General features: G+C 61.1%; 110 protein-coding genes and 2 pseudogenes (2 of these 112 only partly in view). 46 read left to right on the top strand and 66 right to left on the bottom strand.

Features of this window, described 5'->3' with window-relative positions; genetic code table 11:
- Positions 1-374, top strand: the final stretch of a protein-coding gene (locus QEZ49_RS01055) for an L-threonylcarbamoyladenylate synthase (protein ID WP_280383381.1). 607 nt of this gene lie to the left of the window's left edge; only the last 374 of its 981 coding nucleotides appear in the window; the start codon falls outside the window, past its left edge; its stop codon occupies positions 372-374.
- Positions 375-527: 153 nt separating this feature from the next.
- The gene (locus QEZ49_RS01050; RefSeq protein ID WP_280383684.1) at positions 528-1,961 is read left to right on the top strand and encodes an FAD-binding oxidoreductase; all 1,434 of its coding nucleotides are present in this window, start codon (positions 528-530) and stop codon (positions 1,959-1,961) included.
- Between the two features lie 115 nt (positions 1,962-2,076).
- On the opposite strand, the gene QEZ49_RS01045 is transcribed toward QEZ49_RS01050, so the two are convergent.
- Entirely contained in the window at positions 2,077-4,089 is a 2,013-nt protein-coding gene (locus QEZ49_RS01045) for a Clp protease N-terminal domain-containing protein (protein WP_280383379.1), read from the bottom strand.
- A 140-nt stretch (positions 4,090-4,229) separates the two neighbouring features.
- Complete coding sequence (locus tag QEZ49_RS01040; protein WP_280383377.1) at positions 4,230-4,961, bottom strand: SOS response-associated peptidase; 732 nt, start codon at positions 4,959-4,961, stop codon at positions 4,230-4,232.
- On the opposite strand from QEZ49_RS01040, the gene QEZ49_RS01035 reads away from it, so the two are divergent.
- From QEZ49_RS01035 to QEZ49_RS01025, 3 genes are all read left to right on the top strand, one after another.
- A complete protein-coding gene (locus QEZ49_RS01035; RefSeq protein WP_280383375.1) occupies positions 4,960-5,475 on the top strand; it encodes an NUDIX domain-containing protein in 516 nt (171 codons plus the stop codon). The two genes, QEZ49_RS01040 and QEZ49_RS01035, sit on opposite strands and share 2 nt — an antisense overlap.
- Before the next feature lie 63 nt (positions 5,476-5,538).
- A complete protein-coding gene (locus QEZ49_RS01030; RefSeq protein WP_280383373.1) occupies positions 5,539-5,949 on the top strand; it encodes a TIGR02301 family protein in 411 nt (136 codons plus the stop codon).
- Between the two features lie 217 nt (positions 5,950-6,166).
- Complete coding sequence (locus tag QEZ49_RS01025; protein ID WP_068464412.1) at positions 6,167-6,412, top strand: hypothetical protein; 246 nt, start codon at positions 6,167-6,169, stop codon at positions 6,410-6,412.
- 57 nt (positions 6,413-6,469) lie between these two features.
- On the opposite strand, the gene QEZ49_RS01020 is transcribed toward QEZ49_RS01025, so the two are convergent.
- On the bottom strand, positions 6,470-7,135 hold the full coding sequence (locus tag QEZ49_RS01020; RefSeq protein ID WP_280383371.1) for a LysE family transporter: 666 nt from the start codon (positions 7,133-7,135) through the stop codon (positions 6,470-6,472).
- Positions 7,136-7,213: 78 nt separating this feature from the next.
- On the opposite strand from QEZ49_RS01020, the gene QEZ49_RS01015 reads away from it, so the two are divergent.
- Together QEZ49_RS01015 and QEZ49_RS01010 are read left to right on the top strand one after the other, a co-directional pair.
- Positions 7,214-7,864: a hypothetical protein gene (locus QEZ49_RS01015; RefSeq protein WP_280383369.1), complete on the top strand. Its 651-nt coding sequence runs from the start codon at positions 7,214-7,216 to the stop codon at positions 7,862-7,864.
- A gap of 156 nt (positions 7,865-8,020) precedes the next feature.
- A complete protein-coding gene (locus QEZ49_RS01010) occupies positions 8,021-9,049 on the top strand; it encodes a L,D-transpeptidase (RefSeq protein ID WP_280383367.1) in 1,029 nt (342 codons plus the stop codon).
- A 144-nt stretch (positions 9,050-9,193) separates the two neighbouring features.
- Here QEZ49_RS01010 and QEZ49_RS01005 read toward each other — a convergent pair whose 3' ends face one another.
- A complete protein-coding gene (locus tag QEZ49_RS01005; protein WP_280383365.1) occupies positions 9,194-10,564 on the bottom strand; it encodes a dihydroorotase in 1,371 nt (456 codons plus the stop codon).
- Positions 10,565-10,602: 38 nt separating this feature from the next.
- Here QEZ49_RS01005 and QEZ49_RS01000 point away from each other — a divergent pair, with 38 nt between their 5' ends.
- From QEZ49_RS01000 to QEZ49_RS00965, 8 genes are all read left to right on the top strand, one after another.
- Positions 10,603-11,508, top strand: coding sequence for a folate-binding protein (locus QEZ49_RS01000; protein WP_280383363.1), 906 nt, complete (start codon positions 10,603-10,605; stop codon positions 11,506-11,508).
- Positions 11,505-12,107 carry a DNA-3-methyladenine glycosylase I gene (locus tag QEZ49_RS00995; RefSeq protein ID WP_280383361.1) on the top strand — a complete coding sequence of 201 codons (603 nt, stop codon included), beginning with the start codon at positions 11,505-11,507 and terminating at the stop codon, positions 12,105-12,107. Before QEZ49_RS01000 ends, QEZ49_RS00995 begins: the two co-directional genes overlap by 4 nt.
- 98 nt (positions 12,108-12,205) lie before the next feature.
- The gene (locus QEZ49_RS00990) at positions 12,206-12,793 is read left to right on the top strand and encodes an HD family hydrolase (protein ID WP_280383682.1); all 588 of its coding nucleotides are present in this window, start codon (positions 12,206-12,208) and stop codon (positions 12,791-12,793) included.
- Between the two features lie 161 nt (positions 12,794-12,954).
- Positions 12,955-13,965 carry an NAD regulator gene (locus tag QEZ49_RS00985; RefSeq protein WP_280383358.1) on the top strand — a complete coding sequence of 337 codons (1,011 nt, stop codon included), beginning with the start codon at positions 12,955-12,957 and terminating at the stop codon, positions 13,963-13,965.
- Positions 13,966-14,217: 252 nt separating this feature from the next.
- Positions 14,218-15,273, top strand: a complete 1,056-nt coding sequence (gene nadA / locus QEZ49_RS00980; RefSeq protein WP_068464389.1) for a quinolinate synthase NadA — start codon at positions 14,218-14,220, stop codon at positions 15,271-15,273.
- 70 nt (positions 15,274-15,343) lie between these two features.
- Complete coding sequence (locus QEZ49_RS00975) at positions 15,344-17,023, top strand: L-aspartate oxidase (RefSeq protein WP_280383356.1); 1,680 nt, start codon at positions 15,344-15,346, stop codon at positions 17,021-17,023.
- Positions 17,020-17,904, top strand: a complete 885-nt coding sequence (gene nadC / locus QEZ49_RS00970) for a carboxylating nicotinate-nucleotide diphosphorylase (RefSeq protein ID WP_280383354.1) — start codon at positions 17,020-17,022, stop codon at positions 17,902-17,904. Before QEZ49_RS00975 ends, nadC begins: the two co-directional genes overlap by 4 nt.
- Before the next feature lie 96 nt (positions 17,905-18,000).
- Entirely contained in the window at positions 18,001-18,222 is a 222-nt protein-coding gene (locus QEZ49_RS00965) for a hypothetical protein (RefSeq protein ID WP_280383352.1), read from the top strand.
- Positions 18,223-18,264: 42 nt separating this feature from the next.
- Here QEZ49_RS00965 and ppdK read toward each other — a convergent pair whose 3' ends face one another.
- Positions 18,265-20,988 carry a pyruvate, phosphate dikinase gene (ppdK, locus tag QEZ49_RS00960; RefSeq protein WP_280383350.1) on the bottom strand — a complete coding sequence of 908 codons (2,724 nt, stop codon included), beginning with the start codon at positions 20,986-20,988 and terminating at the stop codon, positions 18,265-18,267.
- Positions 20,989-21,186: 198 nt separating this feature from the next.
- Between ppdK and QEZ49_RS00955 the strand changes: the two genes are divergently transcribed.
- From QEZ49_RS00955 to QEZ49_RS00945, 3 genes are all read left to right on the top strand, one after another.
- Positions 21,187-22,614 carry a dipeptidase gene (locus QEZ49_RS00955; protein ID WP_280383348.1) on the top strand — a complete coding sequence of 476 codons (1,428 nt, stop codon included), beginning with the start codon at positions 21,187-21,189 and terminating at the stop codon, positions 22,612-22,614.
- A gap of 114 nt (positions 22,615-22,728) precedes the next feature.
- A complete protein-coding gene (locus tag QEZ49_RS00950; RefSeq protein WP_280383346.1) occupies positions 22,729-23,601 on the top strand; it encodes a ribonuclease T in 873 nt (290 codons plus the stop codon).
- Between the two features lie 347 nt (positions 23,602-23,948).
- On the top strand, positions 23,949-24,392 hold the full coding sequence (locus QEZ49_RS00945) for a hypothetical protein (RefSeq protein ID WP_280383345.1): 444 nt from the start codon (positions 23,949-23,951) through the stop codon (positions 24,390-24,392).
- Positions 24,393-24,891: 499 nt separating this feature from the next.
- Here the strand turns inward: QEZ49_RS00945 and QEZ49_RS00940 are convergent, their stop codons facing one another.
- The 16 genes from QEZ49_RS00940 to QEZ49_RS00865 all read right to left on the bottom strand — a co-directional run bounded on the left by QEZ49_RS00940 (position 24,892) and on the right by QEZ49_RS00865 (position 37,570).
- Positions 24,892-25,731 (bottom strand): TorF family putative porin, encoded by an 840-nt coding sequence (locus QEZ49_RS00940; RefSeq protein ID WP_280383343.1) that lies wholly within the window; start codon positions 25,729-25,731, stop codon positions 24,892-24,894.
- A 526-nt stretch (positions 25,732-26,257) separates the two neighbouring features.
- Positions 26,258-26,545: a hypothetical protein gene (locus tag QEZ49_RS00935; protein ID WP_280383341.1), complete on the bottom strand. Its 288-nt coding sequence runs from the start codon at positions 26,543-26,545 to the stop codon at positions 26,258-26,260.
- Positions 26,546-26,630: 85 nt separating this feature from the next.
- Complete coding sequence (locus QEZ49_RS00930; protein WP_280383339.1) at positions 26,631-27,305, bottom strand: hypothetical protein; 675 nt, start codon at positions 27,303-27,305, stop codon at positions 26,631-26,633.
- A 67-nt stretch (positions 27,306-27,372) separates the two neighbouring features.
- Positions 27,373-28,758, bottom strand: a complete 1,386-nt coding sequence (locus QEZ49_RS00925) for an amino acid permease (RefSeq protein WP_280383337.1) — start codon at positions 28,756-28,758, stop codon at positions 27,373-27,375.
- A 415-nt stretch (positions 28,759-29,173) separates the two neighbouring features.
- Positions 29,174-30,562 carry an amino acid permease gene (locus QEZ49_RS00920; protein WP_280383336.1) on the bottom strand — a complete coding sequence of 463 codons (1,389 nt, stop codon included), beginning with the start codon at positions 30,560-30,562 and terminating at the stop codon, positions 29,174-29,176.
- Positions 30,559-30,744: a hypothetical protein gene (locus QEZ49_RS00915; protein ID WP_280383334.1), complete on the bottom strand. Its 186-nt coding sequence runs from the start codon at positions 30,742-30,744 to the stop codon at positions 30,559-30,561. Before QEZ49_RS00915 ends, QEZ49_RS00920 begins: the two co-directional genes overlap by 4 nt.
- 16 nt (positions 30,745-30,760) lie before the next feature.
- Positions 30,761-31,171, bottom strand: coding sequence for a hypothetical protein (locus tag QEZ49_RS00910; protein WP_280383332.1), 411 nt, complete (start codon positions 31,169-31,171; stop codon positions 30,761-30,763).
- Positions 31,172-31,179: 8 nt separating this feature from the next.
- Positions 31,180-31,473: a hypothetical protein gene (locus QEZ49_RS00905; RefSeq protein ID WP_280383330.1), complete on the bottom strand. Its 294-nt coding sequence runs from the start codon at positions 31,471-31,473 to the stop codon at positions 31,180-31,182.
- A 526-nt stretch (positions 31,474-31,999) separates the two neighbouring features.
- Positions 32,000-32,212, bottom strand: coding sequence for a twin-arginine translocase TatA/TatE family subunit (locus QEZ49_RS00900; protein ID WP_280383328.1), 213 nt, complete (start codon positions 32,210-32,212; stop codon positions 32,000-32,002).
- Positions 32,213-32,223: 11 nt separating this feature from the next.
- Positions 32,224-33,144, bottom strand: a complete 921-nt coding sequence (locus tag QEZ49_RS00895) for a methylamine utilization protein MauJ (protein ID WP_280383326.1) — start codon at positions 33,142-33,144, stop codon at positions 32,224-32,226.
- Positions 33,145-33,181: 37 nt separating this feature from the next.
- Positions 33,182-33,550 (bottom strand): cupredoxin family copper-binding protein, encoded by a 369-nt coding sequence (locus QEZ49_RS00890; protein ID WP_280383324.1) that lies wholly within the window; start codon positions 33,548-33,550, stop codon positions 33,182-33,184.
- Positions 33,551-33,631: 81 nt separating this feature from the next.
- Entirely contained in the window at positions 33,632-34,183 is a 552-nt protein-coding gene (gene mauA / locus QEZ49_RS00885; RefSeq protein ID WP_280383321.1) for a methylamine dehydrogenase (amicyanin) small subunit, read from the bottom strand.
- Positions 34,184-34,222: 39 nt separating this feature from the next.
- Positions 34,223-34,852 (bottom strand): methylamine dehydrogenase accessory protein MauD, encoded by a 630-nt coding sequence (gene mauD / locus QEZ49_RS00880; RefSeq protein ID WP_068464347.1) that lies wholly within the window; start codon positions 34,850-34,852, stop codon positions 34,223-34,225.
- A gap of 15 nt (positions 34,853-34,867) precedes the next feature.
- Positions 34,868-35,419: a MauE/DoxX family redox-associated membrane protein gene (locus QEZ49_RS00875; protein WP_280383320.1), complete on the bottom strand. Its 552-nt coding sequence runs from the start codon at positions 35,417-35,419 to the stop codon at positions 34,868-34,870.
- 11 nt (positions 35,420-35,430) lie between these two features.
- Positions 35,431-36,666, bottom strand: coding sequence for a methylamine dehydrogenase (amicyanin) large subunit (gene mauB / locus QEZ49_RS00870; RefSeq protein ID WP_280383318.1), 1,236 nt, complete (start codon positions 36,664-36,666; stop codon positions 35,431-35,433).
- A gap of 52 nt (positions 36,667-36,718) precedes the next feature.
- Complete coding sequence (locus tag QEZ49_RS00865) at positions 36,719-37,570, bottom strand: cytochrome c biogenesis protein CcdA (protein ID WP_280383316.1); 852 nt, start codon at positions 37,568-37,570, stop codon at positions 36,719-36,721.
- Positions 37,571-37,996: 426 nt separating this feature from the next.
- Here QEZ49_RS00865 and QEZ49_RS00860 point away from each other — a divergent pair, with 426 nt between their 5' ends.
- Positions 37,997-38,131: a hypothetical protein gene (locus QEZ49_RS00860; protein WP_280383314.1), complete on the top strand. Its 135-nt coding sequence runs from the start codon at positions 37,997-37,999 to the stop codon at positions 38,129-38,131.
- Positions 38,132-38,433: 302 nt separating this feature from the next.
- On the opposite strand, the gene QEZ49_RS00855 is transcribed toward QEZ49_RS00860, so the two are convergent.
- Positions 38,434-39,882: a HAMP domain-containing sensor histidine kinase gene (locus QEZ49_RS00855; RefSeq protein ID WP_280383312.1), complete on the bottom strand. Its 1,449-nt coding sequence runs from the start codon at positions 39,880-39,882 to the stop codon at positions 38,434-38,436.
- A complete protein-coding gene (locus QEZ49_RS00850) occupies positions 39,872-40,546 on the bottom strand; it encodes a response regulator transcription factor (RefSeq protein WP_068464442.1) in 675 nt (224 codons plus the stop codon). Before QEZ49_RS00850 ends, QEZ49_RS00855 begins: the two co-directional genes overlap by 11 nt.
- Positions 40,547-40,984: 438 nt before the next feature.
- Between QEZ49_RS00850 and napG the strand changes: the two genes are divergently transcribed.
- Complete coding sequence (gene napG, locus QEZ49_RS00845) at positions 40,985-41,800, top strand: ferredoxin-type protein NapG (RefSeq protein WP_280383308.1); 816 nt, start codon at positions 40,985-40,987, stop codon at positions 41,798-41,800.
- Positions 41,800-42,777 carry a quinol dehydrogenase ferredoxin subunit NapH gene (napH, locus tag QEZ49_RS00840; protein ID WP_280383307.1) on the top strand — a complete coding sequence of 326 codons (978 nt, stop codon included), beginning with the start codon at positions 41,800-41,802 and terminating at the stop codon, positions 42,775-42,777. The genes napG and napH overlap by 1 nt, the downstream gene beginning before the upstream one ends.
- 48 nt (positions 42,778-42,825) lie before the next feature.
- Here the strand turns inward: napH and QEZ49_RS00835 are convergent, their stop codons facing one another.
- From QEZ49_RS00835 to QEZ49_RS00825, 3 genes are all read right to left on the bottom strand, one after another.
- Entirely contained in the window at positions 42,826-43,413 is a 588-nt protein-coding gene (locus tag QEZ49_RS00835) for a cytochrome b/b6 domain-containing protein (RefSeq protein ID WP_280383305.1), read from the bottom strand.
- Between the two features lie 14 nt (positions 43,414-43,427).
- Positions 43,428-44,432, bottom strand: a complete 1,005-nt coding sequence (locus QEZ49_RS00830; protein ID WP_280383303.1) for a hypothetical protein — start codon at positions 44,430-44,432, stop codon at positions 43,428-43,430.
- A gap of 486 nt (positions 44,433-44,918) precedes the next feature.
- Positions 44,919-45,626: a TorF family putative porin gene (locus QEZ49_RS00825; RefSeq protein WP_280383300.1), complete on the bottom strand. Its 708-nt coding sequence runs from the start codon at positions 45,624-45,626 to the stop codon at positions 44,919-44,921.
- Positions 45,627-46,108: 482 nt separating this feature from the next.
- On the opposite strand from QEZ49_RS00825, the gene QEZ49_RS00820 reads away from it, so the two are divergent.
- The 3 genes from QEZ49_RS00820 (at position 46,109) to QEZ49_RS00810 (ending at position 50,017) form a co-directional block, all read left to right on the top strand.
- Positions 46,109-46,843, top strand: coding sequence for an SDR family oxidoreductase (locus tag QEZ49_RS00820; RefSeq protein ID WP_280383299.1), 735 nt, complete (start codon positions 46,109-46,111; stop codon positions 46,841-46,843).
- Positions 46,844-47,144: 301 nt separating this feature from the next.
- A complete protein-coding gene (locus tag QEZ49_RS00815) occupies positions 47,145-48,449 on the top strand; it encodes a glucosaminidase domain-containing protein (protein ID WP_280383297.1) in 1,305 nt (434 codons plus the stop codon).
- 170 nt (positions 48,450-48,619) lie between these two features.
- On the top strand, positions 48,620-50,017 hold the full coding sequence (locus QEZ49_RS00810; protein WP_280383295.1) for a glucosaminidase domain-containing protein: 1,398 nt from the start codon (positions 48,620-48,622) through the stop codon (positions 50,015-50,017).
- Between the two features lie 43 nt (positions 50,018-50,060).
- On the opposite strand, the gene QEZ49_RS00805 is transcribed toward QEZ49_RS00810, so the two are convergent.
- The 3 genes from QEZ49_RS00805 to QEZ49_RS00795 form a co-directional block, all read right to left on the bottom strand.
- Positions 50,061-51,209 (bottom strand): ceramide glucosyltransferase, encoded by a 1,149-nt coding sequence (locus QEZ49_RS00805; protein WP_280383294.1) that lies wholly within the window; start codon positions 51,207-51,209, stop codon positions 50,061-50,063.
- A 161-nt stretch (positions 51,210-51,370) separates the two neighbouring features.
- Positions 51,371-52,354, bottom strand: coding sequence for a hypothetical protein (locus QEZ49_RS00800; RefSeq protein ID WP_280383292.1), 984 nt, complete (start codon positions 52,352-52,354; stop codon positions 51,371-51,373).
- Positions 52,355-52,586: 232 nt separating this feature from the next.
- Entirely contained in the window at positions 52,587-53,579 is a 993-nt protein-coding gene (locus QEZ49_RS00795; protein ID WP_280383290.1) for an NAD(P)H-quinone oxidoreductase, read from the bottom strand.
- A 209-nt stretch (positions 53,580-53,788) separates the two neighbouring features.
- Here QEZ49_RS00795 and QEZ49_RS00790 point away from each other — a divergent pair, with 209 nt between their 5' ends.
- The 3 genes from QEZ49_RS00790 (at position 53,789) to QEZ49_RS00780 (ending at position 55,738) form a co-directional block, all read left to right on the top strand.
- Positions 53,789-53,983, top strand: coding sequence for a DUF1192 domain-containing protein (locus QEZ49_RS00790; protein ID WP_280383288.1), 195 nt, complete (start codon positions 53,789-53,791; stop codon positions 53,981-53,983).
- 469 nt (positions 53,984-54,452) lie between these two features.
- Positions 54,453-55,001 carry a DUF1465 family protein gene (locus QEZ49_RS00785; RefSeq protein ID WP_280383287.1) on the top strand — a complete coding sequence of 183 codons (549 nt, stop codon included), beginning with the start codon at positions 54,453-54,455 and terminating at the stop codon, positions 54,999-55,001.
- A gap of 170 nt (positions 55,002-55,171) precedes the next feature.
- Positions 55,172-55,738 (top strand): NUDIX hydrolase, encoded by a 567-nt coding sequence (locus tag QEZ49_RS00780; protein WP_348534774.1) that lies wholly within the window; start codon positions 55,172-55,174, stop codon positions 55,736-55,738.
- Positions 55,739-55,874: 136 nt separating this feature from the next.
- Here the strand turns inward: QEZ49_RS00780 and rpmE are convergent, their stop codons facing one another.
- A complete protein-coding gene (gene rpmE, locus QEZ49_RS00775) occupies positions 55,875-56,099 on the bottom strand; it encodes a 50S ribosomal protein L31 (protein ID WP_068460362.1) in 225 nt (74 codons plus the stop codon).
- A 238-nt stretch (positions 56,100-56,337) separates the two neighbouring features.
- Between rpmE and QEZ49_RS00770 the strand changes: the two genes are divergently transcribed.
- On the top strand, positions 56,338-58,164 hold the full coding sequence (locus tag QEZ49_RS00770; RefSeq protein ID WP_280383285.1) for an ABC transporter transmembrane domain-containing protein: 1,827 nt from the start codon (positions 56,338-56,340) through the stop codon (positions 58,162-58,164).
- A gap of 104 nt (positions 58,165-58,268) precedes the next feature.
- Entirely contained in the window at positions 58,269-58,913 is a 645-nt protein-coding gene (locus QEZ49_RS00765) for a hypothetical protein (RefSeq protein WP_280383283.1), read from the top strand.
- Between the two features lie 142 nt (positions 58,914-59,055).
- On the opposite strand, the gene QEZ49_RS00760 is transcribed toward QEZ49_RS00765, so the two are convergent.
- The 7 genes from QEZ49_RS00760 to QEZ49_RS00730 form a co-directional block, all read right to left on the bottom strand.
- On the bottom strand, positions 59,056-60,228 hold the full coding sequence (locus tag QEZ49_RS00760; protein WP_280383281.1) for a hypothetical protein: 1,173 nt from the start codon (positions 60,226-60,228) through the stop codon (positions 59,056-59,058).
- Positions 60,229-60,283: 55 nt separating this feature from the next.
- Entirely contained in the window at positions 60,284-60,742 is a 459-nt protein-coding gene (locus QEZ49_RS00755; RefSeq protein ID WP_280383279.1) for a DUF1629 domain-containing protein, read from the bottom strand.
- 570 nt (positions 60,743-61,312) lie between these two features.
- Positions 61,313-62,341, bottom strand: coding sequence for a peptidoglycan -binding protein (locus QEZ49_RS00750; RefSeq protein ID WP_068460319.1), 1,029 nt, complete (start codon positions 62,339-62,341; stop codon positions 61,313-61,315).
- A 3-nt stretch (positions 62,342-62,344) separates the two neighbouring features.
- Positions 62,345-63,400, bottom strand: a complete 1,056-nt coding sequence (locus tag QEZ49_RS00745) for a flagellar motor protein MotA (RefSeq protein WP_280383277.1) — start codon at positions 63,398-63,400, stop codon at positions 62,345-62,347.
- A gap of 140 nt (positions 63,401-63,540) precedes the next feature.
- Positions 63,541-64,332, bottom strand: coding sequence for an inositol monophosphatase family protein (locus QEZ49_RS00740; RefSeq protein ID WP_280383275.1), 792 nt, complete (start codon positions 64,330-64,332; stop codon positions 63,541-63,543).
- Positions 64,333-64,625: 293 nt separating this feature from the next.
- Positions 64,626-65,681, bottom strand: a complete 1,056-nt coding sequence (locus tag QEZ49_RS00735) for a tetratricopeptide repeat protein (RefSeq protein WP_280383273.1) — start codon at positions 65,679-65,681, stop codon at positions 64,626-64,628.
- Positions 65,682-65,794: 113 nt separating this feature from the next.
- Positions 65,795-66,457 (bottom strand): thiamine phosphate synthase, encoded by a 663-nt coding sequence (locus QEZ49_RS00730; protein WP_280383271.1) that lies wholly within the window; start codon positions 66,455-66,457, stop codon positions 65,795-65,797.
- A 373-nt stretch (positions 66,458-66,830) separates the two neighbouring features.
- On the opposite strand from QEZ49_RS00730, the gene QEZ49_RS00725 reads away from it, so the two are divergent.
- Positions 66,831-67,430: an HdeD family acid-resistance protein gene (locus tag QEZ49_RS00725; RefSeq protein ID WP_083509492.1), complete on the top strand. Its 600-nt coding sequence runs from the start codon at positions 66,831-66,833 to the stop codon at positions 67,428-67,430.
- 51 nt (positions 67,431-67,481) lie between these two features.
- Positions 67,482-67,805, top strand: a complete 324-nt coding sequence (locus QEZ49_RS00720; RefSeq protein WP_280383268.1) for a hypothetical protein — start codon at positions 67,482-67,484, stop codon at positions 67,803-67,805.
- Positions 67,806-68,005: 200 nt separating this feature from the next.
- Here the strand turns inward: QEZ49_RS00720 and QEZ49_RS00715 are convergent, their stop codons facing one another.
- Both QEZ49_RS00715 and QEZ49_RS00710 read right to left on the bottom strand, forming a co-directional pair.
- Positions 68,006-68,440 (bottom strand): heme-binding protein, encoded by a 435-nt coding sequence (locus QEZ49_RS00715; RefSeq protein WP_280383266.1) that lies wholly within the window; start codon positions 68,438-68,440, stop codon positions 68,006-68,008.
- 288 nt (positions 68,441-68,728) lie between these two features.
- A complete protein-coding gene (locus QEZ49_RS00710; RefSeq protein ID WP_280383264.1) occupies positions 68,729-69,763 on the bottom strand; it encodes a class I fructose-bisphosphate aldolase in 1,035 nt (344 codons plus the stop codon).
- Between the two features lie 323 nt (positions 69,764-70,086).
- On the opposite strand from QEZ49_RS00710, the gene QEZ49_RS00705 reads away from it, so the two are divergent.
- Entirely contained in the window at positions 70,087-70,245 is a 159-nt protein-coding gene (locus QEZ49_RS00705; RefSeq protein ID WP_280383262.1) for a peptide ABC transporter permease, read from the top strand.
- Between the two features lie 13 nt (positions 70,246-70,258).
- On the top strand, positions 70,259-70,495 hold the full coding sequence (locus QEZ49_RS00700) for a hypothetical protein (protein ID WP_280383261.1): 237 nt from the start codon (positions 70,259-70,261) through the stop codon (positions 70,493-70,495).
- A gap of 30 nt (positions 70,496-70,525) precedes the next feature.
- Here QEZ49_RS00700 and QEZ49_RS00695 read toward each other — a convergent pair whose 3' ends face one another.
- Both QEZ49_RS00695 and QEZ49_RS00690 read right to left on the bottom strand, forming a co-directional pair.
- Positions 70,526-71,809, bottom strand: coding sequence for an aminotransferase class I/II-fold pyridoxal phosphate-dependent enzyme (locus QEZ49_RS00695; protein WP_280383259.1), 1,284 nt, complete (start codon positions 71,807-71,809; stop codon positions 70,526-70,528).
- Complete coding sequence (locus tag QEZ49_RS00690; protein ID WP_280383257.1) at positions 71,793-72,773, bottom strand: NAD-dependent epimerase/dehydratase family protein; 981 nt, start codon at positions 72,771-72,773, stop codon at positions 71,793-71,795. The genes QEZ49_RS00695 and QEZ49_RS00690 overlap by 17 nt, the downstream gene beginning before the upstream one ends.
- Positions 72,774-73,022: 249 nt before the next feature.
- On the opposite strand from QEZ49_RS00690, the gene ppk2 reads away from it, so the two are divergent.
- A complete protein-coding gene (gene ppk2, locus QEZ49_RS00685) occupies positions 73,023-73,943 on the top strand; it encodes a polyphosphate kinase 2 (protein WP_280383255.1) in 921 nt (306 codons plus the stop codon).
- Positions 73,944-74,057: 114 nt separating this feature from the next.
- Here ppk2 and QEZ49_RS00680 read toward each other — a convergent pair whose 3' ends face one another.
- The 3 genes from QEZ49_RS00680 to QEZ49_RS00670 all read right to left on the bottom strand — a co-directional run bounded on the left by QEZ49_RS00680 (position 74,058) and on the right by QEZ49_RS00670 (position 76,705).
- Positions 74,058-74,729, bottom strand: a complete 672-nt coding sequence (locus tag QEZ49_RS00680) for a class II aldolase/adducin family protein (RefSeq protein ID WP_280383253.1) — start codon at positions 74,727-74,729, stop codon at positions 74,058-74,060.
- Between the two features lie 91 nt (positions 74,730-74,820).
- Positions 74,821-75,915, bottom strand: coding sequence for an S-methyl-5-thioribose-1-phosphate isomerase (gene mtnA, locus QEZ49_RS00675; RefSeq protein WP_280383251.1), 1,095 nt, complete (start codon positions 75,913-75,915; stop codon positions 74,821-74,823).
- Positions 75,916-76,174: 259 nt separating this feature from the next.
- Positions 76,175-76,705, bottom strand: coding sequence for an adenine phosphoribosyltransferase (locus QEZ49_RS00670; protein ID WP_280383249.1), 531 nt, complete (start codon positions 76,703-76,705; stop codon positions 76,175-76,177).
- A 63-nt stretch (positions 76,706-76,768) separates the two neighbouring features.
- On the opposite strand from QEZ49_RS00670, the gene QEZ49_RS00665 reads away from it, so the two are divergent.
- Positions 76,769-77,428, top strand: a complete 660-nt coding sequence (locus QEZ49_RS00665) for a hypothetical protein (protein ID WP_280383247.1) — start codon at positions 76,769-76,771, stop codon at positions 77,426-77,428.
- Positions 77,429-77,432: 4 nt separating this feature from the next.
- On the opposite strand, the gene QEZ49_RS00660 is transcribed toward QEZ49_RS00665, so the two are convergent.
- The 8 genes from QEZ49_RS00660 to QEZ49_RS00625 form a co-directional block, all read right to left on the bottom strand.
- Positions 77,433-78,269, bottom strand: coding sequence for a cytochrome c (locus tag QEZ49_RS00660; protein WP_280383245.1), 837 nt, complete (start codon positions 78,267-78,269; stop codon positions 77,433-77,435).
- A 65-nt stretch (positions 78,270-78,334) separates the two neighbouring features.
- The gene (gene pip / locus QEZ49_RS00655; RefSeq protein ID WP_280383243.1) at positions 78,335-79,291 is read right to left on the bottom strand and encodes a prolyl aminopeptidase; all 957 of its coding nucleotides are present in this window, start codon (positions 79,289-79,291) and stop codon (positions 78,335-78,337) included.
- A gap of 20 nt (positions 79,292-79,311) precedes the next feature.
- The gene (locus QEZ49_RS00650) at positions 79,312-80,769 is read right to left on the bottom strand and encodes an OprD family outer membrane porin (RefSeq protein WP_280383214.1); all 1,458 of its coding nucleotides are present in this window, start codon (positions 80,767-80,769) and stop codon (positions 79,312-79,314) included.
- Positions 80,770-80,911: 142 nt separating this feature from the next.
- Positions 80,912-81,790, bottom strand: a complete 879-nt coding sequence (locus tag QEZ49_RS00645) for an S-methyl-5'-thioadenosine phosphorylase (RefSeq protein WP_280383212.1) — start codon at positions 81,788-81,790, stop codon at positions 80,912-80,914.
- A 274-nt stretch (positions 81,791-82,064) separates the two neighbouring features.
- Positions 82,065-82,955: a cytochrome c1 gene (locus QEZ49_RS00640; RefSeq protein ID WP_280383210.1), complete on the bottom strand. Its 891-nt coding sequence runs from the start codon at positions 82,953-82,955 to the stop codon at positions 82,065-82,067.
- Positions 82,956-82,984: 29 nt separating this feature from the next.
- The gene (locus QEZ49_RS00635) at positions 82,985-84,262 is read right to left on the bottom strand and encodes a cytochrome b N-terminal domain-containing protein (protein WP_068460284.1); all 1,278 of its coding nucleotides are present in this window, start codon (positions 84,260-84,262) and stop codon (positions 82,985-82,987) included.
- A 16-nt stretch (positions 84,263-84,278) separates the two neighbouring features.
- The gene (gene petA / locus QEZ49_RS00630) at positions 84,279-84,851 is read right to left on the bottom strand and encodes a ubiquinol-cytochrome c reductase iron-sulfur subunit (protein ID WP_280383206.1); all 573 of its coding nucleotides are present in this window, start codon (positions 84,849-84,851) and stop codon (positions 84,279-84,281) included.
- A 279-nt stretch (positions 84,852-85,130) separates the two neighbouring features.
- Positions 85,131-86,996, bottom strand: coding sequence for an ABC transporter ATP-binding protein (locus QEZ49_RS00625; RefSeq protein ID WP_280383203.1), 1,866 nt, complete (start codon positions 86,994-86,996; stop codon positions 85,131-85,133).
- A gap of 191 nt (positions 86,997-87,187) precedes the next feature.
- Here QEZ49_RS00625 and hemF point away from each other — a divergent pair, with 191 nt between their 5' ends.
- The 3 genes and pseudogenes from hemF to QEZ49_RS00610 form a co-directional block, all read left to right on the top strand.
- Entirely contained in the window at positions 87,188-88,129 is a 942-nt protein-coding gene (gene hemF, locus QEZ49_RS00620; RefSeq protein ID WP_280383202.1) for an oxygen-dependent coproporphyrinogen oxidase, read from the top strand.
- 198 nt (positions 88,130-88,327) lie between these two features.
- Positions 88,328-88,449: pseudogene (locus tag QEZ49_RS00615) on the top strand (coproporphyrinogen III oxidase); the annotation flags it as partial.
- Between the two features lie 184 nt (positions 88,450-88,633).
- A pseudogene (locus QEZ49_RS00610) lies at positions 88,634-88,755 on the top strand (coproporphyrinogen III oxidase); the annotation flags it as partial.
- Between the two features lie 229 nt (positions 88,756-88,984).
- On the opposite strand, the gene QEZ49_RS00605 reads toward QEZ49_RS00610, so the two are convergent.
- The 3 genes from QEZ49_RS00605 to QEZ49_RS00595 form a co-directional block, all read right to left on the bottom strand.
- Positions 88,985-90,802, bottom strand: a complete 1,818-nt coding sequence (locus tag QEZ49_RS00605; protein ID WP_280383200.1) for a protein kinase — start codon at positions 90,800-90,802, stop codon at positions 88,985-88,987.
- Positions 90,803-91,058: 256 nt separating this feature from the next.
- A complete protein-coding gene (locus QEZ49_RS00600) occupies positions 91,059-91,757 on the bottom strand; it encodes an outer membrane beta-barrel protein (RefSeq protein ID WP_280383198.1) in 699 nt (232 codons plus the stop codon).
- A gap of 156 nt (positions 91,758-91,913) precedes the next feature.
- Positions 91,914-93,050 carry a hypothetical protein gene (locus tag QEZ49_RS00595; RefSeq protein WP_157066617.1) on the bottom strand — a complete coding sequence of 379 codons (1,137 nt, stop codon included), beginning with the start codon at positions 93,048-93,050 and terminating at the stop codon, positions 91,914-91,916.
- Between the two features lie 247 nt (positions 93,051-93,297).
- Between QEZ49_RS00595 and QEZ49_RS00590 the strand changes: the two genes are divergently transcribed.
- From QEZ49_RS00590 to QEZ49_RS00580, 3 genes are read left to right on the top strand one after another with little or no spacing between them, the layout of a single operon-like run.
- Positions 93,298-93,960 (top strand): CoA pyrophosphatase, encoded by a 663-nt coding sequence (locus QEZ49_RS00590; protein WP_280383194.1) that lies wholly within the window; start codon positions 93,298-93,300, stop codon positions 93,958-93,960.
- Complete coding sequence (locus QEZ49_RS00585) at positions 93,957-94,223, top strand: DUF6111 family protein (protein WP_280383192.1); 267 nt, start codon at positions 93,957-93,959, stop codon at positions 94,221-94,223. The genes QEZ49_RS00590 and QEZ49_RS00585 overlap by 4 nt, the downstream gene beginning before the upstream one ends.
- Before the next feature lie 39 nt (positions 94,224-94,262).
- Positions 94,263-95,549: a CCA tRNA nucleotidyltransferase gene (locus QEZ49_RS00580; protein ID WP_280383190.1), complete on the top strand. Its 1,287-nt coding sequence runs from the start codon at positions 94,263-94,265 to the stop codon at positions 95,547-95,549.
- Between the two features lie 90 nt (positions 95,550-95,639).
- Here QEZ49_RS00580 and QEZ49_RS00575 read toward each other — a convergent pair whose 3' ends face one another.
- The 5 genes from QEZ49_RS00575 to QEZ49_RS00555 all read right to left on the bottom strand — a co-directional run bounded on the left by QEZ49_RS00575 (position 95,640) and on the right by QEZ49_RS00555 (position 101,839).
- A complete protein-coding gene (locus QEZ49_RS00575; protein WP_280383188.1) occupies positions 95,640-98,150 on the bottom strand; it encodes a L,D-transpeptidase family protein in 2,511 nt (836 codons plus the stop codon).
- A 230-nt stretch (positions 98,151-98,380) separates the two neighbouring features.
- Positions 98,381-100,024, bottom strand: coding sequence for a chaperonin GroEL (gene groL / locus QEZ49_RS00570; protein ID WP_280383186.1), 1,644 nt, complete (start codon positions 100,022-100,024; stop codon positions 98,381-98,383).
- 75 nt (positions 100,025-100,099) lie between these two features.
- Positions 100,100-100,414, bottom strand: coding sequence for a co-chaperone GroES (gene groES / locus QEZ49_RS00565; RefSeq protein ID WP_068460530.1), 315 nt, complete (start codon positions 100,412-100,414; stop codon positions 100,100-100,102).
- Between the two features lie 408 nt (positions 100,415-100,822).
- Positions 100,823-101,380: a type 1 glutamine amidotransferase domain-containing protein gene (locus QEZ49_RS00560; protein WP_280383184.1), complete on the bottom strand. Its 558-nt coding sequence runs from the start codon at positions 101,378-101,380 to the stop codon at positions 100,823-100,825.
- A gap of 147 nt (positions 101,381-101,527) precedes the next feature.
- Positions 101,528-101,839 (bottom strand): H-NS histone family protein, encoded by a 312-nt coding sequence (locus QEZ49_RS00555; RefSeq protein ID WP_280383182.1) that lies wholly within the window; start codon positions 101,837-101,839, stop codon positions 101,528-101,530.
- Between the two features lie 675 nt (positions 101,840-102,514).
- Here QEZ49_RS00555 and QEZ49_RS00550 point away from each other — a divergent pair.
- Positions 102,515-103,114 carry a superoxide dismutase gene (locus QEZ49_RS00550; RefSeq protein ID WP_068460524.1) on the top strand — a complete coding sequence of 200 codons (600 nt, stop codon included), beginning with the start codon at positions 102,515-102,517 and terminating at the stop codon, positions 103,112-103,114.
- Positions 103,115-103,248: 134 nt separating this feature from the next.
- Here QEZ49_RS00550 and QEZ49_RS00545 read toward each other — a convergent pair whose 3' ends face one another.
- Both QEZ49_RS00545 and QEZ49_RS00540 read right to left on the bottom strand, forming a co-directional pair.
- The gene (locus QEZ49_RS00545) at positions 103,249-103,674 is read right to left on the bottom strand and encodes a cytochrome c (RefSeq protein WP_280383179.1); all 426 of its coding nucleotides are present in this window, start codon (positions 103,672-103,674) and stop codon (positions 103,249-103,251) included.
- Positions 103,675-103,722: 48 nt separating this feature from the next.
- Entirely contained in the window at positions 103,723-105,219 is a 1,497-nt protein-coding gene (locus tag QEZ49_RS00540) for a helicase HerA-like domain-containing protein (RefSeq protein ID WP_280383177.1), read from the bottom strand.
- A gap of 281 nt (positions 105,220-105,500) precedes the next feature.
- Here QEZ49_RS00540 and QEZ49_RS00535 point away from each other — a divergent pair, with 281 nt between their 5' ends.
- Together QEZ49_RS00535 and QEZ49_RS00530 are read left to right on the top strand one after the other, a co-directional pair.
- Positions 105,501-107,396 (top strand): methylmalonyl-CoA mutase family protein, encoded by a 1,896-nt coding sequence (locus QEZ49_RS00535; protein WP_280383175.1) that lies wholly within the window; start codon positions 105,501-105,503, stop codon positions 107,394-107,396.
- Between the two features lie 83 nt (positions 107,397-107,479).
- Positions 107,480-107,794, top strand: coding sequence for a hypothetical protein (locus QEZ49_RS00530; RefSeq protein WP_280383173.1), 315 nt, complete (start codon positions 107,480-107,482; stop codon positions 107,792-107,794).
- A 27-nt stretch (positions 107,795-107,821) separates the two neighbouring features.
- Here the strand turns inward: QEZ49_RS00530 and QEZ49_RS00525 are convergent, their stop codons facing one another.
- Positions 107,822-108,661 (bottom strand): hypothetical protein, encoded by an 840-nt coding sequence (locus QEZ49_RS00525; RefSeq protein WP_280383171.1) that lies wholly within the window; start codon positions 108,659-108,661, stop codon positions 107,822-107,824.
- A gap of 157 nt (positions 108,662-108,818) precedes the next feature.
- Between QEZ49_RS00525 and msrA the strand changes: the two genes are divergently transcribed.
- Entirely contained in the window at positions 108,819-109,481 is a 663-nt protein-coding gene (gene msrA / locus QEZ49_RS00520) for a peptide-methionine (S)-S-oxide reductase MsrA (protein WP_280383170.1), read from the top strand.
- Between the two features lie 262 nt (positions 109,482-109,743).
- On the opposite strand, the gene mepA is transcribed toward msrA, so the two are convergent.
- Positions 109,744-110,673, bottom strand: coding sequence for a penicillin-insensitive murein endopeptidase (mepA, locus tag QEZ49_RS00515; RefSeq protein ID WP_280383168.1), 930 nt, complete (start codon positions 110,671-110,673; stop codon positions 109,744-109,746).
- Between the two features lie 163 nt (positions 110,674-110,836).
- On the opposite strand from mepA, the gene QEZ49_RS00510 reads away from it, so the two are divergent.
- Positions 110,837-111,508: an alpha/beta family hydrolase gene (locus QEZ49_RS00510; RefSeq protein WP_280383167.1), complete on the top strand. Its 672-nt coding sequence runs from the start codon at positions 110,837-110,839 to the stop codon at positions 111,506-111,508.
- Between the two features lie 168 nt (positions 111,509-111,676).
- On the opposite strand, the gene QEZ49_RS00505 is transcribed toward QEZ49_RS00510, so the two are convergent.
- Both QEZ49_RS00505 and QEZ49_RS00500 read right to left on the bottom strand, forming a co-directional pair.
- Complete coding sequence (locus QEZ49_RS00505; protein WP_280383165.1) at positions 111,677-112,201, bottom strand: SRPBCC family protein; 525 nt, start codon at positions 112,199-112,201, stop codon at positions 111,677-111,679.
- A gap of 73 nt (positions 112,202-112,274) precedes the next feature.
- Positions 112,275-113,884, bottom strand: partial view of a GGDEF domain-containing protein gene (locus QEZ49_RS00500; protein WP_280383163.1) — the 3' portion only. The gene runs 283 nt beyond the window's last position; only the last 1,610 of its 1,893 coding nucleotides appear in the window; the start codon falls outside the window, past its right edge; the stop codon is at positions 112,275-112,277.

The following is a 113,884-nucleotide window of genomic DNA, read 5'->3' as shown; positions in this document are numbered from 1 at the left end:
CAGCGGCGCTCGGCGTCAGCGTGTTGCGGACCGAAGCCGACGCGCAACGCCCCAATGCACCCGGCCAGCTCACCAGCCATTATGCGCCGCGCGCCGCCGTGCGCCTGAACGCGACCGACGTGCAACCGGGCGAAGCGCTGCTCGCATTCGGGCCGGATGTGCCCGCTGGCGTCGGCGACATGATCAACCTGAGTCCGAGCGGAAATCTCACCGAAGCGGCGGTCAATCTGTTCGCGGCATTGCGGATGCTGGATGCAGGCGGTGCGCGTACCATCGCGGTGATGCCTGTGCCTGACACCGGCCTGGGCGAAGCCATAAACGACCGTTTGCATCGGGCAGCCGCGCCGCGCCCTGCTGACAGCACATTGGATTGAGAACACGAGCCGCATTTCAAGTTGCAGCGGCGATTGTTTTCCGCAGCCGCTTCACAACATCAGCGGACAAGCCGTGTATGAATACCCAATGCCCGCAACGGCCTTTAACACTGAGGGTGTGCAGACGTGTCCGCTAGCCAAGACGACACCGCAATGATTTCAGCCGCCCAGGGTGATGCGCTGGCGCGCATGGTCGATGTCGTCGGGCCGGAGCATGCTCTTGCCGATCCCCCAGCGCAGGCTGCATATCTGCACGAGTTGCGCGGGCTTTACACTGGTGCTGCGGCGCTGGTGCTGCGGCCCAAATCGACAGCGGAAGTTTCAGCGCTGCTCAGTATTGCCAATGGCGCTGGCATCGGCGTCGTGCCGCAGGGTGGCAACACCGGTTTGGTCGGCGGCCAGATTCCAAAGCGCCTTGGCGATGATGATCGCCCGCAGGTGGTGCTTTCCCTGTCGCGCCTCAACCGCGTGCGCTGCATCGATGCTGATGGCGGCACCATGATCGTCGAAGCGGGCGTGACGTTGGCCCAAGCGCAAACCGCCGCCGACAACGCTGGCCGTCTGTTTCCGCTCAGTCTTGCGTCGGAAGATGGCTGCCAGATCGGCGGCGTGCTGGCAACCAACGCCGGGGGGGTGGGCGTGCTTGCATATGGCAACGCGCGGGCGCTGGCGCTCGGATTGGAAGTTGTCACGGCGGACGGCCGCGTGTGGGAAGGCCTGCGCACGCTGAAGAAAGACAACACCGGCTATGATCTGCGCGATCTGTTCATCGGATCGGAAGGCACGCTCGGCGTCATCACCGCAGCGGCGCTGAAGCTTTTTCCGCGGCCAGCCGAAACCGCCGTCGCCTTCGCAGCGCTGCCGGATCTGCAATCGGTCGGCGCGCTATTCAGCCTCGCCGAAGCGCGTGCGCATTCCGGCCTCACCGCGTTTGAATTCATGAGCGCGTTTACGCTCGATCTGGTGACGCGGCACGTGCCGGGCAACAGCATGCCGGTAAAAACGGCAGCGCCGTGGTATGTTCTGATCGAACTTTCGAGCCATGAAGCAGGCAGCCATGCAAACGACCGCATGGAACGGCTGTTGAGCGAAGCAATCGCGCGCGGCATCGTACGTGATGCAACGGTCGCGACTTCACTGGCGCAACAAAAAGCGCTGTGGCATCTGCGTGAAAGTGCATCGGAAGCCCAGCGCGGCGAAGGCGGCAGCATCAAGCACGATGTTTCCGTGCCGGTGGCACGCATTGCCGAATTTGTGGCGAAGGCGAATGCAACGGTAGAGCGCATCTGCCCCGATGCGCGGCCGGTGGTGTTCGGCCATTTCGGCGATGGCAACGTGCACTACAACGTCACCCAACCGGCAGCGATGGATAAACAGACGTTTCTCGAACTGTGGGGCAAGATGACGGGCGCGGTGCACGAGGTGATCGCATCGCTCGACGGCTCGATCTCAGCCGAGCACGGCATCGGACAGATGAAACGCGACGACCTGCGCCGGTTCAAAAGCGCGCTGGAAATCGAGCTGATGCAGCGGATCAAGGATGCGCTCGATCCGAACGGCATCCTCAATCCGGGCAAGGTGCTTTAAAGCGTGATTGTTTTTTCGCACCGGCGACTCCCCTCCGGGGAGCCGGCCGTGGTGGGTCGATGGAAGTTGCTTGAGACGCCTGTGCGTTCGGCAAGTGGCACGGACGGGAGCGGGCTCAGTCCTCGTACCACTGGCGGCGCCACCACGCCGACACGCGCGGCCAATGCAACAGCGGACGCGTGACGCGGCGCCAGCTCGCCCGGATCCAATCGTCGGTGCCATACAGCCAGCGTCGGAAGCTGCCGCGCCGCTTGCGATCCTCCAGCAGAAGCTGCGTCAGCGCATCGACATGCCCGGCGAGCGTTTCCAACCCTGACTGAACACGCATGCCGCCTTCATGCAGCGCGCTGATGCGGCCGTTGATGAGCTGGATTTCGGTGCTGCCTTCGTCGTGCCAAGTATCGAGGGCGCTCGCGATGGTCTTCTGCGATGTGCCGATATTGACCAGCGCATCGTGAACTTCGCGCAGCTCGAAATTATACGCGGCCTGCGCTTCCGACAGCCGAACGCCATTGGCTTCGATCCTGCGTTCCAGATCGCCGAAGCGGCCCTTGAAGCCGGACGTCAGCTCGGCCCGATGATGCGTCAGGCCGTCAACGACACGCTCAAGATTGGCAGCAAAATCGACGCGATACTGATTAAGACCGTTGGTGAGGCTGCCGCGATGCTGATCGAGGCCCGATGCCAGCGCAGCGCGCTGATGCTCAAGACTTGTTGCGATCTCAGCCTGCCGCCGTTCGACCGCCGTCACCAGATCAGCCCGCAGTCGCTCGAACGTCTCGGCGAGCTGCTTGACCTCCGCATTCAGAGCAACGCGTCCCTGCTCGCTGTTCTGCGAGGCCAGACGCACCGCGCTGCGCACGCCTGTGATCTCATCGGCCAGCGCGGTGATGCCGCTGCTGCGCTCAGCGCTTTCGGTTGCCAGTGCCTGCTCGATGGAAGCAAGCCGCGCCGCCACACGGTCAATCAGCGTCGCATCCAGCGGACTACGCGCGCCGCTGGTTTCCGACGAAATTTCCGTCAGCGATTTCAGACCGACTTCGATACCATCGAGGCGCGATGAAAACGCCGCAAAACGCGGGGCCAAACTCGTATCGAAAGCACGTACCGCAGAAACCGCCGAGGTGGCATTCGCTCCGCTGGCAACCGCGCTTTCAATCGCGGTCAGTCGTTCTGCAAGCTGTTCTGCCAGCTGAACAAAATGACCGCGGCCGGCAGCGACATCGCTTAGCTTGGCGGTGATGACATTTTCGATCGCGGTGAGGCGCGCGGCCAGATCGGCATCCAGCGGACGCTCGGCTTCGCGCTTGCCTTGCGCCTCGATCGCAGTTTCCAAGCCAGCCAGTCGGTTCGCCAGCGGCGACAGATCGGTTGGCGGCGGCAGCGGCTGACGCACGATCACCGTTTCAAGCGAACCGATACGCGCGACAAGGCCACGTTCCAGCTCACCCACGCGATCCAGCAAGCTCTTCAGAAGCGCGGGATCGATTTGCGGCTGCACGACAACTTTTTCCACCGGCGGAGGTGGCGGCTGTGGTGCGGGCTGCGATTGTTGGGGCTGCGATAGTGTCAGCGGCGGAACCGTACCCCGAAGCTCGCGCGTGCGCGGAACATAGCGGACCACAAGCTCGCTGCCGGGAAGGTCGGCGCCAATATCCGCCAGCACCAGCACAATATCATCGACGCTGGCGGCGCGGCCGAAATGGGAGGCGCGAGCGGCCGCAAGGCGCAGTACATCCTCAAGCTCCGGTGTCCGGCGCGGGGCATCGTCAGCGGCAAGGGTTGGCGGATCGCCCGCCACGGTGATCGCGCTTTCGCGGCGCAGGGCGGCAACGCGAATGCCGCGCTGCTCCAGAATATCGGCGGCATCCTCAACGCGCGTCATAGCCAGCAGCAGGTGCGAAATGCTGACCTCCGCCGCGCGATAGCCCTCGGCGACGTCATAGGCGTGGTTCGCGCAGGCGAGCAGCGTTTCGTCAACCCAGATCGGACCCGAACGCGCCGTTGAGAGGCGATGCCCCCCGGCTGCGTGCTGCCCCGTATCCCTGCGGCTGGATGCAGCGCCTTCAACCGAAGCGGTGCTCCAACGGGTTGTTCTCAGATCGAGATCTGGCCCCCGGTAATCCATTCGCGCGAACTCCTCACACTTAAGCGCTTGGTAAGCATACCGCCGATCCGGCCCGGGGGCGAGGGCACTGAGGGCACACTCCGGAACGCGATGCGCCCGAAAACATGGTTAAATAATATAATGATTACTGTCGCTTATGGTTAAAGAAGCCGCCCCGGCACAACAATCGGTTCCTGCACCTGCGGACCTTCATTCGCCGGATTGTTCAATTTGCGGCTGACGTCGATAATTTCGAGATCGCGACGGGGTTCAGGGCTGAGAAGCGGCTGAATTTCCGTGGTCGTACCAGATCGGCAGTCGAGCCAGAGCTCAAAATGCTCAGGCGGAATGATCACCGGCATCCGGTTATGCAGCGCGGCCACCGAGCCTTTGGCGGGCACGGTAAGGATGGCCATGGTTTCTATCTCGCTGCCGTCAGCGCCCAGCCATTCCTCGTAGATTGCGGCCAGAGCAATCGGACCTGTAGCCCGGTGCGGCCGGATCAGGTGGGGTTGTTTATCGCCGACGGCGCCGGTCCACTCGTAATAGCCATCAGCCGGCACCAGACAGCGCTTATGCCGGAGGCCAGCGCGAAACGAAGGTTTAGCCGCCGCGCTTTCGGCCCGCGCATTAATGAGCGGCTTGAACTCGCGCGGGTCTTTTACCCACGACGGCAGCAGCCCCCATTGCACCAGCGCCAGCTCCCGTTCGCCTTTGAAATTATAGCGAACAATCGCAACCGGCTGCGATGGCGCAATATTGTAGCGCGGCGGGAAGATCGCATCGTTGTGATAGCCGAACATGGCGCGGACGGCTTCAGGCGGCGATGTAAGAGAATATCGAGAACACATGGCGCTAAGGTAGTCGCTGGCCAGCCTGAGGAGAAGCGCCATGCCCCGCGATGCCCATGATGAAGCCTGCCCGATCCTGCACGATACGGCGAACCGCACCGGCCCCTGGCCGCGCGCTGCTGCCAGCGCCGTGCTGTTCCGGGGCGAATCGGTGCTGCTGGTCGAACGCGGCAGCGATCCGGATGCGGGCCACTGGAGCCTGCCCGGCGGAACCATCGAAGCTGGCGAAACCGCGGAGGAAGCGGCCCGCCGCGAGGCCTATGAGGAAACCGGGCTTTACGGCCACATGGAGGGGCTGGCGGGTGTTTATGACGTCATCGATCGCGACGACAACGGCAACGTGGTGCTGCACTATGTGATCGCCTGCTATTTCGGCTCGGCGGTTGATGGCCAGCCCCGGCCAGCCAGCGATGTCCGTCAGGCGGAATTTGTTGCCTTGGATAAGCTGCGGGATCTGCGCTTGACGAACGGCACGCGCTGCGTGATCGAAAAGGCGTGGCAGTTGCTGGCCGCTGATGTGGCGCAGGCAGTCGCCAAGGCCAGTGAGCGTGAGTAGGTTACGGCCCGCCACCAAACATCCAGAATCGGTGCTAGGATTACATCCGTGATAGAGCGCACGATGACATACGCACGGACAAACGCGGGAGCGCGCAGGCATGCGCTGCGCCGATTGGGCGTTGGCCTTGTGCTGATAGCAGCGCTGGCACTTCCTGCAGCCGCCGCGCCCGACAGCAAACCCTATGATGAGCGCCTGTTCCGTTTGTCGGAGATTCTCGGCGCCATTCACTATCTGCGTGAACTGTGCGGCGCCGAGGAAGGCCAGCAGTGGCGCGACCGGATGTCGGAGCTGTTGCAATCAGAGGGCACATCGGCGCTGCGCAAAGCACGCCTGACGCGCAGCTTCAATAAAGGTTATCAAAGCTACAGCCGCACCTATAACACCTGCAGCCCTTCGGCTCAGAGTGCGATCAACCGTTTTATCACCGAAGGCGCAACGATTGCCGATACGCTGGTGCGCTCAGTTCCCTAAGCGGTGCAGTGCGTTGATGCCTTTGTGCCACGATGCGCGCACGTTTCTCACCGATGCCAATTTACTGTGAACGCGGCCCACACTTTCCGTCGCCGCTGTGCATGATATTGCACCTGCATCGGTTTCCGCTGTCTGCGGTTGCCGACGGTAAGTCAGTTAGACCTGCGGCCCTCACGGGGGTGTGGCCTGCGGGTGTTTAAAGTCTCAAGGGGGAACGATGGAGCTCTTCGACAAGCTCGACTCGGACGACTCGACCCATCGCGCGCTATCGCTCATTCTTGAAGCATGGGACGAAGGCACCGAAAGCGGTGTGCCAAATGAGCAGATGGCCTATGCGGCGCTGTTTACCGCCTTGACGGATCTCGTCGCGCAATTCGGCGAGGATGCGGTCGTCAAGCTGGCCAACGGGCTTGAGCGCCGTATCCGCATCGGCGAATTCACGCTGCACGCCACACGCCAGTAAGCAGCAAGTAAGCACTGAAATTTTCGGCGATCGCAGCGAGAGCGGGGCGGCTTTGCGTTACAGCAGCCCCAGCCGCTTCGCGATCACTTCGCCGAAGAGAAGCACGCCAAAGCCGATCAGCAGCAGCCCGGCGATCTTATTGATAAGCTGCAGTCGCGACACGCTGAAGCGATGGCGGAAGCGCGCGATGAGATGCGACAGGCCCAGCCACCAGGCGAGACTGCCCGCCATAACCGCTGCAACGATGGTGAGAGCGTCGACGTAGCTGTCGACCTCAACGAACGTCGACACACCGCCGAATATTGCAAACAGCCCCAGCACCGCACCCGGATTGGTGATCGTCAGCAGGAACGTCTGCGGGATGTCCCAGACGAAATCGCGCAGCGTCTCGGGCTGCTCGGATCCTGACGTAATGGGTGAAAAGCGCGGCTTCGCGAAATAGAGCTTCAAGCCGAACAGCACGAGCACCAGGCCGCCGAGCAGCTGGATTGCCATGCGGTGATATTGAACGGCGCCTGAAATGGCCCCGACGCCCAGCGCCGCGAACAACGCAATCAGGCCATCGCCCAGCATCGCGCCGATGCCTGCCGCCAAACCACCCCAAAATCCGCGCTCAATGGCGCGCTGGATGCAGAGTACATTGACGGGACCAACGGGGGCAGCAACAAGAATACCGATGACAATACCGACCGGAATAATGAGCGGGTTGGGCAGAAAATCCATGCACCTTCCTTTACCGGCCCGCATCGCGCGCCCAAACAGTCCGACCTATCGGATGCGCTGCGCAAGGGACCGCTGATCATGCCGACCATCGGGACGACCAATATGGCGACCATCCAGGGACGACGGCGCCAAGGACGGTGGGTAAGCGTAACCGTATTGGTACTGACGGCGATGGGTGTTGTCCATGCGTCCGCTGCACAGGAACGCCAACCAGCCAAGCCTTTGCCTGTTATCTCAACCGATTCGCGGGTTCCTGCGCAAAGCTTCGGCAGCAGCGAACGCCCGTTGCCTCATCCGGTCGATGAAATGCGCTCTGCTCTGCTGGCTGCAGCCCAGGCCGGCAATCTGGAAGATCTGCGCGAGCCGCTGGAGTGGAACGAGATGATGCCGGAGACGTCTGCCGGAGCAGATGAGCATCCGATCGACCATTGGCGCAAAGCATCCGCCGATGGCAGCGGCCGCGAAATTCTGCGCGTTCTGGCCAGCATCCTGGAACTGCCGCCGGCCGAATTGCCGCTGGGGAAGGACATCGAGAACAATATCATCTATGTCTGGCCCTATCTGGCCGAGGCCGACCTCGCCAATCTCACCGCAACCCAGGCCGCAGATCTGGAGCGACTTGTCGGCGCTGAAAAAGCGCGATCAATGCGCTCGGACAAAAAATGGTCGTGGTGGCGGCTAACCATCGGCGCGGATGGCACTTGGCATTCGTTCAAAAAAACGCACTGAAGAGACGGGCAGCGCTTGCAAGCGACGGAAATCGCATCGTGCACCGTTGTTGTGAGACGATAGGTAGCGAGCACAACTACAATTTTGCCATCGTCACTTGTCACCTGCCGTCATGGCCCCAAATGTAGGGTCCAAGCACTTGAGGGATTTGCAGAAATGTTGTGGCGCGTAGCCCTTGCAACCATAGCGGTAGTAGCGTTTGGTGACTTCGCTCCCGCTTCGGCGCAGCTCTATGGCTGGCAGCCTCATGGCCAGACGCCGTTCTGGGAACAGAAGCCACGCCAGCGCAAGCAGCAGCAGAACCGCAACGCGCGCGGCGCCTATGGCGATTATGGCTATGAGTGGGGCTATGGCGACGACTATCGCCGCTCGCCCATCGTGCGCAGTGGTGGCGCCCGGCCGAACATCACGCCGCGCCCGCCCGCAAAGGTGGCATTCACCAGCGAATACGAGCCGAACTCCATCGTCATCGATAGCGACAAGCGCATGCTCTATTATGTGCTGTCGTCGAACGAGGCCTATCAGTATCCGATCTCGGTCGGACGCGATGGCTTCACCTGGCTCGGCACAGAAACGGTCAGCCGCATGCAGGCTTGGCCGGACTGGCATCCGCCGAAGGAAATGATCAAGCGCGATCCGCGCCTGCCCGATAAAATGACCGGCGGGCTTCGCAATCCGCTTGGCGCGAAGGCTCTTTATCTCGGCGATACGCTGTATCGCATCCACGGCACCAACGATCCCAAGAGCATCGGCCGCGCGGCATCATCGGGCTGCTTCCGCATGATGAACGAGCACGTGATGCATCTGGCTTCGATCACTGAGATCGGCTCCAAGGTGACGGTTGTGAAGCGTCTGCCGAAGGAGACGTTCATCGCATCGGCGAAGCCAACCGACAACGCAAAGCCGTCGCAGAGCGCAGCGCCTCAGCGCGAAACAACGCGCGGCGAGGAAGCCTTGCAGGAAGATGCGGCCGTTGCGCCGGAGCGCGAACCCGAAAGCGACGCCGACGTGTTCGCGGCCGACGCTGCTGAACGGGATGCGGTGGCTGGCGACGACGACGCCCGGGACGATGATACCCGCGCCGATGCCGACGACTGGAACGACGACGACACGCGTTATTCCTCGCGTGGATATGATGATCGTTACGAGCGCAATTGGCGCTATGACCGCTACGGCCGCATGTAACGACGATCAGCCGACCTGATATCGGCCAGAATATCGATCTGACAAAAAAGGTGCTGCGAGCAAAACTGCTGGCGGCGCCTTTTAATTTCTGTCGCATTGCGATGGATGAAGGCGCGCCTGCGCACGCTTCACCCGCTGCCCGAGTCACGCGCCTTCGAAGAAGTGCACCGGCTGGCCGTGCGCGGGCTCTTCAATCGCGCCTTCCCACACCACGCGATTACCGCGCACGAAGGTGCCGATAGGCCATCCGCGCACGCGCGTGCCGTCATAGGGCGTCCAGCCTGCGCGGCTGGCAACGTGCGCGTTGGTGATCGTCTCTTCGCGCTTCATGTCAACGACCGTCAGATCCGCATCGTAGCCAACCGCGATGCGCCCCTTGCCACGAATGCCGAACAGGCGCTGCGGCCCATGACTGGTGAGATCGACAAAACGTTCGAGCGACAGCCGCCCGGCGTTTACATGATCCAGCATGATCGGCACCAGCGTCTGCACGCCAGTCATGCCGGAATGCGAAGCGGGATAGGCGTGATCCTTTTCCTCGCGCGTATGCGGCGCATGATCGGAGCCGAGCACATCGACGATGCCAGCCTCAAGGCCAGTCCAGATAGCATCACGGTGGCGCGCATCGCGCACCGGCGGGTTCATCTGCGCATAGGTGCCAAGACGCTCGTAACAGTCGGGCGCTACGAGCGTCAGATGGTGCGGCGTCACCTCGACGCTCGCCCAATCCTTGTGCTCGCCCAGAAACTTCATTTCCGCCGCCGTCGAAACGTGCAGCACGTGCACGCGGCGTTTGTGCTTTTCGGCCAGGCGTACAAGGCGGCGCGTCGAGATGACGGCGGCTTCCTCATCGCGCCATTCAGGATGCGATGACGGATCGCCAGGGCGGCGCACGTCCATACGGGCCAGCAACCGCGCCTCATCTTCCGAGTGGAACGCGGCGCGGCGGCTGATGCGCGAAATGATGTGATCGAGCGAAGCTTCGTCATCGACCAGCAGATCGCCGGTGGACGAGCCCATGAATACCTTGATGCCCGCCGAACCTTCCAGCCTCTCCAGCTTGGGAATATCGTCGATGTTTTCGCGCGTGCCGCCGACATAGAACGCGAAGTCGCAGAACATGCGATCGCGCGCCAATGACACCTTGTGCGCCAGCGTTTCGGCGGTGGTGGTCAGCGGCTTGGTGTTCGGCATCTCGAAAACGGCGGTGACGCCGCCGAGGACAGCACTGCGCGATCCTGTCTCCAGATCTTCCTTGTGCTCAAGACCGGGCTCGCGGAAATGCACCTGCGTGTCGATAACGCCGGGCAGGATGTGCAGCCCGCGCGCGTCGATCACCTCGTCGGCCTTGGCTTCATCGATCTGCCCGATGGCGGCGATGCGGCCTTCGGTGATGCCGATATCCCGCTGGCCGATACCCTCATGGTTGACGACAGTGCCGCCCTTCAACACAAGATCGAATGTGGTGCGCATAATAGCTTTACCTGCGGCTTGCCTCTGGCCCGCGCCCCGCATACGTAAAACGGAAGCCGGTTGCAACCGGAGCGGGGAACATGGCTGAAACGAAAATCGCGCTGCTGCCCGACCGGGGCGTCGTCACTGTAAATGGACCGGATGCCCGTAAATTTCTACAGGGCGTCATCACTAACGATATGGCGCTGATCGACACACAGCAGGCGCTGTATGCCGGTCTGCTCAGTCCGCAGGGCAAAATCCTGTTCGATTTTCTCATCGCCCCCACGGCGGAAGGGTTCTGCCTGGAGACGGCGCGGACCAAGACGGCCGAGCTGGCGCAGCGGCTCAAGATGTACAAACTCCGCGCCGATGTCGAAGTCACCGATGCCTCGGCCGACTATACGGTTGCAGCGATCTGGGGCGGCACCTATTCGCCGAAGACGGCAACGGGCGAAGGTCCTGCACCGATATGGTTCGCCGATCCAAGGCTGTCGGAACTGGGCTACCGCGAACTCACCACGCTGCGCACCGACTGGGCTCTTGGCGGTGGTGAAGCTGAAAGCGCAACCCAGGACGACTATCACGCCCATCGTATCGCGCTCGGCGTGCCCGAAGGCGGACGCGACTTTGGCTATGGCGAGGCGTTTCCGCACGAAGCGCTGTTCGACCAGGTGCACGGCGTCTCGTTCAACAAGGGCTGCTACGTCGGGCAGGAAGTTGTATCGCGCATGCATAATCGCGGCACAGCCCGCCGTCGCATTGTGCCGATAACGGCTGACGGCCCACTGCCGGACAGCGGCGCAGCGGTTACCGCCGCCGGCGTTGAAATCGGCAAGCTTGGCTCGAAAGCGGGGCAACGCGCGCTGGCGGAAATACGCCTCGACCGTGCCGCAGAGTTTCAGGACAAGGGCGAGGCGTTGAGCGTCAATGGCACCACCGTGCACATCGCGCTGCCCGCGTGGGTGACATTTACGCTGCAGGATCCCTCAGGCACACCGCGATGACCAAATCCGACAACCTCGTGCGCTGCGGCTGGGTGGGCAATGATGCCGACTATCGGCACTATCACGACACGGAATGGGGCGTGCCGCTGAAGACCGATCGCGCCATTTTCGAAAAGCTGGTGCTGGAGGGCTTCCAGGCCGGGCTGTCGTGGATCACCATTCTGCGCAAGCGTGAAAATTTCAGACGTGCGTTTGATGGCTTCGATGCTGAGAGCATTGCACGTTACACGACAAAAGATATCGAACGACTGATGAACGATGCAGGCATCGTACGCAACCGTGCCAAGATTGAAGCCACGATCGAGAACGCCGAGGCGTTCCTGAAACTGCGCGAACGCACGACGCTGAAGAAATTTCTAGCTAGTCACTTGCAGCAAGGAACAGTGCAGAACCGGGCGCAGGCGCTGACCGATGTTCCGGCTTCGACGGAGCTATCGACACGCATCTCGAAAGCCCTGAAGAAAGAAGGCTTCCGTTTCGTGGGGCCAACAACGGTTTACGCATTCATGCAGTCGTCCGGAATGGTCAACGATCACCTGATCGGTTGCTTCCGCCATAGGGAATGCGCTCGCCTGCAGAAGGATGCATGGCGCGTATGACCCAGCCGCAGAAACATTCGTCCGAGAAGCATGCGGCAGCCGCAGACGCCAAGCCCCAACAGACGGCGGAAGCTCCCCCATCCCGCGCGTGGCAACGCATGCTTTCAGGCCGTCGCCTCGACCTGCTCAATCCCTCGCCTGCCGATATCGAGATAGAAGACATCGCGCATGGGCTTGCGCGCGTTGCGCGGTGGAACGGGCAAACGGTGGGCGCGCACGCGTTTTCCGTCGCCCAGCATGCGTTGATCGTTGAGGACATTGCCTGCGCGCTGCCAACTCCCGACGGCATGGTCTGGAGTTCGCGCTGGCGTCTGGCCGCGCTGCTGCACGATGCGGCGGAGTATGTTGTCGGCGACCTGATCAGCCCTTTCAAGACAGCCATCGGGCTCGACTACAAAGCTTTCGAGTTGCGGCTACTCGATGCAATTCATGCGCGCTTCGGCCTCGATGCCGAATTGCCGAGCACTGTTCAGTTTCACATCAAGCACGCGGACCGCGTTGCTGCTTACTACGAAGCCACACGCCTTGCCGGCTTCAGCGAGAATGAGGCGCTGCTCTACTTTGGCACGCCCGAAGGCCTCGACCCGAACCTCGCCACCACCCTCAGTCAGCTTGAGCCAGTTGCGGCAAATGCCGCCGAAGAAACTTTTTTGGTTCGTTTTGGCAATCTGATTGAACATTTGTGAGCATTGAGCGTTGTGACTGACGCAACGATGCGGAATTCCCGGCCCAATGCCGAGATTCCGCCATTGTTGCCGTTGCAGTCAAAGCCCTGCCGTTGCGCGGGCTCTCCTATCTGGAGGAACAACCGATGTCATACGGCGAGGTCAGGGAAAGAGCGACGCGCATGGACAGCCCAGCCGACCCGCAGGCCGTAGGCGAAAAAAACGCCACCGCCGGTGTTGAAATAGGATTGAACGCAGCCATCGTGGCGGTTGCCGATAACGAGCCCCAGGTATTGGTCATCCGTGGCGAAACCGACAAGGCCGGCGCCACCGATGGATTGCCATTCGGACCATTTTCGCCGTTGCATCACCGCACTTTCGAAGGTGGCCTGCGCACTTGGGTCAAGCATCAGACCGGTGTCGAACTCGGCTACGTCGAGCAGCTCTACACGTTCGGCGACCGCGGACGACACGCACAAGCGGGCGATGTTGGACCGCACGTTGTTTCGATCGGCTATCTCGCGCTCACCGACGCCCACCCCGGATCAGACCTGACCCACGGCAGCTGGCGAAGCTGGTATCAGTATTTTCCATGGGAAGACTGGCGCCGTGGACGCCCGGAAATACTGGGCAGCACGATTGAACCGCGCCTGCGTGACTGGATTGCTTCTCAGCCCGCAACGACCGGCCAACCGATCACACGCCAGGAACGTGTGCGGATCTGTTTCGGCCTTGAAGGCGCCGGTTGGGACGAAGAGAAGGTGCTCGACCGGTATGAGCTTCTCTATGAAGCCGGGCTGGTCGACGAGGCCGCCCGCGATGGACGCAAAGCCGCCGAGCAATGGCAGGATCGTCCGCGACTGGGTCAGCCGATGCACTACGATCATCGCCGCATCCTTGCCACCGCCATCGGCCGGGTGCGCGCCAAGATCAAATATCGTCCGGTGATTTTCGAGCTGATGCCCGATGATTTCACGCTGTTCGAGTTGCAGCGGACCGTCGAGGCAATTCTGGGGCCGCACCTGCATAAGCAGAACTTCCGGCGGCTGGTCGAAGGCGCCGGGCTTGTGGAGCCCACCGGCGAGGTAAAGATGCGCACCGGCGGGCGACCGGCAAAGCTTTATCGCTTCCGCCGCGAAGTCCTGTTGGAAAGGCCCGCTCCAGGTGTACGCGTTAAGCCCGGCAAGGTGTAAGCCGCGCATCCACGTACCGGCAGTTATGCACCACAGGTATATCACGGATTTCACTGCTTTTTTTGGCAGTGAAATCGTACCTATCGGTCCAATCTTAACTGGTGCCAGGGGCGTGGATGAAGTAATCTTCTTGCGACACTTGGAATGCTCAAACAGAGCATTATCTAACTAATAACCGGCGAAGTGCCGGATATTCTGATGGCCCATTAATGCTCAAGTTGAGCATAGCTGAGCCCGCGGAGGAATACGAAGATGGACACCCTCGTCTGCCCTGCCCCAAATCGCCGCCCGCTTGCGTATGCGGGTCGGCATGAGCTGCCGGAGTTTACTCCGGAACTGGCCGCCGAGATGGCTCCCCTTTATGCGCGCGTGCAGCATGTCGTGACGCCGATGGAGTGGCCGGTCTACGCGCCGCTGATCAAAGGCATCAACGAGCTCAAAAAAGAGCTCAACGCTGTCGTGCTGGCGCACAACTACATGACGCCGGAGATCTTCAACTGCGTTGGCGATTTCCGCGGCGACAGCCTGCAGCTTGCCCGCGAAGCGGCGCGCGTTGAAGCCGACGTGATCGTGCAGGCCGGTGTGCACTTCATGGCGGAAACGTCAAAGCTGCTCAGCCCGGAAAAGACGGTGCTCATTCCCGACCCGCTGGCCGGGTGCTCGCTCGCGGCCTCGATCACGGCCGAGGACGTGCGCATGCTGCGTGACGCCTATCCGGGCGTGCCGATCGTCACCTATGTCAACACATCGGCGGCCGTAAAGGCTGAGTGTGATATTACCTGCACGTCGTCGAACGCGGTCAAGGTGGTCGAGAGCCTCAACGCACCGCGCGTGCTGCTGATCCCGGACGAATATCTTGCACGCTATGTGCAGACGCAGACCAGCGTTGAGATCATCGCCTGGAAGGGACACTGCGAGGTGCACGAGCTGTTCACCGCCGAGGACATCGAGGCCATGCGCGCCGCTGATCCCGGCATGAAGGTGATCGCGCATCCGGAATGCCCGCCGGATGTGATTGCCGCCGCCGACTTCACCGGTTCCACCGCTGCGATGATCAGCTATGTGATCGACAAGCGGCCGCGCAAGGTTGCGCTCATCACCGAATGCTCGATGGCGTCAAACGTCGCCGTCGAAGCACCGGATGTCGAGTTCATCCGGCCGTGCAATCTGTGTCCGCACATGAAGCGCATCAGCCTTGAGAACATCTACGAGGCACTGCGCGACATGAAATACGAGGTGACCGTTGATCCGGTCGTGGCGGCTAAGGCCCGTCGCGCGGTTGAACGCATGATCAACCTCACCAACTGACACTGCGTGTGCCGGCGGCACTTACTCCGCCGCCGGCATAACGGCTTCACCCCTAGAGGGGATTCTGCCGATGACCGACGACCATTCTTCGCGCCCAGCCAGCCACGTTTTTCAGCCAGCGCATGACGAACCCCTCGCCGCCGATGGCGATGTGGTAATTATCGGTGCCGGGCTTGCCGGGCTGTTCACTGCGCTGAAGCTGTCGCCGATGCCGGTGACGGTCGTGGCCGCAGCGCCGCTCGGCCAGGGTGCATCGACGGGATGGGCACAGGGCGGCGTCGCATCCGCCATGGGCAGCACCGATCGGCCTGAGTTTCACGCCGCCGACACGATTGCAGCCGGCGCGGGCACCGTCGATGAGGATGTCGCGCGCTTCGTTGCCGAAGAAGGCCCTGACCGCATTGCCGATCTGATCGGTTACGGTGTTCCGTTTGACCGCGAGCCTGATGGCACGTTCGCACTCAGCCGCGAAGCCGCCCATTCGCACCGCCGCGTCGCCCATGTGTCCGGTGATCGCACTGGCGCTTCCATTCTCGAAACGCTTGTCGCCCGCGTCCGTGCCACGCCTTCAATCCGCGTGCTTGAAGGCTATGAAGCCGACGAACTTCTGATGGCCGACGACCGCGTCGAAGGCGTTCGCCTTGTACGGGCAGGCGAGCACGGTCAGGAAGTCTATGAATATGTTCCTGCCTGCGCCGTCGTTCTGGCGACGGGCGGAGTTGGTGCACTCTATGCAGTCACCACCAATCCGGCTTACGCGCGCGGCGAATCCATCGCCATGGCAGCGCGCGCCGGGGCTGTGATCGCCGACGCCGAGTTTGTGCAGTTCCATCCTACGGCGATCGACGCCGGACTTGATCCTGCTCCGCTGGCAACGGAAGCCCTGCGCGGCGAGGGCGCCACGCTTATTAATTCGCTTGGCGAGCGCTTCATGCTGCCGCTTGATCCGCGTGCGGAGCTTGGTCCGCGCGATGTGGTGGCGCGCGCCGTTTTCAAGGAAATTGCCGAAGGCCGCGGCGTCTTTCTTGATTGCCGCACAGCCGTTGGCGCGCACTTTCCCGCAGCGTTTCCTACCGTCTATGCGCTCTGCCGTAACGCTGGCATCGACCCTGTGACCGAGCCCATTCCGGTTGCACCAGCTGCCCATTATCACATGGGCGGCATCGCCACCGACGCGCGTGGGCGCTCCAGCGTACCTGGCCTGTGGGCGGTGGGCGAGGTTGCATCAACCGGCCTGCACGGCGCCAATCGTCTGGCTTCAAATTCGCTGCTGGAAGCCATGGTGTTCGGTGCGCGCGCCGCCGCTGATATAGCCACCCTCGGCCGCGGCACCCGACACACCCGCACCGATCTGCAGCGCGTTGGCGACATCGTGCCGGATCATTCCCTCTCCCGTTCTGCCGCTGTCGCGCGCCTGCGCAAAACGATGAGCGAAGACGTCGGCGTGGTGCGGAGCGCGGCAGGTTTAAAAAAAGCCATCACGACCCTGCGTGACATCGAGCGCGCAGCAGGCAGCGATCGGGTGCTAGCGAACATGGCTCTCGCCGCGCGTTTCATTGCCGTTGGCGCGCTGCTGCGCGAAGAAAGCCGTGGCGCTCAACTGCGCAGCGACTTCACCGATACCAATCCGCAGTTTGCCCACCGCGCGTTTCTGAAGCTGGCGGACGTTGACGCTATTGGCAATCGCCCGACGGCGGTTACGGATGCAGCGCTCAGTGCATGGCAGTGGCAGGCGGGGGCTGCACGATGAACAACGACGCATCGATTTTATCGGCCAATGCAGGCCGCAGAGAATTGCGCCTGCCCGAAGGCATTGTCGACAAGGCCGTGGCCATGTCGCTGGCTGAGGATCTAGGCCTAGGCGGCGACATCACCACCGAAGCCACCATTCCGGCCGGCACGCACGCAAAGGCTGTTATCGCCGCGCGCAAGGCCGGAACGGTTGCCGGCGTCCAACTGGCAAAGTCCGCATTCAAAACGCTCGATCCGCTGGCCGAGTTTGAAACCGTGGTTGACGATGGCGGCACGGTGGAAGCTGGCGGCGTGATTGCACGGGTCAGCGGCGACGCGCGCGCGCTGCTCACGGCCGAGCGCACCGCGCTGAACTTTCTCGGACACATGAGCGGTATCGCGACACTCACCGCACGCTATGTCGATGCGGTGCAGGGCACCAAAGCGCGCATCATCGACACGCGCAAGACAACGCCGGGGCTGCGCGCGCTGGAGAAATTTGCGGTTCGCTGCGGCGGCGGTGTCAATCATCGCTTCGGGCTGTTCGATGCGGTGCTCATCAAGGACAATCACATCGAAGCTGCGGGCGGCATAGGCCCGGCGCTGGAACGCGCACGCCAGCACGCCGGCCACATGGTGAAGGTTGAAATCGAAGTGACGTCGATCGCCGAATTGATCGACGCGCTGGAACTCAACCCCGATGCCGTGCTGCTCGACAACATGCCGCCAGCGATGCTGAAGGAAGCTGTCAAACAGGTTGCAGGCCGCGTGATCACCGAAGCATCGGGTGGCGTGACGCTGGAAACCGTGCGCGCGATCGCCGAATCTGGCGTCGATCTCATATCGGTCGGAGCGCTGACCCATTCGGCTCCGGTGCTGGATATCGGCCTCGACTTTTAACGCACATTGGCGATCAACGGCGTTTGCGCTTTATTTCGCCACAGTTGCTGAGCAAATCAGCAGCGTCAGGGTGTGTATCCCCTGCGGGAGGACGCAATGGATTTTCTTGGCGGAATTGTTATTTGGGCCGGAGTTGCCGTTGCTGCGGCCATTCTTGGCGGCGTGCTCGCAGGCATCAAGAACCGCGATTATTCCTCGTGGATCGCATGGTCGTTCCTGCTACCGCCTATTGCCCTGGTGCTGTTGCTGCTTCCCCGTCTCGAAGGTCAGCGTCCGCGCCAGCCTCGGCTTGATGAAAGCGAGCGCGGCAGCTGGTGAACTTGCAGGCGGAGTCAAATCCAACGCCGCCGCCGCTTCGCGTCAACTCTCGGCGTCATCTTCCCAGCCGCCACGCGCACGTATCGAAGCCTGCGCTGCCGCCAGCCGCGCGATAGGTACGCGGTAAGGCGAGCACGAAACATAATCGAGCCCGGTCTTTTCGAAGAAGTCGATCGACTTCGGATCGCCGCCATGCTCGCCGCAAATGCCAACCTTTATTCCCGGCTTTGCCTCGCGGCCCTGCTCAACGCCATAACGCACAAGCTCACCGACGCCGCCGATGTCGATCGACACGAACGGATCGACCGCAAAAATGTGCTTCTGCGTGTAGGCTTCCAGGATCGGCGCAGCGTCATCGCGGCTGAGACCCAGCGCCGTCTGCGTCAGGTCGTTGGTGCCGAATGAAAAGAATTCGGCGCCCTCTTCGCCCTCAGCGATTTCACCCGCACGCAAGGCTGCACGCGGCAGTTCCACCATGGTGCCGATGGTGTAATCCAGCTTGCCGCCGGTTTCCTTCTCAACAGCGGCGGCCGTGCGCACAATCATGTCGCGCACCGCCGTGAACTCGGCGCGGAAGGCGACCAGCGGCACCATGATTTCCAGCGCAACGCTTTTGCCCAGACGCTTCTCGACCGCAATGGCGGCCTCAAACGCTGCGCGGGCCTGCATCTCCGGCACTTCCGGATAAAGGATTGCCAGACGGCAGCCGCGGAAGCCTAACATCGGATTGAATTCGGCAAGCTGCGTCATGCGCTGGCGCAGCCTCTCGACCGCAACACCAAGATCAGAGGCAATCGCGGGCCACTCATCGGGATTGTTCGGCAGAAATTCGTGCAGCGGCGGATCCAGCAGGCGCACCGTAACCGGCAACCCCACCATGATTTCGAACAGCGCTTCAAAATCTCCGCGCTGCATCGGCAGAATTTTTTCCAGCGCCTCGCGTCGCCCCTCTGCCTCATCGGCCAGGATCATCTGGCGCATGGCAAGGATACGCTCGGTGTCGAAGAACATGTGCTCAGTACGCGCAAGGCCGATACCTTCGGCACCGAACTCACGTGCCTGGCGGGCATCGCGCGGGGTATCGGCGTTGGCACGCACGGCCATGCGGCGCTCGGCATCGGCCCATGTCATGAGGGTTGCGAAAGCGCCCGAAAGCTCCGGCTCACGCATCTTCGCCCGGCCGAACAGCACCTGTCCGGTGCCACCGTCGATGGTGATGATGTCGCCCTTGTGCAGCGTGCGCTTGCCTACTTTCAGCGTACCCGCTTTCGTATTCATGCGCAGCGCGCCAGCGCCCGAAACACAAGGCCGCCCCATGCCGCGCGCCACCACCGCCGCGTGACTGGTCATGCCGCCACGTGCCGTGAGGATGCCAACCGCCGCGTGCATACCGTGAATATCTTCCGGGCTCGTCTCAAGACGCACCAGAATAACTTCGCGGCCCTGCGCACGTTCTGATTCAGCGTCGTCAGCGGTAAAAACAATTTCACCGGATGCAGCACCGGGCGAGGCGGGCAGGCCCGTTGCCAGCAGGTCCTTCGCAGCTTCCGGATCAAGCGTTGGGTGCAGCAACTGGTCGAGCGCCGATGGATTGACGCGCATCACCGCTTCCGATTTGGAAACGATGCCCTCGTCGGCGAAATCGACAGCGATGCGCAGCGCTGCTTCCGCCGTGCGCTTGCCGGAACGCGTTTGCAGCAGCCACAGCTTGTCGTTCTCGATCGTGAACTCGACATCCTGCATGTCGCGATAGTGCGTTTCCAGCCGCCGGAATACCTGCACCAGATTTGCGTACAGCGCCGGCATCAGCGTTTCGAGCGAAGGCGCTTCCTCACCGGCTTCGATGCGCGCCCGCTCCGTCAACGACTGCGGCGTGCGGATACCGGCAACGACATCCTCCCCCTGCGCGTTGACGAGAAACTCACCATAGATCTCATTCGCGCCGGTAGAAGGGTTACGCGTGAACGCCACGCCGGTGGCACTGCGCTCGCCGAGGTTACCGAACACCATCGCCTGCACGGTTACGGCCGTGCCCCAGCTGTCGGGGATGTCGTGCAGACGGCGATAGGTTTGCGCACGAGCGTTCTGCCATGAACCGAACACGGCGGCGATGGCGCCATAAAGCTGCTCGCTGGTGTCCTGCGGAAACGGGCGGCCCAGCGTATCCACCACCGCCTGCTTGTAGGACTCGATGATCTCGGCCCAATTGTCGGCTGTAAGGTCGGTATCGGATGAAAGCGCATTGAGGTTCTTGAAGTCCTCAAGCAGATCCTCGAACACGCCGTGATCGACGCCCAGCACGACATCGGCATACATCTGGATGAAGCGGCGATAGCTATCGTAAGCGAACCGGCGATCACCCGAACGATTGGCGAGGCCTTCAACCGTTTCGTCGTTGAGGCCGAGGTTGAGGATGGTGTCCATCATGCCCGGCATCGAGGCACGGGCACCGGAACGCACCGAAAGCAGTAGCGGCCGCTCGACATCGCCGAACGTCGCGCCCACCTCATGGCCGATAAGTTGCACAGCCTTCTCGGCTTGCGGCTTCAGGCCCTCAGGCAGTTTGCGGCCCGCAGCGTAATAGGCGTCACAAACCTTCGTGGTGATGGTGAAGCCCGGCGGCACCGGCAGCCCGAGGCTTGCCATTTCGGCGAGATCTGCCCCCTTGCCACCCAGAAGCTCTGCCATGTTCGCCCGGCCGTCGACATATCCGGCAGCGAATACATAGACCCACTTTGGCTCGGCCTTGGCCGACCTGTCTGCCATCCGTATCTATCCTTGCAGCGCTGTCCGGTGCGGTGCCGCGCCGTTATCATATGGTGGCATATCAGCCTCTTTGCCCGGCCGAAAGGTGAAGGGGTGCCCTTGCGTGAAACTGTGGGTTTGCCCTGTCCGTTCCCGGCTGCCTTTGACGCGGCGGCAATGATATTTCACTGTGTCGCGCACGAAGGCGGAGACGAGCTTATGAGCGAACAGCTAAACCAAGTCCTGACAACCCTGGATGACACGAGTGATGCGGCGCTGGCGCGGCTGTTCCAGTTACTGCGGATTGAAAGCATATCCACAGATCCCGCCTATCGGGCGAGGTGTCAGGAAGCCGCAAACTGGTGCGCTGAAGAACTGCGCGACCTCGGCTTCGATTCCCGGGTGGTGCCTACATCCGGCCATCCGATGGTGGTGGCGCACGACACCACGCCGCCGGACGGCGATGTCCCGCACGTGCTGTTTTATGGTCATTATGACGTTCAACCGGCCGATCCGATCGATCTGTGGAATTCGCCGCCGTTCGAGCCGATCATTGCATCCGATCCGGTCAATGGGCAGGTGATTGTTGCCCGCGGCGCTGAGGACAACAAGGGTCAGCTGATGACCTTCCTCGAAGCCGTGCGCGCCTGGAAGAGCGTTGCGGGCAACCTGCCCGTACGCGTGTCCGTCATGTTGGAGGGTGAGGAAGAGTGCGGCTCGCCATCGCTGCCCGCATTCCTGGCTGAGTATGGCGACGAACTCAAAACCGACGTTGTGCTGGTCTGCGATACCGGCCAATGGGACAAGGACACGCCCGCCATCACCACCATGCTGCGTGGCCTCGCCGCCATCGAAGTGACGGTCAACGGCCCCGCGCGCGACCTGCATTCAGGCATCTACGGTGGCCCGGCCGCCAACCCGATCCGCGTGCTGACGCGCATCGTGGCGGCCATGCACGACGACAACGGCCGCATCACCATCCCCGGCTTCTATGATGGCGTTTCCGAGCCATCACCCGCACAGATCGAACAGTGGGGTACGCTTGGCTTCCGCGGCGAAGATTTTCTCGGCGCCGTTGGCCTGAAGCATCCTGCGGGCGAAAACGATCGCTCAGTGCTGGAGCAGTTGTGGTCACGCCCGACGCTGGAATTCAACGGCATCACCGGCGGCTATCAGGGCGTCGGAACCAAGACAGTCATTCCCGCCAAGGCTTCGGTCAAGATCACCTGCCGGCTGGTGGCGGGGCAGGATCCCGAGCGGCTGCTGAACGCGATCGAGGAATTTGTGCGCGCCCGCCTGCCCGCCGATTGCAGCGCCCAATTCTCATCGCGGCAGACCGGAACCGCCATCTCCTTCGCAACCGATACGCCGGCCATGCAGGCTTCAGCGGCTGCACTCGCCGACGAATGGGGGCGCGCTACCGTTCTGATGGGATCGGGCGCTTCCATCCCCATCGTCACGTCGTTCAAGGAAGTGCTGGGGTCGGACAGCCTGATGATCGGCTTCGGCCTCGATGACGACCGCATCCACAGCCCGAACGAAAAATACAATCTCACCAGCTTCAAGAAGGGTGCCCGGAGCTGGGCGCGGATTCTGCACAGGCTGGCGCGTACAGCTTCATCCGGCACGCCATCTGCGGCTGGCTGAGCGGAAACATCGGTAGCGCCATTGAGGCATCAGACCGCCACAAAATCCTGCCTCTCTGGCCATATTCGACAATAACGCTACTCGACATCAACGCACGGACACACAGCGCTGCCGATGAAAAACAAATCCATACCGTCGATCATCGTCATCGTGCTCTGTGCGCTGGCCGTACTCGTGTTGCGCAACATTGATGCCCCCAACGCACAGGAACAGCACGGGCGCAGTTCATCGTCATGGCCGAGCAATGCCTCCAAGCCGAAGGGCCCAGGCGGCATGGCGCCTCCCAACACGGCTGGCGCGTTCGACTATTACACCATGGTGATGTCGTGGAGCCCCACGCACTGCTCCAACGCCCAGGAAGGGCGCGACGACGAGCAATGCGCGCGTATCGACGGACACCGCCATGGCTTCGTGCTGCACGGCGTGTGGCCGCAGTATGAGCGCGGCTACCCGGAAGCGTGTCGTTTGCCCGGACGCCGGCGTCCCTTCGTGCCGAATGAAGTCATCAATGGCATGCTGGACATCATGCCATCGCGCGGGCTCGTCATTCACGAATACCGCACGCACGGCACATGCTCGGGGCTAGATCCGGCAGCCTACTATGCGCTCTCGCGCCGCCTGTTCAATGTCGTGAAAATTCCGGACCGCTTCCGCAATCCGTTTGAAGCGCAGTTCATGTCACCGGAAGATGTCGAGGCCGAGTTCGTTCGCGCCAATAACTGGCTGCGTCCTGAAATGATATCTGTCGGCTGCTCTGGCTATGGCAATCGCCTGCGCGACGTCCGCATCTGCTTTACCCGCAACGGCCAGGGCCGTGCGTGCGGTGACAACGAAGCGCAGAACAAGATGTGCCGCGCCCGTCAGGTCAACGTCCCGCCGGTGCGTTCATCGCCACGGCGCGCCAACACCGGCAGCACGCCTACCGATATGAAACCGGAACGCGATCGCGGTTTGCCCCGCCCCAAGATTCTGGACTGGCGCGACTGAAGCTGATCGCGTGAACTTGATCGCGGCTGTCGCACCAACTGTTCGCATCCGCAGCGGAACCCGATGATGGCCGCGCCGCACCAATACCGGCGCGCGCGCCGGTGAACTGTTCTACCGCATGACTGCGCGACAGTGATCTGTTCGCGTATCGGCCTACGATAGATCGTGCACCACGCGACGCATGCCGTTGCTGCATCGCAGCGACGTGCCGTCCACTCCGTGAGCTTTTCGGCCACCCTCTGTGGAAATTCGCCGGTTCGAAGCACCTGGGCCACACCAATGGGGTTGCCCGGCAACACATTGCTCCGCAGACTTGCAGAAGTGATTCACAGGCAGGCGGATGCACGATGCGGGAGACGACATCAGAGGATCAGCGGGACGAGGCATTGCCCGTTCCGGCGGTCTCTTGGGTGTTTCACCCCTTGCCCGCCGAGCCCCGGCGCCCTTCGCTATGGAAAGTCACCGCGGCCGCGCTGGTAAGCGTCGTCGGCGGATCTCTGATCTGGCAAGGCGCCAAACATTCACCGAGTGCGGTCGCCACTGCTGAAGACGAATCGGCCTTCGCCGAGATGGTGTTGCCCGCCGATGAAATCTTGATGACAGGCAGCCTGCCAACGATCCATCAAGTCAGCCCCAATGCCTGCACGAGTCTCGAACTCGATCGTGCGACCAACCGCACGCTACGGCGTCCTTGCCCGCCGGACGGCCTTGCCCTGCGGCTTGAAGCTGATCGGCAGCGCGAAGATGCCGTGCTGGCATCCGGCTACACGATCCTGAACAACGGCGAATAGCGCCGAACTCCGCGCGATCATCATCAGCGTACAGCGGCCGGCGGCTTTACAGTGCGACTGGCCCGCTTTCTCGTACGCACATATGCGCGCCGATAGCAGACGTTGGGCGACTTTTTTCGGTGGGGCAAGCGGCTCACATCTTCTGAGCTGAAGGCTTACGAGGCCAGCTCGCGCATCTTGCCGGCAGCGGGTTTCCGACGAGAACCGAAAGCTGGCCCCTGGCCTCGCGGGCACACCACTGAGGGCGGAGGTATGCCCGGCGCATTGGCGCGCAGTTCACCGCTGAAAAGCCAACGGACTACCACCGCCAAATCGTGAATTCCGCCGGAAGCAATAGCTCCGTTGTATGACAGCGCTGTGTCGATCTCTGTATACGCCGCATCAGAAAACACAAAATGCCCGCCACGGAAATTCCGTGCGAGCACAAAAATTAAGAACTCAGAGAAAGCGCCGGAGTCGAGCGCGAACGCTCGACTCCGTAGCCATCAGCTCAGACTGATCAAGGGACGGTAACCTTGACAGAGAACACGAACGCCGAACCGCACTGGAACACTGGGCCATTGCAGAAATTGCCCGAGTTGCTCACGTTGGTATCCCAGTAACGGAAGTCGAAGTTGATGTTCTCAACTGCGAGATCCAGACCGGCATTCCAGTAGAGGTAGTTGTCGCGGCCATTACCGAAGGCAGCGCGATAGTTTGCATCATCGCCGATCTGATAACCGAGCGTACCGTTGATGGTCGGCGTGAAGATGCCGATCTTGCGGAACTCGTAGCCAGCATTGCCCTGGAATGTCCAGACGCTGCCGGTCTCACCGGTGTATTCCGGCGACCAGAAGATCGTCAGGCCCGTGGCAAGGTTCGGGATCAGGTTGCCGCTGACGCCAGCCTTGAACTCGACCATGTCAAGCTCAGCACCGCGATCAGATGCACCCGGATAGAAGTAGTAGATAACGCCGAAATCGAACTCAGCGCCGTTCCAGGTCGGCTTGAAACCACCGTAGAGGTTCATTTCCGCGTTAGCGTTGCCGCCCGTGGTGTAGGGACGAACGCCGTTATCGAAATCAACGCCGGAGACCCAGTAACCGGCGTAGAAGATGCCGTAGCCGATGTCGGCGCCGCCCTGCAGAACGGGATCACGGCTCGACTGCGAGAAACCACGGAAGATGTAGTCCGAGGTTGCAGCGAGGTTGAAGGAGTACGTGAACTCACGTGCCGGTGCAGCAGCAGGAGCCGCCACCTGGTAGCCCTCGTATCCGTCAGCGACCGCGCTACCGGAGAGCGCGACCAGCGCCAGTCCAGCCGCCCCGCAAGCGCCCGCCAATTTTGAAAATTTCGTCATGCCGATCTAATTCCTCTTGCGTTCCCGGCCGGCACCCATCGGCGTACTGAGACACTGCGCTCAGATGGTGCTCACCCGACTTCATGTTTCCCCGACAGCGGGACATGAGCGCTGTGACGCAAGACAACCACGCTCTCCGCTCCGTACTCTCCGATCACCCTGACGTTGCATCAGCCGATCAGTGTTCCCTCTCCCCAAGCCGACGAAGCCAGCTTCGGAAATGCATCTGCGGAACGCCGTACAAGAATCCACATTGAGCTGTTGAAAGAACGAACTAATTCACGGGAGTTCACAAGGATAAATGGAGTTATCCAATTGATCGCATTTACATCCGTTGCACGCACGCCACTCAAGCCTATTTTTTGTGCGGATGCCGCCTGTTTACTTGGCAAAACTGTAACGTTTGACGGGCTTTGGATACAGGTTTGCCGCACCCAGCGATCGGGCGATATTTCTCCAGGACCGCATAGCGATGTTTGCTGAATTGGCCGTCATCTGCATAATTGACGAGCAAATAGTGCGAGGCCTAAGCCGCGCGATTGTCGCGCATCCACGTTTCATAGCGCAGGCGGGCAATCCGATAAGCGTCTGGAATCGATAGCGCCCACACGAACAGCCCGCCGGCCGAGCGACCTATAAATGAAATCTCCGGCCCGGCCGTATGCCAGGTCGCCAGTGCCAGTAGCAGAGAAAAGAAGGCAAAGCCAAAACCGCGTTGTGGCAATCCCAATGCAACATGGCCCGCACCCGGCAAAACAATAGCCAATGCAAGAATTAGGTAAGGATTGATTGGCCGCTTGTGTTTATTCGTCATCGGCGTGTGATTTGAGATGATCTTCTATCGATAATTGAAGCCATTTCGCCCATTGCGTGCATCAACGCCGCCACCGTTGCTCTCCTTAACTGGCGTCGTCGGCAGCACAACCTTCCACACCGTCAGCAAGCGTCCGAAGGCTCGCAATCGCCCCGATCAAAGTACTGACGGCAACCGGGCCACGGTCAAACGCCGCCTGTCGAAGGAGGAGGTAGTCTCCTCGCCGCCCCTCGTCGACCTGACGGATAAGGCGCAAACCTTTCCGGGTTGCAGCCACTTCCTTTATGACCGGATCGGCAAGTATGCCGCCAACCGTTGCCCCGACCCTTTGCAACATGTGCTCCGATAAAGGACTTTCCCCTCGCACGATACACTCGCGCGGAAAGCCTGTCGGCACATCGATAAAGTGATGAAAATCCGCGGTGAGGCTGAAAAACTCGTAACCCGAAGGCCGCACCAGAACAGCGAAGCCACTGGCCCCGATATCCATTGGCCGCAGCTCTGTGACCTGCAGCCAGAGCTGCGGCAGCCGCCGGATTGTCATGCCATCATTGAACAGCCGAACCTGGAACGACCGTCCGCCGTGTTCGCCTGCAAGCGTCGGAAATCCGTCACCACTGTGCGTGACCTGAACGTTTTCGAACAGATCCGCACACTGATCCAGAAGTCGCCGCCGTTGCGCAACCATTCGGCGATGATCACGATAGCCCCATGCCGCCACCGCACCGGCGATACTCGCGATCAAAAACGCGCCAAGCAACGAGCTATCCTTCTTTCAATCGTGATGCCAGCGAGCCGATGCTGCGCCGAAGGCTAGCGCGCGATAGTCAGTATCCTACCGGCCTTGGCCACGGCATCGCAAACTGCTCGCCTCGCCGAACATACTTGTAGCGGTGCACGGCGAACCACAGCGAAGCCACGATATAGAAAACCATCATCGCGATGAGCTGAGTTCCGTAACCCAGGAAAACCGCAACGTACGTCGCAGAACACAAGACCAGAAGTATCACCGCCGGCCATGGATGGAACGGGTGCACATAGCTACGCTTGATCGATCCAAGTGGCCACTTGCGCCGGAACAGCATAACGTTGAAGGCCATGAAGGTATATTCGAGCAGGCCGGACAAGATCGAAAACGTGATCACCCGATCCAGCGGCGCGAAGTAGGCAAACACCAGCGCCACCGGCACCAAAAAGGCAATTGCCCGGTACGGCGTGCGATACTTCGGATGCACGGCGCCGAACACCTGCGGCAGATAGCGATCGCGTCCCATCGAGAACCAGGCGCGTGAAGCATCGTTGATGCAGCAGTTCGCCGAAGCGAGCGCTGAAAATATCGTGCCGATAAACAGCAACACCATCAGCAGAGTTGAGTTTGTCAACCGCGCGGCGTCGAACAGCGGCGTCACCGATTGCCCGAGATACTCCCACGGCATCAAGCCGGAGCAGATATACCAGGTCATCGTCGACGCTATCAGCAGCGTTACGATGCCGGTCATGGTGCCAAGCGGCAGCGCACGCGCCGGGGAACGCACCTCCTCGGCCGCCTGCGTCGTGCCTTCGATGCCGAGATAAAACCACATGCCGAAATGCAGAGCCGCGAGCACGCCCAGCCAGCCATACGGCAACCCCGTCAACAGTTGGTCGTGCTTGATGTACGCGTCACTCCACGGCTGCACCGCAAAGAACAGCACACATATAAATACAAAAGCGAACGCTGTGATGACGAGACTGAAAGTCAGGGTTGTGTAGACGCCGCGGTAGTTCAGCCAGGCCAGAAACACGATCGTCAGCACGATGAACGGTTTATCGCTGGCGTCCTCGAACCCCGCCATCACGCCAACAATCTGCACCAGATGGCCCAGCGTGATTGCATTGGCGGCTTCCACCATAGTGTAGGCAAACACAAGGTAGAGCCCGACGTTGAAGGCCATCAGCGGCCCGACGATGTGCTTGGCGTGCGCGTACTGACCACCCGCAGCAGCAACGCTGGACGTCACCTCGGAGTCGATCATCGCCACGCAGGTGTAAAGCAAACCGGCGAACCAGCAGGCAATCAGCGCTGCAATCGCGCCGCCTTTGCCGACCGCGAAATTCCAGCCCATGTATTCGCCGACAAGCACGATGCCGACGCCGAGGGCCCATACGTGCCCCGGGCCAAGGACGCGCAACAGCGAGATGCGCTCGCCACTGGAAGATGCATCGACTTTCACCTAATGCTCCGCTTTTGCAGCGAGGCAGGTGCTGTGGCGTCTTCTGACAGCGCGCTGGAAACTTGGCACGCCCGAGAATGAAGCGGCAGTCGATATGAAGCTATCGTCGTCGCAGCGGGCTTTCCCTGCGCACTTCTTCGAGCCCAGATCGCAGATGTCTGCACAGACAGGGCATAAACTCTGTCCTCGCGGCCGAACATCCTTTTGACGCAAGCGCCAGAAGGCTTCTGCTGCATACTCCCCCCTTGCGGGCTTGGATTGCGCTTCCCCATGTTGCCTTGTCGGCAAGCTATTTTTCCGACGTAAATTTGCTCTGCATGGTGTCCATTGACAAGTTGGATGATGGTAGCAACCTGAACGCGCAGTGATCGGGCAAGGCCACAACGACGACGCGCGCGTAAGGCACACCCGCCAATCAGTAGCCTACCGGCTTTGGCCATGGCATCGCGAACTGCTCACCCCGGCGCACATATTTGTAGCGGTGCAGCGCAAACCACAACGACGCCACGATATAGAAAACCATCATCGCGATGAGCTGAGTTCCATAGCCCAGGAAAACCGCAAAATAGGTTGCCGCGCACAGCACCAGCAGCATGACAGCCGGCAGCGGATGGAACGGATGTACGTAGCCCCGCTTGATCGATCCAAGCGGCCACTTTTTGCGAAACAGAATAACGCTGAAGGCCATGAACGTATATTCGAGCAGGCCGGACAAGATCGAGAACGTGATCACCCGATCCAGTGGCGCAAAGTAGGCGAACACAAGCGCCACCGGCACCAGGAACACGATCGCGCGGTACGGCGTGCGATACTTCGGATGCACGGCACCGAAAACCTGCGGCAGGTAATGGTCACGGCCCATCGAGAACCAGGCGCGTGAAGCATCGTTGATGCAGCAGTTCGCCGAAGCGAGCGCTGAAAATATCGTACCGATAAACAGCAGCACCATCAGCAGCGTTGAGTTCGTCAGTCGGGCGGCGTCGAACAGCGGCGTCACCGACTGCCCGAGATACTCCCACGGCATCAGGCCGGAGCAGATATACCAGGTCATGGTCGCGGCGATCAGCAGCGTGATGATACCGGTCATGGTGCCAAGCGGCAGCGCACGCGCCGGGGAACGCACCTCCTCGGCCGCCTGCGTCGTGCCTTCGATGCCGAGATAAAACCACATGCCGAAATGCAACGCCGCGAGCACGCCCAGCCAGCCATACGGCAGCCCTGTCAACATCTGATCGTGCTGAATGTAAACATCGCTCCACGGCTGCACCGCAAAGAACAGCACGCAAATCGAGATGAAAGCGAACGCGGTGATGACAAGGCTGAAGGTCAGGGTTGTGTAGACGCCGCGGTAGTTCAGCCAAGCGAGAAACATGATCGTCAGCACGATGAACGGTTTATCGTTCGTGTTCTCGAACCCCGCCATCGCGCCGACCGTCTGCACCAGATGGCCCAGCGTAATGGCGTTGGCGGCTTCCAGCATAGTGTAGGCAAAAACGAGATAGAGGCCCACGTTGAAAGCCATCAGTGGGCCAACGATGTGCTTCGCCTGGGCATACTGACCACCGGCAGCCGCGACCGTCGACGTCACCTCGGAGTCGATCATCGCCACGCAGGTGTAAAGCAATCCGGCAAACCAGCAGGCGATCAACGCTGCAATCGCGCCGCCCTTACCGACGGCGAAATTCCAGCCCATGTATTCGCCGACCAGCACGATGCCGACGCCAAGGGCCCATACGTGCCCAGGCCCCAAGACGCGCAGCAGCGAGATGCGCTCGCCGTTGGCCGGTGAAGTCTCAGCAGTCACCGAGAGCCCCGCTTTTGCGGCGGGTCGACCGCCGAAGCATCTTCGATTTCGCCTTCTCTGGAGGAGGTGAGAAGGTCTTCCGAATAGCTGCGGTCCGTTCGGAACATATCGACCAGCATCCAGAGGCCAAGCAAGATCGAAAGCCCCCACGCGGAATATTCAAGCAACGCGAACGTGTTCATGCGATCCTCGCGAAATCTATTCGCTGTTGCCGAAACGCTCGTCGATCACTTCGCGATATTCCTTCTTCGACCAGTAGAAGACGATGAAGAAATACGCGACGACGACAAGCGCGCTGGCGGCAAGCTCGACGAAGCTGAAGTTGTAGTCGAAGCGCGTCGCGATCAGTTTCGACGCCGGCTGTCTGCCATCCTTCGCTTCAGTCCCATCCGTGTAACCGAGCTTCTCCCACTGCGCCTGCATGGTGGCGTTCTGCTTCATGCCCGCCCAGGATGTATCGCTCAACTCCACTGTGGTCTTGCCGCTGCCCGCCAACCCGAGATAGACGGGCGCGAACAGCGAAGCCAACACAAGCGCCAGCAGGAACAGCGTGTCGAAGATCTGACCGATCTGAGATTGCACAGGCGGTCGATAAGGTGCCTTCGCCATGACAGCACCTAGCCCTTCGCCCGTTTCATCTCATCCAGGTAATAGATGTCGAGACGATAGATGTGATCTTTGTCCTGCGCATAATGCAGGATCATTGCGATGATGGACGCGGTGTTGAAGAGCAGGACCAGACTGCCGCCAATCCCAAGCGCCCAAAGCACACCCGGCTCGTTTTGGCTTACATAAAGCTGCCAAAATGCGAATGCATAGACGCACCACAATGCGAATACGGCCGCGAAGGCCCACACACGGTCGCGCGCGAACATCCTTTTGACACGTGCGTCAGAAGGTTTCTGCTGCATACACTCATCCCCTTGCGGCCCTTTGCGGGCTTCAATTGCGTTTCTCAAGTTGCCGTTCCGGCAATCATTTTTTTTCGGGACAAATTTGCGCTTCCAGCCTCCGCTTGGCAAGCTGCGGCATGCATGCGGCCACGCGACACGTCTTGCGCGGCGTCGCTTGGTAAATCTTTGCGGCCAGGAATGCGCAAACCCGCGCTAAGATTGCAGGCGTGCGCCAGATACAATCGCCGTTCGATCGCATGCCATCGAACGTTGTTGAATAATGCGCGACGCAACCGGCATTAACGGATTTGGCTTTATTCCAAACTGCCGAGGGTGACAGCGCCAGATATGCACAAGCTGGGATACGATTGGGCGGCGATGAACGCTGTCGGTCCACCCGGTGCTCCATGGCGCACTGGCACGCAACCGTGCCGACGCCAACGCCAGCGTTCAGTCAGCATAACGGGACGCGCTTTCCGGCGGGAAGCACGCCTGACACAATCAACTGCAGCAGTTCCGCGCTCCGATCGAAGGCGGCACGACTCTAGTAGCGCTCGTCCCGCAAATCGGCGATCGCGCGCGGTGCAGGCTGGCGGGTGATCGCAACGGTACGCGGCACCGGCTGCTGCGTCATGCCCTGCTTGAATTCGCGCCAACCTTTGCCAAAATCGCCCATCAGGCCCGCAATTCTACCGCGTCCGAACAACAGGACAGCCATCACCAGCAGCAAAACCAGATGCGTCATGCTAAGTCCCATGGTGTATATCCTCAGGCGTCTGTCATTTCAGGCTGTTCCGCCGGCTCCGGCGCAATAAAGAAACCCTTTTCGCGCAGGCTCACAGTCAGCAGATTATGTGCGGCGAGGTCGGCCAGGTTCGCCAATGCCACAAGCGCTGTCGCCGCCGCAAAGTCACGCCGCTCCGTAGCGGCAGGCGATCCCCCAAACGTCACAAGCTGTTCGAGCAGCGTTTTGCGCGCGGTCTCCACCACATCGCGCACCGCTGTCATGTTCGCGTCTTTCAATTCCGGATGCGTCATCAGCGTGCCGCTGCGCACTAGCACATCAACAGCAACCGGAAGGGTTGCATAGTCGATATTGCCGCCATCGAACGGGGCACGCCGGGAAACCGCTGCATCGACAATGGCGCCCGCCGCTATCAATCGCCATGCCGGGCTGACCGCGTTGCGCGCCTGCCGATAAAGCTGCAGCGCCTCTACGTATGCTTCCGGCAACGGTCCGGTTTTAAGCTCCGGCAGCAGTGCGCTAGGCCGGAACGGCACAAACCGCCAGCGCGCTTCATACTCCACATCGGCCAGGCGCCAGCCGACCAGCTCAAAACTGCGTCCGTACTGAAGCGCCAGCTTATCCAGCTCGTCGTTCACATGCCGATAGACAGGTGCCAGCGCATCCGCGGCACTCGTTGCCTTAATGGTGTAAATCAATTCGTGCAGCTTGCCGGCGACGTTGGCCGATGCGTGCAACGTCGCCGGCCGGCCGTCAATTTCAATTTCCCGTTTGGCTTCATCGGGAACAACAAGAAGATCCGTCTCCCACGCCTTGGTCAGCGTGTTGCAAAGTATAAATCCCACCACGAACATGCGCTCTTCAGTGGCCGCCTGCGAAGCCTCGATGACTTCCCTGGACGACTCCGCACGAAGCGGACCAAGCTGGTTGTGAGGAATCCACATTGCGGGATCTCCTGTAAAATCTCTCTTTCAGCCTCGATCAGCCCTTAGGCTTCACCGTGATGGCACCCTTCATGAAGGGATGTGGCGTGCAAGTATATGCGTACTCGCCAGGCTGATTGAACTTGATCGCAAAGGTCTGTCCAGCGCGCAGCATGTTGCCGGCGATCTTGAACGGATTGGCGATCTGCACGTTGTGAGGCATCGCGTCTTTGTTGGTCCACAACACCGTCTGACCTTCTTCGACTTCGAGCTTCGCCGGGGCATACTTCATCTTGGCGATATCGACGTGAACTGCGTCGGCAGGCACTGCATCAGCTGCAACGACCTCCATCGCATCGGCGGCGACAGCAACGTTCATAGGCGCCGCCAGGGCTACAAGTAAGAGCAGATTCCTGAGTTTTGACATGACACGTCTCATACGTTGAAGGGAAAAAGGGCAGCAATGAAGCGTGCTTCATCGCTGCCCAAAGTCAGTCCAGGGAGTAGATTAGCTCGCCTTGCCAACGATCGGCGAGATCGTGCAGTGATAGGTCATTGCATCGTCCTCGGCGCCGAAGCACCAGATGATGTCGTTAGCGAACTCAGGACGGTAGACCGGCAGTTCGCCTTCGGTGTTGAGACAGCCGCAACGGCCGCAAACGTTCTTACCGCAGCAATCGCGATAGGCGATCAGGTAGGCCTGCTTGTCGCCAGGATTGTAGCAGCTTGCCACCCACGAAGAAGGCGACAGACGCGTGCCCGGAGGACAGTTGGTGAGCGAGCCACCGCAGCAATCGCAGATGTTGCCGTCGATGGAGCAGTGACGCCAGTAGTCGCACTGCTTGCTGTCCTGATCCTGCGGGATCCAGCCTTCACGGCCACCGGAAGCGGCGTGAGCACGGCTGGTGCGGCCACGACGATCGACCGGCAGCAGCGGAACAAGCGCAGCACCGGCAAGTGCCGTTCCGACGCGACCGATGAAGCCACGGCGGCTGGTGCGGCTGGCGACGCGGCGCGTTACCATTTCCAGAATGTCGTCAAACTTTGATTTCTCTAGCATGGGGTATTCCTCCTCCAGATGTCGCTATGTTCTTGCGGCTCAATGCTCGGCGTGTACGCCGCTACCGTTGGCGTGGATCCCGTTGATGCCGGTCTTCTTCATGTAGTCCTGCAAGGACGCATGACCGGTACGAGCACCTTCCAGAAGGCTTTCAAGATGCTCGCGGGTGTTCGTCAGGCCCTTCGCGCGGATCTTCCCGTGGCTGTCGATAACGACACCGTAGGGAATCTTGCCGACCTGGAAGCGCATGCCGACTTCAGGTGAAACGATGTACGGGATGCCGGCCAGATCATGCTTCTTGAGGAAGAGCGCGTGATCTTCAGGCTGGCCATCGCTCACCAGGAACACGGCGACGTTCTCGTCTTTAGCAACCGACTTGATGATCGGCAGCAGCTTGTCGCAAATCGGACAGGTCGGAGCCGTGAACATGATAAGCGTCTCACGTCCACCGCCGCCGATGCGGGCCGGCTTGCCGTAGTAGTCGACAACTTCGAACGTCGGCGCCTTATCGCCGATGTCAGGACCGTGATCGGTAATCATTGCGCCGAGCGGAGCAGAGCGCTCGTGAAGGATGCCAACCTGCCGTGTAATCCCCAGCAGCACGACCGCACCAGCGATGACCGTGAGCCAGAGCAGAACGTTTGATGCAATCAGGAACTCGATCGCCATTGTGCACTGCCTTTCCTAATAGAGATGACCGTTGCTCTTTGCGATGTTCGCGACACCGCCGAGCAATCCAGCCGTGAGGTACAACGTCATGGCGACTCCTGCGGCCATTACGCCGGTGGTGATGTCGAACAGCGTTGCAGCACGGGAGATGTCTGCAATACCAGCCAGCATCAGAGCACCGCCGCCCAGCACCACGTTACGCAGAACCAGCATCCAGCTGAGGTTCTGGCGGTAGCCGTTACGGAAGCAACCACAGTCGATTGCCTTCCGGCCACGCGCAACGTTGATGCCGATGGCGAGAGCGAACAGCAGAAGCAGTCCGCCCGCCGCCACGGCCGCGTAGGGAACTGCCGGATTGACCAGCAGTCCCACCGCAACAGCAAGTTCCACCCACGGGAGTACCGCGGCAAACGGAGCGGCCATCCATTCCGGCATCAGCCGGAAGTTACGAACCACACCGAAGAACTCTTCCTGATGGCGCAGCTTGGAATAAGCTGCGCCGGCAAACAGGAGAGCGAGGAACGCTCGCAGGAAGATCGTCACCAGTGGGTCTGTTAAAAACCACATGGCTTCCTCGATCAGTTATCGTGAGCGATCATGACTTGCGGACCATGGCCCAACTCGTCAGTGGAAGAGACCTCTTTGCCCGACTGAGAGTCGAGAATGTAGAGCTTCTTCTCACCGGTAGAGAGAGCATAGAGCGCAGGGTTCTTGTCCTGGCTCACCGCAATCGAGTCGATGTCATGTCCAAGGTCGATCTTGCGCAGACGCTTGCCGGTCTTCACGTCGTGAACGAACACGAAGCGGCTCGGATACTTGTGCGTCCACTTTGCGCGCTGATCGCCAAGCAGATAGACCTCGCCGCTGTCGCGGTGATAGGCAACCGGCTGCCAGCCACCGACGCGCCAGTTGTCCTTGCGCTCTTCCTCGGTGAAGACATCGAACGGCGTGCCAAACTTGGCTTCACCCGAAGACAGGTCGACCGGGAAGATCTTGCCGTCGTAGGTCGGCCAAACCAGCTGGCCAGCCTTCATCGAGTAAGCCGGCGTGTTGATGAGGTACTCTTCCTCGCCATGGAACGGCTTCGACTGGCTGATTTCAGCCTTGCCATCCTTGCCGTACTTCACCTTCGCCATGCTGCCGTCGCGGCAGTGCGCGAAGAACGCATCGTTTGCCGACGGGAAGATGTGATAGCAATCCGGCACGTCGATCATCGATACGAACTTCTTGTTCTCGATGTCGACGAGTCCAACCTGCGGCGACGGCGTGAACTGATAGAAGAGCAGCGACTTGTTATCCGGAGTGACGGTCGTCATCCAGGGATAGGTGCCGACGAGGAAGCGGCTCTCCGGGATGTCGATGTCAGCGATAACTTCGTGCGACTTCGGATCGTAAACTTCGATGTAGTCGTCGCGCTTGCCGCGAGCGACACGCGAATAGACCGTGCTGGCCTGACCGAAGTAGCTGCCGTCGGTGGCTGCAAACGGGTTCGTCAGGAAGCCGCCGTCGATCATGCCCAGAACCTTGCCGTCGTTTCCGTCAACGGTGAAGGTGCGGGTCGTGGTGGCGAAGTGAGCCGGATCGGTGATGTAAAGACGGCGAGCATCCGGAGCAGGTGCCGACAGGATCACCGGCGTATCTTCCAGCTCCGACGTGGCTTGCGCGCCGAGCTGCTTGGGAACTTCAGCTCCCGACGGGCCCTGCTGAGCATTGGCCACACCGGCAGCGCCGATGAGCACCAGGCTAGCCACGCCGCCAAGCAGCGCGTTCCGGTACTTTTTCAGCGTTTCCGAAGTCGTTGAGTTATGCGTCATTGTTTCCTCCTTGAGGCAGCGTTTATTCTGATGCTGAGAGACGACGTGGAAATCAGGCGGTCAGGTACATCGCCATAACGGCAGTGCCTGCGGCGACGAGAATGGCGCCATCAAGCATTGCAGCCTGCTCTTGACGCTTCGCCAGCCATGCCGTGATGGAGCGATCGGACATCGGCAGCGCGTTCAGCATCAGCGGCAGGAAGCGGCCGAGGTTGAACACCAGGAAGATACCGATGGCGAAAGCAACGTTGCCCGAGAACAGGGCAGCACCCGTGACTGCGTAGAGCAGCGGCGTCTGCACGTAGGTCAGGTAATTCAGACCCAGCGAGAAGCCATAGAGCAGACCGATCACCCACTTGGGGAAGCGCTGACGCGCGTCGTGGGGAACCTGACAACGGCGCTGCGGATAGGGCACACGGAGGAACCCAAGCTGATGCGCGCCATAGGCCGCAAGCAGAACCGCGAACACCGGGATCGTGTAGGCCATGTAGGAGCCAAGCCCCATGGCATATCCGGCATATCCAAGCGCGCCACCGAGGGCCAGCGCGCCAAGTCCGTAGCCGACGAAGTGTGCAATGAGCGTAGGCGTCCAGGCGGCCACCGAGCGCAGCGAATAGCTGCCGTTCGGACGCAGCAGACACACGCTGGAGTACCCGCACGGCGACCATGTAGACAGCAGGCCACCGGCAAACGCGGCCGGAACCAGCAGCCAGAGCATGGCGGTTTCGAGCGCAACGCCCGATGCGAAGTGAAGTGCGGCAGCAGCGCCTGCAATGGCGCTGAGCGCCAAGACAGCGAACCGCGCAGTGGCGGACCACGGCCGCGCGAAGAGCATCACATCTTCGACGCCCTCGACGGCACTCTCATGGAATGAGTGCCCGTTTTGTTGCCAAGTTTCGGCCATTTACAGCCTCTCCTCTCGGTGCGTTTCCCTAGTCGACATTTTTTTGCCGACGTCGTGCGCCGGATTGACTTGTGACAATGCCCAAGCTGTCAGCGGACCTAAGATCAGGCTCGTTCCGCTTGTGCATTCGATTAGGATCGTCAACCGCTACCCGAGGAGGCAGCGCGGCGATCCAACCGCCTTCCCGTTGCACGGCATACCGCTCAACAGGCGCGCACATTGACGGGAAGAACCGCTTCAGGATCGGCCGTTAACCACCAGTCAATGCGACACTGATGGCACCATGACGGGTCAATCTGTCACCCGCCTCGAAGCTCCCTTACATTTTTGACAAGAAGCAAAAAATCTCTGGAAGGCCCTTGAACAGGGCCATTTTTCGCCCTTGGAGAGCCGAAATTGGCCACTTGGGCTGGGGCTCTGACACTGTTGGGCGTGAAGAAACCGGCGGATGCGCGCTGCAGCATGGCTGTTGAACAACCGATGATCGCCCACGTCCTGGCCGTCGCCGCGCAATTGAGAATGGGCGAAGCGCGCCATGTTCAGCACAAGCGGAATGTTTGAAATCTGTCTCTGCCGCGCACAGTCCGCGGTTGCTGCTGAAGGGCCACTTTCAGTTTCATGCGCACCAGATCGGCTGTGAGTTGCTGTTCGAGCCAGCCGACGATCAGTGGCAAATTTTCAGCTTGTCCGTCGGCCTGCTTGACGCCACGGCGCAGTCGTCATCCACACCACGACCGTAACGCTCTGCGCACGCCTTGTGTGTTCCGTATTCCGCAGGCGCATGGGCGGGCACACTTCGATCCGGAGGCGCCCCGCAAAAGTATATCGCGGGTTTGGTCGCCATCTACGTCATTTGCCAGCGGTTACGACGACGGCGTCACGCCGTAGCCCGAACGCAGCCGCAGTCCAAGCTGCGAGCGCGTGAACGGATCGTTCGGGAAATGGATCACCACGCGCAAACCGGGCCGATTGTCCTCGATCTCGACATAGGCGCCATGTAGTTCCGCGATTGCCACTGCGAACGGAATGCCGAGGCCATGGCCGCCGGCTTTCTGCTTCGCTTCATTTGCCCCGCCCAGGCGATAGAAGCGTTCAAACAGATGCTCGATCTCCGATGCCGGCACGCCCGGACCGTTATCGCTGACGACAACTTCCAATCCGGTTCGCAACTGCCGCAGCGCCAACCGTATCGTCGTGCCTTCCGGACAATACTGAATGGCGTTCTCGACAAAGTTCACGATCATCTCGAGCAGCAACTCGCGGTCGCCGCTTACCGGACGCACTTCCTGACTGGTCAGCGAAACTTCCAGTTTATGGCCATGGTCGGTGATGATCGGCTCGTAGATGTCAGCGATGTGATGCAGAAGGTTGCCCAGATCGACATCGACAAACCGCGAACGGCGATCGCCTGACTGCAACTGCCCAATGTTCAGGAGCGCTTCGAAAATAACGACCAGCGAGTCGATATCTTCGATGCCTTCGTCGATCTTGCGCGACAGATCCGCGTTTCCGAACTCGCATTTGCTGACAAGCTCAAGCCGCTGGCGCAGCCGCGTAAGCGGCTTCTTCAGGTTATGCGCAATGTCCGCTGTCATGTAGTTCAGGTTCCACAGCAGCCGCTGCGCATAATCCAGCGTGCCGTTGATCGCCAGCGCGAGATCGGACAGCCTGTCCGCATGCCCCGACATCGGCACCCGTCGATCGGTGTTGCCGGACACAAAATCGAACAGCGTCGACGTCATCTCGTTCACGCGCTGGCGCGAACGGCCTGACAACATCAGCCCAATTGCGAACACCGTTGCCAGCGAGGCAAGCGTCAGCAACGCAAAGCCGGCAATCGCCCAGTCGCGGGCGCGCGCCGATTTCACTTCGCTCATGCCCACCAGAATCTCGCCTCCGTTTAACGGTGCGGAAGCGACATGCACGAGCCTGCTCGACAGCCCCCAGCCGACCGTCAGCGAGCGAATGGACAGCTTTGATGCTCCCCACGCCGCAACGGGACTGACCTCAGCGGAAGTGTGCAGAATAGTCTCGCCGTTCGGGAGGCGGATCGACACAAACGGTGGATCGGGGTCATCCCAGATCTGCTCTGAGCGGACGAAGCGCAGCAATTCATCGAAGCCGTTGCGCTTTTCGTACTCCACCAAGCCACTCAATACGCGCGTGACACGCGCCTGCGCCCTGGACGCCAGCGCATCGTGCGTCTCGATGAAGAAAAACGAAAACAGCAGGCTGAAGGCCGCCACCATGAGGAGGCCAGAAGCAGCGATAATCTGCACATGGAAGCGGGTAAGCGGGAAATCAGCCTTCATAGATCGAGTAGCCGCATCCTCTGACCGTATGGATCAAAGCAGTTTTGAACGGCTTGTCTACCTTCGCCCGCAATCTGGAAATATGCGTTTCCACTACGCTGGTCTTAGGTTCGAAGCGAAAGCCCCACACGCGCTCCAGCAGCATCGTGCGCAACACCACGCGTCCCTTGTTGCGCAACAGGATCTCCAGAAGCAGACACTCGCGCGGCAACAGATTGATCGGCTGATTGTCGCGCGTGACAATGCGGTGCGCGACGTCCATCTCAAGATCCGCTACTGAAAGCTTCTCGTGCTCATCACGTATCGGAGAGCGGCGGCCCAGAGCGTTGACCCGCGCCAACAACTCGGAAAATGCAAACGGCTTCACCACGTAATCGTCACCGCCAACATCCAGTCCTTGCACCCGCTCGTTGATGCTACCTAGTGCGGTGAGAAAAAGGATCGCCATTGGGCGGCCGCTGCTGCGCAGTGTGCGCGCCACCGAAAGACCGTCGAGACCCGGCACCATGCGATCCAGAATGACGAGATCGAAATCCTCCTGGATGCCAAGCAACACTCCGTCCTTGCCGTCCGCAACGACATCCACGGTATGACCTGCCTGTCGCAAGCCGTTGCTGACGAACGACGCGGTTTCGGCGTCGTCCTCGATCATCAATATTCGCATAACCGACACGCCTTGATGCCGCAGGTCTTCTGCAGCCGCGTATTTTTCATAGCTTGAAAGAACGCCACTGCGCAATAAGCGCACATGTGCCGGTCACAATAATTACCTCAAAATAGCTGTAGTATATGCGTTTTGATTGCCGTTTTCCCTACAATCCACTCCGAAACATCTTCGAACCTTACATGTTCTGTAAGGTTCATTTCTGCGATTGCGACAAGGCCGCATGTGGCACACTGTCTTATGGAGTTTGAGCTGAGTGTTGCATGCCGGTTCTGGGGTTAAGCGCACGCAAAACTAGTCAACTTGAGATGCCGTTGTCGGCGTCAATCCGCAATGCGCGCTGCGGCTGCAGCGGCTTGGAACGGATCGCTGTATCGCGACGGTGGCTCCTTTTCCATTCTAGGGGCGATGCCTCAGTGCAAGCCGACGCAGGGTGCCATGCAGGACAACAACGACCCGGTGAAGCACGCGCTGCCTCCCGTTTCGGGAAGCGCAGCGCAATCTGAAAACCGCGCGGATCAACGCAAATCAAAACCGCTGCCTGCTCCAAAGGGTAATGCTGGTAAGGCTGCCACCGGCTACAGCCGCCGCGATTTCATTGGCACGGTTGCCAAATCTGCTGGCGTTGCCTGCATCGCGGCCGTTGCACTCGATCAATACATCCGCACCGCGCGCGCAACCGATGCCAAAGCCCTGCGCCCACCCGGCGCCATCAACGAAGAAGAGTTTCTCTCCGCGTGCGTACGATGCGGATTATGCGTACGGGCCTGCCCGTACGACACCCTGAAGCTTGCGACACTCGGTGATCCCGCAGCGCTCGGCACACCGTTTTTCATCGCGCGCGAATCTCCGTGCTTCATGTGCGCTGACGTTCCGTGCGCAAAGGCGTGCCCAACCGGCGCACTCGATCGCGACATCGCCGACATTCGCGATGCCGACATGGGCGTATCCGTGCTGGTCGATCACGAGACCTGCCTCAACTACAAGGGCATGCATTGCAGCATCTGCCACCGCGTCTGCCCGATCCGCAACGAAGCGATCACACTTGAAAAGCAGACCATCAATGGCCGCGCGATGATCATCCCGACGGTTCATTCCACCAAATGCACCGGTTGCGGAACGTGCGAAAAACACTGTGTGCTGGAAGAAGCGGCCATCCGCGTGCTGCCACGCTCGCTCGGTCAGGGCAAAGCCGGTCGCAACGCGGCTGGCAGACCGTTGACCGGCCACGGCCAGTTGAAGCGTGACCTCTAATGCGCATGCCATTCACCAGAGCAAACATCCACGCATTCGCAGAGTGGACCACGTCGGAACCGCGCAGTTACGCCGCCACGCGTCGCGGCTGGCTGTTTGCACATCGCATCTGGTTGCTGCGGCGCCTTTCGCAAACACTGGTGCTGGCGCTGTTTCTTGTCGGCCCGTGGTACGGCATCTGGCTTGCGAAAGGTAACTTCGCATCTAGCGAAATTCTGGGAGTGCTGCCGCTCGCCGATCCGTTCATATTCGCCCAGTCATTATTCGCGCTGCACAAGCCCATTCTGCTCGCCGCAATCGGTGTTGCCACCATCGTCGCGCTGTATCTGCTGGTCGGCGGGCGCGTCTATTGCAGTTGGGTCTGCCCCGTCAACGTCGTCACCGACAGCGCCTACTGGCTGCGCGACAAGCTCGGCCTGACGCGCGATCGCAAGCTTGATCGGCGCACGCGCATCTGGGTGCTTGTCGGCGCGCTGCTGGCATCATTCATGACCGGCACCATCGCGTGGGAGTTCCTGAATCCGGTCAGCCTTTTGCAGCGTGGCATCATTTTCGGCATCGGCGCAGGCTGGGGCATCATCGCCGCCGTGTTCATGCTGGATCTGTTCGTCACTCGCCGCGGCTGGTGCAGTCATCTGTGCCCGGTCGGTGCTTTTTACGGCCTGATCGGTGCTCAAAGCCTCGTGCGTGTCAGCGCCCTGCAACGCACAGCGTGCACCGATTGCGGCGCCTGCTTCAAGGCGTGCCCGGAACCGCACGTCATCATGCCGGCGCTGAAAGGCAAGGGCACGCACCTCATTCTGTCGGGTGATTGCACCAACTGCGGCGCCTGCATCGATTCCTGCTACGTCGATGTGTTTCAGTACGGCAGCAGACTATCGCCCAAGCATGCCGCGCCTGAAGCCTATATCAACGCGCCTGCGTCTCCATCGCGAATGCCGGCCACGGCAGCAGCAACAGCAACCGCTGCGGAATAAATCAATACATCGTGCTGCGATCGGCTGGCGACGTAGGAGGGTTCGCGACTATCGGCCTTTTATCATGCGCCGGAAGCCGGCAATCGTCGCGATATAGGCATGAAACAGCAGGAACAGCGCGCCCAGAAAACCCACCCAATAGTGCGCAATTGCAAACGGCCAGACGCCGCCGAGCCCAGCGATTGTTTCGGGCGCGTACTCGGGAAACAGCAGCACCAATCCTGTGATCGCCAGCAGCGGTGACAAAACGGCGATGCTGAAAATCGACAGGAAATGCTGAACTAAAATCAGCAGGCCGCGCGACAGCTCAATGCGTGGTGGCGTCTCGCCGCCGCCGTTGCCTTTCACCGGCACGCCATTGATCACATAGCCGCCGAACTTCACGATCCGCGACAGCAACCCCTTCCACAGGCGCTGATATCGGCGCCAATATCCGGTCAACCCAGAGACCAGCAGGAACACAACAAACAGCACTGAAAATGCGATGCCCAGAACCTGATGCAGCGTATCGGCAAGGGCGTAGTTCATCAGCGCAAATGTCGATGTCGAATAGGTCAGCACGACGCCGGTCACCACCAGAACCGTGAACAGCATCGCCATCGTCCAGTGCCAAAGGCGGAGCCAAAGCGGCGTCATGGGTTCATCTCCGCCTACTTCCGCTTGCGCGCGAACACGCGCCAGCCGCCGTGGGCCACCACCAGCACCAGCCCCATGCTCAACAGCAGGTATGCGGCTATGTCGGTCCAGCGCTGCCGGTTGGCCCCCATCACATAGCCGTCCTTCATCAGCGCCGCGTTGTGAAAGCCTGCCTGCGTCGCGCTCGCATTGTCGACGTACCGATAAAGGCGGCGAACCACGATGCTGTCGATGCTGTGACAGGTGTTGCAGCCCTGATCCGCCTTCATCCCCTTGGGCAGATCGTGCGCCACTGTCGGCGTAACGCTGGTATGGCAGTCGATACAGCGCGTGCCCTTGAGATGCATATCGGCATAGGGAAGATAGGCGTGCGCAGCGAGCAGATTGGGTTTAGCCGGATCCTTCAGCGCGACGCTTGAGCCATCCATATGGCAATGCAGGCAAGGACCGTTGTCGTTCTTCAGGATCAGCTTTGGATCCTTGATATGTGCCGTCGCCTTGAAGTAATGCGGCTCGTGGCAATGCTCGCACGTGAAGCGTTGATTGGCTCCGGTTTCACGCATTTTGCGGTTTGCTGCCGCTCCCGCGCCCGCTTCAGCGGCCACCTTGCCGACTGCTGTACCGCAGCACCGCTCCTTGGCGTGCTGATACTCCGTGAAATGGACGGTCGCCTCAAATTCCCGGTTTATGCGCTCGAATTCGTAATCCTTGTCGGCTTCGGCGTCCTTGGCTTCCTTGCGTGGATGGCAATCCATGCAGGTCTCGGTCTTCATGTTCCGATGCGGAAAGTTCGTGAAGCCCTTGGAATGGCAATCGGCGCACAGCATCTTGCCGTGATCGGCATTTTCGAACTGCGGCATGTCGATGGTGGAGCTTTTCGAAATGTGCTCCTTGCCATCCAGCCGATGCTGGCTTTCACCGACATGGCAGGCAAGGCACCGCATGCGTTTCATGAAATCAGCCTGACCGGCTGCCTCCGCCTGTCCGCCTGGCATCAGCGCGGCGGCAAGCATCACCATCGCAAAAGCGGCCAGCCGAAGCACACAGCCGAAAGAGACCGCCGAACAACGGGCAAGCGCTCGGCCCGCCAGGTTGCCCGAGCTGTATGAAACGCGCGCGCGCCGCCCTGAAAGGAGAGGCTGCATGGCTTTCCTCGCCACATCCCGCGGGCTCTTGGGAGGAAGGCCGCGTTGTTTTTCTGGTTCGCCAGAGCTCGGCCGCATTCGTTGAAACTGCGACGCGGCTCCGGCCTTATTTTTGAGACCGACGTTCACACATCAGGCTGACAGAGCCTGAAGCGGTCATGGTCTGAACCATGGCGTGGCTTTCTTTCAGCAGCCTCGTGGCTGCCTTACAATTTCGTCAGGGTGCTGCCGGAGCGCACAGACTTTTGCAGTGTTTATGGGATTTCCGCTGCCAACCACCATTGGCGGCCAGGCTCAAACAAAAAACAGGGCCGCATGCGCGACCCTGTTCTGACTTCGTCTTAGCTGAAGCACTCTGCCTTATGGCAGCGAAACGCCAACCGAGAAAACGAAACGCTCATCGGCAAGCGGAGCCGGGTTCGACAGGTCCGTATCCCAATAGCGGAAGTCGAGCGTGAGCTTGTCGACCGCAAGCGACACACCGGCATTCCAGTAGGTGTAGTCACCCAGACCCGTGCCGCCGCTGATGTCGTCCTGATAGCCGACAAGGCCGCTGACGGTCGGCGTGAACATGGCCAGCTTCGGCAGCTCGTAGCTGAGCGTACCTTCTACCACGACATGCTCGTAGCCGTTGATGTCCGGCGAGTAGTAGACAACACCGCCAACACCCAGCTTGTCGAAGGACTTGCTGACGCCAGCCTTCAGCTCCGTAACCTGAATGAGATCGTACCCGGATGCGCCCGGATAGGTATAGAGAATGACACCGAAGTCGAATTCGAAGTCGTTCCAGACCGGCTTGAAACCGGCATACCAGTCGAGTTCGGTCGTCGCGTCATCGCCAAAGTCTACGCCAGAGCCCCAGACGCCAGCGTAGAAGATGCCGTAGCTCAGATCGAACGAGCCCTGAATGGTGGGCTCCTGGTTGGTCTGAGAGACACCGCGGAACACGTAATCGGACGTGCCCGTCAGTGTTGCGGAAAAGCTGAGCTCCCGCTCAGGCTTCGGCGGCGGTGCGTCCTTGACGCTGCCATAGTAGCCATCGGCGAGCGCGGCGCCCGACAAGGCCATCAACGATGCGCCGGCAATGCCGGCAAGCTTACTAAATCTGCGATACTTGCCCATAACCAGAGCTACCCCCGTACGCTACCCACAACAACAAAGCGCTGAACTCACTCCGGCCGGCCAACTGGGCCTAGCTTTCTCGAACGCTTCCAAGCCTAGAAAACGTCACAAAGGCAGCCTGTCTCAAGCCAAAACGACGATAAGCGTGGCCTCTGCCTGACACCCGTATCCCGGATGCAACGCGGCACTGACTTTGACTACTTATTAGGGAATGGCAGCCCGTAAATTAGGCATCAAAAAACAGGTTCATCACCCGCGCTCTGAGCATTTGCGCAAATTGTGGGCAGCAATACTTCCACAACCCGAGTTTCGCCGCGTCTGCGGGTAGAGGCCGCCTTTCAATCCCATGCACGGACGGCTAGCAATGCTTCACCCTCGTCAGAGGCGAGCCGCTTCCTGCCCGGCTGCAACAGACCATCGGATTTTGAATGCCACAGACAGCGCCACGCACCGCCCTCATCACTGGCGCCGCTCGCCGGATCGGTCGGGCCATCGCTCTTGATCTTGCTGCGCACGGCTGGCGGGTCGGCGTGCACTACCGCAATTCCCGTGACGAAGCTGAGGCGCTGGCCGCCGAGATCAACGCCAGCGGCGGCACGGCTGCGGCGCTTGCCGCCAATCTGGCCGATTTCCACGAGGTGCAGACGCTGATTGCCCGCTGCACCGATGTGCTGGGTCAGCCGACCTGCCTCGTCAACAACGCTTCCGAATTTTTTCTCGACACCATCGGCTCAGTCACCTGCGAAGGCTGGGACACGCACCTCGACATCAACCTCAAGGCGCCGATCTTTCTCGCGCAGGAACTCTACGTCAGTCTGCCGAAGGGCGCCGATGGCAATGTGGTCAACATCATCGATCAGCGGGTGTGGCGACCAACCCCGGATTTCTTTTCCTACACGATTTCAAAATCCGGGCTGTGGACCGCGACGCAGACGCTGGCGCAGGCAATGGCGCCGCGCGTGCGGGTGAACGCAATCGGACCGGGCCCTGTGCTGCAAAGCATCCATCAGACCGAGACCGACTTCGCCAACGAGCGCCAATCTACTCTGCTCGGGCACGGCCCTTCCCTGCCGGAGATCGCGGCGGCGGTGCGCTTCATTCTCGACAGCCCATCGATGACTGGCCAGATGATCACCCTCGATGGCGGTCAGCATCTTTCATAAGCGCGTCAGGTGATGACGAGCGGCCCGAGAATGGGCGTCAGTTGCAGCGGCGCCCGTTTCCCGCCCATCATTTAACCAACGCCGCGTTGGAAAATCGCGTTTACCGCGCTTGGCATAAGCTTACGACGCCACAATTTTGCTCTAGCTGGCCCTCACTGGCGCCCCATTACTGCGGCCTTCTCGCGATAAATCGGGATCGTCCATGATTCGTAAACCATCCATTAACGTTAAGCCTTTAAGAACGTTTGATGGTTTCGTCGGGCGTCCTTGTCTCAGGCGCCGCGTTTAGACGGGTGTTCACATGAAGTGCCTCCTCGGAGCATCGCTCACGTTTGCTCTTGCAGCATTCATTCCCGCAGCCCACGCGGCCAGTCTTCCTGAAGTTAGAGCCACCGCCAGCAATCCCGTCCCTCAGTGCGCAACGCCGGGGCGGATGACGGCTTACCTGAAAGCTCGTAATCCGAAGCTGGATCAGCGCTACGAAGACCTCGCCACGCATTACATGCGCCACGGCGAAGCGCTCGGCATCCGCTGGGATATCGCCTTCTTCCAGATGATCCTTGAAACAGGCGCGTTGCGTTACACCGGCGACGTTCGTCCAAGCCAGAACAACTTCGCCGGCCTCGGTGCATCCGGACGCGGCGTGCGCGGCGAAAGCTTCTCATCCGTTTCCAGCGGCGTGAAAGCGCATCTGCAGCACCTGATGATGTATGCCGGTGAACACATCGACGATCCGGTGGCCGACCGCACGCGCAAGGTTCAGGAATGGGGTGTGCTGACCAAGTGGCAGCGCTCCATCAAAGGCCCCATGACCTATTCGCTCGCTGCAACGAAGTGGGCGCCGTCATCGCGCAATTACGTGCGCGACATCGCAGCGATCAGCGACGAATTCTACTCCAGCTATTGCACCAGCGCCGATCCCTATCCTGAGCGCCTGCAGGAAGCGCGCGCAGGCACCAGTTCAAACGGTGGTGGCCAGCCCGCCGCCAGCGTCAACGAACCGAAGTTCGCAACTGCCGGAGCCGCTGGCGCATCTGCTGCACCGAAGTCGAGAGGCCAGGAGATTGCGCAGCGGAACATTGAGGCCGAGCGCAACGAAGGTGGCCCGATCAAATCGCTCGGCGCATCCATGCTGGCGTCGCAATACAGCAATGCTGGTGACGCCTCTGAGGCGGAATCTGCACCCGCTATAACCGTGCTCAATTCTGACGACACCGCTGCACCGGCTGCATCGGGCAAGAACAATGCAGCGACTGCGAAGCCAAACGCCAAGACAGCCGCGATCAAGCCTTCCGATAAGTCCGGCGAGATCCAGACCGCAGCGCTTGGCGGCGTCGCAACCCAGCTCAAGCCAACCGCACCGAAAGCATCGGCCTCCAAGTGCAAGGTGTGGACGGCCAGCTATGGCGGCTCGCGCGCTGTCATCATCAAGGCCAAGGGCAAGGACATGGTGAATTACACCGTGCTGGATGTGACCGAGGCCAATGAGAAGCGCGAGATCGACGCCTATATCGCTGCGTACGCAAAGGGTGGCGAGAAGGTTGCATCGTTCTCCAATCAGTCGAAAGCCCTGAACAAGGCATTCGAGCTTTGCCCTGAAGGCTGAGTTCGCGCTGTCACCGATGGAACAATCACCGGTGACAAAACTGACTGCACGCCCCCGCCCAGAACATTTCGTTGAAGAAGCGTAGCAACGCCATGGCCCCTCACTTGATGGCGAAGACGCGCAGATGCGCACGCAAGCGAGCGCTCCGCCCGGCGCTGGCGGTTTTGCTGTTGGCAGGCTCAATTGCTGCCGCTGAAGCTGCGCCACCGCGCATCCGCACCGATGCGGGCAACGTCGTGCCCCGCTGCGTCACGCCCCAGCGATTGATGGCGTTCCTCAAAACACGCAACACAAATCTCAATCCGCGCTTCGGCAACATCGCCGAGTTCTACAAGAAGCACGGGCAGGCCTGGAACGTTCGCTGGGATTACGCCTTCTTCCAGATGGCGCTGGAGACCAACTTCCTCACCTATCGCCAGGGCAACGGCAAGTGGGGCGACGTCAATCCCAAGCAGAACAACTTCGCCGGCCTCGGCACTACCGGCGGCGGCGTTCCCGGTGACAGCTATCCGGACGTCAACACCGGCGTGCTGGCGCAGATCCAGCATCTCGTTGTCTACTCCGGCGAGCGCATCGCGTCCCCGGTGGGCGAACGCACGCGCCTGAAGCAGGATCACATTCTGGCCGCCAGCGCACCGAAGAATCGGCGCATGACTTTCGCCGATCTCGCGCGCCGCTGGGCCGCCGACCGCAACTACGGGCGCTCCATCGAATGGGTCGCCAACAGCTTCCGCGAACAGTATTGCTCCGGCCGTAACAACGCCGCCGACGCTGAGCCTACGGATCGTAAGGCGATGGAAGTTGCACGGGCAAATCTCGGCGGGCCACCGGTCGAGAGCCGACCAACCGCACCTCCGGCTTCTCCCGTGCGCACGGTCTGGCAGGCGAGCCCACGGCCGGGCCCGGTTGCGGCCCGTGCAAGCGTAAGTGCTCCGCCAGCCGCGGTCAGCTTTGCGCGCGCAGGCGCTGCACCATCAGCGCCAGCACCCGCTCCCGAACGCAAACCGGCGCGCATTGCCGATGTCGCGCCCGCTGAAACGACGGCCTCCTACAGCACGGTAGCCGAACAGATGATCCAGACCGGCGCCGGACAGCCGATGCAGCTTGCATTGGCTGACCTTGACGCTGTGGCAGCGTCGAACGTCGCCATCGCCAGCAACACATCTGAGCACACACGCTCGGCGCCCTCACCCCACAACAGCCGCCCGCTTGCATTCGCCTATGCTGGCGCGATGGGACGCATGCTCGGCGGAACGCAAGCGTCATCGGCGCAAGCTGACGCGCAGGCAGCCCAGCAGCAATCAGGTTGCCAGATCGCCAACGCCAGCTACGGCGGTCAGAAAGCTTTTCTCATCCGCTCGGGCACCGCTCCCGATGTGCGCTACACGGTGTTGAACGTGTTGGCCGGATTCGAAAAGTCGATGCTGGAAAACTACCTCAAGGCCAGTGCCCCGGACGGTGAAAGCATCGGCGAATTTGCCAACCGCAACGACGCGATGACCAAGGCGCGCGAGCTTTGCCCCGGTGCACCGGCCGCGCCGGTACGTTCCGCCACACGCACGGGCTGAACCCCGCTCCCCCGGCGCCGCCGGTTTCACTTCCGCTTTGACTTCAGTTGCCTGCAACGGCATCGGCGAGATGCATGTCGTTGCCGCGCCAGCTGAACGAATTTCCCAACCACGCCTGCACCCACAGAACGGGCAGCATCACATCGCGCGCCATCCACGCCAGCGGCGAGAGCAGTGACAAATGCCACCCCGCAGCGCGTGCCAGCAATGCTTCCGCTCCGTACCAGGCGATGGCGAGGCTGCCGACAGCGGCGATAACCGGAACATCAAGCGCAAACGCCGCAAAACCGGCAGCAGCCAGCGGCGCTACGCTGCCGGACAATATTTCCGGCAGAAAGAATACCGGGAACGTCGCGCGACGCAGTCGGGCCCAGCGCACCTGCCGTGACCAGATCTGTGCAGCGCCGCGCAAGCCAAGCGGCTGACCGAAAGCGCGATCAACCAGCCGCACGCGCTTGCCCGCACTGCGCACAACCTTGGTGGCCGCTGCGTCCTCGGCGATCTCCAGCCCAAGCGCGCGAATACCGCCCGCCCGCTCCAGATCGGCACGACGCCACAGCATCGTCTTGCCCTGCGCGAAGCCAAGGCCGAGCGTATCGGCCGCGTACTGCCAACGCGCCTGATAGGTGTTGAGGAACGCGCATTCCACCTCGGCCCAGAAACCCGTCGGCATGCAACCGATAGGCGGCGCGCACAGCAGCCCGGTATCCGCGCGCCAGCCGCCGAGCAACCGTTGCAGGTAATCGGCAGGCATCAGCACATTGCTGTCCGCCATCACGACCCAGTCATGCGCGGCCGAACGCCAGCCCTTGATGAGATTGTTCAGCTTGGGGTTTGACGTCAGCGTATCGCGACCGATGAGCAGCTGCGCGTTGATGTTTGGATGCTCTGCCATCAGACGCTTGATGAGCGGCACGATGGGATCGTTCGCATCATCGCAGCAGAAGATGAGTTCATAGTTGGCGTAGCTCAGCTGGAAGCCGGAACGCAGCGTCAGCTCGTCATAGGGATCGCGGCCGCAAACGGGGCGAAGGATCGTGACGGGCGGCAGTGCGTTGACAGGAATATCGGTTGCGAATGCCGGGGGCGCTGCGCCGCGACGGGCCCTGAAGGCTGCAATTGCAGCGCTGGCGAAGTGCAGCAGCGTGGCCAGACTTACAAACAGAAGGCAGCCTAAGGCGATGTGATCCATGATCGACCTTGCGCAACGGATTGTTGCACACAGTCTTGCCCCGGAATCGATGACACGTTGATGACAGGGCAACGGCCCGGCGCGCTCAGTGGTGTCATCGATCCGTCACCACCGCCATAATCAGCGGGCGGATTTTATCGCCGTTGACAGCGTTGATGCGGTTACTGCGCCGGCGCCAGATACTTGAGCGCGACGTTAGACAGCGCACCGCCGACAACGCAGGGCACGCCCATATAAACCTGCCCCATAACGCCGGCAGCCACACAACCGAGCGCGAACACGGTCTGGCCCGCCTGCCCCCACCACGCGAAGTTACGCGAGTTCTGCGGGCCCTTGGTTTTCAGGTCCTCGATTGCGGTCAGCGCATCCTTGCGGATCTGCGCCAGCTCGAACGTCTCGGCGCCTTCAATCACTTCCGTCAGTGGCACCGATATATTGTCCGGCTGCCGCGGCAACGAAAGCTTCAGGTAGCGCAGCAGGTCGTGATCCTTCGAAGCGTTCTGCGCCAAAGTCCACTTCACCATCGAACCAATGGTGAGCTTTTCGACGTCGTTCTTCTCGCGCGACCATTCAAGCGCGCGCACCAGCCGCTGGATCGGCTCAGCCGAACCGGTCGCGAAATAGTAGCCCCAGTTGGCGTCAACCGCGATCGGACTTTCAAGCGGAAGATCGCGCAGCACCTGCATCTTGCCGTAGAGGTAGCGCTCGATGATGACCTTGCGCGCCGGCATGCGCTCAACGAACTTGCCCATCAGCTCTTTCCAGTCCGCAAGGCCGGAATAGGCAATCGCCTTCACCACCACGACCTGATCGTGCGGCGGCATGGGAAACATTTCGGTGATGAGCTTTTCGGCCATATCGGGATTGGCGCCGAGGACGCCAGCGATGAAACCGACGTAAATGCCTGCCTGCTCAATTTCCTTGAACTGGCCCTGCTCGCGCATCGCGGTAAAAGCAGCGGGCAGACGCTCAGGCGTTGGCTTCAGGCGATAATCGTTGATCCAGCCGAGAATGGTTTCGGTGCGCGAGAACTGCGGCGGCTCGGGTTGCTTTTTCTTTTTCGACGCGTCGGCGGCAAACGGCATCGCCAGCGCGATGAGCAGCGCCAGCACGGGCGCAACGGCTCGCAGCGAATAACGACGCATAAAACAACCCATCCGCACCCTCACGTACGCATCCTTCCGGGATTTGCGGTTTTCCAGCACTCACCCCGCGCCGGAGGTCCAGAAGAAAACCGCGTATTGTCAATTTGATGGCAGCACCACGAACGGCAGGTGCGGCGTGCGCGCCCCAGCCGTTGGCCCGTCCCCAAACAGCGGATCAGCGCAGCAACGATCCCCCGCGCCGCGCCAATCCATTCTCCCGGTATCGAAACGGCTAAACGGTTAATACAATCTTGCCGATGTGCGCTTCATCCATGCGCGCGCGCGCGGCGGCGGCTTCAGCAAGCGGGAACGTGTGGTCGATAATGACCTTCACGCGGCCATCGACCACCAGCGGCACGGCCTTTTCCTCGACCTGCCGCGCAATGGCGGCTTTGACGTCAGCGGGGCGGATGCGCAGCGTCGATCCGGTGACGGTGAGGCGCTTCAGCATGATGCGCATCATGTCGATCGTCACCTTCGAGCCGCCCTGGAACGCGATGTTGACGAGACGGCCATCGTCGGCCAGCGAGCGGATGTTACGCTCGACATAGTCGCCACCGATCATATCCAGGATGACGTTGACGCCGCGGCCACCGGTTTCCGCTTTCACGGCTTCGGCGAAGTCTTCCGTCTTGTAATCAACCGCGCGCACCGCGCCCAGTTCGCGGCACACGGCGCATTTTTCCTGCGATCCGGCGGTGGCGATGACCTTGGCGCCGAACGCCGTTGCAAGTTGTATCGCCGCGGTGCCGATGCCGCTGGTGCCGCCATGAACAAGGAACCAGTTGCCCGGCTCCAGGCCGCCGCGCTCAAACACATTGTGCCAGACGGTAAAGAATCCTTCCGGGAGCGCCGCCGCTTCAACCATTGAGATGCCAGCGGGCACCGGAATGCATGAGCCCTCGTCGGCTAGACAGTACTCCGCGTAACCGCCGCCGTTCACCAGCGCCATCACGCGATCGCCAACCTTGAAGCGGTGCGCGTCCGGCCCCAGCGCAACGATTTCGCCCGCAACTTCCAGCCCGGGAATCTCAGAGTGTCCCTTGGGCGCGGGATAAAGCCCAAGCCGCTGCATCACATCCGGGCGATTGACGCCCGCCGCAGCCACCTTGATGAGCACATCGCTGCCCTCAGCCACAGGAACCGGCACCGTCGCCGGCTGCAAAACCTCCGGCCCGCCTTTGCCGACGATAGCGATTGCGGTCATGCTCTGCGGTACGGTCATGGTGGGTTCCTTTCAGGGTGCAACTGGCACCTGATGCCTGACGCCACGCTTCGAGACAAGCCAGCCCATGCGCAAGCGACGGAATTGCGCGACCTTTGGAATCAGAACGCGTGCCGTTGATTGCCTGCGCTACGTGAATGGCCGACAGTTCCAATATGTCGGCTAAAGCGCGCGATTGAACAGAACGCGCGCGCAGAGGAGTGATTGCCATGGATTGGGACGACATCGTGCCGAAAACGGCCAAGGGCATACAGGTTGTAGTGGGCGACAACCTTGAAACGTTATCCGTAGCCGAGCTTGAGCAGCGCATCCTGGTGTTTGAAACCGAAATTGTGCGCGTACGCGATGAGCTGGAAAAGAAGCGCCGCCACGAGGCGGCTGCCAGCGCGCTGTTCAAAAGTTGAGCCTGCAGATGGGCTGGGCATGGGACTTGGGCGGCGCACAACGCCGCCATCCCGCTGAGCAAAAAATCATGCTCAACAAATTGTGTAGTGGGCCGACATTTCGTCGTTCACACGGGCCGCAGCGCGCGGGACGCCGATAAATGTTCAATCAACAGAGCTGAACGCCGTTTTGCAGCGCACACATATGCGCGCCAACGGAAAATTCACCCTTAACGCTTTCTTAGGCTTACTCAGTCACCTTACGATCACATCCAGTCACCTGGATCCTGAGCGGCCCGGCCGCTCTGTTTGACGCCTCCCTGTTGACTTCAGAGCCGCCTCACGGGCGGCTCTTTTTTTGCATATTCCTCAGCAAGGTTCTGAACCTCTCAAGATCGTCCCGCTTTTGGTCATGTTGTTAACTATGGCTTGGCAGGATGTGACCGTGTTAAAGATGATCTGCAGGTGAGTGAGTGTGTCAAATCTAGTCATGAGCAACGTATCGCGTGCCGAAGCGTCCCTAGCTGGCGGAGCCGTCACTGTATCGTTCGGTGAACGCTTCCAAGCCTCCGGTCAATTTGATGCCGTCTTCAAGGAAGGCATGGCGCTGGTTGAGCGCACTGCCGCTTATCTTGAAGGGCCGGGCCGGGTTGAAGCCAAGCGGCTGCCACCCTCCGTCAACGTTCTTTACGCCTCAGAAAGCATGCGCCTGACGACGCGCCTGCTGGATATGGCTTCCTGGCTTCTGATCCGCCGCGCGGTGAAGGAAGGCGACATCAGCGAGGCTGAAGCCCAGCGCAAACGCAAAGGCGTGCTGCTGCAGGCGCCGTCGCGCTCCTCGCACGTCGGCGGTTTCAGCGAACTGCCTGAAACGCTGCGTGGCCTGATCGAAGAAAGCTACGCCTTGCAGGATCGCATCGTGCAGCTTGATCGCGCCATGAGCGTCAAGCCGGACACCGTCGGGCTCAATGCCGGTCTCGGCATGGCGAACCCTGTTGGCCATCAGCTCGACCGTTTGCGCGTCGCCTTCGGCAACTAACAGCCAGCGAGCGACCGGGTTTACACCGACACGCTGGCGCAGTTCTGCGCCGGCCTATTACGCACTTCATCTCACACAGACGCAAAATCCCGCGGAAATCTCCGCGGGATTTAAGGTGTTACGATCCCCACACTTCAGATTGATCAAGCCAAGCGTCGCCAGGTAGACCGGTGTTCGACAATCGACCCGCTTCACTGCTGCACGCCACCCGCGATCAGCCCACCGCCTCGCACCTGACACTAGGTGTCGCCGCCAATTCCCTTCAAACAAATGCCCTGCACAGCATGAGTATCTGGCGCCCACCGGCACAAATCCGCGTCAAGGCCTTAGGGCTCCATTGGCGTGAGGGACGACTGCTCGCGGCTGAGGTCTATGACGACAGCGGACGCATAAAGGGCGTTCGCCCGCTCGGCGGTAGCGTCGAATTCGGGGAAACCGCGCGCACGGCCGTCGTCCGCGAATTCCGCGAGGAACTCGGCATCGAAGCCACGATCAAAAGCGAACCGATTTTCCTAGAAAACATTTATGTGCACGAGGGCGCGCCCGGCCACGAACTTGTGATCCTGTTCAACGTCGAGTTTCCCGCCGGCGCCTTCGCGGAGCTGACACACATCCCCTTCGCGGAAGACAACGGCGCCATGTCGATTGCCCGCTGGTTCGATCTGGACGAACTGGATCTCGCCGACGGCCCGGCCCTGTATCCGACTGGGCTCAAAGCGCGGCTGCAGCAGGCCTGACCCATTGAGCGCCGCGCCGTATTCCAGAGCACTTGATCGATGAGACAACAAAAAAGCCCGGCGCTGTGCAGCGGCCGGGCTTTCTTTCTTGATCGGCGTTCGCGCTGCCGAGGCAGTGCCCCGACGCGCAAAGCGCTTAGAACATGCCTTCGAACTTCTTCTTGAAGCGCGACAGGCGGCCGCCACGATCCATCAGGCGCTGATCGCCGCCGGTCCAGGCCGGGTGCGAGGACGGATCGATGTCGAGCACCAGTTCGTCGCCCTCGGCGCCGTAGGTCGAATACGTGATGAATTCGGTACCATCGGTCATCTTGACCTTGATCTGATGGTAATCCGGATGCAGATCGGGATCGTTCTTCATAGGTGCGCCCTGACTGAATGCCTCGCCCGCTGGCCAGTAGCCTGTCTGTCCGGGCAGATTGGTGTGTTCGGAAGCGGCCTCTATAGTCGAGATGGCCGCCGGAAACAAGCCAGACCGCCTCACGCGAAGCGATCACAATGCCCGCGTCCTGATGGCACTTGAGTGACATAAGCCCGTGGGGCATGGTCCGTCAAAATTGACGCACCTGTCCGACGGGGCCGACCAAAGAGTTAACGTCTTGAAAAAAGACAAAAAAACAAAAAACACCGAACTGCCCTCCGTGGCTGCGAATGAAGTGGACAATGCCTCACGGCGGCCCCGCCTGCGACCTCTCGCGGCGCTGTGGCCCTATGTAGCCCGGCACAGGGGCAAGCTGACGCTTGCCGCAATCTCTCTGGTTGTTTCTGCACTCGCCATGCTCGCCATTCCGCTGGCGGTGCGACGCGTCATCGACATGGGCTTCGGCAGCCATGACGGCGTGTTGATCGACCGTTATTTCGCGGTTCTGATTCTGATCGGCTTTGTGCTGGCCGTCGCCAGCGCGGCACGGTTTTACTACGTCAACTGGTTGGGCGAGCGGGTTGTTGCGGATCTGCGCAGCGACGTGTTCCGCCACGTTGCCGAGCTTGGCCCCGCCTTCTTCGAGCGCAACCATTCGGGCGAGCTGATGAGCCGCCTGACCGCCGACACCACGCAGATCAAGGCGATGGCCAGCACGTCGCTTTCGCAGGCGCTGCGCAGCCTTATCATGATGGTTGGCGCGCTGGTCATGATGTTCGTCACCAGCGTGCATCTGTCGTTGCTGGTGCTGCTGGCAATCCCGCTGACCGTGCTGCCGCTGATCGCGGTGGGCCGCTCGGTGCGCCGCCTGAGCCGCCGGGCACAGGATACGCTGGCCGAAGCTTCGGCCTATGCCTCGGAAAACCTTGCCGCTTCGCGCACGATGCAGGCCTTCGCCCACGAGAAGGAAGCGGCCAACCAGTATCGCAGCGCCGTTGAGGTTTCGTTTGAAGCCGCACGCGAGCGCATGCGTGCCCGCGCGGCACTGACAGCGCTGGCGATGTTCCTCGTCATCGCCTGCATCGTCGGCATCCTGTGGTTCGGTGCTGCGGCTGTCATCGATGGCAGCATGTCGGTGGGCCGCCTAAGCCAATTTGTGCTGTATGCGGTGTTCGCCGGTGCATCGTTCGCACAGGTTTCGGAAATCTGGGGCGAGATCAACCAGTCGGCCGGTGCCGCCGAGCGCCTGACCGAGTTGCTGGCGCTGCAGCCGGAGATCACCTCACCCGCCGATCCGGTGCCGTTGCCGGTGCCGCCGCTGGGTGAAGTGGCGCTCGACGGGGTGAGCTTTGCTTATCCGGGCCGCCCTGATCTTCCTGCGCTCGATAACGTTTCGCTGTGCGCCCGCCACGGTGAAAACATCGCCATCGTCGGTCCTTCCGGAGCCGGCAAGAGCACCATCTTCAACCTGTTGCTGCGCTTCTTCGATCCGCAGCAGGGCGCGGTGCTGGTGGATGATATCGATGTGCGCCGGGTAGACCTCGATGCCCTGCGCGCCCGCATGGCTCTGGTGCCCCAGGACGTGGCGCTGTTCGCAGGCACCATCGCCGACAACATCCGCTACGGCAGCCCCGATGCCTCCCGCGAGGCGGTGGAGCGGGCCGCAGAAGCAGCGCAGGCCGCTGGCTTCATCCGCGCGCTGCCGGACGGCTACGACACCCGGCTGGGCGAGCGCGGCATCACGCTTTCGGGCGGCCAGCGCCAGCGCATCGCCATTGCCCGCGCCATCCTGAAGGATGCGCCGATCCTGCTACTCGACGAAGCCACCAGCGCGCTCGACACCGAAAGCGAAGCCCTGGTGCAGCGGGGGCTGGAACGCCTGATGACCGGCCGCACCACGCTGGTAATCGCTCACCGCCTTTCGACCGTGCAGAAGGCCGACCGCATCATCGTCATGGACAAGGGCGAGATCGTCGAACAGGGCACCCATGGCGAGCTGATCGCCCGGGGTGGTCTGTATGCTCGGTTGGCAGAAATGCAGTTCTCGGCCGAAGCCGCCGAATAGCCGCCCCATTCCCGCGCATCATGCCGCCAGTGCCCGGTGACAGGGTCACGGAAAGCGGCGTAATGTGACGTCCAAACGAAACTATCGGGACTAGGGGGAACAACATGTCAACTGAACTCGACCCGGGCACGCAGCCCGAGGAGGCGACACAGGGCAATCCTGCGCCGCTGTGGATCTTGCTGCTGCTGATCGGCCTCGGCGCTATCGCAGCCTATTCGGGGTATACGGCGCTTTCAAAGCATCAGCAGCACCTCAGATCGGAAAAGGCGCGCGCGGACCTTACCTCCCAGCGTGACCGGCTGAAGGCCAACGCGACCGACCTGGCCCGTCAGATGGAGCAGGCTAACGCTTCGCGGCAGGAGGTCGAGAACGCGCTGAAGCAATCGCGCGCCGACACCGAAGCCGCGCAGGCTCAGATCACCGATTTGCAGAAACAGGTGGCCGAGTTGCAGAACGCCGCCCGCCAGAAGGTCGATGACGCGCAGGGGCAGCTTGAGGGCCTGAAAAAGAAGGCAGCCGATCTGGAACTGCAGACCGGCGTGCTGGAAAAGGCCCGCGCCGCCGCTGAGGATGCGCTGAAGGCCGCCAACGCCGCCAAGGACGCTCTGGAGGCCGATCTCAAGGGTCAGCTTGCGGCCGCGCAGAAGCGGCTCAGCCAGGCTCAGGCGGACCTCAAGAAGGAACGCGAGCAGGTGAGCCCGGTGCCGATGCCACCGCCCTCGCAGGACGCAGCACCCGCAGCGCCGTGATTGGCTGTGAGCTGCAGCTTTGGAAGCGGGCAACCCGCGTATCAGCTAAGCCGCGGGATCACAGCGCTTGAAAATAAAAAGGGCGTCCGAGCAATCGGGCGCCTTTTTGTTTTCCGGTGTTGGAGTTTCAATACGCCATCAGCTAATCGCGGACGGTATAAATTTGGATCGTCCGCTGCTCCGCTGGTGCGAATTCTTTCATTACAGCAATCTTGGTTTTGTCAGGGGACAGAATTATTTCACTCAAGGCATATGGCAGTTTAATTTCTTGAGCCAGCTTTCCTGTTTTGTAATTCCACCCTAAAATTGCCCCATCGCGACTCGGCAACTTGATTGCCCAGGCAATCACTTTATCGTCTTTAAAGAGTAGGCGACGCCCAAGCAAAACATCGAGTTTTGTTTGCGAGGGTGCACTTTCTTGATCTAACGGCGGATGAAAAACAGCAATTTTTGTTTTAGTGGCCGCATTAAAGCTTGAAACAACACCGCTTGGCAGAGGATATGCGTTATAAACGAGGTAGGTACTCAAATCGTCCGATAAATACACAGACGGTGACGTCGCCGAAGGCCAATCCTCCTTTCGTTCGAATGTCATATCCACCAATTGCCTCTTACTCTCTAGATCATAGGCACGCACCTGTTTTCTAGCTGGGGTAAGAACACCCGGAGTGCTCGGTGTTTCGTAGTCAGTTGTTACAAGATGAAGAATCGGAACAGGATACTGGATATGAATGAAGTAACGTCGCGAAAGATCGCTTTCCGGTGTCCATTCTGGCGCGACCTCAAGGCGATCCACGACTTCAAGATTCGGTAGTGATAATTTGATTGCTCCTTGTATTCCGCGATTGCCGCAGCCTAACCAGATCGAACTGCTATCGGCTGTGAATGCTAGCCCCCTGAGATAACCAGCCTTACAATTTCCGGTTTGAGAATTATATGCCGCTAACTCACTCCATGTCTCCGTAGCAAAAAGACGAAATCCTATACCCAATAAAGCCGCCAAATACTTGCCATTGGGACTAATGAATAGACGAAGTCCGTCTTGTTTCGTTAAGGGAGGAGATACAGTTCCGTCCACCGTATCCACAATACGTATGCCATTCGAGGCGATCGCAAGACGTCGACTGTCAGGGAACCACGCCATCGCCCCATACGGCGGCACTTCAATGACACCGCTAGGTTGCAAAACAACATGTTCCGGTTGCTGCTGAGCATTGGCTTCAGGCATTGATAAATAGACCCACGAAAGCAGAAGCAAAGCGGACAATAGCAAAAGCGCGAAACTACCGTTGCGTATATATTTACTGATGGCCATTTCCCTCAGCCCTGTTTCAAACCTGATATCTTCACCTCAAACACGCCTGCTGGGTTCAGTCCGTCACGAGGCATTTTCGTGCCATGCGCCACCCATCGAGTTTTTCGCTCACTAGGCGTGTCCGCAGCTCGTCAGAGCAGAAATACTTCTGAATATGTGGACTAGGTAGCTTCCACAGGTGTCGGCCGGCTATGGCCTCGCCCTTAAGGGCGATCCGCCCAAAACTGGAAAGACCTTGCGCAGGCTCGCCCCGATGCCAGTCGGTATGGTCAGCATCCAAGGCATCGACGATGGGTGTCGCCAGGAGAAGATGGTAGGTGTCGAAAGGCTCGCCCGTCTTTTCCGCGGTGAGCGTTAGAGGAATCGACGTGTGCACGCCCGGCTCGAGCTCGTCGATGATCTCTTTGACTCTTGTAGAAACGATCCAGGGGCCAAGGGACCAGCCCAAGATATGCGGCGTTGCGCCCTTGCGAGGCTTGCCGACGCGCAGTCCAGTCGGGAGTTCAGCGCTCACGTCCGGCGGACGCGGTCCGTCCCCATCGATGAACACCTGTTGTCGGTACGTTATCTCGGGAACGAAGTCCTTACTTACCGACCTGGAGTCGCTGAGTGACGTTTCAATATAATATGGCATTGCGCTGCTTTGTTTGTTGCCTGACGCTACCGAAGTCCGTGCATTCTTCTGCAACCGATCAAACACCTAAACTGGCATGGATCCCGACCGTTGTCGGGATGACGTTGAGAGGCGGCATGCGTCCGCACTAGCCAGTTCCCGGCAGGGAGTAACGCCGAGTGCAGATAAAAACCACTCGACGGTCCGCGCCTTGCGGCCGGCTCCGCGCAGCGGAGTCGCAAGGCGCCACAAAAGTACACTAGTGGCCGGCTCTCCGAAGGAGAGTCGCCGAGCGCAGCAAACAACCATGCCCGGCTACGCGCACGCGCTGCGGAGGCACCGCGGGCCAGCGCGCACCAATCATGCGCCAGCGGCCAGCTCCGCGCAGCGGAGTCGCTGGCGCTCACTAAATAAAGCACCGGCGGCCGGCGCCCCGCAGGGGTGTCGCCGGTGCAAAACAAAAAGATCGCGCTAGCGATTGGTGAGCTTCAGCTCGATACGGCGGTTGCGCTGCAGGCTCAGCTCGTCGGTGCCAGCTTCCAGCGGACGGAACTCGCCGAAGCCCGCCGCCACCAGCCGCTCCGGCGGCACGCCCCGGCTGGCGAGATAACGCACCACGGCGATCGCGCGCGAGGTCGATAGCTCCCAGTTGGATGGGAACGTGGGGCTGTTGATCGGCCGGATGTCGGTATGGCCATCCACCTGCAGCGCCCAGTCGATCTCCTTCGGAATTTCCTTTTCCAGCTCGATGATCGCCGAGGCGAGCTGGTCCATGGCCGCCAAGCCCTCGGGCGTCAGCTGGTTGGAGCCGGAGGGGAACAGCACTTCGGATTCAAACACGAAGCGGTCACCCACCACGCGAATGTCCTTGCGGTTGCGCAGCAGCTCACGCAGGCGGCCGAAGAAGTCGGAGCGATAGCGTTGCAGCTCCTGCACCTGCCGGGCGAGGGCGGCGTTGAGGCGTGCGCCCAGATCCTTGATGCGGGTCTGGCTCTCGGCGTCCTTCTTTTCGGATGCCTCCAGCGCCTCGTTGAGCGCCGCGATCTGCCGGCGCAGCGACAGCAGCTGCTGGTTCAGCAGGTCGACCTTGGCCAGCGCTTCATCGGAAACCTTCTTCTGATTTTCCAGCTCGATGGTGAGGCCGGAGATGCGCGCATCGGCTGACTTTGCAGCTTCATCGCCCGACAGCGCCGAACCGGACAGGCGACTGTTATCGGCGCGCAGGCTGGACAGCGTGGCCTGAAGCGCCGCCATCTCGTCCAGCGCCTCCTTGCTCTTGCCCTTCTCCAGCGACAGCAGGTTGGTGAGCTCAGTGATCTGCAGCGTCAGCTGGCGCAGCGCGGTGTCCTTGCCGCTGGCTTCCTGCCCGGCGAAATACTGCGCCAGCATGAAGATCGACATCAGGAACGTGACGACGAGCAGCAGCGTCGACAGAACGTCGACATAGCCGGGCCAGAAATCGTTGTATTCCGCGCGCCGCCGCGATCGCCCGCCCGCCATCGGCTAGCTCCGGCGTTGCAGGTTGAGGGAAAGCTCTTTCAGCGTCTTCGACAGCTCGGTCTGCTGACCGGCCTGCTCATCGACCCACTCACGCACCACCTTCTGTTCGGCGCGCATCTGGGCCACGAGCTGATTGACGCCACGGGCAAGCTCGCGCAGCTGCTCTTCGCTGCCCGCACTGCCGCCGCCACCCAACGCGCCCGCCATGGCCTGATCGGACAGCCGGGTGGAGAGATCCTCAACCGCGCGCTGCATGTGCAGGATGGCGGTGGAGAGCTGGCGGTTCACCTGATCCGACGAGCCGGTCGATCCCGGCGTCAGCTCGGTGATGCCGGACAGCCATTCCTCAAGCTCGTTGTAAAAGCGGTTGTGGGCGTGGCTGGCCTGCAGTTCCAGGAAGCCAAGCACGAGCGAACCGGCAAGACCGAACAGCGATGACGAGAACGCCGTGCCCATGCCCTTCAGCGGCGCGGACAGGCCGGCCTTGAGGTCGGAGAACATGGTGACGTTGTCGGTGGCGTTGGTGTCGATCGAATCGATGGCACCGCCAACCGATTCAAGGGTTTCAAGCAGACCCCAGAAGGTGCCGAGCAGACCGAGGAACACCAGCAGGCCGACGAGATATCGACCGGTGTCGCGCGCTTCATCGAGGCGTGAGCCGATGGAATCCATAATTGAGCGCAGCGACGCCGTGGAAAGCGACAGCGTACCGGTGCGGTTCTGCAGCATCGCAGCCATCGGCGCCAGCAGCACCGGCTGGTGCGAAATGGCGAGCCCCGGATCAGCGATGCGGAACGCATTCACCCAGCGGATTTCAGGATAGAGCCGGATGACCTGCCGGAACGCATAGATGATGCCCAGCGCCAGCACGCCAACGATAAGACCGTTGAGGCCAGGGTTGTGCAGGAAGCTGTCGATGAGTTGCTTGTGCAGAATGGCAACGAGGAACGCCACCAGCGTCAAAAAGATGAGCATGCGGATGAGAAACACACCCGGCGGCGTCAATGGCCGATGCCCCAGCGCCGATCCGCTCGCTTCATTCTTGCGTCGTCTTGCCATCCCCGAGCTCCGACCCGCCGCTTCAAAATTTTACCAGCCCGCGACAATACCCGAAGCCATTGACAGCACAAACCGGGCAACATCGTGCCCGGCGCTACATAAAGCGCATCTCAGCCACACCGGGCAGTGTTATCCGCACCTCAACCGGCGGCGATCAGCGGCAGGAATTCTTTATGCAGGGCGCTGTTGGTGGCCAGCACTTCGCCATGGACCAGCATATCGGCGCCGCCGGAAAGATCTGTGACAGTGCCGCCTGCCTCACGCACCATCAGGATGCCGGCCGCCATGTCCCACGCCTTGATGCCACGCTCCCAGTAGAGATCGAAGCGACCGGCGGCAACCCAGGCAAGATCGAGCGCCGCCGAACCGGTGCGCCGCACCCCGGCAACCTGCGGAAACACAGCATGGGCTTCGCGCTTGAACACCGCATGGCCCTGACGGCCGATGTGCGGAATGCCCGTCGTCACCAGCGCATCCGACAGCCGCTTGCGGGCCGCGACACGCAGACGACGGCGATCGTTCAGGAAGGTGCCTTTGCCCTTTTCGGCCGTGAACATTTCGTCCGAAATCGGATTGTATATGAGGCCCGCAACAAGCTGACCTTCGCGCTCCAGCCCGATCGAAATGGCGAACATAGGCACGCCATGCAGAAAGTTGGTGGTGCCATCCAGCGGGTCGACGATCCAGCGGTGCGTGCGATCATCGCCCACAACCTCGCCCCGTTCTTCCATCAGGAATGAATAGCCTGGCCGCGCCTTGGCCAGCTCGCGATAGATGATCTCTTCAGCGCGCAGATCGGCAGCGGTAACGAAGTTGCCCGGCCCCTTCACCGACACCTGCAACTGTTCCACCTCGCCGAAATCACGGCTGAGGCTGCGCCCGGCCTTGCGGGCGGCGCCGATCATCACGTTCATAAGCGCTGAAGCGGGCATGGTGCGAAAATCCTTGGCGAGCGCGCCGACCCTCCGGCACGGACGGCCCGAGTAACCCTTGCAGGCTGCTCTGGCAAGGGCGCCAACGGCCGCTGCGGGCGAGAAAAGCAGATAAACCCTAGGCTTCAGGTGTCAGCACAGGATTAAGAACGGTTGGCGAAATGCCGTGCGGAGAAGGAGCAGCGCACCAATAAGCGCTGGCGGCCGGCTCTCCGGAGGAGAGTCGCCAGCGCGACCTAAAAGTACGGCGGCCGGCTCCCCACCGGGGAGTCGCCGGTGCGAAGGAAGCAAGTCTAGAACATGCCGGCGTCTTCGCGCCATTCCACCGCGGCCTGTTGCGCAGCCAACCGTTGCGCCTTGGGCAGCTTTTCCACGAAGGCGTCGAGTTCCTCGTCCTTCAACCCGCCCGCCTGGGCGATGAACCGCCATTTGGCGGCTTCCTTCGGGTCTTTCTTCACGCCCACACCCAGCGCGTAAACGTGAGCCAATCGGTTCTGCGCCGCCACCAGACCCTTCTGGGCCGCCGTGTGCAGATAGGGAATGGCCTTCGGCTCGTCCTTGGTCAGCCCCAGCCCGCGCAGCAGCACCACCGCATAATCAAACTGCGCCTCCGGCATGCCCTGCTCCGCAGCCTTGCTCAGCCAGCGCGCCGCCTCCAGCGCGCTCGGCTCAACGCCGGTTGCGTTCTGATACATGCTGGCCAGATCATACTGAGCAACGGCGACGCCCTTCTCGGCCGCGTAACGAATATGCATCGCAGCACGATAGGGATTCTGCGGCTTGCCATCGCCCTTCATGAACAGCAGTCCAAGATTGTAGTTGGCTTGCGGATGGCCCTGCCGCGCCGCTTTCTCGAACAGTTCGGCGGACAGCTTGCGATCCTTCTTCACCCCGCGCCCTTCGGCCAGCAAAACGGCAAGCGCGAACGTGGACTGGACATCGCCCAGCTCATCGCCATGGGCATACCATTTGATGGCGGTCGAAAGATCCTTGCTAACGCCAAGGCCTTCAGCATAAAGCCGCCCCATCAGCGTATGCGCCTGCGGATCACCCTTCTTTGCGGCCTCACGCGCCAGCTTGGCAGCCGTCAGATATTGCCCCTGATCGAAAGCAATATAGGGCGCCTCATCGCCGCTTGGCTCCGCCAGCAACTTGGCCCCGAAGCCTTTGCCCTGCGCCTGCGGAATAGGCTGGGCAGATTGTGCAGGCTTGGCGAACTTTTCGTTCGGCGCCACCTTCACCGGCTTGCCGCCGGTTGGCTTCGGCACCTCGGTGGACTTCATGATCCACGAGCTGGTGTCAGCACTCAGCGGCAACGCGGTTCCAAACAGCACTGCCGTTATAGCCACCAACAGGCTGCAAATCGGCGTCCGCGCAGTCACGCGCATCAAGCGGCTCGCAAGCGCACCTTGCGGCGCCCATGCACACGCCTTCATGACGATGCGATGACGCCGCCGCTGCCTCATGCCACTTCCTCGCGCACCGGAGCCGCCGCAACAATGGCGTCGCGAAGCGTTGCAAACTCATCGGCCGTCAGCGCACATGACGGCACCAGCGCGATGAAATCCGCACCCGCAGCCGACAGCGTTTCTGCCTCCTCCGGCGTTTCGACATCCAGCGCAATGCACGGCACTTCGAAGATCTCGCTCCACCAGGCCACCAGTTCGCGGCGACGGTTGCCTGCCGCTTCGCGATCCTCGACATGGGGGGGAATGCCGAAGCCGATATAATCGGCCCCTGCCTCCGCCAGCGTCATCGCATCATGGCGCGAGCGCCCGACATCGATGCCGACGATGTAGCGCGTGCCGAGAATATCGCGCGCCTCGCCATACTGCGCTACGACGTCCTGCTGCCAGGGCAGATGAACACCATCAGCGCGCAGTGTGCGGGCAAGCTGCGCATCGGCATAAATCAGAGCGGCGATCTCCTGCGACTGCACCAGCTCCACCAGCGGCCGCGCGTTCGCAGCCGTGAGCGGTTCACCGTTCGACGGAGCAATGATGACGCTCGCCGGATGCGCGCGCTTCAGCACATCGGCCAGCGCGCTCGCGTCCGACCCGGCCGTCACGACCAAGCACAGCGCCGGCCCATCCTTTTGATCCTGTTCCTGATCCTGCTGTGCCATCGCCTTTTCCAATCCCGCCAGCTGAAGCCTAATAGGGCTCAATACGGCGGAAAAGCGACCCCTCCAAATGGCAATCCATCGCGGCCACACCCATCGCGGTTTTTTGGGCAGGGACACAACGCCACTCTACCATAGGTTGCCTGCGCATCCAGAGGCGCCAAACTGCCGCCGCATCCTAAGCGCGGGTAAAAAAATCGCGGGACATTCGAAGCCATTTCGCGCCTCCGCAGCGCCAAAAACTCAACCCCGAAGTGTCATGCTGGCCCCGATCGGCTCCGGAAGCGATCGCGATGGCGCACGCCAAATTTGCCGTCCCGCTCGGGTTCCATGGCCTGGCTTTATTCGACACCTGTCGCAACGGGAGGACATCCTCATGGCTTCACTTACAGTTCCGGAAATGGAAATGCGCGTCGCCGAAACGAAGGCACTGATCTCCGAGAAGTGGGGCTGGTTCCTCGCCCTCGGCATCGGCCTCATCATCGCCGGCATCGCCGCCATCGCGTTCCCGCTGGTCTCCACCATCGCCGCCAAGATCATGCTGGGCTGGCTGTTCCTCATCGGCGGCGCGCTGCTGGTGTTCCATGCCTTCCAGGCCCCGCAGTGGTCAGGCTTCCTGTGGGAGCTGATTATCGGCGCGTTGTATCTGATCGTCGGCGGCTATCTTGCCTTCTTCCCGCTTACCGGCCTGCTCACCCTCGCCGTCGTGCTTGCCGCGCTCTTCATCGCGGAAGGCATCTTCGAGATCGTGATGGCCTATCGCGTCAGCCCGCATGAAGGCTGGTTCTGGCTGCTGCTGTCGGGCATCGCCGCCATCGCCGTCGGTGTACTGATCGCACTCGGCCTGCCGGGTTCGGCAACGTGGGCGCTCGGTCTTCTGGTCGGCATCAACCTTCTGTTCTCCGGTTGGAGCTATATTTTCCTCGCTCTGGCGGGGAAGAGCGAGCACGACAAGGCTGTGCCTGCTGCCCGCTGATCGGATTGCAAGCGATTTAGACGCGTAACATGGCGGGGAGTTGGGTTGCCGATGGAAAAGCTGGCTTTGTTTCCAGTGTTAGCTTTGGGTGCAGGTTTGTTTCTCAACGCCGCCACGTCCGGCGGGATGGACAGCGCCCAGGCACAGCAGGTGGCCGAACTTTCGACCACCACCGTCGCCAACGAAGAGATCCCCGCCGACATCCTCGCGGTTCAGATCCGCAGGCAGGGCTATGAGTGCAAGAACCCTTCGGGGGCAAAGCGCGATCCTGCTGCTTCGCGGGCTGACGAACCGGTGTGGATTCTGACATGCGAGAACGCAGAATATCGCGTTCGCGTCGTCGGTGACATGGCCGACAGCGTCGAGAAGCTGTGAGACGAGGCAGCATTGGCTGCCTTTCCACTCCAACTCGCGTCTTCATATAAAAAAGGCGGGGCTTTGCGGCCCCGCCTTTTTATTCGTCATACCAACCAATCAGCGCTGGCGGCCGGCTGACCGAAGGGCAGTCGCCAGCGCTAACTTAAAATGCGCTGGCGGCCGGCTCCGCGCAGCGGAAGTCGCCCGCGCCCACCAAATCAAGTCCGCCACGGATGCTGCGGCAGATCGCAGATACCGACAACCTTGAGACCGGCAGCGGCAACCTTGTGATCGTTCTCAACCGAGCTGCCCGAGACGCCGATGGCGCCGACAAGCACGCCTTCCTCATCGACGATCGGCAGACCGCCCGGGAAGGTGATGAGCCCTTCGTTTGAATGCTCGATGCCGAACAGTGATCCGCCCGGCTGCGAAAGCTTGCCGATCTCACCCGTGGGCATGCCGAAATAAACCGCCGTCTTGGCCTTCTTGATTGCGATGTCGATGGAGCCGACCCACGCATCGTCCATGCGCACGAAAGCCTTCAGGTTGGCGCCGGAATCGACGACCGCGATGCACATCTGCGTCTTCAGCTTCACGGCTTCCTTGCGGGCAGCCTCGACGGCAGCCAGGGCACTCTTCATCGTAACGTGCATGAGTATCTCCAGGGAGTATCGGCAGGGATTCTGCCGGAGCAAAAATTACAGACGCGCGTAAATGGGGGGACAACAAAGTCCACGCAATACCAAATCAAATGCATTCCGATTGCGTGAACGAGCACCGGCCCGCCTTCGCAGCCCTCAGGCAACCGATGATCCCGACAGGCCGGGTGCGGCGCCGGAGTGCTCCCCGCATTGAAAACGCTTAAACAAAAAAGACGTTCCGCGCGTTGGAGCGCGAAACGTCTTCAATGTCAGACTTGCGGAATGTTGCAGCAAAAACCGTTACGCTGCCTTTTCCAGATTCTGCTTCCACTGACCCTGAGCAGCCAGCGAGTTCATCTTGGCCCGGTGCGTGAATGCACCCTGACCGGCAGCGACGTTCTCAGCCTTGCCGCCCCAGGCCTTCAGTGCGGCGGCCTGCAGCGCGCGGCCATAGGAGAACGTTACCTTCCACGGCAGATCGCCGATCTCATTGATCAGCGACAGGTTCTGCGTCGCCTGCTCATCGCTCTGGCCACCGGAGAGGAACGCGATGCCCGGCACGGCTGAAGGCACGGTCGACTTCAGGCACTTCACCGTCAGCTCAGCCACCTGCTCGGGCGATGCCTGCTTGGCGCACTTCTGGCCGGCGATGACCATGTTCGGCTTCAGCACCATGCCTTCCAGCGCGACGCCGGCGTCATACAGTTCCTGGAACACGACGCGCTGCGTCCACTCGGTAACGTCATAGCAGCGCTCGATCGTGTGACCGGCGTGAGCGCCATCCATCAGCACTTCCGGCTCAACGATCGGAACGATACCGGCTTCCTGGCACAGCGCAGCATAGCGGGCCAGCGCGTGGGCATTGGCCTTGACGCAGTTCCACGACGGCAGGCTGTCAGTGATGGTGATGACCGCGCGCCACTTGGCGAAACGGGCACCAAGCTGATGATACTCAGCCAACCGCTCACGCAGGCCGTCGAGGCCTTCGGTGACGGTTTCGATGCCAGCATTCCGTCCGGCCAATGCCTTGGCGCCGGTATCAACCTTGATGCCCGGAATGGAGCCAGCGGCCTTCATGACATCAACCAGCGTCGTGCCGTCCTTGGCCTTCTGACGGATGGTCTCATCATACAGGATGACGCCGGACACATAGTTCTTCATCGCATCGTCGGCGCGGAACAGCATCTCGCGATAGTCGCGGCGCGAGTCCTCGGTTGACGTTACACCGATGGAATCAAAGCGCTTTTTGATAGTGCCAGAGCTCTCGTCGGCGGCGAGGATACCCTTTCCGGGGGCAACCATGGCCTGGGCGATCTTTGCAAGCTCTTCAGTCATGAACATTCCTCGCATAGGAAGGCATAATTCTACCGGCTGGACTTAGCGCCAAAACGCTCTGAGGGCCAGCCCCGGCAGGTCCGTCAATAGTACCTGCAGCGTGCATAACCGCGTCGACGGGGCAGGGTTTCGCGATCCGGCCGGTAACCGGCGCGGGCCAGGCTGCAGAAACCTGATCCCGGTCAAGTCCAGCCAGGAACCCGGCGAGCAAAGGCCCGCTCTGGACCGCGATGGCCGGCGCCGGAAATGGCCCTATCTGGAACCGTCTGCCCCTGCGGACGTTGGCCTTCAATAGCGATCAACCCTGAGAAGAGGAGCGCGCCATGGCCCGCCCGACCACGGATGATCTGCAGAACTATCCGGCGCAAAAGGCGCGGCAGGGCGAGATCATCCTGAAAACCCGCACCCAGCGCATCATCTTCATCGCCGGTCTGATCGGCATGATCGCGCTGCCGTTCATTGGCGCGCTGATCTTTAGCTAACACGGAGGACGCCATGGCTGTCTGCGATACATGCGGCAACGATTACGACAGGGCCTTTCAGATCACGCGGGCCGGCAAGACCATGACATTCGACAGCTTCGAATGCGCGATATCGGCAATGGCGCCGCGCTGCGAGCACTGCAACTGCCGCGTCATCGGCCACGGTGTTGAGGCCGCGAACGGCAAGATTTTCTGCTGTGCCCACTGCGCGGCGCAGAGCAATGTGACAGGATTGAAGGATCGCATGTAGCCCAGGCACGGCGCGTCCGCGCGATGCGGATTACGCCGTCGTCGCGTTCGCGTCGGCAAATGCAGCCAGCGCGGCAAGTGCCTCGTCGATATCATCGCCGGTATGGTCGGCCGAAATCTGAAAGCGGATTTCATCCTCACCCTTGGGCACCACCGGATATGCCAGCCCCGTCGCGAGAATGCCGCTGTCGCGCAAGTGAGCGACAAGCTGCTTCGTGCGTTCGGTATCGCGCACCATCAGCGGCACAACCGGATGCTCGCCGGGGATCGTCTCCAGCCCAAGATCTGCAAGCCCATTGCGGAAGCGCACGCCCATCGCACTGAGATGCGCGAGCAAACCTTCGCCCTCGGCGCTGTCAACGCGGTCGACAGCAACGCGCGCTGCCTCCGCCTCCCCCGGCGTGATGGGGTTGGAGTAGATGTAAAACGGCGATGTCTCGCGCAGATAGTCGATGATGGATGATGCTGCGGTGACATAACCGCCGTTGACACCAAACGCCTTGCCCAGTGTGCCGATCAGCACATCGACGTGGACACCGCCACATACTTCTTCAGTGCCGCGCCCGGTTTTGCCAAACGCACCGACACCGTGGGAATCATCCGCAACGACAATCACGCCCTCGGCGTAAAGCGGGTGAAACAGCTTCGCCAACCGCATCAGTTCATCAAGACGCGCGTGATCGCCGCGCATACTGAACACACCATCGGACACGATGACCGCGCGCTTGCACTTCTTGGTGAAGGCGCCAAGCTGGCGCATGATCTCGTTGTAGTCGAGATGGTCATAGACGCGCTTTTCAGCCGGGCGTGACAGCGCAATCGCATTGATGATCGAGTTGTGATTGAGCGCATCGCTGAGCACCAGCGTGCTGTCGGTGATGAGCTGCGACAGCACACCCATCACCGTGGCATAGGCGGACGAGAACAGCATCGCTGCATCGCGCCCGTGAAAATCGGCAAGACGCTTTTCCAGCTTCACGTGCGGCGCCCAGGTACCCGAGATAAAGCGCACAGCCCCCGGCCCGGAACCGTAGCGGCGCACCGCTTCTTCCTCAGCTTCCAGCACACGCGTTGCGAACGACAGCCCCAGATAGCTGTTCGAGTTCATGCGCAGAAACGGACGGTTGCCGTGGCCTTCGATGAGGTAGCGCGGGCCTTTGCCCTCGGCCGGTTCAACCATGCCAACGGTGACGGTTTCATCGCCCTTCAGACGTCCCGACGCTGCAAGCTCATGCAGTTTTTTATCCAGCACCGGCGTCAGTTTATCGATCGGCATGGCAACCTCAATCAGCAGAACTTCAACGGCGGGCTTCAACGCGCTGGCGCGCCGGCTTCATTTTTTCGCCGAGGCGCAGAAGCATATCGCGCGCCATGGCGTGAAGATCGAATTTCGGCGACCACCCCCAGTCTGCGCGCGCTGCGCTGTCATCCAGCGATCGCGGCCAGCTATCCGCAATCGCCTGCCGCACCGGATCGATCTCATAGTCGATCTCAAAACCGGGCATATGCGCGCGTATCGCGGCGGCAATCTCCTCCGGCGTCACGCTCATCGCAGTGATGTTGTAGGCGTTGCGATAGCGCAGCTTGGCTGCATCCGTTGCCATCAGCCGCATCATGCCGTCGATGGCGTCGGGCATGTAGGCCATGTCGAGCCGCGTTTCGGGCGCAAGGAAACATGTGTACTGGCCATAACGAACCGCATGGCAGAACATCTCCACCGCGTAATCGGTGGTGCCACCGCCAGGCGCCGCCGCATATGACACCAGCCCCGGCAGACGCAGCCCGCGCGTATCGACACCGAAGCGCGAGGCGTAATAGTCGCACAGCAATTCGCCGGAAACTTTCGTCACGCCGTAAATAGTGGTCGGCCGCTGCACCGTAACCTGCGGTGTCATATCGCGCGGCGTATCCGGCCCGAAGGCGCCTATCGAACTGGGAAAAAACACCTGACAGCCATAGCCGCGTGCCACTTCCAGCACGTTGTAAAGACTGCTCATGTTAACCGTCCATGCAAACTGCGGCGCGGCTTCCGCCGAAGCTGAAAGCAATGCCGCCAGATGATAGATGGTCGAAACGTCGTGGCGGCGCACAGCCTCGTGCAACTGGTGCGGGTCCGTGCAATCGAGATGATCGTAGGGCGCCAGCGCCTCCGCTCCCGTGGGCGGCAACACTTTCAGATCGGTCGCGATGACGCGATCGCGGCCGTATTCAGCGCGCAGCGCAGGCACCAGTTCCGATCCGATCTGGCCGAGCGCTCCGGTAACGAGGATGTTCCCCATGCGAGCCTCCTGCCCGCATTGAACGCGAAAACTATAAATATCTCGATAGGCGCGGCGTTCACTTTCTGCAGCGGTGGTTCATCCGCAGCGAACAAAGCTTCGCTCCCAGCCGTTATGACGGCTAGGCCTGCACGCTCAGCAAACGGGCCGCATGCCGCCTTCGCAAATCTGTCATGGAGCGCAGCCTATATAGGCGCTTGCATAAAACCGGCTTTTTGCTCGCAATCAGACTTGGGGAACTCCAAACCCGTGACCAGCACATCGCAGAACTACGACTCACGCGCCCGCGCGGATCTGATCGACAGCCTGGATGAAGAGCTGGAGATGGAACTGGACGATATCCGCATGGAGCGCATGCTGGATAACGCCGGTGAGGGCGCTGACGCCCTGTCGGAAGGCATCGAGCGCGCATTCTATTTCAAGGAACTGTTCCGCCTGCAGGGCGAACTGGTGAAATTGCAGGACTATGTTGTCGCCAATAAGCTTAAAGTTGTCGTGTTGTTTGAAGGCCGCGACGCAGCCGGCAAAGGCGGCGCCATCAAGCGCATCACGCAGCGCCTCAATCCGCGTGTATGCCGCGTTGCGGCCCTACCCGCCCCCAGCGAGCGCGAGCGCACGCAGTGGTATTTCCAGCGTTACGTCTCGCACCTGCCTGCCGGTGGCGAGATCGTGCTGTTCGACCGCAGCTGGTACAATCGCGCCGGCGTCGAACGCGTGATGGGCTTTTGCACTGAAGACGAGGTCGAGGAATTCTTTCGCTCGGTGCCCGAGTTTGAGAAGATGCTCGTCCGTTCCGGCATCACCGTCATCAAATACTGGTTCTCGATCTCCGACGAAGAGCAGCATTTCCGCTTCACGCGCCGCATCGATGATCCGCTGAAGCAGTGGAAGCTGAGCCCGATGGATCTGCAATCGCGCATCCGCTGGGAAGACTACACGCGCGTCAAGGAGCAGATGCTGGAGCACACCAACATCCCTGAGGCGCGCTGGTGGGTGGTTGAGGCCGACGACAAGAAGCGCGCGCGCCTGAACTGCATCGCGCACTTCCTCGACCAAATTCCATACCAGGAAGTGCAGCACGAGCCGGTCGTGCTCCCCGCACGCACGCACCACCCGGATTATCAGCGCCACCCGGTGCCGCGCGAAATGTACGTGCCCGCGAAATACTGAGCTTGCGCGCCAGAACAAACAACAACAGCCGGTTCAGCATCGCCTGAGCCGGCTACGCGCTCGGCGGCCGGCTCTCCGAAGGAGAGTCGCCGAGCGCCATCAAAAAGCTATCACTTAATTTCCCTGCGCGTTCTGCCGATAGGTTTTGAAGCGCTCCAGGACGCGCTCCATTTCATCATCCGTCAGCAGATGCGGCTCGCCTATGGTGAGCAGCTTTGCATACTGTGTGCTCAGCACTTCCACCTCGTGCGCCAGCTCAAGCGCCGATGAAAGATCACGACCCACCGCGATCTGGCCGTGATTTGCCATCAGGCATGCATCGCGCTCGGCCAGCCCAGCTTGCACATAGTCGGCCAGCTGATCGGTGCCAAAGGTATCATACGGCACCAGCGGGATGTCATTTCCGCCCGCAACCGCAATCATATAGTGAAATGGCGGAATGGATTTGTGCGCGCATGCAAGCACCGTTGCGTGCAGGGAATGGGTGTGCACCACAGCACCAATGTCGGCGCGCCCGCGATACGCGGCCAGATGAAAGCGCCACTCGCTGGAAGGTTTCCGTGCCTTGGCGTCGGGCACATTGCCATCGCCATCAACGAAAACGATGTCGCGCGGTTTGGTTTCTTCATAGGCCATGCCGCTGGGCGTTACCAGCATGCCGTCATTCCAGCGGCACGACACATTGCCGGAGCGGCCAGGCGACAGACCGGAGCGGCTCATCGCAAGCGCCGTCGCGATCACCTCGCGGCGCGCGTCCCGCTCCTCCCTGTCAACGCTTTCACTCATGAAAAGCTCTTTTGTTGGTTCGCTGGCGACTCCCCTGCGGGGAGCCGGCCGCCAGCGAACGCAAGTTGGAACCGGCCGCCGGCGAACGAATTTAACCCACCCTGCGTTCGGGATAGAGCGAAAGCAATCCTTCGCGACTGGCCGCACAAACGCCGCGCTCGGTGATGAAGCCGGTAACGAGACGCGCAGGCGTAACGTCGAACGCCGGGTTGCCCGCAGGCGATCCCGGAGCCGCAATTTCCACCGTCACGACGCTGCCATCCGGCAACCGGCCCGGCATCTTCAGCACTTCATCGCCGTGACGTTCTTCGATCGGGATCTCTGCGCCGTCCTGCACGGTCCAGTCGATCGTCGAGTGCGGCAGCGCCACATAAAACGGCACCGCGTTGTCCTTGGCCGCAAGCGCCTTCAGATAGGTGCCGATCTTGTTGGCCACATCGCCATTCGCAGCCACGCGATCCGTCCCAACGATGACGATGTCGACATCGCCGTGCTGCATCAGATGCCCGCCCGCGTTGTCGACCACGATCGTATGCGCGATGCCGTGACTGCCCAGTTCGAACGCGGTGAGCGACGCACCCTGATTGCGCGGACGGGTTTCATCCACCCACACATGCAGCGGCACACCGGCATCGTGCGCCTGATAAATCGGTGACGTCGCCGTTCCCCAGTCAACACACGCAAGCCAGCCCGCATTGCAATGTGTGAGCACATTCACCGGCGCGCCGTTCTTGCGCGCGGCGATTTCCTCGATCAGCTTGCGGCCGTGCACGCCGATCAGGCGGCAGGTTTCGACATCCTCATCACAGATCGCAGCTGCGCGCGCATAAGCAGCCTCGGCCCGCGCATTTACCGGCAGTGGCAGCACCGCGCGGCGCATCTCGTCCAGCGCCCAACGCAGATTGATGGCTGTCGGCCGTTGCGCGGCGAGAAACGCGCTCACCCGCTCGATTGCGGCATCAGAAGCATCATCGCGGATCGCCAGCGCCATGCCATAGGCCGCCGTCGCGCCAATGAGCGGAGCGCCGCGCACCTGCATGGTAAGAATGGCCTGCGCGGCCGCTTCCACCGTCGCCAGGCGCACGATGGAGAGTGCATGTGGCAGCTTGGTCTGATCGATGATTTCAACCGACCAGCCATCCGGCGCGAGCCAGATGGTGCGGTAGGGTTTGCCTTCAATCTTCATCCGTAAAAACTTTCACTCAAAAGGCGTCGCCGGCGGCGCCATCGGAATTTGCAAAGTATGCTCAAGCCCGCACGCTTTGCAGACCAGCACATACCATTCAGCGTAGGGACGCGCGGAGCGGTCCAGAACCGTCAGCCCTTGCGCCTCACAAACCGGACAGGCGACGGGCCGATCCGGCGCAGCACGCCACGCACCGATGCGTTGCATAGCCAGCGCCACGCGATCCGGTGGCAGCGATCTTGCGCCAGCGCCAGCCACATCAATGCCCTTCGAATGCGATCAGCGTATGGGTGCGCACGCCGTGGCTGCGCAACAGATCGAGGCCGCCGAGTTCAGGCAGGTCGACCAGAAATGAGGCGCCAGCCACCAGTCCACCCGTGCGGCTGATGAGCTTGGCAGCCGCTTCCGCCGTGCCCCCGGTGGCGATGAGATCATCGACAATCAGAATGCGCTGGCCGGGCGTGATCGCGTCTTCGTGAATTTCAATAATGTCGACACCGTATTCGAGCGCGTACTGCTGGCCGATGGTCTTCCACGGCAGCTTGCCCTTCTTGCGGATGGGAATGAAACCGCACGAAAGCCGATCTGCGACAGCTCCACCTAAAATGAAGCCGCGCGCTTCAATGCCCACAACCGCATCGATTTTCTCGTTGGCGTAGGGCGCAGCCATGCCCTCGACAGCGGCCTTGAACCCCCGTGCGTCGCCCATCAACGTGGTGACATCGCGGAAGATGATGCCAGGTTTTGGGTAGTCCGGAATACTGCGGATTAGACTGCGCAAATCACTCAAAGGGTTTCCTCCCGCCAAATTGCCGGCGCAAAATAGCAATATCGATCCTCGGGCGGTAGGCGTTTGACGCTGCCGCAGGTGCCAATCTTTGGCGCCGGTTTCGCCTTCGCGAGCGGCGGGCGATCAGTTTTTTTCGAGGAGGCTTTTAGCGTGGCGAGTGTCGATTTCCCCCTTATGGCCGGCGAGGGCATCGAGGATCTTCCGCGCACGATCCGGCGCGAACGCGAGGCGCGTGAACGTGCTGCCCGCGAACGGGAAGCAGCCGAACGCGCGGCGCGGGAGCAGGAGGAAATTGCAGCACGTGCCATGGAGGTGCGCGATAGAGAGACCAAATCGCGCGAACGCCTCGCCCATAAACGCGATCACAGGCGCGAACAGGTACGCGACCAAAAACGTGACACGTCCCTGTCACATGATTTTGCTTCAGTCGCCGCGCAGGCTGAGCGCACCGATTACGACCGGGATGACTATACCGCGCCATCCGTTTTTCGCAGCCAGCCGAGCGCCAGCGATGCAACGGCGGTGTCGCGTTTCGATGTGCCCTTCGCGCATCTCATGGCCTTCTCCATCAAGGCCGTTGTCGCCGCAATTCCTGCGCTGGTTCTCCTGACAGCCATTCTTTGGGTTGGCGGCGCGCTGCTCAAGGCGTTCTTCCCCGAGCTCATTCACATGCAGATCCTGATCACCTTCCCCGACGGCAGCACTCCGCCCAAACCGGCGTGATCAACTAGCGCTCAGCCATGTGGCCGAGATACGCTATCAGCGCATCGAGATCCGCATCGCTGAGTTTGCTTTCATTGAACGCGGGCATCCGCTGATCCGGCCACGTGCGCACCGCTATGGGATCACGGATCAGCGCGCGCAAACCTAAAGGCGTCAGATACTGCGTCGGACTCATCGGTGCACCGAGATCGGGGCCGACATCACTGACGCCCGCTCCCTTCATGCGATGACACGGCATGCATTGCACCGTGAAAACCTTTTGCCCGTGCCGCGCAAGCGCATCCGCCGGCAAAGTTTCCGCCACCGTCATTTGCGGCCAGCGCAATGCCGGCGACGCAACAGCCGTGATGGAAGCAACAGCATAGGGCCATTGTTCCGAACCAATGCCAGAGCGTTCCGGATACTGCCAGACCAGATAAAGCGGTCCTGCGGAAGTTTGCTTGCTCGGCAGATCTGGCCAGGGCTCACGCGGATCTTCCACCGCCAGCCACGCGACGCTGCCGCCCGCTGCACCTTTCCGCACCAGTTCAAGCGGAAGCTGTGACGCAAAGCCATCGGATGCTTTCACTTCCAGCGTATCGAACTTGCCTGCAGCGCTATCACCAAGAAGCGCCAGAAACGGCACCGCGCGATAGAGCATCGTGCGCCCATAGGAAACGTCATCCGGAACGGTGATGCTCGTTGCGTCGTGCCGGGCCAGCAGTTCATCCACCGTGTAACGCTGCACGCTGTCGCCTAGGGTGACGCTCAGCGTGGCAGGCAAGCGCTCAGCAGCCGATGAAGCCGCACTCATCATCATCAGCAGTAGCAGCAGTGTCCAGACGGTCAGCGCGTAGCGCATGGTGGCACTCGATTTCCTCGGGCGTTAGCAGTCTAGTCACCCAGCCTTAAGCTAACGCTATCTGGTCACGCTTTGTCGGTCAGCTCACGGATGGCGCGCGTCAGCGCTTCCATCACACCCTGCTCGCTGATGGCATGCCCGGCGCGATCCAGCATCTCCAGCCTGCAATTGCCCCACGCCTCGCTCAACGCATAAGCTGTATGCGGCGGGCACAGCAGATCGTAGCGCCCCTGCACGATCACCCCCGGAATGCCGCGCAGTTTCGACGCTTCGCGCACAAGCTGATCCGGCTGCAGGAAGAAGTCATTGCGGATGTAGTGCCCTTCGACGAACGGCGTCGGCGGCAGGCGCTCACTGCGTCCGGTCGATGGCGCAATCCGCGACTGCCCCGGCGCCAGCTCAGACAGCGCACGCTCATAGCTCGCCCAGATTTCCGCCGCCGGACGATGAACTCTAGGATTCGGATCGGCCAGCCGCTCCAGATATGCAGCCAGCGGATCGGCCCGTTCAGCCTCGGGAAGCGCACCGACAAAATCTGCATACAGCTCCGGCCGGAACAGCTTCGGCCCTTCGACGAAAGCCCACTCGACCTCGCGCCGCGTGCCCAGGAACACCGCGCGCAACGCCAGCCCTGCGACACGCTCGGGATGCGCTTCGGCATACGCCACCGCCAGCGTTGAGCCCCATGAACCGCCAACAACGATCCAGCGCTCGATGCCAAAGTGCGTGCGGATCGCTTCGATGTCCGCAATCAGTTTCTGCGTGGTGTTTTCCTGCAGCGACAGATACGGATGGCTGCGTCCTGCGCCGCGCTGATCGAACAGCAACGCGTGATGGCGCTCCGGGTCGAACAGCCGCCGATGCAGATGCTGCGATCCGCTGCCCGGACCGCCATGCAGAAACAGCGCCGGAACGCCATCACTGCGTCCCACCTCCTCGACATAGATCCAGTGACCATCGCCGACATCCAGCATGCGCGCATCGAACGGGCGCAACGGCTGAGCTTCGCGTGATGACGACATGCTGATTAACCTCGATGCGCTCACAGCAGCGGAATGCGATAGGTCACGAGCGCGCGCGTCTGCGGCTGCTGCGTCTCGCCGGGCGGATTATCGGGAAACGCAACCGCCGAGTGGAACACCTGCACGCTCAAGTTCCGCAACGGTCCCTGCGATGGAGCATATTCCAGCTCGATGTTGAACTCATTCTGACGGCCGAGCGAATTGCCGGTTTGCGGTTCGATTGCACCCCACGACCAGCCGTAGAATGTCTGAGCCTTGATACCGTCTATCAGAATTTTCGAGAAGTCGTAGGCGGCGCCAATGACAATCGCTTGCTGACCGGCATCGTTGAAGTTGAGCTGATCAAGCGTTGTGTAAGTTGGAAAGCTGCCGAAAGGGCTTTTCAGAGCCGCTGCGCTGCTATTATGCGACCCTGAAACAAAAATGGTTGCATTGGCGTAGCTGGCAGCAAATCGCTCAGTTATCTGATGGGTATTGTAGGGCGCCCCCGGAAGTAGATTGGATCCGACCGTGCGTTGATCAGTGAAGCCGACATTGAAGCGTAACTCGATCGGCTTCAGATCGACGAACCAATCCACCGCGCCATACGCCGTGTTCACGACGTCAGGGATCAGATAGTTGATCGCGCCGATGGTCAATCCTCTGGCGGGCCTGTATTTGGCGCCACCAAGAAAAACGCCGCGGTCCTCCGCTACGCCAAGCGCCTCGGAGAAGGAATTGAAATGGCTGCTGTCACGCGCCTTGAAGCCCCATAGGTAAGCGAAGCCGTAATCAAAAATTTGCGCCTCGTCGCGGCTGCGCAACAGCGTGATGCCTTCGAACGAATTGGGGATGATGCGATTGTCCTGCGGATTGATGTACGGCGTCTTGATCAACTGACGGCCGATCACAACCTGCTGTCCGAACCCGCGCAGCCTCGCGTTGGCGATGGCAATCGAGCTTACCTCCGCCTGGTTCTCCGTCAGCAGCAGCGTGCCGCCTTCGCCAGCCGGCGCCCACAGCGGCTGCGATGTTGCGACGGCGGCCTGCAATTGCAGCCAGTCGTCATAAAAGCCGGTTTCAATCGCGAGCGCCGTTCCCGCCGCCCATGCCCGCGACGGCGGACCGGTTGCATTGTCTCGGTCGAGCGGCTGCGTGCGCAGATACAGCGACGCCTTCATGTCGCGGAAAAACGGATCAGCCGTGCGCAGCCGCTGCTTCAGGTCCTGCAACAGCACCGGCTCGCGATCGCTCGTCGCCTCAGCGTCAACATCGGGCGTCGGCTGATGGCGCGGACCACCGGGCAGCGCCGGCTGGTGATCGAACGTGCGATCAATTGGGCTGTAAACTTCCCTGGCGGAGGACGGAATTCGCACCGTAGCGTCGTCCTGCCCGGCTCTCGCAGTCGGCATCACACCGAGCAACGCCAGCACGATCGCGCCGCGCAACAGCGTGGCGGATGCGCGTGCGACACTGGCCTGACGTCGAGCGGTGACCATGGATAGCTGGCGAATCAACCCTGCCTCAACCTTCGCATTGCATATCACAATCCGAACGGCGGACAGCCGGCAACGGGCTGGGCAACCGAGCGCGTCAAGCTAGCGGGTTTTTGCTGACCGCTGAGCGTACCCGGAGCGGCGCTCAGACCTTGCCGAGCACGCGGCCGGCAACGGCATCAAGCTTGGCCATCAACGCGGGTGCGCGCGCCTCCGGCGCTGTGATGATCGCAACATCCAGCGCCGTATCGGACCCAAGCGGACAGGGCTGATGCTCGCGCGGGAACTGCGCCGCCAGCCTGTGCACCAGACGTTGCGCCTTCAGGGTGTTGTCCTTCATCACTGCGATGACAGCCGCCACATCGACGTGCGCAACTTCCTCGTGCCAGCAGTCGTAATCGGTCACCATGGCGACGGTCGCGTAGCAGATCTCGGCTTCGCGGGCGAGTTTGGCTTCCGGCATGTTGGTCATGCCGATCACATCACAGCCCCAGTTGCGATAGAGGAAGGATTCCGCGCGCGTCGAAAACTGCGGGCCTTCCATCACCAGATAGGTGCCGCCCTTAGTGTAGTCGATGTCTTCAGCTTTCGCCGCCTGCTCGATTGCATCAACCAACAGTGGGCTGACCGGATGCCCCATCGAAACATGCGCCACGCAGCCATCGCCGAAGAAGCTTTTCTCGCGCGCGAACGTACGGTCGATGAACTGATCGACCAGCACGAAATGGCCCGGCGCGTACTGATCCTTCAGCGAACCGCAGGCGGATATTGAAACCAGGTCCGTCACGCCAGCGCGCTTCATCGCATCGATGTTGGCGCGGTAGTTGATGTGCGTCGGCGAGACGCGATGCCCGCGCCCGTGCCGGGGCAGAAAGCGGAACGGCAAACCGTCGACCTCAGCGAACAGGATCTCATCGGAAGGATCACCCCACGGCGTCGACACCTTCTCCCAGTGAGGATTTTCGATGCCCGGCAGGTTGTAGAAACCGCTGCCACCGATGATGCCCAGAACGGATTTCGCCACGGTCTTCCCCCGACAGATGAAGTGCTTCCGGAAAAGTGGAAACCGGTTTTCCGGCAAGAAGCACGATAAAACAAACAGCGAGAGCCTTTTAGCGATTAAACGAGACGCTGAAAGGCTCTGTTCAGCCGCTGTTGCGTGCACTGTTGTTGAACCTGCATGGCGCCGGGTCAAGCGCCGATCGAACTGCCTCTAGCATCCCCACCCACACGCAAAAACGCCGCCGGAGATTCTCCGACGGCGTTTGAAACTGATGCAAATCTGTGACGCGCTTATATCAGTGCTCGATGCGCGACCAGATCTTGCGCTTCACCAGATACAGCAGCACCGTGGTGATCAGCAGATACAGCATCACCTGCCAGCCGAGACGCTTGCGCGTATCCAGCGTCGGGTCGGATGCCCAGGCCAGGAATGCGGTCACGTCGCGCGCGTTCTGCTCCAGCGTCGCCTTCACGCCAGCTTCGGGCTGATACTCAACCGGCGCGTCCTTGATCAGCGGTGGCGGCATCGCCAGCTGATTGCCGTGGAACGCGGTGTTGTAATACATGCCGTCGCCCACGGTCACGCCGGCCGGCGGCTCATGATATCCTACCAGCAGCGCATAGAGATAGTCAGCGCCGGCTTCCTGATAGCCCGTCACAATGTCCACCAGCATGTGGAACCAGTGGCTGTACCAGGGTGCATGGGTTTCGATCGTGCGCGCCTTGACGATCAGCGACAGATCCGGCGGCAGCGCGCCGCCCTGAGCCGCGCGGGCCTGCACGTCGTTCTTGTAAGGGCCAACCATCTGATCGGCTGGGCCAGGCAGACGGTCGATCGGGTTACCCTGATCGTCCAGCTCGCCTGAGATCTGATACGGCCATGAAGCGGCCAGCGCCTTGATCGCCGCTTCCGGGAACATCGGGCCGCCCGGCTCCGCCAGGTTGCGGAAGCGTACACGCTTCAGGCCGTGACAGGCGGTGCACACCTGCTGATAAACCTGAAAACCGCGCTGCAGCTGAGCCTGATCGTACTGGCCGGTGAAGCCGCCGAACGACCATTCCTGGCGCTCGATGGCGTGGCCTGCTGAATCGCCCGCTGCGTTTGCGGCCGAGAACGGCAGTACTGCTGCCATGGCGCCCGCGACTGCGATGGCGACGACCCGGCCGTTAAGCCACGAGCGCTTCATTGAACGTTGCATCGGTCCCATGGCGCCCCTCAGCTCTTCGCGGCCGGCGCCGCCGCGGCAGCACCTTTGTTTTTCGCCAGCACCGCCTCGGTTATTGACCCCGGCACCTTCAGTGGTTTTTCGAACCACCCCACCAGCGGCATGACGACGATGAAGTGCGCAAAGTAGTAGAACGTGAACACCCGCGCCCAGAAAACGTACTCCGCCTCGGCAGGCTTGGAGCCAAGCCAACCCAGCGCCACGCAGGAGAACACGAACAGCCAGAAGAACCAGCGATACAGCGGACGATACTTGGTCGAGCGCACCTTGCTGGTATCCAGCCACGGCACCAGCACCAGGATGGCGATGGCACCGAACATCGCGATCACGCCACCCAGCTTGGAGGGGATTGCGCGCAGGATCGCGTAGAACGGCAGGAAGTACCATTCGGGAACGATGTGCGGCGGCGTCACCAGCGGGTTAGCTTCGACGTAGTTGTCGGCGTGGCCGAGGTAGTCGGGCAGGAAGAATGCGAACCAGCAGAAGAACAGCAGGAAGGCGAACATGCCGACCGCATCCTTCGAGGTTGCATACGGCGTGAACGGCACGCCATCGGAAGGCGTCTTCACGTCCAGGCCCATCGGGCTGTTCTGACCCACCACGTGCAGCGCCCAGACGTGCAGGACAACGAGGCCCGCCAGCACGAACGGCAGCAGATAATGGAGGCTGAAGAAGCGGTTGAGCGTAACGCCGGTCACCGAGTAGCCGCCCCACAGCCATTCAACAACGGTGGTGCCGAGGCCCGGCACGATGCTGTCGATGGACGAGAACAGGTTGGTGATAACCGTGACGCCCCAGAAGCTCATCTGGCCCCACGGCAGCGAGTAGCCCATGAACGCCGTGGCCATCATGACGATGAAGATGATGACGCCGATGATCCAGAGGATTTCGCGCGGTGCCTTGTACGAGCCGTAGTAGAGGCCGCGGAAGATGTGAACGTAGGCGGCGATGAAGAACATCGAGGCGCCGACCGCGTGCAGGTTGCGGATCAGCCAGCCGAAGTTCACGTCGCGCCGGATGCGCTCAACCGAGTCGAACGCCATTTCGCCGCTTGGCTGGTAGTGCATCGCCAGCACAATGCCGGTGACGATCTGGGCCATCAGGCAGAACGAGAGAATGCCGCCGAAGGTCCACCAGTAGTTCAGGTTGCGCGGCGTCGGAAAGTCGACGAACTGCGCATGAAACATCCGCCCGACAGGCAGACGCTCGTCCATCCACTTGCCGACTTTAGTCGTCGGCTTATAGCTGCTGTAAGAAATTCCAGACATGGAGTCCGCCCGCCCGTCAGCCGATCTTGATCAAGGAACCGGATACGAAATTATAGACCGGCACCTCAAGATTGCGGGGTGCTGGACCTTTGCGAATTCGGCCCGCGGTGTCGTAGTGCGAGCCATGGCACGGGCACAGCCAGCCGCCAAAGTCGCCCTTGCTGTCACCCTGCGCCTGACCCTTCGGCACGCAGCCGAGATGGGTACAGATGCCGACCATGATCAGCCAGTTCTCGTGGCCGTCCTTGGTGCGGTTGGGGTCCGTTGCGAGAGCATCTTCGGGCAGCGCAGCGTTGCGCGCGTATTCGTCGATGAGGTCTTTCATCGGCACCGCTTTGGCGACCGCGATTTCCTCTTCGGTACGGTGGCGAATGAACACGGGCTTGCCGCGCCACAGCACAGTAATGGCCTGGCCCACCTTCACCGGTGACAGATCCACCTCGATCGATGCCAGCGCCTGCGCGCCCGCGTCGGGGTTCATCTGCTGGATGAAGGGCCAAAGCGTCATCGCGCCGCCAACAGCTGCGAAGGCGCTGGCCGCGAGAACGAGAAAGTCCCGGCGATCCGGTTCTTCGGCTTCAATTGCCACGGGAGCCTCCGCTAGGGCGCTGGACAGATGTCGTGCCGCACTTAACTTTGTTTTTTTATCCGTCGGCTGGCACCGACGGGCAGCACTCGCATCTGAGGACGTCTGCCGTCAAAATCGGGCACGGTGAGTGCGATAGGCCTACAAAACGGAGCCCGCCGCTATGCGGTTTATTGACATTGTTCTAAACGGCGCTCAAGCCTGCGGCGCGAGATAGGCATAGGCAATTTGGCGCACAGCGGCCTTACCGCAGTGCGATCCCACGGAAAAAACAGATTCAAGTCATTCTGCCGCGTCTTGCGCAAGAAACCCGCCGGACTGGCGCGCCCATAGCTCAGCATAAAGTCCACCCCGCCGCAGAAGCTCGGCATGCGAGCCTTCTTCAACGATCCGTCCCTTATCCATGATCACGAGGCGGTCCATGGCGGCGATGGTGGAAAGCCGATGCGCAATCGCGATCACCGTTTTGCCTTCCATCAGATTGACCAGCTGCTCCTGAATCGCCGCTTCCACTTCGCTATCCAGCGCACTGGTGGCTTCGTCCAGCACCAGGATCGGCGCATCCTTCAGCAGCACGCGCGCAATCGCCACTCGCTGGCGCTGTCCGCCGGAGAGTTTTACGCCACGCTCACCGACATGGGCTGCATAGCCGCTGCGGCCGTGGGCATCGTGCAGATTGGCAATGAAGTCATGGGCTTCCGCCTTCCTGGCGGCAGCGATGGCTTCCACTTCGCCCGCGTCGGGACGACCATAGAGGATGTTGTCCAGCACCGAGCGATGCAGCAGCGACGTATCCTGCGTGACCATGCCGATCTGCGCGCGCAGACTGTCTTGCTGCACCTGCGAGATATCCTGCCCGTCGATCAGGATGCGGCCACTATCGAGATCGTAGAAACGCATCAGCAGGCCAACGAGCGTGGATTTGCCAGCGCCTGAACGGCCGACCAGTCCCACCTTCTCACCCGGCGCAACGCGCAGCGACAGATCCTCGATCACGCTGCCACGGTTTGCTTCCGCATCGCGCCCGTAGTTGAAATGGATGTGGTCGAAAACGATCTCGCCCTTGTCGACGGTCAGCGCCTTGGCTCCCGGCACGTCCACCACGGTGCGGTCGCGCGCGATGGTTTCCAGGCCGTCCTGCACGATGCCGACGTTTTCAAACAGGCCCGCCATCTCCCACATGATCCAGTGGGACATACCCTGCAGACGCAGCACCAATCCCACCGACAGCGCGATGGCACCGGTTGTTACAGCATCGATGGACCACAGCCACAACGCCGTCGCCGCCACCATGAACAGCAGCGCGCCGTTGAGCCAGTTCAGCACCACCGTCAGCAGCGTCACCAGCCGCATCTGCGTGTGCACCGTATCGAGAAACGCACGCATGCTTTCGTATGCGTATCGATCCTCACGCTCGGCGTGGGCGAACATCTTGACGGTAGCGATGTTGGTATAGCTGTCCACCACGCGCCCGGTCATCACCGAGCGGGCGTCGGACTGCGCATGGGAAATCTTGCCGAGGCGCGGAATGAAGTAGCGCATCGCCAGCAGGTATCCGACCAGCCAGATCAGCAGCGGCCCCGACAAACGCAGATCGGTGGAGGCAAACAGCACCACCGCGCCGGTGAAGTAGATGCACACGTAAAGCATCACTTCGGTGACTTTCGTCACCACCTCGCGCACCGACATCGCGGTCTGCATCACCTTGGTGGAGACGCGCCCGGCAAAGTCGTCGTTAAAGAACTCCATTGACTGACGCAGCACATAACGGTGCGCCTGCCAGCGCGTCGCCATGGTGAAGTTGCCGACCAGCCCCTGATGGACAATGGCTTCATACAGGAACTTGAGCGTCGGCAGGATCAACAGCACCAGCAACGCCATGCCGGCCAGGAACCAGCCGTGGGTTGACCAGAACGTCGCCTGATCGGCCTGCGCCAGCCAGTCCACCAGTCGGCCCAGGAAGCCGAACAGCGACACCTCAATCAACGCGATCGTAGCCGACAGCACCGCCGAAGCTGCCAGCATCGGCAGGAACGGGCGCGTGTAATGGTAGACGAACGCCCAGAACGTCGCCGGCGGCTTGGTGGGCTGGTTCGCGGGGAAGGCATCGATACGCTGTTCGAGCCAACCAAAAATTCGGGCGATCATTGAGAACTCCACCCTTGCCAAACCGATCCTGTGCAGCGGCGACGGCATCGCTGCGTCTTAACATCGGCCTCAAAATGCAAGGCTTTTCCTGGCCTTGGAGCCCCGCTTGAAACGATGCGCCCCTAGACATTGTCGCCCGGGATATATAGGGGGAATTGCGCCAACAAAAGGGTTTGAGGGACAGACGCGACATGCAGGCAAGCGAAACGGGCAATAACGGACAGAACGGCCCGCTGGATAGCAACCTTGCTGAGCATAAGCAAAAGGCCGAGGCCTGGTTCCAGCAACTCCGCGACAGCATCTGCTCCGCGTTCGAGCGGCTGGAGGATGACCTCCCCGCTGGCGCCCCCCTGTCCGACATGGCTCCGGGCCGCTTTGTCCGCACGCCCTGGAACCGCACCGACCATACCGGCGCCCCCGGCGGCGGCGGTGTCATGAGCATGATGGGCGGCCGCGTGTTCGAGAAGGTCGGCGTGCACACCTCATCCGTGCACGGTGAATTTGCCCCCGAATTCCGCAAGCAGATCCCCGGTGCCGAGGAAAACCCGAACTTCTGGGCCTCGGGCATTTCGCTGATCGCGCATCCGCAGAACCCCAACGTTCCCGCCGTGCACATGAACACGCGCATGGTCGTCACCTCGAAGTGGTGGTTTGGCGGTGGCGCTGATCTGACGCCGGTGCTGGACCGCCGCCGCGTTGAGGGCGACGCCGACTCTCTGGCGTTCCATGCCGCGATGTATGGCGCCTGCGCCGGACACCCGATCGCCGATTACACGCGCTACCGCGAATGGTGCGATGAGTATTTCTACCTGCCGCACCGCAAGGAAAAGCGCGGCATCGGCGGCATCTTCTATGATTACCTGACGCCGCCCGAGGCCGACGGCGGCTGGGACGCCGCGTTCGCGTTTACGCAGGATGTCGGCCGCGCCTTCGAGCGCGTCTATCCGATGCTGGTGCGCGGCAACTACACCCAGAAGTGGACCGACGCCGACCGCGAGGAACAGCTCGTGCGCCGCGGCCGCTACGTCGAGTTCAACCTGCTTTATGACCGTGGCACGGTGTTCGGCCTCAAGACCGGTGGCAACGTCGATTCAATCCTGTCGTCGATGCCGCCTGTGGTGAAGTGGCCGTAAACGCGAGATCACACGCACGCACGGAGCGCACCTACTCACGCCGCCGATCTCCGCGGATCCGACCAACGCGAACGTGCCTGCGATGGTCATACGCCACGCACGCACGTGCAGATGGCCTGATAGACTCGCGCCGCGCAAGGGCAATTGCGATAGCCATGGCTCCCTTGCACCTGCCGAAACCGATGGCTTGTGCACAGGCGACGCGGCCTCTGCGTCGCGTTCAGCCTGCTCTATGATCGCGGCATGGTGTTCGGCCTCAAGACCGGCGGCAACGTCGATTCAATCTGTCGTCGATGCCGCCCGTGGTGAAGTGCCCCTAACGCGCGATCACGCGCTCCTACGTACGCCCCCGATCTCCACGGGGCCGGACCAACGCGAACGTGCTGCGATGATCGTGCGCCACGCACGCACTCGCCGAGAGCCTGATAGACGCGCGCCGCGCAAGGCAATTGCGATAGCCATGCCCTTGCACCTGCCGATACCGATGGCCTGCCAGCCACGACGCAACGCGGCCGCTACGTCGAGTTCAACCTGCTTTATGCTCGGGGCACGGTGTTCGGCCTCAAGACCGGTGGCAACGTCGATTCAATCCTGTCGTCGATGCCACCGTGGTGAAGTGGCCGTAACGCGCGTTCGCACACAAGTGCCTGACACGCACTCGCCGATGGCCGATAGACTCGCGGTGCGCAGGGCAATGCCCCCTTTGCACCTGCTGATACCGATGGCCTGCCGGCCACGACGCAACGCGTCAGCGCCACGGCGACGGCGACTGATCCCTGCCCCTGCCCCTGCCCCTGCCCCTGCCCCTGCCCCTGCCCCTGCCCCTGCCGTCCCGCTCGCCCAAAGCGCCTCAGCTCAGCGCGCGACCAGATCGATCACAACAACACTGGCGTTGTCGGGCGCGCCGCGCTCAAGCACCGCTTGAACAATCGCATCAGCCGCATCCTGTGGCGACGCAGCGGCCGCGGCCAGCGCATACACGGCGTCAGCATCGAGCAGATCGAACACGCCGTCCGACCCGAGCACCACAAACCGATCGTCAGCCTGACGCGCCACCTGCACCACTTCCGGCTCGTGCCCGATCACCGGTCGATAGGCAAACAGGCCCAGCGCGCGCGACAGTGCGATACCCGACTTGGCATCAACATCCGGTGCGTAAACACGCACCGGGCCATGCGGAATGGTCTCGCCGTTATCGAGCCACCGCTCCTCGCGACCAATGCGGCCGCCCGCAGCCTGCACCCGGCCTGCTTCATCCTCGCGGCTCGGCTGATGCCGGTTCACCAGCGGCACGGCCGTGAACCCCGACTCGTTGTTGCAGGCGCGGAACAGATAGGCCGGCGAGTCGCCAACCCACGCGATCGACAATGTCTGCGGCTGCACAACCGCAACCACTGCGGTGCTGCCGCACGTTATCGGCGGATCGAGCTCACGCAGTCTTGCATCAACATTGGCAAATGCATTCGCCAGCGCCGCTTGCACATCCGTTGCGCCATCGCGGATACCGTCTGCCAGCATGACTGGCAGACTGCGCGCAACGAAGCCGCTCGTCCGCGCACCACGCATGCCGTCGAACACGCCCGCAATCACCGCATCGCCGGTATGCAGGACGCATGCGGCATCCTCCATCGCCAGCCGCACCTTGCCGATGCTGCTAGCGATACCGACGCCGTCAATCACATCAGCCGCGCTCCACAGCACCAGCTCCGGCGCAGGATGCACAACCGACACGTTGCCCCCGTCCCCATCCTCGCCGCCATCCGGCGCGCTTGCGTTCAGCAACTGCACAATCTCACTGAACGCCGGCCTGTCATCCGCATCAGCGCTCCAGCACCGCGCTGCAAGCTGCTTCAGCGCTTCATCGCCGTGTTGCCACTCGGGCCGGAAACCTTCGTCCACCACCTTGCTGGCGAAGTACGCCGCCGAGATCGAACCCGGCATGCAGGTCGCCACATTCGAATAGGCGCGCGAACCGCCATGCAGCACCTCAAACATGAGAATGCCGAACGCGTACACATCCACTTTCCGGTCGTATGGCTTCCAGCCCAGCAGTTCCGGCGCCATATGGAACAACGATCCGACCGGCTCTTCCAGCTGCGAACCCTGCGCCAGCACGACCGCGCGATCGAAGTCGGAAACTTTGGCTTTCACGCCGAATGCGGCGCCACCGTTGCCACTGCCACCATCCGTATCGCTGAAGACGAGAATGTTCTCCGCCTTCAGATCCCGATGCACCAGATCGGGCGCATGCATATGGGCCATCGCAGCCGCGATCTGCGCCAGCAGCGGGCGAACCGCATCCGCCTCAACCCGGCGCCAGTCGCCACGCGTCTGTTCGATGAGGAAGCGATCGAGTGGGCCACGATCGGCCCGCTCCATCATCCGGATCAGATGATCGGCCGTTCCGCCAACACCCCGCAGCCGGACCGTGCCATCACTCTCTTGCGCAGCACCTTGCAGCCGCGCGCAGACGTCGATCTCATTCGCGGCCAGCGCCGCAGTCCGCCACGGGCTGAGCTTGTAGATGACGTCCGGCGTCGCTTCATCGGTGACGATGATGGTGCCATTCGGCAGCCTGCGGCCTTCGCTCGGCGGCGGATGGCTGACATAGGGGATCGACAGCGGATCGCCGGACAGCCTGGGAGCGTGCAGCAGTATATGTGGAGACGACATGGACCAGACCCGGTGAAGATGCTGCCGGGCCTGCGGATTGAATAGCCCTCGTCCCCAACAGCAAACGGCTGGGAATCGTGGCTGGCATTATGGGAACGATACGTCGCAGGAGGCAGGCCACGGAAGCCGGGTAGCCATGCGTCAGGCGCAGAGCGGCGCTAAGGCGGTACCGGATCAGCAAACGCCAGCGCACCCACACGGAAGCGCTGCGCTGCGGAGCGCGAAATCACAGCCTTCTCAGCAGTGCTGCGTGCGATCAGAAGCGGTGCACGAAACCGAAGTCGATCACGTCCATCTCCGGTGTGATCGTGCGCTGCCCAACCGGCAGAACGGAAAACGTTTCGCTGTCAAAATCGATGCGGCGGTAGCCAGCATAGACCGTCAGCTCGTTATTCCAGATGTATTCAAGGCCACCGCCATACGTCCAGCCGGACAGCCCCTGGCTGCTCTTGGCGCCGGTGGTGATGTCCTTCACCTCAAGCCCGCCGTAGGCATAGCCGCCCGTGGCGTAAGGCAGCCAGCGTCCAAGACCGACGCCCAGCTTACCGCGCACCGTGCCGTAATAATTCAGCTCCGACTTGTAGAGACCGGCACCGGCGCCGCGACCTTTACCGTCAGCGAACGAGTAGAAGGCGTCGGTGATGAAGCCCAGCAGGATGTTGTTGGCGTAATAGTCGTAGCCAAGCTTACCGCCGATCGAGATGCCGGCTGTGTCCTTGAGCAGCGAGCCACCGGAACCCTTGAGGTTCACCTGATCGTTGATGGCCCAGTCCGGCGACAGGATGAAGCCGTTGCGAGAGCCATCGATGTCGACCAGCTCTCCGTCCGTGGCCCAGGCGATGCTTGGAATCCGGAAGGGATCATAGGCATGGGCTGCGTGCGGCAGGCTGACAGCCAGCGCTAAGATGCTCAACGCAATACCCGCGCCAATGCGCGTCTGAAAGACAGCAGACATGGATGCCCCCGGTTATCCCGACTGAGAATCCTACGCCTGTGCCGCGTTCTTGTCTGATGCAGATTTGCATCGTCTACAGAAAAATCCGACGATGAACGGTGGCGCGCCGGGGCGCCATGCCCCGCACTCTCTTCATGACGCGCCCCGACCCGACACCTAACGGCGCGAGGCGATCACCTCATCGAACGCCTCGGCAAATTCCACCGCTCCCGGCTTGCGCGAGCTGGCGTCCATGCGGCGCGTGAACTCGGCCAGCAGTTCCGCCGATGTCTTATCGTTGACCATCTTGTTCACATAGTAGGCGCGGCGGGCGAAGAAATTCGTCGTCGGCGCCGTCAGGCCGACCGGCTGCATCATTTCCAGCCCCGTCCCCGGGCCCGAAAGGTTCATCAGCTCGATCTCTTCGCCGGAAAGGTTGGTCACGCCCTTGCGCTGAGCGAAGTCCTTCAGGCCGCGCAATTTCAGCGCCTGCAACCACGGGCCGATATCGCCATCGAGATTGATCGCATGCATGCCATAGCCGCGCGATGTCTTGGCAAAGTCCACATGGCGATACCAATCATTCGGCACCGACTTGGCGCTCTTCAACATCAGTTGCAGCGAATGGATTTTACGATGCAGCTCATCCGCCCGCGCCTGCGTCGGAGCATTGGCTCTCATGCGCTGCAGCCGTTTGATGAAGTCATCGCCATGCTTCACCAGCTCGCCGACCGTATTGGCATGCAGAAGTTGCGCATACCCGAGCGCCGATGAAATCGGCCGCCCCTTTTTGGTGAGAGGGTTGATGCCGGCCTGCATGTCGGCGGTGCCATTGCCGCCGGTCTCAAGCGCATAGACGCGCACGACCTGGCTTTTCGTCAGCCCCAGCGAAAGCGCTTCATGCGCATAGCGGCGCTTGAACTCGCGCTCGGAAATACGCGTCGGCGTGAATGCATAGTGCTGTCTTGCGGCACTGAGAAAATCGTCGAGGCCCGGGATGGGCTCCGGTTCCTTCTTGCCCGGCTCAGGCGCCTTGCGCGCCTCAAGGAAGCGGCTCCAACGCTGCCGCAGCTCGGGGTTTAAGGTCGGCCCCTTATAGGTCGGCGGGAAAGTCCAGACGTAATCATCCGAGTTGAAGAACTTGGTTTTATTACGCTTGGCGTTGCGGCCCTTGCGCTTGCTCTCAACCTGCGCCCAATAGGCATCCACCGCGCGATCATGCCTTGCGTTGGCCGCGCGCCAGGCGCTGAACTCTGCCTTCTGTGCTGATGGCAGCGTCGCCAGAAAGTCCTGCACGGCATCAGCCAGTGCCACATTGGACAGCCCCGCAAGCCAAAGCAGCAATGTTGCGACTAAGGCAGATCTCAATGTCCGGCCATGCCCGCTAGGCAAGCGCGCCTCCTTTCCAGTTTGAAGCTTTGTCTCGTGCAAATTTACGTTCAACTTGGACGTTATCGTGATTTGTTCGAAAAATGCGAGCCGTTCCGGTCACGCGAGTTCAAATCGATGTGCGCTGCAGGCAATACTTCCAGCCTGCGCCGGCTCTGGCTAATGTATCGCTATGCAACAGCCTAAACTTGTCAGCCCGTCGCCCTTTTCCGAACCTGGCTTCCGCGATCTCGTCTCCGGCGCTCTCAGCCCGACGCAGCCACAGTTCGATCCGGATTCCGAAACACCCAGCGATTACGATCTGACACCCGAACTCATCCCGACACTGGCGCGCACACCGCTGGCCCCTGCTGCGGTTCTGGTGCCGATCGTTACGCATGACAATGTGCTGACCATCTTGCTGACCCAGCGCACAGCCCATCTGAAGCGCCACGCGGGGCAGATCGCATTCCCCGGCGGCCGCATCGAAACCACCGACAAAGATCCGGTTGCCGCCGCCCTGCGCGAGTCTCAGGAAGAGATCGGCCTCGATCCCTCATTCGTCGAACCGATGGGTTATCTCGACGTCTATCGGACCCAGACCGGCTTTCGCATCTATCCGGTCGTCGCGCTCGTCAGCCCGGGGTTCACGCTCACGCTTGATCCGCGCGAAGTTGACGAAGCTTTCGAAGTTCCACTCGCATTTCTGATGGATGTCGCAAATCACCAGACGGCATCACGGCAATGGCTGGGCGCAGAGCGCCGATTTCACGCCATGCCATTCGAACAACGGTATATATGGGGTGTTACCGCTGGCATCCTGAAGAACATGCATAGAAGGCTCTTTGCAGAATGATCCGCATCGTCGCCGAAAACATTTTTTTCTTTCTTCTGCCGACCATAATCTACGTAGCTTACGTTTACATGACGCGCGAAGAAAAGCCGGAGGCAAAGCGCGTACTCAACGATGCGCCGCTGCTCTGGCTGTTTCTGGCCGGCGTCGTTCTTGTCGTCATCGTTCTGGTAAGCTTCGGCAAAATGGAAGGCGGCAAACCCGGACAGGTCTACAAGCCACCGGTTTATAAGGACGGCAAGGTCATCCCCGGCCACTTCGAATAACGGGTTTCCGCTTTTTCGCCCGCATCACAGGATCGCGTGATGGCGTCCAGCAACACCACTTCCCTGCCGCCATCCATAGGCAGCGCCGACTGGCTCCAGCACCCGGCGGCACAGGCTGTGTTCAACGCGCTGACGGTCGATGGCGGCGAGGTGCGCGCGGTCGGTGGCGCGGTGCGCAACGCACTGATGGGCCTGCCGGTGCGCGACGTCGATCTCGCGACGTCCGTGCTGCCTCAGGACGTGATGCGGCTGGCAAAGCAGGCGGGCTTGCAGTGCATCCCGACCGGCATCGACCACGGCACGGTCACCGTTGTCTCGGATGGTATTCCGTTCGAGGTTACGACGCTGCGCCGCGACGTCGAAACCTTCGGACGCAAGGCGCGCGTCAACTTCTCGACCGACTGGCGCGAGGATGCGATGCGGCGCGACTTCACCATGAATGCGCTCTATGCCGACGCCAGCGGCAACGTCCACGATCCGCTCGGTGGATATGGCGATCTCACCCAACGACGCGTCCGCTTCATCGGTGATGCGCGCGCTCGTATCCGCGAAGACTACCTGCGCATCCTGCGCTTCTTCCGCTTCATGGCCGAGTACGGCGATCCCCATGCACCCGACGCCGAGGGCATGGCCGCAACGCGCGCCGAACGCGAAGGGCTGAGCACACTATCGGGTGAACGCATCCGCGCCGAGTTGCTGAAGCTGCTTGCGGCGCCCGGCGCGGTGCCTGCGCTCGTCGCCATGGCGCAGAACGATCTCATCTCACCGCTGATCGGTTCCGCAGGCGATGTGGATGTCGTGGCCCGGCTCGCCGCGATAGAACATGCCCAACAGCTGCAACCGGATCCGATATTGCGCCTCGCAGCGCTCAGCGGCGCGGTGCCGCCGGATGAACTGCAGCGCAAGCTGCGTCTGTCCTCAGCCGAAACCACACGCCTCATCAACGCTGCCCGATGCACTGACGCAGTATTCGATCCAACAGCGGATCAATCCGCAGTGCGCGCCTTTATCTATCGTCATGGCGCGCAAGCGTATCGCGATGGCGCGCTGCTCGCATGGGCTCGCTCGGGCGCGGCGGCCAACGATGCAACGCGCAGTGCCCGCCTTGATCTCGCGCGCGAATGGCAGGTGCCGCAGTTGCCGGTGCGCGGCGCCGATGTCCTGAAGCGTGGCATCCAGCCGGGCCCAGAAGTCGGCAGCATTGTTGCGGCGTTCGAAGACTGGTGGATTGCCGCCGGCTTTCCCGATGATGCACGCGCGCTGGACAGCAAGCTCGACGCCCTGACCGCAGCAAGCCGCAGCAAGAACACCAGCGGCAAGTCCTGACCCGCAAAAGCACCGGAAAAGCAAAACGCCCCGAACTTCAGTCCGGGGCGTCGCAATTTTACAATCGAAGCCGATGCTTCCCGCTTCGCATCAGGGCGAGAACAGCCCCTGGATAACGTCCGACAGCGAATTCGGGCTTGAGTTCGAATACTGCTGCTTGCGCTGTGGCGACCGACGCTGCTGCTGTTGCTGCGGACGACCCTCAGCCTCGGCAATTGCATCCAGATCGGCCGGCTGCTGCTCGAAGCGGATCGATCTTCCGGTCAGCGCCGCCGCCGTGCGGCTGTCGAGACCATAGAAATCGCCGAACGTGTGCAGCTTGCCGTTATCGTCAACCCGCGCCGTCATGTAGGTGATGTGCACCGGAATGTGCGTCGACAGAGCAATCTCGCCACCGCGCGAGAACATGTTGCCCACCTGCGATGACGACCAGCCCTTGTCGTGCTCCAGCAGAGCCTCGGCGAACCGGCGCGGATGATGCACGCGCAGGCAACCGTGGCTCAGCGCCCGGTACGACTTCGCGAACAGATGCCGCTGCGGTGTGTCGTGCATGTAGACGTCATGCTTGTTCGGGAACATGAACTTCACCTCGCCCAGCACGTTCTTCGGGCCGGGCGGCTGGGTGAAGTGATAGGCGCGAATGTCCACCGACGCCCAGTTCACGGAGTTTGGATCGATCCGGCGGCCATTCTGATAGGCCTGCAGATCGTGCGCATCCAGCACCGCCTGGGCGCTATAACCGCCGCCGCCGAACAGGCCGAACAGGCCGCCACCGCCGCTGTTGCTCTTACGCAGAAGCGGTCCAAGTTCCTTGGTCTTGATGCCGTTGGGCACGCCCCAGCTCGGACGAAACACGATCGTCTTCATGTCGGCCGAGAAAACCGGCGTCGGCCATGAGGGCTGCCCCACAACGATCTCGTCGCGCAGGATGACCTCACCGTTCTTCACCACCCGCGTGAGATATTCAGGCACGTTGTCCCACACGTGGAACTCGCCCATGTCGCGCGGCACCCAGCGCCAGCGCTCCATGTTGATGAGAATACGCTGGATCGTGGATTCGGCGCTCGCCCGCGGCGGAGCAGTGCCACCATTCAGAACCTGACGCGTGCCGTTGCCCACCAGGCCGTCAGCCGCAAGGTTGTTGGTGCGCTGGAACTCCAGCACAGCATTGCGCACGCTCTCGTCGAAAACGTTTTCGTCTGCGGGATCGTTAGCCGGAACCTTGAGCCGCTGGCGCACAAGCGCAACCTGATCGTCGGTCACGCCAAGACGCAGCAAACGGCCGGGCGGCAATTTCACCGAGAGAGCAGGATCGACTTCCGGCTCATCCTGAGCCGTGCCGTCAACACCGCGAAGCTCAAGCAGCTTCTTACGCAGCGCCTCAAACTGAGGATGCGGCGGGTGCATGGATGTCAGGTAGACATCCGGGCTGCCGGTAGCCGCCACTTCGCTCAGCACGGTTGCCGGCGCCACAAGATCCGGCGACTGATCCATCAACTGCGAAATGTTGCGAGGGTTGATACGGCCGCCACGAGCGTAGCGCGCATACAGCAACACTGCGGTCGAAACCTGCAGTTCTGCATCCGCTGCCGCTTCCGCCGTCAGCTCCGAAATGCCGATCGAGGGCACACTGAATGCTTCACCCGGCAGGCCCCAGTTCTCGGCGCGGCCGATTTCCGCCACAACGGCCTTGCCCCTGGCGGTGAGACCGGTGGGCGATGCCCACAAAGCCGTGCCGGTGATCTGACCGTAGTAGTTGCTCAGCGCCTCGCGCTCATCATTGGTCAGCGTCTGGCTGAGCGAAGAAAGCTTGGTACGAATGGACGCCACAACGGAATCGGCAGGCGGCAGCACCTGCGCGGTCGAGTCCGACAGCGCCTCACCCGGCGTGGGTACGGCGATAGCAGCGGTGGCCGCTGGCGCAGCGCCATTCGCAGGCGTTGCGGCTGGCTGATGGTCCGGTTCAGGAACCGGCACTGGAGCAACAGCCGCAGAAGTGCTCGGCGCAGCAGCCGGAGCCGCAGGCGCAACCGCATCAACGGCGGCATTGGCAACCGGCGGCGCAGCCACGGCGGGAAGTTCGGAAGCGGTTACAGGCGGTGTCGGAGCAGCGACAGCAGGGTGTGCCTGTGGCTCAGGCTGCGCGTCCAATGCCGCTGCAGCAGGTGCCTGCTCGATAACTGAAGGGCCTGGCGCAGCGTCAATTGCCGCCGGAGGCTGTGACGGTGCCGGATTGACCGACACATAAGGTGTCGTTGTTCCGGTTTCGATCGGTGAAGCGCCAGCGGGTACCACCGCAGCGGAAGCCGGTGCCGGCTGTTGATCCGACGCCGCCGGAGTTGCTGCTGCATCTATAGGCTGCGACTGAGGATGTGGTTCCGGCACAACGTTCGGCGGGCTCAGCGGATGGCCTGAAGGCGTCTCCGTCTGCGCAGCAACTGCAGCCACCGTTGGCTCGGCTACCTGTGCCGTCGCAGCTGCAACAGCTTGAGCCGACACTGCATTTTGTGCGTTCACGGCAGCCAGAGAACCGGCAAACCACAGCACTGCGATCGCCGGCAACATCCCGACGCGCTTCGATACACCCGTTTTTTCGATCATCCCTCAGTCTCCATAGCGCCTGAAGGCTAGGTGGAGAAAATGGCCGTGGCTGGGCCAGAATCGACGCATACGCTGCGTAAACCATGTGGCTATCGATACTATTTTACGTCAAGGCTAACGTGGGTCTGTAACGCAACAGCTGCCGATAAATACTTCGTGAGTCGTGAAAAAGCCCCGGCGAACTGCCGGGGCTTCCATGTTCTGCACAACTATGACGCGAAGGACGGGGCTTAGAAGCCCATATCGCCCATGCCACCCATGCCGCCCGGCATCGGAGCGTGGCTGTGCTCCTTCTTGGGCAGATCGGCGATCATGGCTTCGGTCGTAATCAGAAGGCCTGCAATCGAAGCGGCATCCTGCAGTGCGCAACGCACAACCTTGGCCGGGTCGATGACGCCCTCGGAAACGAGGTCGCCATACTTCAGCGTCTGAGCATTGTAGCCGAAGTTGTAGTCACCCTTGTCGAGGATCTTGCCGACGATCACCGAGCCATCTTCACCCGCGTTGTTGAAGATCTGACGGGCCGGAGCCTGCAGAGCCTTGCGGACGATGTTGACGCCGACGTTCTGATCGTCGTTGGCACCCTTGATCTTCTCCAGCGCCTTGGATGCGCGCAGGAGCGCAACGCCACCGCCAGGAACGATGCCTTCTTCAACGGCTGCGCGGGTTGCGTGCAGCGCGTCGTCGACGCGATCCTTACGCTCCTTGACTTCCACTTCGGTGGCGCCACCGACCTTGAGCACGGCAACACCGCCGGACAGCTTGGCGAGACGCTCCTGCAGCTTCTCGCGGTCGTAGTCAGACGAAGTATCTTCGATCTGAGCCTTGATCTGCTTCACGCGGCCTTCGATGTCATCCTTCTTGCCCGAGCCATCGACAATGATGGTGTTTTCCTTGTCGATGGATACGCGCTTGGCGCGGCCCAGCATCTCCAGCGTGACGTTCTCAAGCTTGATGCCGAGATCTTCCGAGATCGTCTGGCCGCCGGTGAGGATTGCGATGTCTTCCAGCATGGCCTTGCGGCGATCGCCGAAGCCAGGGGCCTTCACAGCAGCAACCTTCAGACCACCGCGCAGCTTGTTGACGACGAGAGTAGCAAGCGCTTCACCCTCAACGTCTTCGGCGATGATAAGCAGCGGGCGGCCCGACTGCACAACGGCTTCAAGCACCGGCAGCATGGCCTGCAGACCGGAAAGCTTCTTCTCGTGAATGAGAATGTAGGGGTTCTCAAGCTCGACGGTCATCTTCTCGGCGTTGGTGACGAAGTACGGCGAGAGATAGCCACGGTCGAACTGCATGCCTTCGACAACATCAAGCTCGGTTTCGAGGCTCTTGGATTCCTCAACCGTGATGACGCCCTCGTTGCCAACTCTCTTCATGGCTTCGGCGAGCTTCTTGCCGATTTCAGTGTCACCGTTGGCGGAGATGGTGCCGACCTGTGCGATCTCGTCGTTGGACTTGATCTTCTGGGCCTTGCTCTTCAGCTCTTCAACGACAGCAGCGACGGCCAGATCAATGCCGCGGCGCAGGTCCATCGGATTGGCGCCGGCGGTAACCGACTTGGCGCCTTCCTTGACAATTGCCTGAGCCAGAACGGTGGCGGTGGTGGTGCCGTCGCCAGCCAGATCGTTGGTCTTGGAAGCGACCTCGCGCACCATCTGTGCGCCCATGTTCTCGAACTTGTCCTCAAGCTCGATTTCCTTGGCGACCGAAACGCCGTCTTTGGTAATGCGCGGCGCGCCAAAGGACTTTTCGATCACGACGTTGCGGCCCTTCGGACCCAGCGTCACCTTCACAGCGTTGGCGAGGATGTCGACGCCGCGCAGCATCTTCTCGCGCGCGTCCTGCGAAAACTTTACGTCTTTTGCAGCCATAGAAAAAACTCCAGTTGGCTTTTCAGCTCAGACCGACAAGCGGTCGAAATGCGTGTTGTTTGCGAGAAGCAATGCTTAGGCGGCGGCCTTGACGCTCGCCTTGCCGTCGATCACGCCGAAGATGTCGCTCTCCTTCATGATGAGGAGGTCTTCGCCGTCGATCTTGACTTCGGTGCCGCTCCACTTGCCGAACAGCACGCGGTCGCCCGGCTTCACATCGAGCGCGTTGACCTTGCCGGTTTCATCGCGCGAGCCGGGGCCGACCGCCACGACTTCGCCCTGCTGCGGCTTCTCCTTCGCGGTATCGGGAATAATGATGCCGCCAGCCGTCTTGGTATCTTCTTCGACGCGCCGAACGACGACACGGTCATGAAGAGGACGAAACTTCATGGATCAAACCTCATGATGCAGTTTGCTATTCGAGAGTTTTTGAAAGCTTTGCGAGCTCGCGCGATCTGGACATCCAAATCGCTGGGTAAGCCAGACCGCCGCTTGGGCCCGCGCCGGGTATATGTGAAAGGCTGCTAGCACTGTCAAGGCGGGAGTGCCAGCGGGCGTCACATAAAAAACAAGGCGCCGCAAACTTGCGTTGCCGCGCCTTAAAAAACTGCTGCCTTACGATCTGATTTAAATCACAAGTTGCATCGACCTGCACCTCCCCACAGTGGGGTCGCCGGGAATGCCGGGACCGAGGGAGAACTTCTGGAGCGCCCGCCTGAGGGCCAGCAATCGACAGAAGCGAAGAACGCCCAACCCGCAATCCTGCCGTCGCCGTTCTATGCCTGCTGATGCGAAACCTCAGGCCGCCCTTCGATGCGTCCCCTCCTCAATCTCCTCGACGATCTTGGCGACGAACGCGTCGATATCCTTGGGATTTCGCGATGTTATGATGCCCTGATCCGCGACCACCGGACGATCGACCCAGCGGCCGCCGGCATTCTTCATATCCGTCTTGATGGAGATGTAAGACGTCACATCGCGGCCATTCACGGCATCGGTCTCGATCAGCAGCCAGGGTGCATGGCAAATCGCTGCCACGATTTTTCCCTTGCCGAGAAACGCTCTGATGATCGCCAGGGCATTGTCATCGACCCGCAGCAGGTCCGGGTTTATCTGCCCACCAGGCAACACCAGCGCATCGTAATTGTCGACATCTACCTTATCGAGAACGAGATCGACATCGACCGACGTCGCCCAATCCTTTCCGCGCCAGCCGCGAATGCTGCCTGAATGGGGCGCGGCGACCTCAACTTTCGCGCCGCGGTTTCGCAACTGCTCCAGCGGGCCGGTCAACTCCGACAGTTCGAAGCCGTCCGTCGCCATGATCAAAATCCGGCTGTCATTGATAGAAGGCATGTCCGTACTCCCTTATCCAATTGCGATCGAATAACGGAGCGCGAACCTGGCGTGTTCCTACAACCGCCAAATCAGGACACTGTTGGTTAAAACAACAAAGCCCGCAGCGGAGCAGCTGCGGGCTACAATGATTGGATTAGAGCCGGGTTAAATTGCGAAATCAGTGAGCTTTGCACCCTTGTTCAGTTTCGCAACCAGCCAATTCGGCTTGCGCCCGCGGCCGGTCCAGGTTTCAGCCTTGTTATCGGGATTTGCGTATTTTGCGGCGCTGGACTTGCCCCGACCACGTCCGCCAAACAGTTCAGAAACGGAAAAGCCGCGCTTTTCGGCAAGCTGCGCCAGCGCCTGCTTGACCTCTGCCCGTTCGCGATCACGCGCCGCACTGATCGCCTTCTGGACCTTTGCCTCAAGCTCGATCAGTTCTTTCAGCGTCAGCTTATCGATATTGGGAATGGCCATCCGGCGGTCCTTCTCGTTTACACACATATATGCCCGGCAAATGCCGCTGCAATGAACCTAGACCGGTTCAATTACTTTTTGCCTTCCATTTGTCAAGAAGCCTACACAAAATACGTGGCGGTTAAGCATGGAATATGAGCAGAGGCTCAAGATTAGCGTGACCTTTTATATCCGCGGCCGTTATCAACATTTTTTCTTTTTGGCTGAAACAGAAGCCCGCCATTTCCATTTTCTAGCGAACCATTTTTGCCGTTCAGGCCGCGTTCAGGCGCCAACAAATATCGTTTTTAAACCCTGAACGCCCATCTTCCCCGGAGTGATCCCCAAGAGGCGCAGTTCTGTTCAGGGGGCTGCGCCTCAACTCCGCGTTGCTTTGATCTGCCTACGCTCTCACCGAGCCCCGCCGATCCGCGAATGCGAGCCGTGATCGGCGCTGCGGACCAGGCGCCGCTTTTGTCGGAGTGATTTGCAAATCACTTTCAGCCCTGCCACGGGTTTTGATAGGCGCCGCCTATCAATCACCATCCCAACGACATCCCGAATAAAATCATCGACAACCGGAACGGCTGTTCGCGCGTTGCCATGACGTATATCAGCCGATAGGTTCCGCGCTGCGGCAGTGCCCCTAGCATTGCCGCGCATTAAAACTCGCACTCACGCCAGAGGCTCGCCACCATGACTTTCAAGCTCCCGCCCCTTCCGTATGCGTATGACTCGCTGACGCCATATATGTCAGCCGAAACGCTGGAATATCATCACGACAAGCACCATCAGGCCTATGTCGACATGGCCAACAAGCTGATCCCCGGCTCCAAGTATGAGGGCAAGAGCATCGAGGAGATCTGCCGCGAAGCCTATGCTGACAAGGCGCAGCCGATCATCAACAACGTCGGCCAGGACTTCAATCACATCCACTTCTGGCAGTGGATGAAGAAGGACGGCGGCGGCAACAAGCTGCCCGGCAACGTGCAGAAGCTGGTCGACGCGTACGGCGGTTTCGACAAGGTTCGCAACGACTTCATCGAGAACGGCAAGACCCAGTTCGGTTCGGGCTGGACCTGGCTTGCAGTTCGCGACGGCAAGCTGGAACTGATGAAGACACCCAACGGCGAAAACCCGCTGATGCACGGTGCATCGCCCATTCTCGGCTGCGACGTGTGGGAGCACAGCTATTACATCGACTATCGCAACGCGCGTCCGAAGTATCTCGAAGCCTGGTTCGACAATCTCGTGAACTGGGAACACGTTGAGGAAATGGCCGCGAAAGCGCTCTGATCCAAAGCGGACTGACATAAAAAAAAAACGGCGTCGCTCACAGGAGCGGCGCCGTTTTCATTTTCAAATGCAATTGATTGATGCTGCGGAAAAAAAACGGGCGTTTTGAGCCCGGCCCGCGCCGCACCCTGGAGCTACTCCGTCTTCGGCTCCAGCGAATTGAGATAGGCCGTGATGGCGCCGACCTCTTCCACTTCGAAAACGAACTCCGGCATGTCCGGGTGCCCCGACACCAGCCCTTCCGCCAACGCCTCGGCGAGATTGTCCGGCGGATAGCGGGTAACAACCACGCGGAACGGCGGCGCTTCCTTGTGCGGACTTGCTCCCTCCGCACCGATCGCATGGCAACGCGCGCAGTTTTCCGTCAGCAGACCACGCCCCTTTTCGATCGCGTCAGCCTGCGCCACCGGCGCAGCGGCGGCGGCATCCGTGCCAGCATCGGCCGCAGCCAGGGGCTGATACGCGGCCAGCAGCGTCAACCCCAGCAACAGCGCCGGCAAGACCACGCTGGCCTTAACTGCGCGGCCAGAACTTCCACGGCCTGCGAATGTTTCAGCCATGACGCTCCCCTAAGCTCAGCATTCCTGCAACAGACTGAAGTCTGCGCGTTAGCGCCTCATACCGATGCTCTTCATGATGATGCTGCGGATCGTCGACGCGACCGTGCGCGCCAACGAGCGCTGCACTTCACGCCCGATCATCTCGCCCATGCCTTGCCGTTTGCGGCCGGTTGGTCCGCGCCCGCCACCGAAGATGGTGTCGAGCCAACCGCCACCGCCGGAAGCATCGGCTTCCTTTGCCGCTGTGGCCTCGGCATTGCGCTTGGCCAACATTTCTTCAGCGCTTTCGCGATTTTTTACCGTGTCATACTTGCCGCTGAACGGGCTGGCGGCCATCAGCGCGCGGCGCTCGGCGTCTGTAACCGGGCCGATGCGTCCCTCTGGTGGTCGGATGAGCGTGCGCTGCACGATTGACGGTTCACCCTTGTTTTCCAGCGTGGAAACAAGCGCCTCGCCCACCTTCAGCTCCAGAATGACGCGCTCGGTATTGAGCTCAGGATTGCGGCGGAAGGTTTCAGCGGCAGCGCGCACGGCCCGCTGCTCCTGCGGCGTGAATGCGCGCAGGGCATGCTGCACGCGGTTGCCGAGCTGTGCCGAAACGGAGTTCGGCACGTCCATCGGGTTCTGCGTGATGAAATAGACGCCGACGCCCTTTGAGCGCACCAGACGCGCAATCTGCTCGATGCGTTCCATTAGTGCCTTGGGCGCGTCATCGAACAAAAGATGCGCTTCGTCGAAGAAGAACACCAGCCGCGGCTTGGGCTGATCGCCCACTTCCGGCAGCGTCTGCCACAGCTTGGTCAGCAGCCACAGCAGGAAGATTGCATAAAGCCGCGGACGCTCCATCAGCTTGTCGGCCGACAGAATGTTCACCACGCCCTTGCCGTCCGGCCCGGTGCGGATCAAATCCCAGATGTCGATTTCCGGCTCGCCGAAGAAGTGGTCGGCACCCTGCTCCTCAAGCACAAGCAGGCGGCGCTGAATGGCGCCAGCGGACTGGATGGCAACGTTGCCGTACTTGACGGAAAGCTCCTTGGCGCGTGAGCCGACATTTGTGACGATGGCGCGCAGATCGCCCAGATTGATGAGCGGCAGACCTTCCTCGGACGCAACGCGGAAAGCGATATTGAGCACGCCCTCCTGCACGTCGTTAAGGTCGAGCATGCGCGAAACCAGCAACGGGCCCATATCCTCGACCGTGGCACGGATCGGGTGCCCGCTGGCGCCAAACACGTCCCAGAACACCACCGGGCTGGCGCTGTTCTTGTAGTCATCGAGGCCCACTTCAGCTGCGCGCTTGAGCAGGAAGTCTTTCGGCTCGCCCACTTCGCCGATGCCGGAAAGGTCACCCTTAATGTCGGCCGCGAACACCGGCACACCGGCGCGCGAAAAACCTTCCGCCAGCACCTGCAGCGTCACGGTTTTGCCGGTGCCGGTCGCGCCGGTAACCAGACCGTGCCGGTTCGCCAGGCTGAGATCGAGATACTCCGGCTTGATACTTTTACCGATAAAGATCTTGCCGTCCTGCAGCACCGATTGGCTCATAGCGGGTTCTGGCCTCCATAGTGGCGCGACTCGGAAGAAACGGGCTCATTTCGCTCTTGGCATGGGATAGTACCCTTTGCAAACAGCAGTTGCATGGCGGACTGGTGGAAAAGTATGTGGGTTGAGGGCCATGCTTCACCGCGCCGAAGCGACGCGACACCGCAGGCATTCTAAATTCCGCAGGTGATCCGGGGCTGGAAAGCCTATAGAAGGTTCACAAAATCGCCGGCCGATGCCCTGCAACGGCCAGAAACACCACGTCAGGACTGAGACCACCCGATATGACCGAGACGACCGCCGCTATCGACCTCGCTTCCGGATTCGACCCGGTATCGTTCGACACGTGGCGCCAACTCGTGGACAAGGCGCTCAAAGGCGCCGATTACGAGCGCCGCCTCGTGGCCAAGACCGCCGACGGTTTGCGGATCGATCCGATCTACACTCGCGCCGACGCCCTGGCTGGCGTCGATGGCATCGCGCCGGGCGGGGCCCCGTTCACCCGTGGCACCTCCGAGTCCGCGCAGGATCTGGGATGGCAGATCCACCAGCGCGTCGTGGAAGCCGATCCGGCTGCGGCCAACAAGGTCATAATGGATGAGCTGGATGGCGGCGCCAACGGCCTCGTGCTGCAGATCGCCGGTCCGGGCCAAAACGGCATCCGCATCACCAGCGTAGGCGATGCAGCGACGTGCCTGCCTGGCGTCTATGTCGATTACGCGCCGATCCAGCTTGTCGGCGGCATTGGTGGCCTTGAGGCCGCGAAATATTTTCTCGGCGCACTGGCTGCGATCAAAAAGGAAGAAGGCGGCACGGCCGTCTCGCGCCTCAACGTCGATCCCGTCGGCACCTTCGCCCGCTACGGCTCGACCTGGGCCCCGATTGAAACCGCGCTGGCGGAAACGGTCGCGTTCGCCCAGGAAGCAGCTCAGGCAGATCGCCCGATCAGCTCGGTGCTGGTCGATGCCACCGTGCCGCATGAAGCAGGCGCCAGCGAAGCGCAGGAACTGGCCTTCCTTGCCGCAGCGCTTGTCACCTATCTGCGCGCGTTTGAAGCCGCCGGTGTTTCTGCCAACGACGCCTTCCCGCAGATCGCGTTCGCGCTGTCAGTCGATACCGACCTGTTCCTGAATGCTGCCAAGGTGCGCGCTGCCCGCACCATCATCGCCCGCATCGCGGAGGCAAGCGGCGCCTCGGCTGCCGACCTGCACATCACCGCGATCACGTCATCGCGCATGATGGCCAAGCGCGACCCGTGGACGAACATGCTGCGCACCACATCAGCCTGCGCGGCGGCTGCATTCGGCGGCGCCAACGCCATCACCGTGCTGCCCTACACCTGGGTGCTCGGCCTGCCGGACCGGTTCTCTCGCCGCATCGCGCGCAACACGCAGCTTGTGCTGCAGGAAGAGTCTCAGCTCGGCCGTGTCGTCGATCCGCTCGGCGGCTCATGGTACGTCGAAAAGCTGACAAACGATCTGGCGCAGAAGGCGTGGGGCCTGTTCCAGGACATCGAGGCCAAGGGCGGACTGCTCGCCGTACTCAACTCCGGCGCACTACAGGACGACATCGCGAAGATGGTCGAGGCCCGCACCAAGGCTGTCGCAACCGGCCGTCAGGAGCTGACCGGCGTGTCGGTGTTCCCGTTCCTCGGCAACGATGGCGTGAAGGTTACGCCCTATCCGCAGGTTGAGGCGACGGGCGCTGCCGTTATCCGCCCGCTGGCCCCTCACCGCACCAGCGAAGCCTTTGAGGCGCTGCGCGATGCCGGCGATGCGTTCGAGGCCAGCACCGGCAAGCGCAAGGCCGTGTTCATGGCCAACCTGGGCGAGATTGCCGAACACAATCGCCGTTCGCAGTGGATGTGGAACTTCCTCGCTGCCGGTGGCATCGAGGGCCTCACCAGCAGCGAAGGATACAAGTCCGCCGACGAGGCTGCCGCCGATTTCAAGGCATCCGGCGCCACCGTCGCCTGCATCTGCTCATCCGACGATGTCTACGCACGCGACGCCGAGGCTGTCGCCAAGGCATTGAAGGCCGCAGGAGCTCAGCAAATTCTGCTGGCGGGTAAGCCGGGTGAGCTGGAAGCGGCATTGCGCGCTGCAGGCGTCAATGACTTCATCTTCGCCGGACAGAATGCCGTTGAAGTGCTGGGCGGTCTGCACAAGACCATCGGGTGAAGACAGGACCATTGGGGAAAGTCGGGGCGAAGCTGATATAGGTTCGGCGCACGCCCTGATTACGCATCTCACGGAGGAAATACGTGGCAAGCCTGCGCTTTCTTTCCAGTCTGTTTGCGCTCATCGCCGTAGTTGCGTTCGTAGCGGACGTGACCCCGGCGCTTAACGGCAATGCGCCGTTCATCTCGCACAGCGTGATGAGCTACTGGTCGGAACTGGCGCCCGCCTCACTGGCTGCGACGCAAGCCAATATCACCGCCATGACACGGCCGTGGGTGTGGGACCCGGTGCTGACCAGCATCCTCAACTTCCCGATGTCGCTGCTGTTTGCGAGCCTTGCAGTGCTCTGCGGCTACTTCGGTCGCCGCCGCGAAGAGCTGCGCATTCACATCAACTGATCGCCGCTGGCGCAAAATTTCACAGCTCTAGAAGCCGCCCATGATGGCCTTCGTTACGCTGGTCAATGCGGGCGGCAGTCCGCTGCTGGGCGGGAAGGCAATGTCGAGCGCGATTCCGACAACAACCATCCCCAGCAGCAATGCGATGGTCCGCATCACCCAGCGCCGATGCGTTGCATTGAGCGCGGCGATTTCCGTTTCCGGCACCTCACCTTCGCTTTCACTGATGAAATCGCGATTGAGCCCTAGAAACTTCTTCTGCACTGAACGGCGCACATTGCCGCGATTGCGCACCTCCAGCCCGGCGCGATGCGCGATCTGTTCCGCGATCACGGGATAGGGGAAGCAGGGATCTGTGTTGGCTTCGTTGATGTAGCCGAGGCGCAGCGCCGACTGATCCTTCAGAATGATGCGCGCTCCCTGCAGCAACACCGGTGCAACCGAGCCGCCATAAATCTCACGCCGCGTTTCAACCGCCTCGATATCGTCGTAGGGGATGTCGAAGTTGCGATACTTCACGATCGGCGTCGGACCACGTCCGGCGGGCAGCGTCATCTTCACCGACTTCGGCCCCAGTTCGATGCGCGTGCGCAGTGAATGCATCACTTCGATCAGCAGCAGAAACATGATGGCGCTGAACCCGGCCGCCAGCACCAACAGTCCGAACGTACCGGTCCACACGCCTTGGGAGAGGCGCCAGAACAGCATCGGGGCCAGGCTGAGGTAAAACGGCAGCAGCAGAATGAACACAAGGCAGAACGCCAGCTTGCGCCCACGCGTGGCCTCATAAACGGTGCGCTCGTGTACCTGCCCGTTGCTATCGGGCACTGAGGGCGCCGTCCCATCGACGACCGCTACATCCGCCATTGTCATCCCCTCAAAACTCAACCACCGACGCTTCCAGCAGTCCCTAGCAGCGCTTACGCAACAATTTTCACGACAACATGACCTCGCCCACCACTGACGATCGGTCCGGCGCGATACTATATCAGTGCCACAGCCACACCAGATCCGGATTGGAGACATGCTTTTTCGCAAGCCAAAACCGATGATGCCAACGCCTGAAACGGCTTTGAAGGGCCGCCCGGCACCGATCCCCACCGCCGATGCGCACGACATTTTCTCGCGCCCGCTCAAAGGGCCATATCCGGCCGGGCTTGAGATGGCGATGTTTGGCATCGGCTGCTTCTGGGGCGCAGAACGCAAGTTCTGGTCGCTGGGCACCGGCATATGGATCACCGCCGTCGGCTACGCTGGCGGCTACACGCCCAACCCGACCTATCCTGAAGTCTGCTCCGGGCAGACCGGCCACAACGAGGTTGTGCTGGTCGTCTACGACCCCAAGCTCATCCGCTACGAGGCGCTGCTGAAGACGTTTTGGGAAAACCACAATCCCACGCAGGGCATGCAGCAGGGCAACGATATCGGCACACAGTATCGCTCGGGGATTTACTGGTTCACCGAAGCGCAACGGCAGGCTGCCGAAGCCTCAAGAGCTGCCTATCAGCAGGCACTGACGCAGAACCGGCTGGGCCAGATCACGACCGAAATTCTGCCGGCGCCGGAGTTCTTTTTCGCCGAGGACTACCATCAGCAGTACCTCTCGAAGGTGCCGCAGGGATACTGCGGGCTGGGTGGAACGGGCGTGAGCTGCCCAATGCCAACCGGCGTCAGCGTCGAAGGATAACTGCTCGCGGCGGCGGCGATGGGATGTGTCGGACGCGCGATGTCGGCTCGAAACAACGCGTCAGGCAAAAAACAAAAGCCAGGGCTTCCCCTGGCTTTTTTATAGTCAGATCAGGCCGCAAATCGTACGCCGCTATTTCTTTTTCGGCGGGGTTGCGCCGGTCGTGGTGCCGGCCATTGCCTCCGTAACAACCGGAACCCCCGGGCTTTCAATCACGACCCGGCATTCCTGTGGCAGTTGGTCGAGAGTGATGCGGCGGCGCTCACTCGGCGGCACCCATTTCAGGTCCCGGCTTTGGCGGAGGCGGCGGCTTCAGGGAAGCCTCAACCTTCTTGAGCCAGCCTGTCACCTCAGCGCCGCATCCATCGTCACCCTTGACCGGCACCTGCGGTTCGCAGCCACCGTTCGGACAACCGATGCGGATGTGGAAGTGATAATGGTGGCCCCAGATCGGCCGCACCTTGCCCAGCCAAACCGCACGATTGGGATCGTCCTTGGTTGTTTCGCACAGTGACTTTTTGATCGCGGGGTGAACGAACACGCGTTCAACCGATAGGTACGAGGCAGCGCGCTTGATCACGGCAGCATGGGAAGCCGTGAACACCTTGGGATTTACAGCCAGCTTGGTATTATCCAGCATCGACGTCGCTGAAATTTCCTCGCGCTCCTTGCGCGTCAGCACACGGTTCGGCATCGGCGTAAGCCAGATATCGGCATCAAGACCAATCTGATGGCTGGCGTGTCCGGTCAGCATCGGGCCACCACGCGGCTGCGAGATGTCGCCGACGAGCAGTCCGTTCCAGCCGTCCTGTTTCACTTCACCGGCAAAGCGCTGCAGCAGCTTGACCAATTTGGGATGCCCCCAGGCCCGATTGCGCGACAGCCGCATCGCCTGCCAGTTGGGGCCGTTGTCAGCAAGGTGCACACCTCCGGAAAGGCAGCCCTTCGCATACGAGCCAATGGCGCGCGGACTGAGATCGGCGGCAACTTTCGGCTTGCCGAACAGCTCCTTGGCCAGCGGCGGAGGATTTTTCTTTTCCGGCACGGGCACGGCAACCGCCGCCCGTTGCGCCTCAACGGGAACTGGCGCCTTGATGGCTGACTTGGCCGGCGCAGGCTTCGCCGCCGCTGCCGGTTTGGTAGCATGCGGTTTTGCCGCTTGCGGTTCCGCCGTAGCAGAATAAGGGATCAAACACAGCGATCCGATCAGGCAAAGGGCACGGGTGCGTTGCATAGCTCCCCCTTTAACAAGGTTCAGGCCTAGCAAGGTTCAGGCCATAATAGTTCCATACCGTTAAAAAGCGACCTCCGACTGGAAGCGTTCGTTAACCCAGGAAAACAATTGGCGAGCAGATTTGATCAACTTTTTGACCGCAGGTTCTGACAAAGCTTTCGCGCATGTGTTGCTGGCACATGGCGCAGGCGCGCCAATGACAAGCCCATATCTCAACGCCGTGAGCGACCTGCTTTGCGAGCATGGCCTGCAGGTATCGCGATTCGAGTTCGAATATATGGCAGCGCGCCGCGATGGCGGCAAACGCAAACCGCCGCCCCGCGCCGATCGGCTGACAACGGAATACCTGCTTGCTGTCAAAGCGCTTCACGATCAAACACCTGCACTGAAAAACGGGAACCAGCGGCTGATCATTGGCGGCAAATCCATGGGCGGCCGCGTTGCCAGCATGGTTGCCCAGGAACTGTATGCGTCGCAGCAGATATCCGGGCTAGTCTGTCTTGGATATCCGTTTCACCCGCCCGGAAAGCCGGAAAATCTGCGTACAGCCCATTTGCGCGACATCACGTGCCCGACGTTGATTGTGCAGGGAGAGCGCGACCCGTTCGGTACACGCGCCGAGGTGACCGGCACCGATGGGCACGCGGGCTATGACCTTTCGCAAGCAATCGAAATGGTTTGGATTCCCGACGGCGACCATGACTTCGCACCGCGCCGGGGCAGCGGGTTTACGCGCGCAGGCAATCTGGCGCTCGCCGCGGATGCTGTTGCAGCTTTTGCCACGCGTGGCTGACACGTGGTGCAATGCCGCCACTGCACTGGCGTCGGAAGCCCGCTCCGCCACTGAAACGAAAAACGCCTCCGGCAACACTGCCGGAGGCGCTCCAAAACGGCGGATACTGCGGACTGGCAATGATGCGTACCGCGAAACACAGCGGACGCACGGCAATGCCATTGCAGATCAGTCAGCCTTCTTGCCGAGCTTCGCTTTGATGCTCTTCAGACCATCCTTGAAAATGCCGTCGATGGTATCGGTGGCTTCACCGTCTTTCTTGCCATCGACCGCGTCGTACTTGGCAGTCCAGAGGATCTTGACCTCATCGGCATCGTCATTATCGGGCACGATCGAGAACTGCGCCTGATAGTTCTTCACCGGCAGCGGGCTCTCGGTGATGACATAGGTGTAGCTGGTATCGCCCTTCTCGATGAGCTTCTCCTTGATGACGCCGCCATCCTGCAAAGTGAGCTTGCGGAAAATGTCATCGCCTTCTTTGATCTCTTCGCAGGTCTTTACCGCCGGATGCCAATCGGCAATCGCGCACCAGTCACCGAACTGGCCCCACAGCGCCTTGCGCTCTTCAGCATTTTTGTTCTTGTCGACCTTAACTTCCACATCCTCCTTGGAAGTAAGGTGATGCGCCTGCGCGCCACCGGCGAACGGCAGCATTGCGATGGAAAGAAGGGCAGCGGCAATTGGCAGTTTCATGGTGTTCTCCCGGGCTATCAGCCCACACGTTTTCCGCCCCGGCGCGCGCGTCGGAACGAAGCATTTTAACCGCTCAGGCAGCAGAGATGAAGGGCGTTTCGGGATTTTGAACTCTTGCCAGAAAGTCTGAGACCGGCATCGGAGCGCCGATGTAGAAGCCCTGAATATGCTGCGCACCTTCACCGCGCATGATCGCGAACTGCTCGTCGGTTTCGACACCCTCGGCGGTAACATGCAAACCAAGGCTGTGCGCCAACATGATGATGGCCCGCACAATCTTGAGCGAGCCACCATTGCGGGTGATATCCCGCACAAACGAATGATCTATCTTGATGCGATCGAATGAAAATCGATGCAGATAGCTCAGCGAGGAATAGCCGGTTCCAAAATCATCGAGGGCGATGGAAACGCCCAGGTCGCTCAACTCATCCAGAACTGCGATGTTGACCGCGTTGTCACGCAGAAGCACCGACTCCGTCACTTCCAGTTCCAGGCGGGATGGCTCAAGCCCCGTCTGTTCAAGTATCGACGCGACCGTTAGCGCGAGTGCGGGGTTTTCGAACTGAGCTGGCGACAGGTTAACCGCAACCCGCAGATCTTCCCGCCACGATTTGGCATGATTGCACGCGCGGCGCAGAACCCAGCCCCCGATTTCGTCAATCAACCCGCTCTGCTCGGCCAAAGGAATAAACTCTGCCGGCGACACCATCCCCCGCGTCGGATGGTTCCAGCGCACCAGCGCTTCGGCGCCGATGATATGGCCGCGTTCCAGGCAGAAAACCGGCTGATAATAAACTTCGAGCTGCTCGCTCTCAATCGCCAGACGCAGATCCGTTTCGGCGCGGTGGCGCGCGTGCATCTGCGCGTTGATTTCCTTCTCGTGGAAGAAGTATGTGCCGCTGCCCGTTGCCTTGACGCGCTGCATGGCGTTGGCGGCATCGCGGATCATTTCATCAGCGCTGATGGACTCCTGTCCGAATGCAATGCCAATGCTGGCCTTCAGTTGAATTCGCCGTCCGTCCAGCAGCACCGGCGCACTGACGGCATCTATGATCTCGCGGGCACGCCGGGCAGCGTCGAGCGGTTTGATGTCTCCGACAAAAATGACCGCAAACTCATCGCCGCCAACGCGCGCGACAGCATCCTGGTCGCGTATAAGCTCACGCAATCGCGCGGCAACGAGGCGAAGCAGTTCGTCGCCGCCACCGTATCCGAACTGCTCATTCATCGACCGGAAGCGGTCAAGCGCGATATAAAGCAATGCTACCGACTGGCCGCTGTTGCCTATGATCGAGATCGTCTCGGCTAATCTCTGCTGAATGCGCGCCAGGTTGGGCAGCTTGGTCAACGCGTCCGTGAATGCATGCTCGTAGGCGCGGGTGCGCGTCTCGTCCTGCTCCAGCGCGATCAGCGCCAGTTGCTGACAGCAAGCAATGATCTGCCGCTCAAGCGGTGTGGGGCCACGCGCTTCCACGCAGTACAGCGCAAACACGCCAATCACCCGGCCTGCTTTATTCTTGATCGGATGGGACCAGCATGCACGCAGGCCTAATGGCAAAGCCAGATGACGGAAAAACTCCCACAGCGGGTCAGTTGCAATATCGGCAACCTCTACGGCTTCACCGAGAAAGGCAGCGGTGCCGCAGGAGCCCACTTTCGGACCGATGAGCGCGCCATCGACAG

It is taken from the genome of Hyphomicrobium sp. D-2 (assembly GCF_029872155.1).
GTDB lineage: Bacteria > Pseudomonadota > Alphaproteobacteria > Rhizobiales > Hyphomicrobiaceae > Hyphomicrobium_A.
Note: the sequence above shows the minus strand (reverse complement) of the source record. Positions and strands in the feature narration are given on the sequence as shown.

Bases quoted from the DNA above. Each gene is read 5' to 3' on its own strand.
- QEZ49_RS00725 (WP_083509492.1), top strand. From the start codon at position 66,831: ATGGCTTCACTTACAGTTCCGGAAATGGAAATGCGCGTCGCCGAAACG.
- QEZ49_RS00865 (WP_280383316.1), bottom strand. From the start codon at position 37,570: ATGGCCGAAACTTGGCAACAAAACGGGCACTCATTCCATGAGAGTGCC.
- QEZ49_RS00575 (WP_280383188.1), bottom strand. From the start codon at position 98,150: ATGATCGAAAAAACGGGTGTATCGAAGCGCGTCGGGATGTTGCCGGCG.
- QEZ49_RS01040 (WP_280383377.1), bottom strand. From the start codon at position 4,961: ATGGCGCTTCTCCTCAGGCTGGCCAGCGACTACCTTAGCGCCATGTGT.
- QEZ49_RS00900 (WP_280383328.1), bottom strand. From the start codon at position 32,212: ATGGGACTTAGCATGACGCATCTGGTTTTGCTGCTGGTGATGGCTGTC.
- QEZ49_RS00835 (WP_280383305.1), bottom strand. From the start codon at position 43,413: ATGACGCCGCTTTGGCTCCGCCTTTGGCACTGGACGATGGCGATGCTG.
- QEZ49_RS00800 (WP_280383292.1), bottom strand. From the start codon at position 52,354: ATGCGTCGTTATTCGCTGCGAGCCGTTGCGCCCGTGCTGGCGCTGCTC.
- groES (WP_068460530.1), bottom strand. From the start codon at position 100,414: ATGAAGTTTCGTCCTCTTCATGACCGTGTCGTCGTTCGGCGCGTCGAA.
- QEZ49_RS00625 (WP_280383203.1), bottom strand. From the start codon at position 86,996: ATGATCGCCCGAATTTTTGGTTGGCTCGAACAGCGTATCGATGCCTTC.
- QEZ49_RS00875 (WP_280383320.1), bottom strand. From the start codon at position 35,419: ATGTGGTTTTTAACAGACCCACTGGTGACGATCTTCCTGCGAGCGTTC.
- QEZ49_RS00585 (WP_280383192.1), top strand. From the start codon at position 93,957: ATGATCCGCATCGTCGCCGAAAACATTTTTTTCTTTCTTCTGCCGACC.
- msrA (WP_280383170.1), top strand. From the start codon at position 108,819: ATGCTTTTTCGCAAGCCAAAACCGATGATGCCAACGCCTGAAACGGCT.
- QEZ49_RS00935 (WP_280383341.1), bottom strand. From the start codon at position 26,545: ATGACGAATAAACACAAGCGGCCAATCAATCCTTACCTAATTCTTGCA.
- QEZ49_RS00650 (WP_280383214.1), bottom strand. From the start codon at position 80,769: ATGGTCACCGCTCGACGTCAGGCCAGTGTCGCACGCGCATCCGCCACG.
- QEZ49_RS00550 (WP_068460524.1), top strand. From the start codon at position 102,515: ATGACTTTCAAGCTCCCGCCCCTTCCGTATGCGTATGACTCGCTGACG.
- QEZ49_RS00700 (WP_280383261.1), top strand. From the start codon at position 70,259: ATGGCTGTCTGCGATACATGCGGCAACGATTACGACAGGGCCTTTCAG.
- QEZ49_RS01035 (WP_280383375.1), top strand. From the start codon at position 4,960: ATGCCCCGCGATGCCCATGATGAAGCCTGCCCGATCCTGCACGATACG.
- QEZ49_RS01050 (WP_280383684.1), top strand. From the start codon at position 528: ATGATTTCAGCCGCCCAGGGTGATGCGCTGGCGCGCATGGTCGATGTC.
- mauA (WP_280383321.1), bottom strand. From the start codon at position 34,183: ATGCTAGAGAAATCAAAGTTTGACGACATTCTGGAAATGGTAACGCGC.
- QEZ49_RS01025 (WP_068464412.1), top strand. From the start codon at position 6,167: ATGGAGCTCTTCGACAAGCTCGACTCGGACGACTCGACCCATCGCGCG.
- QEZ49_RS00765 (WP_280383283.1), top strand. From the start codon at position 58,269: ATGTCAACTGAACTCGACCCGGGCACGCAGCCCGAGGAGGCGACACAG.
- QEZ49_RS00590 (WP_280383194.1), top strand. From the start codon at position 93,298: ATGCAACAGCCTAAACTTGTCAGCCCGTCGCCCTTTTCCGAACCTGGC.
- QEZ49_RS00850 (WP_068464442.1), bottom strand. From the start codon at position 40,546: ATGCGAATATTGATGATCGAGGACGACGCCGAAACCGCGTCGTTCGTC.
- QEZ49_RS00975 (WP_280383356.1), top strand. From the start codon at position 15,344: ATGACCGACGACCATTCTTCGCGCCCAGCCAGCCACGTTTTTCAGCCA.
- QEZ49_RS00830 (WP_280383303.1), bottom strand. From the start codon at position 44,432: ATGGTGATGCTTGCCGCCGCGCTGATGCCAGGCGGACAGGCGGAGGCA.
- QEZ49_RS00545 (WP_280383179.1), bottom strand. From the start codon at position 103,674: ATGGCTGAAACATTCGCAGGCCGTGGAAGTTCTGGCCGCGCAGTTAAG.
- QEZ49_RS01045 (WP_280383379.1), bottom strand. From the start codon at position 4,089: ATGGATTACCGGGGGCCAGATCTCGATCTGAGAACAACCCGTTGGAGC.
- QEZ49_RS00760 (WP_280383281.1), bottom strand. From the start codon at position 60,228: ATGGCCATCAGTAAATATATACGCAACGGTAGTTTCGCGCTTTTGCTA.
- QEZ49_RS00990 (WP_280383682.1), top strand. From the start codon at position 12,206: ATGCTTTCAGGCCGTCGCCTCGACCTGCTCAATCCCTCGCCTGCCGAT.
- QEZ49_RS00600 (WP_280383198.1), bottom strand. From the start codon at position 91,757: ATGTCTGCTGTCTTTCAGACGCGCATTGGCGCGGGTATTGCGTTGAGC.
- hemF (WP_280383202.1), top strand. From the start codon at position 87,188: ATGCAGGCAAGCGAAACGGGCAATAACGGACAGAACGGCCCGCTGGAT.
- QEZ49_RS00965 (WP_280383352.1), top strand. From the start codon at position 18,001: ATGGATTTTCTTGGCGGAATTGTTATTTGGGCCGGAGTTGCCGTTGCT.
- QEZ49_RS00635 (WP_068460284.1), bottom strand. From the start codon at position 84,262: ATGTCTGGAATTTCTTACAGCAGCTATAAGCCGACGACTAAAGTCGGC.
- QEZ49_RS00660 (WP_280383245.1), bottom strand. From the start codon at position 78,269: ATGCGCTACGCGCTGACCGTCTGGACACTGCTGCTACTGCTGATGATG.
- QEZ49_RS00945 (WP_280383345.1), top strand. From the start codon at position 23,949: ATGCGGGAGACGACATCAGAGGATCAGCGGGACGAGGCATTGCCCGTT.
- ppdK (WP_280383350.1), bottom strand. From the start codon at position 20,988: ATGGCAGACAGGTCGGCCAAGGCCGAGCCAAAGTGGGTCTATGTATTC.
- QEZ49_RS01010 (WP_280383367.1), top strand. From the start codon at position 8,021: ATGTTGTGGCGCGTAGCCCTTGCAACCATAGCGGTAGTAGCGTTTGGT.
- QEZ49_RS00525 (WP_280383171.1), bottom strand. From the start codon at position 108,661: ATGGCGGATGTAGCGGTCGTCGATGGGACGGCGCCCTCAGTGCCCGAT.
- QEZ49_RS00895 (WP_280383326.1), bottom strand. From the start codon at position 33,144: ATGTGGATTCCTCACAACCAGCTTGGTCCGCTTCGTGCGGAGTCGTCC.
- QEZ49_RS00720 (WP_280383268.1), top strand. From the start codon at position 67,482: ATGGAAAAGCTGGCTTTGTTTCCAGTGTTAGCTTTGGGTGCAGGTTTG.
- QEZ49_RS01015 (WP_280383369.1), top strand. From the start codon at position 7,214: ATGCCGACCATCGGGACGACCAATATGGCGACCATCCAGGGACGACGG.
- QEZ49_RS00560 (WP_280383184.1), bottom strand. From the start codon at position 101,380: ATGCCTTCTATCAATGACAGCCGGATTTTGATCATGGCGACGGACGGC.
- nadC (WP_280383354.1), top strand. From the start codon at position 17,020: ATGAACAACGACGCATCGATTTTATCGGCCAATGCAGGCCGCAGAGAA.
- QEZ49_RS00690 (WP_280383257.1), bottom strand. From the start codon at position 72,773: ATGGGGAACATCCTCGTTACCGGAGCGCTCGGCCAGATCGGATCGGAA.
- QEZ49_RS01030 (WP_280383373.1), top strand. From the start codon at position 5,539: ATGACATACGCACGGACAAACGCGGGAGCGCGCAGGCATGCGCTGCGC.
- QEZ49_RS00820 (WP_280383299.1), top strand. From the start codon at position 46,109: ATGCCACAGACAGCGCCACGCACCGCCCTCATCACTGGCGCCGCTCGC.
- QEZ49_RS00640 (WP_280383210.1), bottom strand. From the start codon at position 82,955: ATGAAGCGCTCGTGGCTTAACGGCCGGGTCGTCGCCATCGCAGTCGCG.
- QEZ49_RS00555 (WP_280383182.1), bottom strand. From the start codon at position 101,839: ATGGCCATTCCCAATATCGATAAGCTGACGCTGAAAGAACTGATCGAG.
- QEZ49_RS00785 (WP_280383287.1), top strand. From the start codon at position 54,453: ATGAGCAACGTATCGCGTGCCGAAGCGTCCCTAGCTGGCGGAGCCGTC.
- QEZ49_RS00790 (WP_280383288.1), top strand. From the start codon at position 53,789: ATGGATTGGGACGACATCGTGCCGAAAACGGCCAAGGGCATACAGGTT.
- groL (WP_280383186.1), bottom strand. From the start codon at position 100,024: ATGGCTGCAAAAGACGTAAAGTTTTCGCAGGACGCGCGCGAGAAGATG.
- QEZ49_RS00995 (WP_280383361.1), top strand. From the start codon at position 11,505: ATGACCAAATCCGACAACCTCGTGCGCTGCGGCTGGGTGGGCAATGAT.
- QEZ49_RS00950 (WP_280383346.1), top strand. From the start codon at position 22,729: ATGAAAAACAAATCCATACCGTCGATCATCGTCATCGTGCTCTGTGCG.
- QEZ49_RS00705 (WP_280383262.1), top strand. From the start codon at position 70,087: ATGGCCCGCCCGACCACGGATGATCTGCAGAACTATCCGGCGCAAAAG.
- QEZ49_RS00740 (WP_280383275.1), bottom strand. From the start codon at position 64,332: ATGCCCGCTTCAGCGCTTATGAACGTGATGATCGGCGCCGCCCGCAAG.
- nadA (WP_068464389.1), top strand. From the start codon at position 14,218: ATGGACACCCTCGTCTGCCCTGCCCCAAATCGCCGCCCGCTTGCGTAT.
- QEZ49_RS00715 (WP_280383266.1), bottom strand. From the start codon at position 68,440: ATGCACGTTACGATGAAGAGTGCCCTGGCTGCCGTCGAGGCTGCCCGC.
- QEZ49_RS00915 (WP_280383334.1), bottom strand. From the start codon at position 30,744: ATGAACACGTTCGCGTTGCTTGAATATTCCGCGTGGGGGCTTTCGATC.
- napG (WP_280383308.1), top strand. From the start codon at position 40,985: ATGCAGGACAACAACGACCCGGTGAAGCACGCGCTGCCTCCCGTTTCG.
- QEZ49_RS00890 (WP_280383324.1), bottom strand. From the start codon at position 33,550: ATGTCAAAACTCAGGAATCTGCTCTTACTTGTAGCCCTGGCGGCGCCT.
- napH (WP_280383307.1), top strand. From the start codon at position 41,800: ATGCGCATGCCATTCACCAGAGCAAACATCCACGCATTCGCAGAGTGG.
- QEZ49_RS00540 (WP_280383177.1), bottom strand. From the start codon at position 105,219: ATGAGCCAATCGGTGCTGCAGGACGGCAAGATCTTTATCGGTAAAAGT.
- QEZ49_RS01020 (WP_280383371.1), bottom strand. From the start codon at position 7,135: ATGGATTTTCTGCCCAACCCGCTCATTATTCCGGTCGGTATTGTCATC.
- QEZ49_RS00955 (WP_280383348.1), top strand. From the start codon at position 21,187: ATGAGCGAACAGCTAAACCAAGTCCTGACAACCCTGGATGACACGAGT.
- mauB (WP_280383318.1), bottom strand. From the start codon at position 36,666: ATGACGCATAACTCAACGACTTCGGAAACGCTGAAAAAGTACCGGAAC.
- QEZ49_RS00825 (WP_280383300.1), bottom strand. From the start codon at position 45,626: ATGGCCTTGTCGGGCGCCGCGCTCGCCGATGGCTACTATGGCAGCGTC.
- QEZ49_RS00805 (WP_280383294.1), bottom strand. From the start codon at position 51,209: ATGGATCACATCGCCTTAGGCTGCCTTCTGTTTGTAAGTCTGGCCACG.
- QEZ49_RS00905 (WP_280383330.1), bottom strand. From the start codon at position 31,473: ATGCAGCAGAAACCTTCTGACGCACGTGTCAAAAGGATGTTCGCGCGC.
- QEZ49_RS00745 (WP_280383277.1), bottom strand. From the start codon at position 63,400: ATGGCAAGACGACGCAAGAATGAAGCGAGCGGATCGGCGCTGGGGCAT.
- mauD (WP_068464347.1), bottom strand. From the start codon at position 34,852: ATGGCGATCGAGTTCCTGATTGCATCAAACGTTCTGCTCTGGCTCACG.
- QEZ49_RS00985 (WP_280383358.1), top strand. From the start codon at position 12,955: ATGGACAGCCCAGCCGACCCGCAGGCCGTAGGCGAAAAAAACGCCACC.
- QEZ49_RS00535 (WP_280383175.1), top strand. From the start codon at position 105,501: ATGACCGAGACGACCGCCGCTATCGACCTCGCTTCCGGATTCGACCCG.
- mtnA (WP_280383251.1), bottom strand. From the start codon at position 75,915: ATGAAGATTGAAGGCAAACCCTACCGCACCATCTGGCTCGCGCCGGAT.
- QEZ49_RS01005 (WP_280383365.1), bottom strand. From the start codon at position 10,564: ATGCGGGGCGCGGGCCAGAGGCAAGCCGCAGGTAAAGCTATTATGCGC.
- QEZ49_RS00505 (WP_280383165.1), bottom strand. From the start codon at position 112,201: ATGAAACTGCCAATTGCCGCTGCCCTTCTTTCCATCGCAATGCTGCCG.
- QEZ49_RS00730 (WP_280383271.1), bottom strand. From the start codon at position 66,457: ATGGCACAGCAGGATCAGGAACAGGATCAAAAGGATGGGCCGGCGCTG.
- QEZ49_RS00750 (WP_068460319.1), bottom strand. From the start codon at position 62,341: ATGGCGGGCGGGCGATCGCGGCGGCGCGCGGAATACAACGATTTCTGG.
- QEZ49_RS01000 (WP_280383363.1), top strand. From the start codon at position 10,603: ATGGCTGAAACGAAAATCGCGCTGCTGCCCGACCGGGGCGTCGTCACT.
- QEZ49_RS00680 (WP_280383253.1), bottom strand. From the start codon at position 74,729: ATGAGTGAAAGCGTTGACAGGGAGGAGCGGGACGCGCGCCGCGAGGTG.
- QEZ49_RS00855 (WP_280383312.1), bottom strand. From the start codon at position 39,882: ATGAAGGCTGATTTCCCGCTTACCCGCTTCCATGTGCAGATTATCGCT.
- QEZ49_RS00910 (WP_280383332.1), bottom strand. From the start codon at position 31,171: ATGGCGAAGGCACCTTATCGACCGCCTGTGCAATCTCAGATCGGTCAG.
- QEZ49_RS00795 (WP_280383290.1), bottom strand. From the start codon at position 53,579: ATGACCGTACCGCAGAGCATGACCGCAATCGCTATCGTCGGCAAAGGC.
- QEZ49_RS00815 (WP_280383297.1), top strand. From the start codon at position 47,145: ATGAAGTGCCTCCTCGGAGCATCGCTCACGTTTGCTCTTGCAGCATTC.
- QEZ49_RS00940 (WP_280383343.1), bottom strand. From the start codon at position 25,731: ATGACGAAATTTTCAAAATTGGCGGGCGCTTGCGGGGCGGCTGGACTG.
- QEZ49_RS00580 (WP_280383190.1), top strand. From the start codon at position 94,263: ATGGCGTCCAGCAACACCACTTCCCTGCCGCCATCCATAGGCAGCGCC.
- rpmE (WP_068460362.1), bottom strand. From the start codon at position 56,099: ATGAAGAACGATCCCGATCTGCATCCGGATTACCATCAGATCAAGGTC.
- QEZ49_RS00605 (WP_280383200.1), bottom strand. From the start codon at position 90,802: ATGTCGTCTCCACATATACTGCTGCACGCTCCCAGGCTGTCCGGCGAT.
- QEZ49_RS00710 (WP_280383264.1), bottom strand. From the start codon at position 69,763: ATGACTGAAGAGCTTGCAAAGATCGCCCAGGCCATGGTTGCCCCCGGA.
- pip (WP_280383243.1), bottom strand. From the start codon at position 79,291: ATGTCGTCATCACGCGAAGCTCAGCCGTTGCGCCCGTTCGATGCGCGC.